Genomic DNA, 115,343 nt, shown 5'->3' on the forward strand with positions numbered 1-115,343 from the left:
GAAGTGGCGAAGGATGCTGATCTTGACGGAGCGAATGCCGTAATTGTTGACCTTCCGCCGGCAAGGGTGTTTCTGTCCGAATTGTTCACCGGTAAAAAACCAGCAAGAATTTATGCTTGGTTTTATAAAGAAAACAGTGACTTTTTCAGCACTTTTCCAACCCGAGACCATTTTAAATGGTTTTACGGATTGCTGCTGAAAAAAGGGCCGATTGATCTCAATCGATATGGCGATATGCTTGCTAAAAAACGGGGCTGGAGTAAGGAAACGATTTTCTTTATGTCACAGGTGTTTTCTGAACTTGATTTTGTTACAATAAACAATGGATTCGTCACCATAAAAAGACAAGCGCAAAAGCGCGACTTAACTGACTCGCAAACCTATCGGAAAAAACAAGAGCAGTACGCAGTTGAAAGCGAATTGCTGTTTTCACCGTACCAGCAATTAAAGGCTTGGTTCGATCAAGCCATGCAAGGGTCAGTTAAAGTTGAGGAGGCAATGGAAGAATGGACTTAAAGCAGTATGTAACAATCGTACAAGACTGGCCAAAACCAGGCATAAAATTTAAAGATATTACAACATTGATGGATAATGGACAAGCATATAAATATGCGACAGATCAAATTGTTCAATATGCCAAAGAAAAGAAAATCGAAATTGTCGTAGGTCCGGAAGCGCGCGGGTTCATCATTGGCTGCCCGGTTGCTTATTCGCTTGAAGTGGGCTTTGCACCAGTAAGGAAAGAAGGAAAACTTCCACGGGAAACAATTAAAGTTAACTATGGTTTGGAATACGGCAGCGATGTTTTAACGATTCACAAGGATGCCATTAAACCGGGACAGCGCGTACTCATCACGGATGATTTGCTTGCGACCGGCGGAACGATCGAAGCAACCATTAAGCTTGTCGAGGAATTGGGCGGTATCGTTGCAGGTATTGCCTTCCTAATTGAATTAACATACCTTGAAGGAAGAGAAAAACTAAACGGCTACGATGTTTTGACACTGATGCAGTTTTAAAAGAAAGAGAGTGTCCGGTCTTTCTAGGATTCGGACCTCTCTTCTTTCTTTTTCATGCTTTTTTCAGCAAAACATACAGCTTTCGACAAATTTTTCAAATTTCCTGAAAAAATAGTAGCCAATCCCTTTACATCTAGGTTTTTTTTTTCGATAATAGAAACAACATACTTTTTTGGCATAAAGGAGCACTCAAACGTGCATCCATCTTAATGGAGGCTCCTGAACAAACCGGAAAGCGAGTGCCTTTCGCGGAAATGAACCGCAGAATATAAATAAATGAAAAAACCAAAGGTGATTTTAATGGCGAATGATCAATTGTTAACCGCCGAGCAAGTCATCGACAAGACGAGAGCATATTTAAACGATGAAAATGTGGAACTGGTGAAAAAAGCCTATCACTATGCTGAGCAGGCTCATCGTGATCAATATAGAAAATCGGGTGAACCGTATATTATTCACCCCATCCAGGTTGCCGGGATTCTTGCGGATTTGCAAATGGACCCGGCTACGGTTGCAGCTGGTTTTCTCCATGATGTTGTTGAGGATACAAGCGTTACATTGCAAGATTTAGAAGAGGTCTTCAACAGCGAAGTGGCTATGCTTGTCGACGGAGTGACAAAGTTAGGCAAAATTAAATACAAATCCCATGAGGAGCAACAAGCTGAAAATCACCGGAAAATGTTTGTGGCAATGGCACAGGATATCCGGGTTATTTTAATCAAGCTTGCTGACCGCCTCCATAATATGCGTACGTTAAAACATCTTCCGTATGAAAAACAACGGAGAATTGCCAATGAAACGCTTGAAATTTTTGCTCCATTGGCCCATCGACTTGGGATTTCCAAAATCAAGTGGGAATTGGAAGATACTGCATTAAGGTATTTAAATCCCCAGCAATACTACCGGATTGTAAACTTGATGAAGAAAAAGCGAGCCGAGAGGGAGCAATACTTGGAAGACGTGATTGTGGAAGTGCGCAGCCGATTGGACGAGGTGTCCATAAAAGCAGAACTCTCGGGGCGTCCAAAGCATATTTACAGCATTTATCGCAAAATGGCGCTGCAAAATAAACAATTTAACGAAATCTATGATCTTCTGGCTGTCCGAATTGTCGTTAACAGCATTAAAGATTGCTATGCTGTTTTAGGAATTATTCATACATGTTGGAAACCAATGCCGGGGCGATTTAAAGATTACATTGCCATGCCGAAACCAAATATGTACCAATCGCTCCATACAACGGTTATCGGTCCGAAAGGTGACCCGCTTGAGGTGCAGATTCGCACATTTGAAATGCACCGGATCGCTGAATTCGGGATTGCTGCCCACTGGGCATACAAAGAAGGAAAAAGTTTGGCTGAAAGCTCTTCCTATGAACAAAAACTGACGTGGTTTCGTGAAATCCTGGAATTCCAAAATGAGACGGCCAATGCTGAAGAGTTTATGGAATCACTGAAAATCGATCTTTTTTCGGATATGGTTTTTATCTTTACCCCAAAAGGCGATGTGATCGAGCTTCCTTCCGGCTCCGTTCCGATCGATTTTGCCTATCGGATTCATTCGGAAATTGGCAATAAAACGATCGGTGCTAAAGTCAATGGCAAGATGGTTACCCTTGATTACAAACTGAAAACCGGGGACATTGTTGAAATCTTAACGTCCAAACATTCGTATGGACCAAGTCAGGATTGGCTAAAACTTGCGCAAACTTCCCAAGCAAAAAATAAGATTCGTCAGTTTTTCAAAAAACAACGGCGTGAAGAAAATATTGAAAAAGGCCGAGAATTGGTTGAAAAAGAAATTCGGGCAATGGAGTTTGATGCAAAAGAGATTTTAACGGCTGAAAATATGAAAAAAGTTGCCGAAAAATTTAATTTTATGAATGAAGAGGATATGTTTGCTGCTGTTGGCTACAGCGGGGTAACCGCACTGCAAGTTGCCAACCGGTTAACGGAGAAGTGGCGGAAGAAGCGCGATCAGGAGCAATCAGCGACGATTGTTAATAAAATTAGCGAATTAAAATCGTTTCCTCCATCGAAGAAACGCGATTCTGGCGTTCAAGTTTCCGGAATTGACAACTTGCTTATTCGGTTATCGAAGTGCTGCAATCCTGTTCCTGGAGATGAAATTGTCGGATTTATCACAAAAGGCCGAGGCGTATCGGTTCATCGCGCCGATTGTCCGAACATTGACACAAGTGAAGCGCAGACAAGGCTGATTGCGGTTCAATGGGAATCTTCTTTAAATGATCGGAAGGAATACAATGTCGATATTGAAATAAACGGTTATGACCGGCGCGGGCTTCTAAATGAAGTGCTCCAAGCGGTGAATGAAACAAAGACCGATATTTCGGCTGTATCCGGGAAATCTGATCGCAATAAAATGGCAACGATCAATATGTCCATTGCCATCCATAATGTCAGCCATTTACAAAAAGTGGTTGAGAGGATCAAGCAAATACCGGACATTTACTCTGTGCGCAGAGTGATGAATTAATAAGGAGCAAGAAAGAATGCGAGTAGTTGTACAGCGAAGCAAACAGGCAAAGGTGACTGTCGCGGGGGAAATCACCGGTGAAATTACGAGCGGACTTGTGCTGTTAGTCGGTGTAACCCATGAGGACACAAAGGATGATGCTGCCTATTTGGCTGACAAAATTGTGAATTTGCGCATCTTTGAGGATGCGTCAGAAAAAATGAATCATTCGCTGCTGGATGTTGGCGGACAAATTCTTTCGATTTCCCAGTTTACGTTGTACGGCGACTGTCGAAAAGGAAGAAGACCCAATTTTATGGAGGCAGCAAGACCGGATCATGCAGAGGAACTTTATAAGGCCTTTAATCAGCTTTTGCGAGAAAAGGGTGTACACGTCGAGACAGGTGTTTTTGGGGCGATGATGGAGGTCAGTTTAGTAAATGACGGCCCCGTCACCTTAATCGTAGAAAGCAAGTAAAAAAGCTAGGCAATAGCCTAGCTTTTTATTGTCCTTTAAAATATCGGGCGAGTCCGTTGTATATGCCGGTTGCTGCGTTTTCCTGAAATTGTTTTGAATTAAGTGTCATTTCCTCTTCGGGATTGCTTAAGTAACCAAGTTCAATCAATGTTGCTTTTCGCGGATTTTCCCGGATTACATGAAAATCTCCAAAACGCACACCCCTGTTTTTAAGTCCTGTTTCCCCGTTTACACCCGCCAAAACAGCCTTTGCAAGCGGCTTTTGGTAGCCATAATAATAATAGCCAGTTTCGCCGCGGACACTGCGGTCTAAATTGCTATCATAATGAAGACTGATAAAGGCATCCGCTTGTTGAAACCGTGCCGTACTCACCCGGGACGGGAGTGAAACATATTCATCACTTGTTCGAGTCAGAATGACGTTTGCACCTGCTGCCTTTAGTTTGTCATAGACAAGGTTTGCTGTTCGTAATGCCAAGTTTTTTTCAAGGGTTCCACCCGAACCGGTTGTACCTGTGTCCTCACCGCCATGTCCTGGATCCAGGACGATGGTTTTGTTTTTTAAATAGCTTTCAACGCCCTGTCTCTCTATTTTTGGAGCTGAACCGTTTACCGATACAATCCACCCGGCCACATACGCTTTTGTGCCGTCCTTGAGCTTTATTTCATACCATTCATTTTCTATCTTTGTTACGGTAAATTGATCCCCTTCCTTTGCCCGGTAGATTACATCTGCCTGCAAACTTGGAGAGTTTCTTACGTTCGTGCCATTTTGCAAAATCGTAACGGTCGATTCCTTTACCGCTTGACCGGTTGAAGTAGCATTTTTAGCAGCTGATTTATCGAGATATAAACTTGAAATCCAGCCGTAGCTTCCAGGTGCATACTCAATTTTTGCCCAGTTGTTTACTTCGGCAAGAATTGAATAATGCTGACCTTTGTTTACAGTACCCACAATGCTGCCATTCAATGAAGCTTGATCGCGAATATGTAAGCCATTGGCAGATACGGTGCCAATGATTCCACTTAAATCATTGCTATTCTGATTTTTTTTGTCACCAAGGTCGACAAATTGAGCGCTGACCCATGCGGTTTTTCCTTGAAAACGAAATTCCAGCCAATCGCCTTTTTGGGATAATACCTGGATGGCTGTTCCTTTAGCGAGCTTTCCGAGAATTTTAGCGGAAGGCGAGGCATCGCTTCGCGTATTGACATTGTCACCATTTATCATTCCGGTTGTTTTCAAAGAACTTTGATTTTTTGGAGCACTGTTTAAATGTAAAAACGTTGCCGCAACCCAGCCATCTCCGAAAGAGGATGATACTTTGATCCAGCTTTCATTTTTATCGAGAACATTGACCACTTGTCCTTTAGCTAGGTAGCCGATAATTTGGAAGTTGGTTCCAGGACCTGAACGCACCCGTAAATTGTCTGTATTGCTGACCGCGGAATTCCCGCTTAAGCTTTGTTTATTTGTTGCTTGATTCCCGCTTGCTTTACGAATAAGCCAATTTGCCACCCAGCCTGTTTCCCCGTTTGAAAGCTTGATCTGTGTCCAATCATTGCTTTCTTTAACAATTGCATACTCATCGCCTTTTTTTAATTGAGTAATCAATGGATAACTCAAGCTAGGCCCTTGGCGAACGTTCACGGAATCTGCCGCGATCGTAACAGTTCCTGCGGCTTTCGCCTTGCCTGTGGCATTTGAATAAAAAGAACTGAATGCCAAAGCAATCATTAAGAACAATATTCCTGCTTTTTTCCCCATCTGCATCTCCTTTACCTTTTTGCCCTTATTTTAACGCAAAACGAGCTGAAAATCATTCCTTTGTTGGGAAAATGGGTCAGTTTTCCTAACAATCTAAATTTGAATGCAAGTTTTATTACAATTTTGTTCACAATAATGGTAGAGGATTAGTATGGAAAGGTGGATCAGTATGCGTTCAAGTGAAAAAGGTGTGATCACACAATCAGCGGGAAACCGATTATTTGGTGTTGATTTTCATGATTTTGTTGAAAAAGAACAAAATACAAGTATGTTTGAACTGGCTTCGGAATTTGGACTGACCATGAATGATGTAAAAAAATTAAAAAAGTACCTGGATAGATCCTAAATAGTCTTGACATTCAAAAAAATGCTCCGTATTATTATATAATTAAAATGACCATATTTTAAAAACCAATGATGGAGCATAGTAATTAAGGTATCCTGCGTGCTTAGAGAGGAATTGCCCTGGGCTGAAAGCAATTCCCATGTCGTCTTAATGAAAGAACACTCCGAAGGTTTCTTTCTGAAAGAAATTTTCAAGTAGGAATGAACGTGTACAGGCGTTAACTGGAAAGAGGAAAAGCGGTTTTTCTTCGCTTTTCAACTAGGGTGGCACCACGGGAATATCACAACTCTCGTCCCTTGTTTTTTAACAAGGGATGGGAGTTTTTTTATTGAAAAAAATGAAGGAGGAATCCCCATTGTCTATTAGCATTCCTAGGGGCACACAAGACATCTTGCCAGGTGAGGTGGAAAAATGGCAGCTGATTGAAAACAAAGCAAGGGAGCTTTGTCAAAGATATCAATATCATGAAATTCGCACCCCGATTTTTGAACATACAGAATTATTTTTACGCGGGGTGGGCGATACGACCGATATTGTCCAAAAAGAAATGTATACTTTTATCGATAAAGGCGATCGCAGCTTAACACTTCGGCCGGAAGGAACAGCATCGACGGTTCGCGCTTTTGTTGAGAAGAAACTGTTTGGGTTGCCTTCCCAACCTGTAAAGCTCTTTTATATGGGGCCGATGTTCCGGTATGAACGTCCGCAGGCAGGGCGCTTCCGCCAATTTGTTCAATTCGGTGTTGAAGCATTGGGAAGCGATGATCCAGCCATTGATGCCGAGGTCATTTCGCTCGCAATGAATCTATACAAAGAAGTTGGCTTGGAACGATTGAAATTGGTGATCAACAGTCTTGGTGACAAAGAAAGCCGCAATGCTCACCGCGAAGCGCTCGTAAATCATTTTCGGCCGCGAATTGGCGAATTTTGCAGCGATTGCCAAGGCCGCTTGGAAAAAAACCCGCTCAGAATTTTGGATTGTAAAAAAGACCGCGATCATGAATTAATGAAAATGGCTCCATCGATTATTGATTATTTAAACGAGTATTCTCGAAATTATTTTGAAAAGCTTCAGTATTATTTAGGATTGCTGGATATTCCGTTTGAAGTCGATCCCAACCTTGTGCGTGGTCTCGATTATTACAATCACACGGCATTTGAAATTATGAGTGATGCAGAAGGTTTTGGTGCAATCACGACGTTGTGTGGCGGCGGACGCTACAATGGGCTGACAGAAGAAATCGGCGGTCCGGAAACGCCGGGGATTGGGTTTGCGTTAAGTATTGAACGCATGCTAGCTGCGATTGAAGCGGAAGGAGTCCAGCTTGGTGTCGCTCAAGGAATCGATTGTTTCCTTGTTGCACTGGGCGATGCAGCCAAAGATTACACGGTAGGATTGCTGCAGCAGCTTCGAAACGCTGGGCTTTCGGCAGAGCGGGATTATCTAAACCGCAAAGTAAAAGCCCAGTTTAAAGCAGCAGATCGCTTGAATGCGAAATATGTAGCAGTGTTAGGTGACGAAGAGTTAAGCAACAATAAAATCACAGTGAAAAAGATGGAAACGGGAGACCAAGTTGAAATCGGACTTGATTCATTCGTGTCCTATTTGCTGGAAGGACAGAAATAAGGGGGATCCAGAATGTTTGGCAGAAGCTATTTTTGTGGTGAAGTGCCGGAATTGGCCATTGGCGAAAAGGTAATCTTAAAAGGATGGGTACAAAAACGGCGCGACCTAGGCGGTTTAATTTTTATTGATTTGCGCGATCGCACAGGTATTGTACAAGTTGTATTTAATCCAGACACGTCTCAAGAAGCATTAAACGTAGCGGAAAAAATTCGTAATGAATTTGTGCTGAGTATTGAGGGAAAGGTCGTCGCACGCGAAGAATCAACATTTAACGAGCAGTTAAAAACAGGAAAAATTGAAGTGTATGCTGAAGCGGTAACGATCATCAATGAAGCAAAAACACCGCCATTTATGATTTCGGATCATACCGATGCCTCTGAAGATGTCAGATTGAAGTACCGCTATCTTGATTTTCGCCGCCCGGTCATGTTTGAAACGCTTAAAATGCGCCACCAAGTAACAAAAGCGATTCGCGGTTTCCTTGATGGTGAAGGATTTTTGGATATTGAAACACCGATTCTAACAAAAAGTACTCCTGAAGGGGCTCGCGATTACCTCGTTCCAAGCCGGGTGCATCCAGGCGAGTTTTACGCACTGCCGCAATCGCCGCAACTTTTCAAACAGTTGTTGATGGTCGGTGGGATTGAGCGCTATTATCAAATCGCCCGCTGTTTTCGCGATGAGGATCTGCGTGCTGACCGCCAGCCGGAATTTACACAAGTCGATATTGAGACAAGTTTTTTAGGGCAGGAAGACATTATGGGCTTAATGGAAAAAATGATGGCTAAAGTGATGCGGGAAGTGAAGGAAATTGAGGTTGCGGCGCCATTTCCCCGCATGACGTATGATGAAGCGATGAGCCGCTATGGTTCGGATAAGCCGGATACGCGCTTTGAAATGGAACTTGTCGATCTATCAGAGATTGTGAAAAATTCAAGTTTTAAAGTGTTTTCTGCTGCAGTCGAAAGCGGCGGCCAAGTAAAAGCAATCAATGTCAAAAGCGCTGCCGATCAGTATTCCCGTAAAGATATCGATGCTTTAGGAGAGTACGCACGCCGCTATGGTGCCAAAGGACTTGCCTGGCTCAAGGTCGAAGAAGACGGATTCAAAGGACCGATTGCCAAGTTCATTACCTCTGAGGAAGAACAGGCGATAAAAGCTACGCTGGCTGCTCAGACAGGTGACTTGCTTTTGTTTGTTGCAGATAAGAAAAGCGTTGTTGCAGATTCTCTTGGTGCTTTAAGGCTTAAGCTTGGAAAAGATTTAAATTTAATTGATCCGGGTCTATTTAACTTTTTATGGATAACCGATTGGCCGCTTCTTGAATTTGACGAAGACGAAGGGCGTTATTACGCTGCACATCATCCGTTCACAATGCCTTTCCGGGAAGATTTAGATTGGCTTGAGACGGAGCCAGGCAAAGTTCGGGCGCAAGCGTATGACATTGTCTTAAACGGCTATGAATTGGGCGGTGGCTCATTAAGGATTTTTGAGCGTAATATACAAGAAAAGATGTTTAAGGTTCTTGGATTTACCGAGGAAGAAGCGCGCGAGCAGTTTGGGTTCTTGCTAAATGCGTTCGAATACGGCACACCGCCGCATGGTGGAATTGCCTTAGGTCTTGACCGGCTTGTGATGCTCCTTGCAGGAAGTTCAAACCTCCGCGATACAATTGCTTTTCCGAAAACAGCCAGTGCGAGCTGCTTATTGACAAATGCCCCTGGTGAAGTTTCCCAGAAGCAGCTGGATGAGTTGAATTTGTCAATAAACGTTAACAATCAGCAATAGCTTCCGGCGGTTTTTACCTTGAGCAATACATGAAAATATGGTATGCTAATAGCAATTAGAGAGAGTCCTGAAGTGTACGTTGGATAACCTGAAGTTTTGACCGAACATTTTTTCTTCGGGAGTCTGGAGTTTTTCATTTGCACAAATGCCCCGCTTTTCGGAATGGGGACTTGCAAGAGTGGAAACAGGACACCCACCTGCTGAGCGCGGGATCAAAACAAAGGAAGCAAAGCAACGGCACGATTGGGACTCTCTTATTTTGTCTGTAAAACTCTCCTGCTATGGAGTTTTTTTTTTGATTCTACTATAATAATCCCTATGGATTTACTTCATATTAAAAAATGAGAACATTTTGGAGTGATTGAAATGCTACATCAATTTTCGCGAAACGAGTTAGCGATTGGTAAGGAAGGACTTGATATTTTAAAAAACAGTACGGTTGCCGTTCTCGGAATTGGCGGGGTGGGTTCATTTGCAGCTGAAGCACTGGCTCGTTCCGGCGTTGGCCGCCTCATCTTAATTGATAAGGATGACGTCGATATTACAAACGTCAATCGCCAGCTAATTGCATTGTTATCGACTGTGGGCCAGCCAAAAGCTGATCTGATGAAAGCGCGCATTGCTGACATCAACCCGGAATGCGAAGTCATTGCATTAAAAATGTTTTATACCGAAGAGACGTATGAGCAAATTTTTTCCTATGGCTTGGATTTTGTTGTCGATGCCTCTGATACAATTGTTTATAAGATTCATTTGATGAAGGAATGTTTAAAACGCAATATTCCGATTATTTCAAGTATGGGAGCAGCGAATAAAACGGATCCGACCCGATTTCAAATTGCCGATATTTCAAAGACGCATACAGACCCAATTGCAAAAGTCATCCGTACAAAATTACGCAAGGAAGGGATTCAGAAAGGAATTCCGGTTGTTTTTTCAGATGAAAGTCCAATTGTGATCCGAGAAGATGTAAAAAAAATAGTCGGGAATGAAAAGGCGGAGATTCGCAAGGCACAAATGCCGCCTTCATCCAATGCATTTGTTCCGTCCGTTGCAGGTTTGATTATGGCAAGCCATGTGGTCAACCAATTGCTGAAGGATATCAAAATTACCCGGGTAAAAGATTAAATCTCCAATAATCATTGGAGATTTTTGCTGTCCATGCTATAAATTTGTGCATTGGCACTTATTTTTTCTTCAACTTTTCATAGACAGAAGCAAGAGCCTGTTCGAATTTGCCTGTACGCTTTGGTTGATAGTATTGTTTGTTTTGTAAGCGATCCGGCAAGTATGCTTGCGGAACCCAGCCAGTTTCGTAATTGTGCGGATATAGGTAGCCGATTCCTCTGCCAAGCTCTTTTGCCCCTTTATAATGGGCATCCTTTAAATGGTCGGGAACTTCGCCGATTGCTCCTTTTTGAATATCGGCAAGAGCGGAATCGATGGCCATAATCGCGGAATTTGATTTAGGCGAAAGGCAAAGCTCAATGACTGCGTTTGCTAAAGGAATCCGTGCCTCCGGGAAGCCGAGGCGTTCCGCCGATTCAATTGCAGCCAGTGTTCTTGGTCCGGCCTGGGGACTGGCGAGACCAATGTCCTCATAGGCCATAACGAGCAGACGCCGGCTGATACTGACCAAGTCTCCAGCTTCAATCAATCTGCCAAGATAATGCAAGGCGGCATCTGCGTCACTGCCGCGAATCGATTTCTGAAACGCGGATAAAACATCATAATGCCCGTCGCCATCTTTATCATGTGCAAAGCTTTTTTTCTGCAGGCATTCTTCAGCTGTTTTCAGATCGATCCGAATGATGCCGTCTTCATCAGGTTCTGTTGAAAGGACCGCAAGTTCAAGGGCATTCAACGAACTTCTTACATCACCGTTCGCCCCTTCTGCAAAATGATTCAACGCCTCTTCTTCAAGCTCGACAGCTAATTTGCCCAATCCCCGCTCCTCATCTTTTATGGCACGCAACAAGGCTGTTTTTATTTCATCTGGGGCAGGCGGCTTTAGCTCAAAAATTTGGCAGCGGCTGCGGATCGCCGGATTAATGGCGTGATACGGATTGCTTGTTGTCGCTCCAATTAATGTAATCATTCCGTTTTCCAGATAAGGCAAAAGGAAATCCTGTTTTGCTTTATCCAACCGATGAACTTCATCAAGAAGTAAAATAACCTTTCCCGACATTTTTGCTTCTGCAGCGACCACTTCCATATCTTTTTTATTATTGGTTACTGCATTTAAGGTTCGAAAGGCGAAGTCGGTGCTTCCGGCAATGGCACTGGCAATTGATGTTTTTCCGATTCCAGGCGGTCCGTATAGAATCATGGACGTAAGCTGGCGGGCTTTCACCATCCGGGCGATCATTTTTCCTTCGCCAACAAGATGCTTTTGACCGACAATTTCTTCAATTGTTCTTGGACGCATTCGAAATGCTAGTGGTTTTTGTGGCATGTTTCGATCTCTCCGTTTATTTCGCTAATTAGAATGTATATCGATAAATTCTGAACGCATAAGGGAAATTCTCCTCTGTCTTCGCCAATCGGAGAGTTTTCTATATGCAAAAAATAGCATACCATTGAATCAGTAAAAAGCATACAATTGTGGAATGTGATATAATTTCTAAGCATATCAAATTACTTTGGTTTTTGGTAAAATTGTAAAGGTCCATTGAATGAACGAACGGGTGAGGGTAAATGCTTGAAAAACGAAAAGGCCAGTTGGCATACCGATTTGCGATTTATTTTATTGGTTTGCTGATAATGGCGCTCGGTATTGTTTTTCTAATTAAAAGCAGATTGGGAGCGACGCCGTGGGATGTTTTCCATGTTGGTTTGTATGATCACTTGGGATTAACAATCGGAAGCTGGTCAATTTTGGTCGGGTTTGTGATATTGGGGGCGGCAGCGGTCATTTCAAAAGAAATTCCTCATATCGGTGCTTTTTTGAATATGCTGACAGTCGGAATTTTTATTGATCTTTATATGATGCTACCATTTATGGTCACGCCTGAATCTTTTGCCGGAAAAATGGCGATGTTTTTAATGGGAATCTTGTTAAATGCATATGGAATGGGAATTTATATTTCCGCTAGTTTGGGCGCCGGGCCGCGCGACAGTCTTATGCTGGCACTGACAAATAAAACCGGCTGGAAAGTGCGCAATGTTCGGGCAGCCATTGAAATTGTTGTCTTATTGATTGGCTGGAAATTAGGCGGACCTGCTAACTGGGGGACAATTTTGTTCGGGTTGACAATTGGCCCGATGGCCGGCATTGCCCTGCCTCAGTGCGATCGAATGGCGAGCAGGCTGTTGAAGAAAGCAAGCACAAAGCAGACAGAAAACCAAATTGTTTCTTCTGATCAAATAAATAGAGGTGTTATAAAGTGAAAATTTCTACAAAAGGTCGTTACGGCCTGACAATTATGATTGAACTTGCAAAAAATTATGGAGAGGGGCCGCTTTCATTAAAGGCAATTGCCCAAGCAAATGATTTGTCCGAGCATTATTTGGAACAATTGATATCGCCGCTTCGGAATGCAGGTTTAGTAAAAAGCATTCGCGGTGCTTATGGCGGCTATATCCTTAGCAAACTTCCATCCCAAATTACGGCAGGGGATGTTATTCGCATTCTTGAAGGACCGATTACGCCTGTGGAAGGAATCGAAGATGAAGAACCGGCAAAGAGGGAATTATGGATTCGGATTCGTGATGCGATAAAAGGTGTCCTTGATACAACGACACTGGAAGATTTGGCCAATCACTCAGAAGATGAACAAACAGAAGGCTATATGTTTTATATTTAAATGTTTGAAGGTGTAAAAATGGAAAGAATTTACCTTGATCATGCTGCTACCTCACCGATGCACCCACAGGTTTCCGAAAAAATGCTTGAAATCATGAATTCTCATTTTGGAAATCCATCAAGTATTCATTCGTTCGGCAGAGAAGCAAGACACTTGATCGATTTGTCCCGGGAAACGATGGCAAAAAGCATCGGCGCAAAGGAAAACGAAATTATTTTTACAAGCGGCGGCACTGAAGCGGATAATATGGCTCTTTTTGGTGTGGCAGAAAGCTATCAACAGGCAGGCCGGCACATCATCACATCCAAAATCGAACACCATGCGGTTCTTCACGCTTGTGAAAAATTGGAGAAAATGGGTTTTGACGTAACATATGTACCTGTCGATGAAACAGGAAAATTGATTCTCGATGAATTGAAAAAGGCGTTAAGGGATGATACGATTCTTGTCTCGATAATGTATGGAAACAACGAAGTGGGCACCTTGCAGCCAATTTATGAGATTGGAAAGCTTTTAAAAGACCATCAGGCTATTTTCCATACGGACGCCGTGCAGGCCTATGGAATGGAATCGATTGATGTAAATGAAGGCAATATTGATCTTCTATCTGTATCCGCCCATAAAATCAATGGCCCAAAAGGGATCGGGTTTCTTTATTGCCGAGGGGAAATAAAACTCATGCCGCGTTCATTTGGCGGTGAGCAAGAAAGAAAACGGCGTGCTGGAACAGAAAATGTCCCTTCCATTGTTGCATTTCGCGAAGCGGTGCAAATCGCACAAGCGGCAAAGGCGGAAAAACGGCAGAACTTCAGCCGTTTTAAACAAATTCTTCTTGATGAACTCGAAAAAGAGCAAGCTGACTTTTCCCTAAACGGTTCGCTTGAAAATTCACTGCCCCATGTATTAAACTTAAGCTTTCCTGGAACAAATGTAGAGGCGATGCTTGTAAACCTAGATTTGGCAGGCATTGCTGTTTCAAGTGGTTCCGCCTGTACGGCAGGTTCGATTGAGCCATCACATGTTCTTGTGGCAATGTTTGGGAAAAACTCCGACCGCCTGACCAATTCGATTCGCTTTAGCTTTGGACTGACAACGACGGAGGATGAGGTCAGAAAGGCAGCGCGCCAAACAGCGCGAATTGCCAAGCGTTTAAGCAACAGATAAAGTGAAACTTCAATCAATGGGGGACATCCTGCCCGTGAATGCAGGATAAATGCAGCAGGAGGAACAGAAAGTTGAGGTGAACAGTTTGGAAAACAAAGAACCAAAAGATACAAGAGTGGTGATCGGGATGTCTGGCGGCGTAGATTCGTCTGTAGCCGCTTGGCTATTGAAAGAGCAAGGTTATGATGTCATCGGCATTTTTATGAAGAATTGGGATGATACAGACGAAAATGGTGTCTGTACAGCCACTGAAGATTACAATGACGTTATCCGTGTCTGCAATCAAATCGGCATCCCTTATTATGCAGTAAACTTTGAAAAACAATATTGGGACAAGGTGTTTACTTATTTTCTTGAAGAATATCAGGCGGGAAGAACCCCGAATCCCGATGTTATGTGCAATAAAGAAATTAAATTCAAAGCCTTCCTTGAGCATGCGGTTAATCTTGGAGCGGATTATGTGGCAACAGGCCATTATGCACAAGTTGTCTATCAGGATGGAGAGTATAAAATGCTCCGTGGCCGTGACGAAAACAAGGATCAAACGTATTTCCTGAATCAGCTGACACAGCACCAGCTAAGCAAGGTGTTGTTTCCGATTGGCAGCCTTGAAAAATCGCGAGTACGTGAAATGGCGAAAGAAGCGAATCTGGCGACAGCAACCAAAAAGGACAGCACCGGAATCTGCTTTATCGGTGAGCGGAATTTCAAGGAGTTTTTGAGCCAATATCTCCCGGCCAAACCGGGGAATATGGAGACTTTTAACGGCGAAATAAAGGGAAAACATGATGGTTTGATGTACTATACCATTGGTCAAAGGCACGGTCTGGGTATCGGCGGCTCGGGCGAACCATGGTTTGCCATCGGCAAAGATTTGGAGCGAAATGTTCTCTATGTAGGCCAAGGCTTTCATCATGAAAAGCTTTATTCGGATTCCATTCTTGTCGATAAAGTCAGTTGGGTTTCCGATCGGCCAAAGCCAGATGTGTTTGAGTGTACCGCCAAGTTTCGTTACCGCCAGGAAGACCATAAGGTGACGGTTCGGCTGCTTCCAAATTACCAGGCAGAAGTCCGCTTCCAGGAGCCGATCCGCGCGGTTACCCCCGGTCAGGCAGCCGTCTTCTACAATGGTGAAGAATGCCTTGGCGGCGGAACAATTGACCAAGTATTTAAAAACGGTAAACGCCTCACATACGTCGGCTAACAAAACCTCCCCGATCTTCTTCAAGACCGGGGTTTTTGTTATGTGAGAAAACAGGTCGTTGGGGAAGTGTGTTATACTTCAAATTAGGGAGTTGAAAATCGATGGATAAAAACCAATTAGGTGTTCGCTATATGCAGGAAGGAAAATGGGAGGAAGCGGCAAAGGCTTTCAATGATGCAATTGCTGAAAACCCGCATGATCCAATTGGTTTTATTAATTTTGGGAATGTCCTTGCAGCTGTTCATGATAGTGAAAAAGCCGAGAAATTTTATCAAAAAGCGATTGCGCTTGATGAGAATGCGGCAGCTGCTTATTATAGCCTTGGAAATCTGTACTACAGCGATGAAAAATTTGCTGAGGCAAAGAGCCTGTTTGAAACCGCTATGAAAAAAGGACTGGAAACAGCCGACAATTTTTTCATGCTCGGAATGGCGCTTATCCAGTTAGAGCAAATTCGTTTTGCTTTGCCCTATTTGCAGAGAAGCGTTGAATTAAATGGCGAGGATGCTGAGGCGCGTTTCCAATATGGCTTATGCCTTGCCCAGCAGAACCTGATTGACGAAGCGATTGTCCAGTTTGAAAAATGTCTTGAAAAGGACCCAAACCATGCTGATGCCTATTACAATTTGGGGGTTGCCTGGGGTTTTAAAGAAGAGCCGGCAAAAGCGCTCGAACTGTTTACGAAGGCGCTTCATGTTCAGCCGGACCATACCCTTGCAGGCTATGCAAAAAAACTGATGGAACAAGGCGGTTAATTGTTCAGAAAATGATGGAGAAAGGAGGAAGGCAAGTGGAGGAGCAGCATTCATTGGATTTGTTCTCAGAGGAAGGGAAATTTATCAAAGGAAAGCATCTGGTGACCATTTTTCGCAATGATCAAAATTTCTACTCTGTCCTACGGATTCGAGTAGAAGAGACAAATGATCAATATGCGGACAAAGAAGCGGTGATTACTGGTTATTTTCCGAAAATTCACGAACAGGAAACGTATATTTTTTACGGTGAATTTAAAGACCATCCAAAATTTGGATTGCAGTTTCAGGCCAGTCATTTCCGAAAAGATATCCCCCAGACAAAGCAGGGAATTGTCAATTATTTATCAAGTGAAATGTTTAAAGGGATTGGAAAAAAGACGGCTGAAAATATTGTTAATACCCTTGGAGAAAACGCGATTTCAAAAATTTTGAATCAACCATCACTGCTGGACGCCGTCCCGAAACTTTCTCCTGAAAAAGCAAAGTTGCTCTATGATACTCTGATGCAGTATCAAGGACTTGAACAAGTAATGGTGGCTTTGAACCAATACGGATTTGGTCCGCAGCTGTCGATGCGGATCTATCAATGCTACAAAGAAGAAACGCTTGATATCATCCAAAAAAACCCTTACAAGCTGGTTGAGGATATTGAAGGAATCGGCTTTGGACGAGCCGATGAGCTTGGTTTTCAGCTAGGCATTTCCGGAAGCCACCCGGATCGAATCAGGGCTGCTTGTCTGTATACCCTTGAAAACGAGAGCATGCAAAATGGCCATGTATTTATGCAAGCTGAGGATTTGTTAAAAAAAGTAAAGAACTTGTTGGAAGAAAACGAGCGCGATGAAATTGAATTTACGTCCATTTCAAATGAGATCATTAAGCTGGATGAAGAAGGCAAATTGATCATTGAGGAAAAACGCCTTTATTTGCCTTCACTCTATTTTGCCGAAAAAGGCCTTGTAACAAGTATTAAAAGGATTCTTGAACAAACTGAATACGAAAATCAATTTCCAGAATCGGAGTTTTTGCTCGCGTTGGGCGGATTGGAAGAACGCTTAGGTGTACAATACGGACCGACCCAAAAAGAAGCGATACAAACGGCATTGATGTCGCCAATGATGATTTTAACAGGCGGTCCCGGTACAGGGAAAACGACGGTCATCAAAGGGATTGTCGAGCTTTATAGCGAATTGCATGGCTGTTCGCTTGACCCGAAAGATTATCATAAAAAGGATGAAACGTTTCCGTTCATCCTTTGCGCTCCAACCGGAAGAGCCGCAAAGCGAATGAGCGAGTCTACCGGACTGCCAGCGGTTACGATTCACCGCCTGCTCGGCTTTAACGGAACAGAAGGGTTTGAACACGATGAGGCAAGCCCACTTGACGGAAAATTGCTGATTGTTGATGAAACTTCAATGGTTGATATTTGGCTTGCCAATCAGTTGTTTAAGGCCTTGCCGGAAACGATTCAAGTCATACTCGTTGGAGATGAAGATCAGCTGCCATCTGTCGGGCCTGGTCAAGTATTAAGGGACTTGTTAAGCTCCAAACGGGTTCCGACCGTCAGCCTTACCGATATTTACCGGCAGGCAGAAGGATCCTCCATAATTGAGCTTGCCCATGATATTAAAAATGGAATACTGCCGGATAATATTGCGAAACAGCAGCAAGATCGTTCGTTTATTAAATGCCATTCAAACCAGCTTGCCGAAGTAGTGGAAAAGGTTGTACTAAATGCCAAAAAGAAGGGATACTCAGCCAAAGACATTCAAGTGCTGGCGCCGATTTACCGGGGACCTGCCGGAATTGACCGCTTAAACTTCCTGCTGCAGGAAATCTTCAACCCGAATCCGGACGGGGCAAGAAAAGAAATTTCTTTTGGCGAGGTGAACTATCGGATTGGCGACAAAGTTCTTCAACTTGTAAACCAGCCGGAGAGCAATGTCTTTAATGGGGATATTGGCGAGATTGTTTCGATTTTTTATGCGAAAGAAAATACTGAAAAACAAGATATGGTGGTGATCTCCTTTGAGGGAAATGAAGTTACTTATACACGGCAAGATTTAAATCAAATTACTCATGCCTATTGCTGCTCTGTTCACAAATCACAGGGAAGCGAGTTTCCGATCGTGATAATGCCTATCTCCCGCGGGTATTATCGAATGCTAAGAAGAAAGCTGATATACACCGCCATTACTAGAAGTAAGCAATTTTTGATTTTATGCGGTGAAGAAGACGCACTAAGAATCGGCGTGGAGCGGGCTGATGAAGAAAACCGGCAAACTACCTTGTGCCCAAAGCTGCAGGACGCGATTCCTGCGCGAAACAAACATACAGAAAATGCAAATCAAAGGGTATCGATAGAAGAACGATTGATGAATACGGACCCGATGATTGGAATGGAAAACGTTACACCTTATGATTTTATGATGAGTGAAGAACACTAGTAATGTTCGGAAAGGTGGGATCTTCTTTGCGGACATTTTCATTATTAAAAGGTTTGCCTGTTTTTCAGCTAGCAAATGGGGATAAAATTGGCGAAGTGGTTGACCTTTGCATTGGCAAAGACGGCCGCGTTAATGGGTTGCTTGTAAAAAAAGGCGTTTTTTTAAAACACCATTTTTATCTGCCGATCGACCAGGTGAATTCCTTTGGGAGCGATGGGATTATGACGGAACAGGGTGAGCAGCTGGAAAAATGGAAGGATAAAGAATTGCCTGAATATACCTTTTCCCATCAGAATGCCCTGGAAGGAAAGCTGCTGGTTTCCACAAGCGGTGACTCGCTGGGATTGTTAAAAGATGTATATTTTTCCGAAGAGTTGGGCACAATCGTAGGGTATGAAGTTACAGATGGCTTCTTTACAGAGATCACGGAAGGTAAGCAAGTGATTGAAGCGGAAGCTCCCCCTGCGATCGGAAAAGACGCCATCATTGTCGATGTAAATGTTAGGTGAGGTGTCTTTTCCATGTTTAAGTGTCCGAATTGCCAAAGCAAAGATATTGGCAAAATTGGCATCAACCAATATTATTGTTGGAACTGTTTTATTGAACTGTCGGTTACGAAAGGGCTGATCCACACCCATCAAGTTGAAGAAGATGGAACGTTAAGTTCTCTCGACGACTTGTTTGAGGAAGAGGATCGCCGCTTTACAAGTTGATATTCAGCAAATCCCCCGTCAATCGGGGGATTTTTATCTGTCAACCCGATTCCTCTGTACATAATTCCAGCCATTTCCCCGAAAACTAAACAGGAAGGAGGAATGGTGTTGGATATTCAAGTAAAGTGGTATTACCGGATTGGATTTATACTTCTTTTGCTGCTAGCTATTTATTTTTTTGTCAAAATCCGCTTTGTTTGGATGCCGATTTTAAAAGTTGCAGCTGTTATTCTGCTTCCGTTTTTTATTGGCGGCTTCATTACGTATTTGCTGCATCCGATTGTGGAAAAATTGCACGAAAAAGGGCTGCATCGGGGGCTTGCGATAGTTTTGATTTATGTTCTTTTTTTTGGCGGAATCGGTTTTTCTTTGTACAAAGGAATACCCGCTTTTATTAAGCAGCTGAGAGATCTTTCTGAAAATGCCCCGATTTTTGCCGAACAGTACCGCAGTTGGATTCAGCAGCTTCAAGCGCATACCGCTGAATGGCCAGATGGATTGCAAGGAAAAATGAACGATGGGATTAATGCATTTGAACAAAAGTTGGATGCTATTTTAACGCTGTTTATCGGTTTTTTAGTTAATTTTTTAAATTCGGCAATTGTCTTAATGATGATCCCTTTTATTGCCTTTTATATGTTAAAGGATTTTCACTTAATTAAACGGGCAGTTTGGTACTTGACACCGAAAAAATGGCGCAAACAGGGAATTCGCTTTTTGCGGGATGTCGATGAATCCCTTGGGAGCTATATTAGAGGCCAGTTGCTTGTTTGTTTGATTCTTGGTGGAATATCTGCGCTGTTTTTTTGGATATTTCACTTGAAGTATCCACTCCTGCTTGGCATGATTGTTGGTCTGACTGATTTGATCCCGTATTTTGGCCCAATTATAGGTGCTGTTCCAGCAGTCATTATTGCAGCAACCATGTCGACAAAGCTTGTGATCATCACCATTGTGATTATTTTTGTGATTCAGTTTCTCGAAGGGAATATTTTGTCACCCTACATTGTCGGGAAAAGTTTGCGGATGCATCCATTGATGATTATGCTTGCAATAACTGCAGGTGGAGAGGTTGGCGGACTGCTTGGTTTGATTTTGGCGGTACCGGCGCTCGTTGTCCTCCGGGTTGCGGTTTTTCATGCGAAAAACCACTTTATTCGTGGGCGAATAAAGCCCACATCTTCACAATAAATTGACAAACGATGCTAATCTAGCTATAATTCGGCTATAATCGATTAAAGGGAAAATGATGAAGGATCAAGTATGTTATAGTCCATCTTGAAGAGAGGAGCTTCCGCGGCTGAAAGAGGCTCTAGATGAAGGATCAACAGAACGCTAATCCAGAGTGCAGCTAATCCCTGCCGATGTCCCGCGTTAAGGGGAATTTGAGAGATGGATATAAAGAATTTTTGTATCCATAATCAGGGTGGTACCGCGAGTTTCGCTCCTCGTCCCTGTAAGGGATGAGGGCTTTTTTGTGTTTATTTTTCTAAAATAGCTATTGATATCAAAGGGAGGTCTATTCATGAAAAAATTAACGGGATCACAAATTCGCAGAATGTTTCTTGATTTTTTTAAAGAAAAAGGACATGCCATTGAACCGAGCGCTTCGCTTGTACCACATGATGATCCGTCCTTGCTGTGGATTAACAGTGGTGTTGCAACACTGAAAAAATACTTTGACGGCCGGGTTATTCCGGAAAACCCAAGAATAACGAACGCGCAAAAATCTATCCGCACAAATGATATTGAAAATGTCGGAAAAACCGCACGCCACCATACTTTTTTTGAAATGCTCGGCAATTTTTCCATCGGCGATTATTTCAAAGAAGAAGCAATTGAATGGGCATGGGAGTTTTTAACGAATCCAAACTGGATCGGCTTTGAGCCGGAAAAGCTTTCCGTTACCATTCATCCTGAAGATGGGGAAGCGTTTGAATTGTGGAATAAAAAAATCGGCATTCCTGAAGAGCGAATCATTCGGCTGGAAGGGAATTTCTGGGACATTGGGGAAGGCCCAAGTGGTCCAAATACTGAAATTTTCTATGATCGCGGCCCGGAATACGGGAACGATCCTGAAGATCCGGAGCTTTATCCGGGCGGAGAAAATGACCGGTATCTTGAAGTCTGGAACCTTGTTTTCTCACAATTTAACCATAACCCGGATGGTACATACACGCCGCTTCCAAAGAAAAACATTGATACAGGGATGGGTCTCGAACGGATGGCATCCGTTGTGCAAAATATGCCAACCAATTTTGAAACCGATCTGTTCATGCCGATTATTCAGGCAACCGAAGAAATTTCCGGCGAAACATATGGTGTCGTAAACGAAAAAGATGTCGCATTTAAAGTTATCGCCGACCATATTCGAACGGTCGCCTTTGCAATTGGTGATGGTGCCCTGCCGTCGAATGAAGGCCGCGGATACGTGCTGCGCCGCTTGCTGCGCCGTGCCGTTCGGTATGCGAAAAAAATCAATATCAACCGGCCGTTTATGTATGAACTCGTTCCGGTTGTCGGCGAAATGATGAATGATTTCTATCCGGAAGTTCAAGAGAAGAGCGATTTTATTCAAAAAGTAATTAAAACCGAAGAAGAACGTTTCCATGAAACGCTGCATGAAGGTTTAGCTATTTTAGCCGAAGTGATCAATAAGGCAAAGGAAAACAGCAGCAATCAAATTGCTGGCGTGGATGTCTTCCGCCTTTACGATACGTACGGATTCCCTGTTGAATTAACGGAAGAGTACGCTGAAGAAGAAGGCATGAAGGTTGACCACGAAGGATTTGAAGCGGAAATGGAGCTTCAGCGCGAGCGTGCCCGGGCAGCTCGCCAGGATGTCGATTCCATGCAAGTTCAAGGCGGCGTTCTTGGTGAAATCAAACTGAAAAGCGAATTTATTGGCTATGAGAAACTCGAAACGAATGCGAAAGTTTTGGCAATCGTGAAAAATGGCGAACTGACTCCTGAAGCTATTCAAGGGGAAGAAGTTCAGCTACTCCTCGATGTCACGCCATTCTATGCAGAAAGCGGTGGCCAGATTGCCGACCGCGGTACACTGGAAGGCGATGGGTTCAAAGCTGCGATCAAAGATGTGCAAAAAGCGCCAAATGGACAAAATCTTCATAAAGCGATCATTGAGGAAGGTCGTTTACGAACGAATGATTCCGTTTTGGCGAAGGTTGATGCGGCAAATCGCGCAAAAATTATTAAAAACCATACAGCTACCCATCTGCTTCATGAGGCATTGAAAGAGGTTCTTGGCCGGCATGTGAATCAAGCGGGTTCACTTGTTGAGCCAGATCGCCTGCGTTTTGACTTTTCCCATTTTGGGCAAGTAAAGCCGGAAGAACTTGAGCAGGTCGAAAAAATTGTCAATGAACAAATTTGGAAAAACATACAGGTCGATATATCGTTAAGACCGATAGCGGAAGCAAAGGCAATGGGTGCAATGGCTTTATTCGGCGAGAAGTACGGAGAGATTGTCCGCGTTGTCCGCGTTGGTGACTTTAGCCTTGAGCTGTGCGGCGGCTGTCATGTTCCGAACACAGCTGTTATCGGTTTGTTTAAAATTATTTCCGAAAGCGGGATTGGCGCCGGAACAAGACGGATTGAAGCCGTTACAGGGGAAGCTGCATACCAGCTTTTAAATGAACAAGTCGGCTTGTTAAAAGCGGCTGCTGAAAAGTTAAAAGCAGGTCCAAAGGAAATTGTAAGCCGGATTGACAGCATGATGGCAGAAATGAAGCAGCTACAGCGCGAAAATGAGTCGCTTGCTGCCAAGCTTGGAAACATTGAGGCAGGCAGCCTCGTTTCAAAAGCGAAAGAAGTCAATGGTGTCACCGTTTTAGCTGCCAAAGTGCAGGCCGCTGATATGAATGGCTTAAGAAACATGGCCGATGATCTCCGGCAAAAATTAGGCTCCGCGATTCTTGTCTTAGGCAGTGTGAACGATGGCAAAGTCAATCTTATTGCTGCGGTAACAAAAGATTTGATTGAAAAAGGTTATCATGCCGGCAAGCTTGTTAAAGAGGTGGCAGCCCGGTGCGGCGGCGGCGGCGGCGGACGCCCTGACATGGCTCAAGCGGGCGGGAAAGACCCGAACAAGCTTGAAGAAGCGTTGCACTTTGTCGAAGAATGGGTAAAGAGCATTTGATAAAAGAGCAAAGTAGTGTAAAATGAAGGTAACGTTTACACTACTCTTCTCTAAAAGATGGCGAGGTGCAATAATGAGCTCATTTGACAAAACGATGCGATTTAATTTTTCCGAAGAGCCTTTTGAACATGATGTGAATGAAGTATTGTTTCAAGTATATGAAGCGTTAAAGGAGAAAGGGTACAATCCTATCAATCAAATTGTCGGCTACCTTTTATCAGGTGATCCTGCGTACATTCCGCGCCATCGGGATGCACGAACGATCATTCGCAAGCTTGAGCGCGATGAAATTATTGAAGAGTTGGTAAAATCCTATTTAAAACAGCAGCGAGAGGGTTAACGGATGCGCATTATGGGACTGGATGTCGGCTCGAAGACGGTTGGCATCGCCCTCAGCGATGAACTTGGGTGGACAGCGCAGGGGCTGAAAACTCTTAAAATCGATGAGGAAAAATCGGAATTTGGTTTTGATGAAATGGAAACGATCATCAAAGAATATGATGTTGGCCGAGTTGTAATCGGATTGCCGAAAAATATGAACGGAACGATTGGCCCCCGAGGGGAGGCAAGCCAGCAATTTGCCGCAGAAATCGAGCGGCGATTTTCCCTGCCTGTAGTGCTTTGGGACGAGCGTCTTACAACGATGGCTGCCGAGCGCGTTTTGCTGGAAGCGGACGTCAGCCGGAAGAAACGGAAGAAGGTCATTGACAAAATGGCTGCTGTACTGATTTTGCAAGGCTATCTTGATAGTAAAAATGGATGAGGTGACCAATGAACCACGGAGAAAATCATATTACCGTAGTAGATGAACATGGAAACGAGCAATTGTGTGAAGTTCTTTTCACATTTGATTCCGAAGAATTCGGCAAATCATATGTGCTGTATTACCCAATTGGAGCTGACGATGAAGAAGACGAAGACATCGAAATTCACGCTTCCGCTTTTCTTCCAAATGAAGAGGGAGAAGAAGGCGAATTGATGCCAATCGAAACCGATGAAGAATGGGACATGATCGAAGAAATGCTCAATACATTTCTCGACGAACAAGAAAACGAAGACTAAACCGTGCAAAGGGGATGTCCTAAAAGGATAACTTTTAGTGGCACCCCCCTTTTTTGTTTATTTGACAAATTTCGCACTGTGTGCTCAAATAATTACGATAGCCACATCGAATAGATGTTTTTTTGAACAATAGAGAACGACCCTGTTTATTGAGGGGAGAGGGATGACAATCGACGGGAAAAAGAGTAAAAAAGAACTGATTCAAAAAAAATTAATCGAGCAGCAAATGGAGGCGAGGGTTGTCAGACGAATTGTCTTGATTATTTCTCTTAGCATCCTTCTTGCAGCAGCATTGGCTGCCGGTGGTGGGTACCTTTATATAAAATCAGCCTTAAACCCACTCAAACCGGGAAGCAAAGAACTGAAAATGGTCGAGATTCCGATTGGTTCATCAGCAACCAAAATTGGACAGGTTCTTGAATCAAAGGGAATTATCAAAAGTGCAACCATTTTTAAATATTATGTAAAACTGAAAAATGAATCAGGCTTTATGGCTGGAGAATACCAATTCAGCCCATCAATGAAAGTATCCGAAATCGTGAGCCGATTGAAATCCGGCAGGCTGACGGAAAAACCGATGGTTAAAATCACGATCCCTGAAGGGAAACAATTAAAAGAAATTGCCCACTTAATGGCGAAAGCAATTAAAAAGCCGGATGGAGAAGTATTCAATCAGCTGAATGATAAAAATTATATTAAAACACTTATGGCGAAATACCCGAATTTATTAACTAGTGACATCGAAAACACGACAGTTCTGTATCCACTTGAAGGTTATTTGTATCCGGCAACGTACTCTTTTTATAAACCAGCTCCTTCGGTAGATGAAATTGTGACAGCCATGCTGGACAAAACGAATGATGTCATTTCTCAGTATGCCGAAGAAATCAAGCAAAAACAGGTTTCGGTTCATAAGCTTTTGACGATGGCTTCCTTAATCGAAGAAGAAGCAACGAGCAAGGCGGATCGAGCAAAAATCGCAAGTGTTTTTTACAACAGAATTCAAAAGGGAATGCCGCTTCAGACCGATCCGACCATTCTTTATGCCCAAGGCAAACATAAGGATCGCGTACTATATGAAGACTTAAAGGTAAACTCGCCATACAACACCTACAAAAATCCGGGGTTGCCGCCGGGACCGATTGCAAATGCCGGAAGGATCTCCATTGAAGCAGCCTTAAATCCGGCCAAAACCGATTATTACTATTTTCTTGCAGCACCGGACGGCAGTGTTATTTTTACAAAAACATTGGCAGAACACAATCAAGAAAAAGCAAAGTATATTTCCAGCAAAAAATAATCTAATGAAAAGGGGAAAAATTCGCTTTCCCTTTTTATTTATGTTAAAATAGTTCAAGTGTTTTAAAGGATAAGCGATAGCGTACCCGACAGTTTTGCAGGGAGAGCCTTTTACTCTTACTCCCTAGATTGCGCAAGTCCATCTTCATTTCAGACTATGCGCACGTTCTGTGGACGCTATTTTTTCTTGCCCAAAGATGCTTTTTAAGGATAGAGGTGACGGCAGCTTGCAAAATGAAAAGCTGCATTCTTATATTGAAAGCTTGATTCCGAAGCGGGATCCGCTGCTTGACGAGATGGAGCAATATGCGAAAGCGCAAAACGTTCCGATCATGGAATTAGCCGGTATCGAAGCAATGCTGCAAATTTTACGGGTTCAAAATCCAAAAGCCATTCTCGAAGTGGGAACCGCGATCGGCTACTCCGCGCTTCGCATAGCTGCTGCGGTCAGTACGGCGAAAGTGGTGACGATTGAGCGGGATCCAGAGAGGATCGAGACGGCAAAACAATTTTTCAAACGGTCTGGAAAAGAGGACCAGGTGCTGCTGATCGAGGGAGACGCACTTGAAACAGCGGAACAGGTGGAAAGTTTTGGACCGTATGATGTGATTTTCATAGATGCGGCCAAAGGGCAATATAAAAAATTTTTTCAGCTCTATGAACCATTTCTTCGTTCGGAGGGGTTGATTATTACTGACAACGTTTTGTTTAAGGGGCTTGTCTGCGAGCCTGAAATCGAGTCAAAGCGAACAAAAAATCTTGTCAAGAAAATAGATGAATATAACCGCTGGCTGATGCAGCATCCGGATTATGTTACGACAATTTTGCCAGTTGGCGATGGTGTGGCAATTAGTAAAAAAAGAGGTGACCGAGAGTGAAAAAGCCTGAATTAGTAGTGACTCCAATGTCCGTAAACGACATACTGCCTTTCATTGAAGCAGGAGCAGATGCGTTCGTGGTCGGAGAACAACGATACGGGTTGCGCCTTGCCGGCGAATTTTCCCGGGAGGAAGTAAAAAAAGCAATTGACCTTGCTCATTCGAAAGGCAAGAAAGTTTATGTTGCAATGAATGCGATCTTTCATAATGAAAAGGTGGAAGAATTAAAGGATTATCTACGTTTTGTAAAGGATGCCAATGCGGATGCGGTTATTTTTGGTGATCCGGCTGTTTTGATGACCGCAAAAGAAGTGGCACCAAATATGAAGCTTCACTGGAGCACGGAAACAACCGGTACCAACTGGTACTCTTGCAATTATTGGGGACGGAAAGGGGCAAAAAGAGCTGTCCTTGCCCGAGAAATCAATATGGATGCGATCGTCGAAATAAAGGAACATGCGGAAGTGGAGATCGAAGTACTCGTTCACGGAATGATGTGCATGTTCCAATCGAAGCGGTCGCTGTTAGGCAATTACTTCGAATACCAGGGAAAAGCAATGAAAATAGAAAATCACCAAGCCCGGAAAAATATGTTTTTGCATGATAAAGAGCGCGGCAATAAATACCCTATTTTTGAAGACGAAAATGGGACGCATATCATGAGCCCAAATGATGTCTGTATTATCGATGAATTGCAGGACATGCTTGAAGCCGGAGTCGATTCCTTTAAAATTGACGGCATTCTAAAAAGCTCTGAATATATTCAGGAAGTAACAAAAGCGTACCGGCAGGCCATTGATTTATATTTTGAAGATCCCGATCGGTACGATGATAAAAAAGACGAGCTGCTCGCGCATTTGGAAGAGATTCAGCCATCAAACCGCCCGCTCGATACAGGATTCTTTTTCAAAGAAACGGTTTATTAAAGCTCATAGCTGATTTTATTATTTGGATTGAAGCGGAATTGAATAAGAAGAAAATGTAAAAGGAGGTTTTTGACCGTGAATGCAGTGAAGAATAAGATTTCCGAAGTCGTTAACGGAAAGCGCGTAATTGTGAAAAAACCGGAACTCCTTGCACCGGCAGGAAATCTTGAAAAATTAAAAATCGCTGTTCAATATGGAGCAGATGCTGTCTTTATTGGTGGCCAGGAATATGGGCTTCGCTCAAACGCCGACAACTTTACGTTTGAAGAGATGAAAGAAGGCGTGGAGTTTGCAAAAAAATACGGTGCAAAAATCTATGTAACGACAAATATTTTTGCGCATAATGAAAATATTGACGGACTTGAGGACTATCTGTTTGGTTTAAAAGAGGCGGGAGTAGCCGGTATTATTGTTGCGGATCCACTGATCATTGAGACATGCCGCCGCATTGCTCCAGAAATTGAGATCCATCTAAGCACCCAGCAATCGTTGTCAAACTGGAAAGCCGTGCAATTCTGGAAGGAAGAAGGGCTGCAGCGCGTTGTCCTTGCCCGCGAAACAAGTGCTGAAGAAATTCGTGAAATGAAGGAAAAGGTTGATATTGAAATCGAATCCTTTATTCATGGAGCAATGTGTATTGCTTATTCTGGACGCTGTACGCTTAGCAATCATATGACGGCAAGGGATTCAAACAGGGGCGGCTGCTGCCAGTCATGCCGTTGGGATTATGACTTGTACGAGCTTGAAGGCAACACGGAAAAAGTGTTGTTTGCGGAAGATGATGCACCGTTTGCGATGAGCCCGAAGGATCTAAATCTCATTCAATCCATTCCGAAGATGATCGAACTGGGGATTGACAGCTTAAAAATTGAAGGACGGATGAAATCGATCCACTATATTGCAACCGTTGTTCGTGTGTACCGAAAAGTGATTGATGCTTACTGCGCTGACCCGGACAACTTTGTTATCAAGCAGGAATGGCTCAAGGAGCTTGATAAATGTGCAAACCGGGAGACGGCACCAGCATTTTTTGAAGGGGTGCCAGGGTATAAAGAGCAAATGTTTGGAAATCATAGCAAAAAGACCAGTTTCGAATTTGTCGGTCTTGTGTTAAATTATAATGAGGAAACGCAAATGGTAACGTTACAGCAAAGGAATCATTTTCGACCGGGAGATGAAGTGGAGTTTTTCGGTCCGGAAATAGAGAACTTTACCCATGTAATTGATAAAATTTGGGATGAAAAAGGTCAGGAACTTGATGCTGCACGACATCCGTTGCAAATTGTTCAATTTAAACTGGACAAACCTGTTTATCCAAACAACATGATGCGAAAGGAGAATTAATTCGATGCGCAAGCCTGTTGTGATCGGGGTAACGGGTGGTTCCGGCTCTGGAAAAACAAGTGTGACAAAGGCGATATATGATCAATTTAAAGGGCATTCAATCTTAATGCTTGAACAAGATTTTTATTATAAGGATCAAAGTCATCTTCCTTATGAAGAAAGATTAAAGACGAATTATGACCATCCGCTTGCATTTGATAATGATTTGCTGATTGAACATATCGAAAAACTTTTAAAGCGTGAACCAATCGACAAACCGGTTTACGATTATTCGATGCATACCCGCTCGCAGAAAGTCATTCGCGTTGAGCCGAAAGATGTGATTATTCTTGAAGGGATTCTCGTACTGGAAGATGAGCGGCTTCGCAAGTTAATGGACATTAAATTGTATGTCGATACGGATGCGGATTTAAGGATTATCCGCAGATTGATGCGTGACATCAAAGAGCGCGGCCGGACGATTGATTCGGTGATTGAACAATACGTGAATGTTGTTCGGCCGATGCACAATCAATTTATTGAGCCGACAAAGCGCTATGCGGACCTGATCATTCCGGAGGGTGGTCACAATCATGTTGCGATTGATTTAATGGTCACTAAAATTCAAACAATTCTTGAACAAAAATCATTTTTATGAAACAATAGCAGTAAAAAAATAGCTGAATGATACCAATGAATGTTGCGCGCCCTTTCAAAAAGGACGCGCTGCTATATATTCATGTCTTAGAAGACATAAAACTACATATAAGTAAATACACAATTCTAATGGGGGATTGTGAAGACTAGAAGGAGTGAAGGGTTTTGGCTACAGAGAAAGTATTTCCAATGACACAAGCAGGGAAAGAAAAATTGGAGCAGGAAATTGAGTATTTAAAAACGGTAAAAAGGAAAGAAGTCGTTGAACGGATCAAAATTGCCAGAAGCTTCGGAGATTTATCCGAAAATTCTGAGTATGATTCCGCCAAGGAAGAGCAAGCGTTTGTTGAGGGGCGTATCACAACGCTCGAAAATATGATCCGCAATGCGAAAATTATTGAAGAGGATGAAATGGCTAGCGACACTGTTACTTTGGGCAGATCCGTCACCTTCATCGAGCTCCCCGATGGCGAAGAAGAAACGTACACCATTGTTGGCAGTGCTGAAGCAGATCCTTTTGAAGGGAAAATTTCCAATGATTCCCCAATTGCCAAAAGCCTGATGGGAAGAAAAGTTGGCGAAGAAGTGACCGTTCAAACTCCAGGAGGAGAAATGAGCGTCCGGATTGTCTCTATTAAATAGAATGAAACAAATGGGTTCACATCTGTTTGAAATCAAGGCGCCTCGTCAAAACTTTTGATGAGGTGTTTTTATGTGGAAAAAAAGAATGCTTGGCTGGCTATTCATCACCATGTTTGGCTTTTTACTGCTCGGTTTTCGCTTAATGCAAATTCAGCTTTTCACAACAGAATCTTTCTCGAAACACCAGATTAACTTAATTGAGGAAAGTGTTAAGCAGCGGTCGCAGGAATTTGTGGTTGATAATGGAAGGGGTCTTATTTTGGACCGAAATGGCAATCTATTGAACGGGAAAAAAGTCTATGTTCTTGTTCTGTTCCCGTTTGTAAAAAATACCGACTGGGATCGCGAAAAAGTGGCCCAGCTTTCCGGAATCCCACGTACAATGCTCGATAATGCAGTGAACAGGGCGAAGAAACCGTTCGTTTTTGGCCAGACGGACCCATTTACCCTGACGGATACACAAATGAAGCAAATCAATGCTTTAAACATCCCCGGTGTTTTTGCTATTGCCAAAAGACAGGATCGCGCAGACTTCGCTGCACAGCAATTGATCGGTCTAACAGGGGAAAATCAGAAGGAATTCATGAGGCGCTATCCAGATAAAGCGCGATCATCGCAAACATTGATCGGCGTTTCCGGACTTGAACAAAGTTTTGATGAATTTCTTCTTCCTGAAGGAAAGGCAAAGCTCGTCTACCATGTTGATGGGAATGGTGCGCCACTTTTTGGTTTAACTGTACGCTATGCGGATCCGGCTAATCCATATTACCCTGTCAATATACGCACGACAATCGATAAAGCGATTCAAGATCAGGCCGAAGCCCTGCTGGATGGTTACCATATTCAAAAAGGCGGAATCATTTTACTCGATATTAAAAGCAATAGCATCTTGGCTCTCGCTTCTCGCCCAAAGATCAATCAAAAATCGCCCTATATGGGTATTGGCATGACCAATACGATGGTCAAGCAGCAAATCATCGGTTCTGTTTTTAAAACCGTTGTGGCAGCCGCCGCTATTGATGCAAATTTAGATACTCCAAAGAGGCAATTTGATTGCAGTAAGAAGATTAGTGGTGAATCAGATGAAACGTACCGGTACGGGATGCTGAATTTTGCCGATAGCTTTGCCAAGAGTTGCAACAATACGTTTGGCCAGCTTGCATGGGAATTGACAAAAAATAGACCCAATGTGCTGAAAGACTATGCAGCAAAATTGTCTTTAACAGGTCCAGTAGGCTGGCAAGGGAGGGTTTTTCATTCCAATGATTTCAAACAGCTTAGCGATGAAGATACTGGCCGGGTTTTTTTAACGGAAGCGGATCAACAAGACGCAAACGATGTAGCAATGGCAGGAATCGGTCAACGCGAAGTCCGGGCGACCCCTTTAGCGGTGGCGAACATGATGGCAGCAATCGCAAGGGGTGGTCAAGCCAAAACGGTTCGGGCCGTTTCCAAAATTGAGTATAAAAATGGCGCCACAATGTTTGAATTTAACGAAAAAAACTTGCCAGATGCGGCAATTTCTCCTTATACAGCGATGAAGCTGCAAAAATTGCTGCGGTCGGTTGTTATCCACCCACAGGGGACAGGCAGATGGCTGCAAACTTTACCGTATGAGGTGGCCGGAAAATCTGGAACAGCAGAGACAGGAAAGTTCAAAGAGGGGAAACAGCTTCACAATAAATGGTTTGCAGGCTATTTTCCGTATCATGATCCTAAATATGCACTTGTAGCGGTTAATTTGGATGTTTATGACCGTGAAGGCGGCGTAAATTCGCTTTTCGCTGATATGGTTCGAATTGTGTACGATTTCGATCACCGTCAAGAATGATTTAACTGGCTCTGGGTAGAATTGGGCGATTCCACTTCAAGTTTCCGGCAACTCATGATAGAATGTTGACATCCTTTAATTTAGGAGGGAAAAAAATTGAATCACGATTTTCAAGACAATTCGCGTTCGCACTATCGTTCGAAAAGAAAGAAAACGAACAGGATCTTAAATAGTTTAATCATTATTGTTCTCTTACTGATCGCTGTTGTTGCCTATTCGATTTTTTCATCGGGAAGCAATAAAACCGCTTCGAAAAAAAGCGAACCAAAAACAGCAGTTGAATCTGCTCAAACGAAAAATACGAATCAGAAAGAGAAAAACAGTAATTCGAATTCGAAAAATCAGAGTGAGGCAAGTTCGAGCACGAATCAGGACAGCAATGCAGCAAATTCAACTGTTGATTCAAATGGGACTGATAATACCAATGCGGTTGTCACCCAAGGAGGAAGCTCGCCAAATGTAAATCAAACGATTGAAAACCCTGATTGGAAGCCGGTAGGGACCTCCCAAACAGGGGCGCATACGGTCGTGTATGACTCTAATTCGACTGACTGGCAAGAGATGTTAAAAGCGATCTCCTATGCAACTGGTCTTGACCAAAGCAATATGACTGTCTGGTTTTTAGGCAGGGATAAAAGCACGGCAAACGGTTCTGTAGGAACAGTATCATCAAAAGATAAACAGCAAAAATACCGTGTATACATCCAATGGGTGGATGGCCAAGGCTGGAGACCGACAAAAATTGAAAAACTGTCTGAGGTCAGCCAAGATCATTAAGGGATACCCATTTTTAAATCGTAACAGAAAGAGGTTGAATATGAAAATTGCAATCATCGGAGCGATGGAAGAAGAAGTGGCTCTATTAAGAGAAAATATAAACGATAAAACGGAAGACACCGTGGCAGGCTGTGAATTTACTTTTGGTAAGATGCATAGTGCCAATGTGATTTTGCTAAAATCCGGGATTGGAAAAGTAAATGCAGCGATGTCCACAACGATCTTGCTGGAAAAATATAAACCGGACTGCATCATCAATACCGGTTCAGCTGGGGGATTTCATCCAATGCTGAATGTCGGCGATGCTGTGATCTCAACAGAAGTTCGCCATCATGATGTGGATGTAACAGCTTTCGGCTATGAATACGGGCAGGTTCCGCAGCTGCCACCTGCCTTTACAGCGGACGAAAAGCTCGTGGCAGCCGCAGTGGAAGCCGCGAAGGAAATCGAAGAAATTCAAATCGTAAAAGGCGCCATTGCTACAGGTGACTCCTTTATGAGCGATCCTGAAAAGGTGGCATTTGTCCGGGAAAAGTTTGCTGACTTGCAAGCAGTTGAAATGGAGGCTGCGGCCATTGCTCAGGTTGCTTATCAATTTGCTGTTCCGTTTGTAATTATTCGCTCTCTTTCGGATATTGCCGGAAAGGAATCGAATGTATCATTTGACCAATTTTTGGATCAAGCTGCACGCAATTCTGCAGAACTGGTCATGAAAATGGTCGCTCTCTTGAGCTGATGTTTTGCCAGCTTTGCTACAATTTACAAGAGCCATCACCGCTTTTTTTATGGTAAAGTAGGTTCGTAGACTTTAAGAAGGCGGGTGATTCTCTTGAAAAAGGAAGCAAAGCAATTGTATGAAAAAATGGTTGATTTTAAACGTTTTGCTATCACTGTCTTAGCCGCCGGAGTGTTTTTTTATTTAGGCTCCATTCTTCCATCCGAAACGAAAACGGCGATGGATGTAACGATCATGACCTTTTCATCATTTTCTTTTTTACTCGTTTCAATCGGTTTGTTCACGCGCTCAAAACAATACCGCCAGAAACTGCTCGAACTTGATGAAGGGGAAGAATATTTGCTAAGAAAATAAGCACTCCTCCAATGCAGAGGAGTGCTTTTTTTTACCTGTTAATTTCCGTTTGAGGTGGTTCAATGTTTTTTTACAAAAGCGTGACGTGGAAATAATTACATACAAATAAAATCGTTCGGACAGACACAATCATTCTCCGTTTTTCATAGGAATTAGGTATAGGCGATAGTCCTAAAGGAAGGCGGGGGTGGATGTTCATGTCTGGCATCTTGACTGCACTTGGTTATTTTGTCAAAGAGTTTTTATTCCTTGTTTCTTATGTAAAAAATAATGCTTTCCCGCAACCGCTCTCAAGCGCGGAAGAAAGAAAGTATCTGCGCCTAATGGCGGAAGGTGATTCACATGCCCGCAACATGCTGATTGAGCATAATTTGCGGCTTGTTGCCCACATCGTCAAAAAATTTGAGAATACAGGAGAAGAAGCGGAAGATTTGATCTCAATCGGAACAATCGGCTTAATTAAAGCGATTGAAAGTTATTCCGAAGGGAAGGGAACGAAACTGGCCACATATGCAGCCCGCTGTATTGAAAACGAAATTGTAAAGTCAATAGTGTTGCGTATCACTTCGAAACAATCATTTCAAAAATATTTCCTCTTAACGTCACAATAACCGTTTTCACACAACACATTTAATTGTGAAGCAACCAAGAAATTGAAAACGGGAGGGACGACACCAATGAGTAAAAAAGGTTATATCTCCGCAAGTAAATTTCACTCCGAATTCATAAGAAGCGACGCAACCGACCGACTAATTGCTAATTGCTATAACGCAATTAAAGAAAAAATTAGAAGGGAACGACGGAACAATGATTGCACTATACGCACGGGTATCAACCGAAGAACAAGCTAAAAGCGGGTATTCACTTCAAGACCAAATTCGCCAATGCCGTGAAAAGGCGGGCAAAAATGCGGAATGTATTGAATACGTGGACGACGGCTATTCGGGGGGATTCCTTGAACGTCCGGCACTTTCAAAATTGCGGAATGACCTTCGGGAAGGACTAATTGACAAAGTTATTGTCTATGATCCCGACCGTCTATCACGGAAACTTGCGAATCAATTGATTGTTACGGAAGAAATCGAAAAACGGGCAAAATTAATCTTTGTCAATTCCGAATACAAGAATACACCCGAAGGAATTTTGTTCTACCAAATGCGGGGGGCATTCTCGGAATTTGAAAAGGCGAAAATCAAAGAACGTATGACTAATGGAAGACGTGCAAAGGCTCGCAAGAACAAAGTAGTCAAAGACGTCAAGGTTTATGGATACAAGTTCAACAAGGAATCGCAAGAACTCGAAATCTATGAACCCGAAGCAAAGATTGTTCGATTGATTTTCGAACTATTTACCGACCCACGGGGGCGGGTACAGGGTATAAACGGAATCGCCCACTATTTGACCGACAAAGGTATTCCGACCAAAAAACGAAAAGGCGTTTGGCATAGGCAAGTAGTCCGCCAGATTCTTATGAATGAAACCTACACGGGTGTATTCTATCACAACAAATGGAATACGGAAGGAATGCTCGTCAACAAATACAAGGATTCAGACGACGAAAAGGTTTCAATGACCTTACGACCTAAAGAAGAATGGATTCCCGTCGAAGTTCCTGTGATTATCGAAAAGGAAACATTCAAGTTTGCCCAAAAGTTGTTGAAGGAATCACGACGTCGTTGGGCTGGTACTTCAAAGAACAAATATCTTCTTTCGGGATTGGTTCGCTGTGGCGATTGTGGCAATACCATGACGGGGCGACGGGCGAAGAATTGGGGAACTTACGTCTTTGAATATTCCGACGCCAAGAACACCGCAGGGGCAAAGCATAAGGGTTGTGGCAATCGGGTCAAATGCGAAGACCTTGACGCTTATGTATGGAATCATTTTGTCAATGTCATAACAACCGAAGGGGAATCGGCATATTCCGAAGTCGCCGCAACAACCGAAACCCAAGATTCAATTCCATTCGAAGAATCGGAATTACAACGCATTGAAGCCGAACTCATTCGTATTAAATTGGGTCGGAAACGTCTTCTTGACTTCATGACAAACAATGCCGATATTGTGGACGAAGAAGATATTCGCAATCAATTGAAAGAGTTAAAAGAAAAAGAAGATCACTTGTTGAAGTTGAAGGAAGAAACCGCTGCTTTACTTGAAGAACGGAAAAACAACGAAGTCAATGACGAAATTCGGGCAAAGGCGGTTGAACGATATTTTGAAAACGAAAATCCCGAATCTATGTCGATTGAAGAAAGGCAAGAACTACTTCGAATGTTATATCGGGAAATTCGGGTATATTCAAACGGAAAAATTGACTTCATTTCATTGTAGGACGTTCCAATTAGAGGAGCGTCTTTTCTTTCGAACAAAAAACCGCCTTTCGACGGTTCAAAAAATCAAGTATAGCCCCTGTTAGTTGAAGATAACCCTACATATCTGAAATAGGTCTAATAGAAATATTCACATCATCAATGTCATTTTCGTTAGATACCATTCCGAATATCCTACAATTACCGCATTTTTTACATTCAAACATATATCTGATTTCCTCGTTATACTCATTTCCGTTTTCTTCGCTTTGAAATTCTATTTTTAGAGTGCTTTTATGCCATTGATTATCGGAACATAAATCACATTTAAATTCCTTACCCCAAATTTTTACTTCGTATAGCATTGAAAAGACACCTCTCAATTTTTAACAATCGCTTATAAGTTCAGATAATTCAGATGGTTTCATTCATTCTTATTGAACTCAAGCACCCGTTAGTTTAAGTGTATTTATTCACAAACTTAAGACCTTATTAGACACCTGCCTGTTTCCTTTCTATACGTCCGTCCTTTATTTGTTGGTATAAATTTAAATGCGGTTACAGATAATATCCCTATAACAAATTAGGGGGTTATGAAATGGAAGGAGCAACCACAAGTAATAATGGAATGAGCACTTCTAATAAACTAAACCTTTCAGGTCTTGGTGTTGGAGCAATTGTACTAACCACTCTTTATACTGCTGTTTTAGCTTCGCAGTTAATGGCTACCAAACATAAAGTCGATTACCTTTATTACAAAGAAATAACACAAAATAAATAGCTTATTATAGGCGGTGTTTTTTCACCGTCTTTTATTATACATAAAACAGCAATTTGAGCTAAACTGCCCTGTTAGTTGAAGAAGAATGTCTAATCTGGTGAAAAAACTCTACTTAGACTCTATCCTACGGTTATTCAACTAACTTCGAATAACCTCGTTTCCCCTTGACGACCCTTTTGTCGTCCTTTCTTAATCCCCACATAACGTGATTGATCTCACCAAAGCGGATGCCGAATTTCTCATATATGTAATCAGAAATTTCTTCGTGTGATACTTCCACACCTTTGCCTTTCTGCCGCATGAACTCAATTATTGCGGGTTGGATTTCTTCCTTTCCAACCGTTTTTCTTCCATTTAGATATTCGTTCTTTGGCATAATGGACTCCCCTTTCATATTTTTGTAATATTATAACATATCCTATCTACGATTGGTCGCTCGTTTGAAGGACGTTCCGTGACGTGTAGTGACCCGATATTTCAAAATTGTTGTGTATATTCTGAAAGCGTCTTCCTCCGCCAAAAAGACCCCCCGTCCCCCCGTGGGTGGGGTCGAATATTCCGTCCATTTCTTTCTGTGCTTGTGTGTAAAGCGATTGAATTCATTCCGAATAGTTATTGTCTTGGGATTAAATGTCGTTGACCATAAGGCTTATGTATGGTCTTGCAAAGATATAGCAATCGTTGTATAAACATACGGAAGACAACACGTCATTACAATTACTATCTTATGGACAAACCTATTGCTATTCGTCATATAATACAGATTACACGACCAATCGTATTTTGACGTTTTCAACAAATCCCTATAAACAAAGGGTTTGTCGATTTCGATTCGTCGTATATCAAAAATGTATTTTTATCATTCGTCGTATAATGCGAATATGTCCACTTGTATCATTACAAAAACGGCTGAATCCATTACGACTGAAAGTATTTTGCCGATTCCTTCCCGTGTAAATTTCGGACATTTCGGAACGCATAAAGCAATGTTTACGAAGGAATCAATCCCTTTCGTTCGGTTCACTTTGTATTGAAAGCAATGTCACTTTTGGTATTCGTGTGACATGGCGAAAAGCCGTTCAATCCCTTGTGCGCCAACACTTTAATACAGTAAAGAAATGAAGCGAGATTTCTATAATCGGACATATAACGACAGGTTTGCGGCTATTTTACGAAATCAATCTACACCGACTTCATATGTATTAGGAACGACGTTCTTGTCGTCCCAAGTTCAATTTAAAAATGACCTTTCGATTTCAACCAATTCATTCGTATTTGTTCCAATCGCTTTAATTCCGCCTTGACCGCTTTGACGTATGCTGCACGGGCATCTGATTCTGTTTCAAACGTCCCAATATGCTTTCCACAAACTCCAACCTGGTATTTACCGCTTGACGTCTTCGTAAATCCTTTTGCATGGTTCAATTTATATTTCAAACAATTCTCACGGTCGGTAACCACTTCAAGGTTTTCGTCCCGATTATCAAGAGTTTGTTCGTTTTTATGATTGACTTGAATTGACATTCCCGTTTCTTCGAAAAATCCGTTGTATTTGGCAAGTTCCTGACGCATGATGAATCTATGCAATTGTTCCTTTCTTCGAATTCCTTTCCCAACGGCGATATTTGCGTAAATTCCATTGTTCCCTAAGAAAGCGGCGACTTTTCCTTTCTGCAATACTTCCGACAATCTATGCTTCGAAATTAGTGTTTCCCGCCCGTCCTTCAAGAATATTGTGACACTTCGGTCGTCGTTGAACTTGAAGTCATTGAATCGGCGACAACCGTGCAAACCGTTCTTTCTCTTAATATAATTCAACAATTTGACCTCGTTTTCATTTATTGGTTCAAATCTAATATTTCCATCAGCTTCAACAAACATATTGATGACCTCCTATCCCAAGTTCGTTTTGGTGTGTTCATTTTGACCAATCAAAAAGACGCCCCGAAGGACGTCCTTACATCTTTAATTCGATTGTTGTTAATTCTCCACTTTTTTCACGTTCCTTCTGCTGGCGGATCTGCTCGTCGTACATTCCAATTGCAATTAAACAAATTGGTGGAAGATTGTGTCCTTCATTAAGCAATTTACGCCAATACTCAATTTGCTCGACGTTATGCTTTTCATTTTTCTTAGCTTCCCCGACTATCTTCTTTGACTTCGGACTTTCCGCATAACCTTTCGCAATTTCTTCTAATGCTTTACGTTGTGAATATGCCATATTAATTCAACCCCCTTTTATCTCGTTCAAGACGTTCCTTTGCCCGTTCCAATCCCTTAGGTCGTGCGATACGGACTTCGGTTGTAGATACGCCAACTTCTTTCGCAATATCTTCAAGCGACTTACGTTCACGTTTCATGCGAAGAATCATATCAAGCGTTTTCACTTCATATTCAGTCTGTTTCACTAACATTTCGAGTGCCGTCATTTCGATACACCACCAAAATGTTTTTCAATTATGACCAATGACCAAACTGCAATCAAAAAATGAATCATTGCAAGAACATTCATAATTACTTCACCCAAGCGGGAACACGACCGCTGGAATATGCTCTTTCTTGCGTTTCAGTTTTTAATCCAAGACAAAATTCTTCGGGAGTATAATCCTTTGGTGAATAGACTTTTCGTTCATTAATAGTTCGACCATACTTTTCGGTAGGAATCCCTAAGTCAAACAGCGTTTTGTTGTATTCTTGATTTACATTCCCGATTTCGTTCTTAATTTGACCAAGTTCGGCTAATTGCTTCAATAATTCATTTCTTGCAGCAATCACGGATTCAACCTTTTTATCATATCGGGATTGGATTTCCTTCAACCGTTTTTCACGGTGTTCTTTTGCGAAAGGAACAAACTTTTCAACCGCTAATTTTTTGCGGACTGCATAGGCACGTTGAAGAAGTTCGGTTGTTTCGGCAAGTTCAGATTTCTTTTCGTTCAACAATTCCTTTGCTTGTTCAACGTCCGATTCTGATACAATCCCAAGAAGTAATTGTTCGGTTGAATCTTCGATTGCTTGCGTTAATTCTATTACTTGATTCGTCAATTCGTCTTGCTTGTTTTCCAATTCTTGAATTTTAGACTTGACCGCTTCCAATTGTTGCTTTGACATAGATCAATTCCCCCCTTTGATATACGGGACGTTTTGTCCCGATTAAATTTTTAGTTCAATTTTGATTTTTTTCATTCACTTTCAAACCTACGCATGATTTTCAAATTGCGAATTGCTTCGATTTCTTCTGGCTTAACGTTGAATCGGTAAATGATTCGTTGTTTAAGTCGTTCGGAAATTGGCATTTTGTCTGATTCAATAAGCGAAATCATTTGTTGAGATACGCCAACTTCACGGGCAAAATCGCCTTGATTCAGTCCAAGATTCGTCCGCAATGCTTTGACAACAAATCCTTCCATACGTTCAACCTCCTTTTAAATTAGTAAAAAACAAGTTCTTGACCAAAAAGAAATGTCCCGCCAATAAGACGGGCAATCGCACTACTGCACGCTGCTTCGATAGGTCAAATCGAACTTGGGTCGGCGACCAATATTCAGTTGTAAAAAAGCGGATTCCCCCGTTAAAGAACCCGCTTCTAATTATCAATTGTTCTAAATCGTCCCTTGTAAGTTACAATTGGACTAAATTCGTAAAAAACAAGATAGAATGTATAAAAAAATGCGACGGTCACGGTAAAAAGCTCGCAACCAATCGCATTTTCTCAGAGGAATAACCGATTGTATGTCAATGCCGCATACGGAAACGGCAAGGATTAATTTTATGTATTTTCGTTTAATCTTCTTTGACGTCTATTTCGTATTAACGTTTACTTCGTAATTTGCGACAATATTATCGAATCTATATTGCGAATATCTTTGTCGTTATCTAATTAACTTTGTCACTTATGTTCCAAAGTTAAGCAAGCTTTGCTTGCACCGTTCTTGAGGAACTTGATTTTTAGTTCCGAAAGAATGGTTACTATCAAGCGAAGTATTGTATCGAAGTTTCGTTGAAACTAACGAAATACTAACGTTATCTAAGCGACTTCTACTTCGTAATTCAACCGCAAAATCCCTTGACAAGCGTCATAAATACGATTTAACACAATTTTAATATTTCTGTAACATTTTTGTAATATTTATTTGCATAACTTCGAAAAACTTGTCCTTGACTATGCACGCATTTGACATTAGAATCGAAATTTTAATGCATTTGAGGGCTTTGAAGAAAACGAAAAAAGATGTTTCATTGCATGATCCGATCGGCCAAGATAAAGAAGGCAATGAAATATCACTCATCGATGTTCTGAAATCAGAGTCAGAAGATGTAATTGACACCATCCAGCTAAATATGGAACTGGAAAAAATTAAACAATACATTGATGTATTGGATGAGCGGGAAAAAGAAGTGATTATTGGCCGATTCGGCCTTGACTTGCAAAAAGAAAAGACCCAGCGGGAAATCGCCAAAGAACTCGGAATTTCAAGAAGCTATGTTTCAAGAATTGAAAAGCGGGCGCTCATGAAGATGTTTCATGAATTTTATCGGGCGGAAAAGGAGCGGAAGAAAAAAAATTGAGCAGGACTCATTCCTGCTCCATTTTTCCGTCCTTAACTAAATTCACCCAGCTTTTTCCGCCATCTGTTGATTCGTAAATATCATTTTTATAGGTTGAAAAAGCAAGGCGGTTAGTATTTTTTGGATCAACCGCAATATAGGTTACGGGATTATCGTAATCAAGAAAAGGAAAGCCGACTGGCGCCTCGGCACCCGTTTTCGGGTTCAGCCGTTTTAAAAGGATTTTTTTATCCACCACACTTGAATAGAGCAGTTGATCCCCCGTAAACGTAAGCGCTGTCACCATTACCGGAGCAGATACAAGCTTCATGGTATCACCGTGATTTTCGGAATAATAAATGCCTGTTCTTGTTGCCATCGCCATTATCTGGCCGTCATTTGGATGAACCGCCATCATTCCAAAGGAATTTGCGGCAAACTGCTCCAACTTGGTTTTACTCCAATTTTTGCCGTTGTCGTTGGAATAATAAATCCCCGGATCCCATTTGCCATTTTGCTGTTCGTTGATCACATAGATTCCATTTGCCGAATAACTGGAAGCCATATAGTGAAAATCACTCTGTCCGTAGAATGCCAGTTTTTTTACTGTTTTCCCTTGGTCCAAACTCTCAACAAGTCCAAGCGGATTTTTTAAGGTGCTTCCGTTTTCAGGATGACCGCTTGCCTGAAAACCAGTAGCAATGGCTTGAAAACCCATATAATCATGATGATTCGTTGTTGTTTCATACCATTTTGATCGTTTATACATGCTTATACCGTCATGGGCAGCCACGTACAATGCTTCATCGTTGCCTGGGTAACCGATTCCATGAATATGGTCAAGTGTTTGGCTTTTGCCAGGAACGATTTGAAACGGTTTTACTGCAGTTTGTTCGATCCTTGACTTTGTGTTTTCTGCCTTTTTTTCGCTATTGCTAGCACAGCCTGAAGTGAACACAAGCACACCCGCAAAAATGGAAATAGCAAGTCTTTTTTTGTAAATCACTTTCATCCCCCTGATTGTTTGTTGATTTATTTTTTAGAACATTAAGACTCCTTGTCCACCCACTTATACCCTAATCCCCACACAGTTGTCAAATATTCGTCAACTGGAAATCCTGCTTTTCGCAATTTTTCCCTTATATTGCGGACGTGGGAATCAACTGTTCGGTCTTCTGTTGCTGCTGAGTATCCCCATATAGATGTAAGAAGATGTTCACGTGTGAACACTTTATTTGGATGCTGCAGAAACAGGCCGAGCAGGGAAAATTCCTTTGGAGTTAACGGAACCGGCCGAGTGCCATAGGATAATTCAAACGAATCTTGCTTGTACATCAGGCCGTTGCATTCGATCGTTTTTGCTCCGCCATGTTTTCTACGTAAAATAGCCTCAATCCGTGCTGTTAATTCCGCTTCATCAAATGGTTTCGAAATATAGTCATCTGCACCCAGCTTCAACCCTCTGACCACATCCGCTTTTTCGCCCCTTGCCGTCAGCATGATGATTGGAATATCTGAAGCTTTTCGAATTTTGCTGCAGGCTGTAAACCCATCCATTTCCGGCATCATCACGTCCAGCAGCAGCAAATCCGCTTTATCCGTTTCAAGATAATGAAGTGCGGCTTCCGCCGAAGTCATTTTGATACAATGGTATCCCTTCGGCGTTAAATAGAGCGACAATAAATCAAGCATTCTTTGTTCATCATCGACCAATAAAATTTTGTGCATTGCATCCTCCATTTGCTTATCTCTTGATGTCAAAATTATACTATAAGTTTCGAAAAATAGCAGTGGAACTTGAACAGTTAGCAAGGGAAGAATAGAAATTTTTAGAAACTACACTTATAATGAAATGGAATCAATAGTAAAGTCCTGCGGTAATATGTCAAGCACAAAATAATTAGTTATTTGGTTATCAAGGATCAAATATCTGAAAAAAGGCAGCACTAAACTAAACCAGTAAAATTTTGGGATTTACTGGAATTAGCAAAAGGATTTATTAGCGCATATGCGTCATATATTTACGCTCCTTTTCGGCGTGTAAATTTGGTGATTGCGTAGTAGCGCATCGACCAAACGCACAAATTTTCTTGCGGTTAGAACGAGTGCTCTTTTGTGCTGATGTTTCGGTACTTCTTTGTATTTCTTCGCGTAGTATTCTTGATACTCGGGAATGTGCCTTCTTACTGAGTTGGCGGCTTCAACTAAGTAATATCTTAGGTATTGATTTCCGTTGCGTGAAAGGGAAGTATCATCCGCAGTAAAACGTCCAGATTGGTGTTTTCGCCAGTACAGACCTGCATATTTGGCTATTTTCGTTTCATCTTCAAAACGGTCAATTTGACCGATCTCAGCGATAATACCAGCTGTGAATACAGGTCCAACACCAGGGATGGATTGAAGAGTCTGAGTCTCTTCTAAGCCAGCCATAATGCGTTCGATTGCCTTTTCAATCTCCTTTACTTGTTTTTGAAGTGTTCTAATCACTTCAATGGATGTACCAAGGAGAACGTCGATTGAATCTTCGACTACCTTATCTAAGCGATACGAAGAACGTACGGCCTTTTGGATGGATTTCGCTACACATTCTGCGTCATTGAAACGGTTTTTTCCTTTTTCCTGAAGAAAACCGGCCAAATCTTCTAACGGCATTTGTGCTAGTTCATCTAGGCTGAACTTTTCTGAGAACATTTCCATCATGGCGTTCCCAAAAACGGATGAATCCACCTCTTGAGAAAAGGTATTACATTTAAAATTCAAGTGTTGTAAGAAATGTTGTTTCTCTTTAGTCACTTGATGGATGAGTTGGTAACGAGAACGAGTCAATTGTTGTAAGGCAATATACTGTTCTTCCTTTACCACGGACATGGAATTACGCCCAAAACGAAGATAGTCAGCTATCACAAAAGCATCAATCTCATCTGTCTTATCCATATCCGAATAGCTTTTCTTAAAATTGGCAATCTGTTTGGGATTCATGACAAAAACCTTGGCACCAAGGCTCTTTAGTGATTCATCATTATGCAAAAACATGGATGGGTGAAAACTATAAACGGACGTAGATTCTAATCCAATTTTTAATGCTTGAACATTTTTGTTCATGGTGCAATCTAGAATATGATCTCGCAGTTGCATGGCGCCTGGAAGATCGTTAGAGACGGTAAAGGATGTAAGCTTTTCTCCTTCATCGTCCAAAATACAAACTTTAATATCAAAAGAACTAATATCTAAACCAACAAATAATTTCATGGGTTGTCCCCTCCTTTCAAATTAGAATCATTGGTGTTTTTCTTGGATGCCCTGAGATATCTCTAGTGTGAACGCCGACCAGCAACCTCGTGTATCAGAACTTGCCCTGATTCGAAAGCCGCCCTAGAGCTACTATCCTCTAGGTTCGAGATTCAGGGAGAACAGCCTGCGAGTAGGAAGCACCGCACGTACACTGAGAAACAGTCTTAAAATGTGGTTAAGCCCACAGGGGGAAAAAGAATTGTCCCAAATGATCCTAATCTCATTATCTAGAAATATCTCGGGACACCCAAGAGATTTGAATGAATTATTACAGGAAAAGTAGGAAATTATGGGCTCTTAAAAAAGGGCCTAAACATAATATACGAGGGGGAAGAAAGATGGCAAAAGCTAACTATACATATGTATGGGATTTAGATAGCCTGTTCCAAGGTGGAAGCAATTCGGCTGAATTTGCCAACCATTTAGCAGAAACGAAACAGCAGATTTCCCTGTTTCAAACAAAAGTTCAGCAATGGAACCCGGGAAATTTGGACAACGACCGCCGCTATTTGCTTGAAATTTTAGCGGCATTTGAAAAAACGGCAAAAAAATTGCGGCAGGCAGGTGCGTTTGTCGGCTGTCTTCAAGCACAAAATACGGCTGATCGTAATGCACAGCAGCTTGAGGCCGAACTTTCCAGCTTCCGGGCCGATTTTCAGACAGCGCTTACGGCATTTGACCAACTTCTTGCACTGATTGAAAATCCCGCCTGGGAACAGCTTTTGTCCAGTCCAGAATTGGCCGAGCTTTCCTTTGTTTTATCCGAACGGCGGGAGCTTGCAAAAGAAAAATTGTCCGAAAAAGAAGAAGCGATCATCAATGCTCTAGGAGTTGACGGCTACCATAGCTGGGGCCAGATGTACGATTTGATCGTTGGAAAAATCACGATTCCAGTCACGGATAATGGCGAGGAGAAGCAGCTTTCTGTCGGCCAGGCGTTCAATCAATTTTCCAGTCCAGACCGGGCCGTTCGGCAAACCGTTTTTAAAGCCTGGGAAACAAAGTGGTCCGAACAGAGTGATTATTTGGCAAAAACATTAAATCATTTGGCCGGCTTCCGCTTAAAGGTATATGAACTAAGAGGATGGAAAGATGTTTTGCATGAACCACTAAGAATTAGCCGGATGAAAAAACAAACGCTGGATACGATGTGGCAAGTTATTTCTGAAAACAAACAGCCGCTCATTGATTATCTGAACCGGAAAGCAAAGCTTTTAGGAATCGAAAAAATGAGCTGGTTTGATCTTGAGGCACCGCTTGGAAAGTCAGATGCAAAAATTTCTTATCAGCAAGGCGCTGAATTTATCTTGAAACAGTTTTCCCAGTTCGGCGGTAAGCTCGCTGCATTCGCTGAAAAAGCTTTTAGGGAAAACTGGATTGAGGCTGAAGATCGCCCTGGAAAAGCACCAGGCGGCTTTTGTACCGATTTTCCAGAAAGCGGCCAATCGCGTATTTTTATGACCTATTCTGGCACACCGTCAAATGTGTCGACGCTGGCTCATGAACTTGGTCACGGCTATCATTCTTATGCAATGCAGGGCGTGCATTATTTGAACCGCAACTACGCGATGAATGTTGCGGAAACGGCTTCTACTTTTGCCGAAATGATTGTATCAGATGCTGCTGTGAAAGTCGCGCAAAATGAGGAAGAGAAGCTTGCACTGCTCGATGACAAAATTCAGCGGACGGTCGCATTGCTGATGAATATTCATGCCCGCTTTCTGTTTGAAACAACGTTTTATGAAGAAAGAAAGCAGGGGATTGTCCCGGCACAGCGATTAAATGAGCTGATGCTTGCGGCTGAAAAGGAAGCGTACGGCGATGCGTTGGAGGAGTATCATCCGCTGTTTTGGGCATCGAAGCTTCACTTTTTTCTCACGGATGTCCCGTTCTATAACTTTCCATATACGTTTGGCTATTTGTTCTCTCTTGGAATTTATGCAAAGGCGCTAAAAGCAGGAAAGGAATATGAAGACAACTACATTGCACTGCTGAAGGATACAGCTTCGATGACGGTTGAAGATCTGGCTGCAAAGCATCTTGATGCAGATCTTACCGGAAAAGATTTCTGGGAGAAAGCAGTTGGATTGTGTCTTGAGGATATTGCCGAATTTTTACGCTTAACAGCTGATAAGTAGTCGATGTGAAAAGCAGCGGTTCCTGTAACCGCTGCTTTTTCTTCATCGCAATTAAATTTTTTTCAGTTTAAATGAAGCAACCATTAGGAAAGATAGAATCATGATTAGGAATAAAAATGTCTGCGGCGGAAAATATGGAATCGCAAAAAAGCTTAAAGTGGCGAGAACGCCAGCGGCTGTAATTGGCAGGCCGGTAAAATATCCATTGTTTTCCGAAATATTAAAGCGGGCGAGACGGAAAGCGCCGCAGCCGATGTAAAAGACAGTAAAAAAGGTTCCCGGACCGCCAAATTCGTGCAAAATTCCTTCGTATAACAATAGTGCAGGAGCCACACCAAATGATATAATATCACTCATGGAATCCAATTGCTTTCCGAGGTCTGACTCAATGTTGAACCGTCTAGCAACCATTCCATCAAAACGGTCGGCAAGGGCTGCTGTAAAAATAAGCAGCAAGCTTAATCGTAAGTTGCCATGAATGCCGAATACAATGGCAAAACCGCCTAAAGACAAATTGGTTAATGTAATTAAATTGGCTGTTTGCGATTTTAATTTTTTTAATGTTTGATCAAAAACTTCCAATAAAAACAATGAATCCTCAACTCCTTATGTTTAGCAGGATGGACAATAAATTTCTTTAGGTTTATTTTATATTATTTAATTTTAAGCGTTTTATGCTAATTCGTAAAGAGTATTTTTACACTTTTTGGAGGTAAGTACATTGAAGGAAACTCTCTACCGCCTGCTGATCGAGCTGACGAATGGCCGTTTGACATCCTTGCTGTTAAAGCGTTTTGCCCGCTCTCCGATAAGCAAGATCATCGTCCCATCTTTCGCGAGGCTGTATCATTTAAATCTTGATGAAATGGAGAAAAAGCTGGAAGAATTCCCTACATTGCACGATCTATTTGTCCGGAAGCTAAAAGCAGGTGCCCGGGAAATTCACCCTGATGCCGCGACCGTAACAAGCCCTGTAGATGCGGTGTTGGAAGATAGCGGGAAGATTAATGATACATGCGAACTGTTTGTGAAAGGGAAGCGTTACGCTGTAGCCGAGATGCTTGGGGATCAGTCCGCGATAAAAAAATATATAAACGGAACATATCTCATTCTTTATTTAAGTCCTAGCCATTATCATCGGATACACAGCCCGGTAACAGGGGTGGTGGAAAAGAGATGGACGCTTGGCAAAAAATCTTTTCCAGTCAATAAATGGGGACTACAGTATGGCAAAAGCCCCCTTGCGAAAAATTATCGGATGATTACAGAAATCAAAACGCAGTTCGGTTTTGTTGCCGTTGTAAAAGTCGGGGCCATGTTTGTTAACTCCATCGAAGTATCCCATCTTGGCGAAAGTGTTAAAAAGGGGGAAGAAATGGCTTATTTTAGCTTCGGATCAACTGTCGTTTTACTGTTTGAAAAAGACATTTTTCAACCCGAATCAGCCCTTGAGCCGCCAGTTGAATTAAAAGTAGGTGAGAAGATCGGCTATTTCTCATGTTAAACGAATGAACATGCAAAAGAAAAAGCCCTTATAGGGGCAGGAATAATTAGGAAGAGATTTTAATTTTCGTCGTTAAAGAGCGGCGGTGGATCTCTGTTTCGATCAGACGGATAAAATCGGCACTTAAATTAAGTTCTCTTGCTTTAAAGTAGGATTCAATCAGTAATTCATCTGACAGTTTGCGCATATTTGGCTATACCTCCAATTGTAAGTTAGATGTTCTAACTTATAAATGTTCGACATAAACTAGTAGGTACAAGGTGTGTACCCTTAATCTACCAAAAATAAACGAATAGAACAACCGTTCTCTTATCCACAGGTGTTGGTGGATAACTTGTGATTAATCTGTTTATAAATGAGTAAAAACAACTTAAATCAAGGGGTACAATGTGAATAAGTTTATCCACAATTGCTGAAACTGCGATGGATTTGTCGAAAAATATTTTTAGACCTATAATATGGAGTAGATTTTCGACAGATACCTTACTACTTTTGTGGAATTTTGTCGTTTTTTGCATATACAAGTATCCTGCCTGGGAAGGGACTCCTTCATTCGAAGAATTCTTTGAAACCCAGGGGGAAATTGGGTATGATGAATAAAAAGCAAAGATCAAAATGATCGGCCGTTTTTATAAAGGTGATCCTCTTTTGGCAGAAGAAAACAAGATCTAAACAAAATATAATGAGGTGTACTCTTTTGTTAAAGTATTTTTTACCGGATGAACATGTTAAAAGCATTTTGGATATTTCACCTGAACATTTAAAGAGCAAAGGAATCAAAGGAATTATAACCGATTTGGATAATACATTGGTTGAATGGGATCGCCCAAATGCAACACCGCAATTGATCAAATGGTTTGAAAATATGAAGAAACACAGCATCCTGGTGACCATTGTTTCGAATAATCGGGAAAACCGAGTAAAAGCTTTTTCGGATCCATTAAGCATCCCTTTTATTTTTCAAGCGAGAAAACCAATGGGGCATGCCTTTCGTAAAGCAATTTCCCAAATGAAATTACAAAAAGAAGAGACGGTTGTCATTGGCGATCAGCTCTTAACAGATGTACTGGGCGGAAATCGCAGCGGCTTTCACACGATTCTGGTTGTACCGGTGGCCCAAACGGACGGGTTCGCCACAAGGATAAACCGCTTTGTGGAACGAAGGATTTTAAATTGGTTCCGAAAAAAAGGAATGATTCAATGGGAGGATTAATTTCGTGACTGAACAAGAACAGGTATGCATGGGCTGCGGAGTAAAGATTCAAACGAAAAACCCAAATGAACTGGGATTTGCACCGGCTTCAGCGTTAGAAAAAGATATTGTGATTTGCCAGCGCTGTTTCCGTTTAAAGCATTATAATGAAGTCCAAGATGTCAGCTTGACGGATGATGATTTTTTAAAAATTTTAAATGGGATCGGTAAAGCGGATGCCCTTATTGTGATGATTGTCGATATTTTTGATTTTAATGGCTCCTGGATTCCCGGAATGCATCGGTTTGCTTCCGATAACCCGATTTTGCTTGTTGGCAACAAGGCAGATTTGCTGCCAAAATCAGTTAAAAGAAACAAGCTGATTGCCTGGATGAAACAGCAATCTAAAGACCTTGGGCTGCATGCTGAGGATGTATATCTTGTTAGTGCAGCAAAAGGGCATTTTATTAAAGAAACTGCACGGGCAATTGAAGAATACCGCAATGGAAAAGATGTGTATGTCGTAGGCTGCACAAATGTCGGAAAATCAACGTTTATTAACCGAATTATCAAAGAAGTGACCGGTGAAGGGGACGTGATTACGACCTCGCATTTCCCGGGAACAACATTGGATATTATTCAAATACCTCTTGATGACGGAAAATTCTTGATGGATACACCGGGGATTATTAACCATCATCAGATGGCTCATTTTGTCGCTAAGCAGGACTTGAAAATCATTACCCCGAAAAAAGAAATTAAGCCAAAAGTTTTTCAGCTGAATGAAGGACAGACATTGTTTTTTGGCGGGCTTGCGAGATTCGATTACGTCAGCGGCGGCAGACAATCATTTGTTTGTTATGTATCCAATGAACTTCAAATCCATCGGACGAAAATGGAAAATGCAGATTCACTGTATGAAAATCATCTTGGTGAATTGCTTTCACCGCCAGGACCGGAACAATTACCTGCATTTCCCGAACTGGAAAAGCAGGAGTTTCTTATAAGGGAAGCCAAAACGGATATTGTTTTTTCAGGTCTTGGCTGGATTACGGTTAACGACCCTGGAGTAAAAGTGATTGCCTACGCACCAAAAGGGGTGCAAACATTGTTGCGTAAATCACTAATTTAAAGAGAATAAAGGATTGGGGAGAGTGTTTTGAAAAAACTTTTTGCCGTTTTGGGTGATCCAATTGCCCACTCTATGTCGCCGGCAATGCATAATGATTTGTTCGCCCATTATCGCTTGGAGGCGGAGTACCTCCCGTTTCAAGTGCAAAAGGAAAATTTAAAAGATGCAGTAAAAGGATTAAAAGCGCTCGGTGCAGCCGGCTTTAATGTTACTGTGCCTCACAAGAGTGCCATTCTGCCATTTCTTGATGAAATCGATGAACTGGCATTATCGATTGGTGCTGTGAATACAGTTGTAAACCGATCCGGAAAGCTTGTTGGCTATAATACAGACGGATTAGGCTTTATTAAAGGCTTAGAGACTTTTTTACCCCAATTGGCAAATAAAAAGGCTCTTGTCATCGGAGCTGGCGGTGCAGCTCGGGCAATTTATTTTTCCCTTGCACAGCTGGATTGTTTGACAATTGATCTAGCCAACCGGACCGTCCAAAAAGCGGAAGAACTGATCCGGGATTGTCCGTTTACGAATGCGTCTCGGGCATTTTCGCTTGATGAAGCAGCTGCCAAATTAGGGGATTATGATTTACTGATTCAAACCACTTCAATTGGCATGCATCCGAATAGTACGGAGCAGCCCTTACGTCTTGACCGGTTGGGAAACAAGGCAGTTGTATGTGATATCATCTACAATCCTTTATATACTCAATTTTTACAGCAAGCAAAGCAAAGAGGAGCCACTGTTCAAAATGGACTTGAAATGTTTGTCTATCAAGGGGCGCTCGCTTTTGAAAAATGGACAGGCATTTTCCCTGATATTCAACGAATGAAAACGAATGTTTTACAGCAACTAAGGAGGACACTAAATGTTAACAGGTAAACAAAAACGATTTTTACGTTCAAAAGCACATCATTTGGATCCGATTTTTCAAGTAGGAAAAGGCGGCGTGAATGAGAATATGATCAGGCAGATCGCAAATGCCCTTGAAGCAAGAGAATTGATGAAAATTAGTGTTTTACAAAATTGTGAAGATGATAAAGCTGACATCGCCGGGCAGCTTGCAGAAGGGGCCGGTGCTGAATTGGTACAAATCATTGGCAACACAATTGTTCTTTATAAAGAATCTGTGGAAAATAAACAAATGATCCTCCCATAAAATGACTGGACCTGAAGGAGGCTTGCTGCATGAGAAAAGTTGGGATATTGGGAGGAACGTTTGACCCGCCCCACTTTGGTCATCTTTTGATTGCCAATGAGGTATTGTCCACCCTGAGCTTGGACGAAATTTGGTTCATGCCAAACCAAGAACCGCCCCATAAAAAAAAATCGTCGGCCATCAAAAATGAAGACAGGTTCTCAATGCTGGAACTGGCGATTGAAGGGAATGGGCAATTCCGGATCGAAACGATTGAATGGCAACGTCAAGGCCCATCCTATACGTATGAAACGATGCGGTTGTTGAAAGAACAACATTCTGATATCCAGTTTTATTTTATTATCGGTGGGGATATGGTTGAATATTTGTCAAAATGGCATAAAATTGACGAATTGGTGAACCTTGTTCAATTTGTTGGTGTTGAGAGGCCTTCATATCACTGCCGCAGCCCTTACCCTATACTGTATGTTGATATTCCGGCAATGGATATTTCATCTAGCATGATTCGCAAAAGATTAAAAGTTGGAAGAACCATCCGTTATTTAGTACCGGATTCAGTCATCAGCTACATAAAGGAGAATCACTTATATGAAACGTGATATCGCATTGGAAATAGTTAAGAAACAAATGCCGGAGCATCGCTATTTGCATACACTCGGTGTGATGGAAACAGCAATAGGGCTGGCGAACCAAAATGGGGTAAATGAAACACAGGCAGAACTAGCTGCAATTTTTCATGATTATGCCAAATATCGTCCAAAGGCGGAAATGGAACAGCTGATCCGCATGAAGGATATGCCGGCGATTTTGCTTGAATTTAATTCGGAATTATGGCATGCCCCTGTTGGTGCCTATCTTGTCGAGCATGAAGTGGGGATCACCGATGGAGCAATTTTAAATGCGATCCGCTATCACACATCGGGAAGAGTCGGGATGACGAAGCTTGAAAAAGTGATTTATTTAGCGGATTATATCGAGCCGGGCCGGCATTTTCCAGGAGTCGATGAGGTAAGAGAGCTGGCCAAGAACGATTTCGATCGGGCGCTGATTCAAGCAGTCCAAAACACAATCGTATTTTTAATGAAAAAAAATCAGCCGATCTACCCGGATACTTTCCATACCTATAATGATCTCGTACTAAATTTACAGAAAAAGGATTGATTAAATGGACAATCAACAGTTATTAAAACTTGCCGTAAAAGCAGCTGACGATAAGCGTGCTGAGGATATTGTCGCCCTCAACATGAAAGGAATTTCTTTGATCGCCGATTATTTTATTATTTGCCATGGGAATTCGGATAAACAAGTGCAAGCGATTGCTAGGGAAATGAAAGAAAAAGTGGAAGAAAGCCATTTCGAGGTAAAAAGAATGGAAGGATTTGATGAAGCAAGATGGATTTTAATCGATATGGGGGATGTTGTTGCCCATGTTTTCCATCGGGACGAGCGCAGCTATTATAATTTGGAACGACTTTGGGGAGATGCCCCGCAAGAAGATATCCGCGGTGTTTTGCCTTCATGAGCTATGAAAGGTTTGCTTTTTTATATGATGAATTGATGGCTGATGCTCCATACGATCAATGGGTAGCCTTCACAAAAAAGAAGCTTGCTCGCTTTGATGTATCAGGCAAACGGATGCTCGATTTAGCTTGCGGCACAGGCGAATTATCGGTTCGGTTTGCAAACGAGGGGTTTGCGGTCACGGGGGTTGATCTATCGGCTGAAATGCTTAGTGTCGCCAGAAAAAAAGCGGAAGATTGCGGTTTGACCATCCCGTTGTATCAGCAGGACATGGCTGAACTGGAAGGGCTCGGGCCATTTGATTTTATCGTTATTTATTGTGACTCGCTCAATTATTTGGCTGATGAGAAACAAGTTCAGAAGACACTTGCCGGCGTTTTCCGCTTTCTAAAAAAAGGCGGTGTACTCTTATTTGATGTACATTCGATCGATAAAATCAACAATGGTTTTATCAATCAGACTTTTACGCTGAACGAAGATCATATGGCCTATATTTGGAATAGCTTTCCCGGAGAGTTTCCGTACAGTGTTGAACATGAGTTGAGTTTTTTTGTCCTTGATGAAGAAAGCGGTAAATACGACCGCGTTGATGAGCTTCATATACAGCGGACTTTTCCGATTCATGCGTATTCCCAGTGGTTAAAAGAAGCAGGTTTTGAAATAATCGAAGTGAATGCCGATTTTACCGAAACGGCTCCTCAGCCCGAATCAGAAAGAATCTTTTTTAGTGCCCTAAAAAAATAAAGGAAGCCGTCTTTTAAAAAAAGATGGCTTTTTTGGCTAATCAGAATTTATATGGATAAATTCTGAACGCATACATTCAACTACGCCTCTGTCTTCGCTAAAGGCTCGTCAATCGGCGAGTTTTCTTTATAATATCAGATTTATATGTTGACCCTTTTTTACGATTGCCGGAAGAGTAAGATATGGAGTCTACTATTCTGAAACGAATCTTTTTTGACCAAAATCATGAATCCGTGACATGAAAAGTATACATGCAAGGAATTTATTCCATAACCGGGGTGTTTTGTGGTTGTTTGATCTCCGCTCCAGGCGGCTTCGCTTTCCGCGGGCGTGCCGGGGAGCCTCCTCAGCGCTTTGGCGCCTGCGGGGTCTCCCCTGCCCCGTACTCCCGCAGGAGTCTTCGCCGCCTTCCGCTCCAATCCAAAAAGTGAGCGGAATCAACCATAAATAAAATGATAGCGGTTCTTTGTCAATTTTCTACGATAATAAGCTTTTTGGATTGTCAAATAGGCTTGTATTAGGTCTTTTCAGGCTATTCACTTGCATGGTTATGGTTAAAAATGTGAGATATACTTACTTGGACATCTTAAATAAGTGTATATATTTCCCAAATTTTAACGATATCAATCTTGCATGCTTCACCATTTTGTAAAACGGTCTTACTTCTTCCGAAGAACTATTTTTTCAATGAGTCTCCTCAGCCATTAGCGTTTCTTGATCGACATAAGATATACAGAAATAGGGGCATATCCGTTGTAACCTTTGTGAGAATGGCTACCCTTGGTATTACAGTTAACAAATGACGATTTCCGAAAGAGAATTTGTGCCAAGGAATAAAGAGTCAAACTGGTAAAGACCCGATGGCCTAATCAATGTGCTTATGTTTGTAAGAGTACAAGAGATGATTGCGTATTTCATCATTCCCAAAGTAATGGAAATAAGCGAAGAAGTGTACTATAAAGGGAGTAGATGGCATAGAGTACAAACTATCTGATGTCCTTTAGCAAAAGAACGCTAAGAATCCTAGGAATAATTCGTTTATGGCACTCTGTTGATTGGAGCGGAAGGCGCCGACTCCTGGGGGATTAGCGTTACAGGCGAGACCCCGCAGGAGCGTTAGCGACGAGGAGGCTCGGCGAACGCCCCCCGGAAAGCGAGTGCCTGGAGCGGAAATCAACAGACCCCGTTTATCCGCCAAACTAAAAAGGACCGGGCGGTTTTTGCCCGGTTTTTCTTATAATTCGGAGAAGGATTTTTTTAAAAAAAGGCGAATGTAAATAGTTAAGAGAATTGCTGTCTTGTTTTTTCCAGATCTTCTGCGAATTTTTGGTTGGTTGCCTCAAATACATGCTCGAATATATCGCCTAATTCTCTTTCAAGCACATCGATCCCTTCGCCTGTAATTCCGCCTTTTACGCATACTTTCTCCAGCAGTGTTGGCAGAGTATAATGACCTTGTTTTAATAATTCACCAAAGCCAATGATCATTTCACTTGCCAATTTCGTTGCGATATTTTTGTTAATTCCCGTTTCGTTTACCGCGCCAATGATAAACCGCTGCAGCAAGTAGCTGAAAAATGCCGGTCCACAGCTGACAATGTCAGATGCCACCCTTGTTATTTTTTCATCGATTTCCACAGGGATTGAGATTTTCTTGAATAAAAGATCGGTTTCCTTTTTCCAGCTATTTTGGCAGTTTACCCCATAAGTAATGAGTGAAACGCCGGCAAGAGCCCGATTTGTGATGCTGGGGATCGCCCGAATAACAGAGCAGGCAACATACCTCTCCAGTTGGTCTGTACTAATTGGGCTTGTAATGGAAATTAGGCATTTCTCAGCAGTTAAATGCGGCTGGATTTGCTGTAAAATCCCGATAACATCCAATGGTTTTACACAAATAAACAGCAGCTGGGAATTGGCTGCTACCTCGTCAGCATTTTTTCCAATCTGAATCCCGGGATATAGATCTTTTAGCCTCTGTGCCTTTGAGAGAGTTCTATTTGTAATCATCATGGCAGTAGGGGGTACAGCATGACTATCCATGATGGCCTCCACAAGAATACTCCCCATATTGCCTGTACCGATGATCCCGATGTTCATTGTCGCAACCCTCCTTATCGCAAATATTCTCTTCTAACATTATGTAGACGGCTTGCCATTTATACCATTAGGAAGGATGAATCAAATGAAACAATGGCTTATGGAACACAAACTGTATTTTGTAGTCCCGGTATTCATTATTTTAGGCACTGTATATTATTTTTTTAATCAAAAACCGCCTGAATCCAATGCGCAATTCGCCCAATTGGAAAAACAAAGTGCTGAAAAGGTAGAAGCTAAGGAGCAAACAATCAAACCGCTGCCAAATGAACAGAAGCAGCCGGCAAAAACGGAAACGATCTTCGTGGATGTAAAAGGGGCAGTGAAAAAGCCTGGTGTTTATCAGGCGAATGAGAATGAACGGGTTAACGATATCATTCTTCGGGCAGGTGGCTTAGGAGAAACGGCAGATGCCAGCCAAGTCAATTTTGCTGCCCGAGTACAAGATGAGATGGTCATTTACGTACCGGTAAAAGGTGAAACCAATCCGCCGGTTCCACAAGCATCTGCGAATGCATCCCCACCACCGCAGCCAGGAAGCACAACGGGCAGTCAACCGGGAAACGGAAAGGTAAATTTAAACAAAGCGAATGAAAGCGACCTGGAAACACTGCCAGGGGTGGGGCCAGCGAAAGCTGCAGCAATCATAGAATACCGAAAGCAAAATGGTTCATTCCAATCCCCGGAAGATTTGAAAAAGATTAGCGGAATTGGCGATAAAACGTTTGAGAAGCTTAAAGATTTGATTACCGTTCAATAACCACTTCGGAAGCGTTTTTTAAATCTTGACCAGTTTGTTCGATCGAAAGTACACTAGATAGGGACGAGCAGGTCAATCGAAAGGAGCGTGTTGACAAGTGGAACGAATTTCTTGGGATCAATATTTCATGGCACAAAGCCATTTACTCGCATTAAGAAGCACTTGTACAAGACTGGCAGTTGGCGCCACCATTGTGAGGGACAAACGGATCATTGCCGGAGGATACAACGGTTCCATTGCCGGTGGAGATCATTGTATTGATAAAGGCTGTTATGTAATCGACCATCATTGCGTACGAACCATACATGCGGAGATGAATGCATTGCTGCAATGCGCAAAATTCGGTGTGCCAACGGCAGGGGCTGAAATATATGTAACGCATTTTCCTTGCCTTCAGTGCACAAAGGCGATTATTCAGGCCGGTATCAAAACCGTTTACTATGCAAAAGATTATAAAAATCATCCGTATGCTGTAGAGCTTTTTGAACAGGCAAATGTTCAAATTGAGCAGGTGGAATTAAAAGAACAAGTTATTGATTTCAGAAAAATAGCTGAATAGTTGAAAGCCGCCGGTTTCGCAGCCGGCGGTGCATTGAATGAAAGGGAATGATTATGAGTGGAAAATATCTTTACTTTGCACTAGCAGCATTAGTGGGCGTCCTTTATTCGTTTTTACCGATTTTGCCTTTTCTACTTCTCACCGTTCTTTATTTCGCGGGCATCTTTTGGTTCAAGAAGTTTTCCAAAAAACAGTCGATCGCTATAGTGATCGTATTTGTCCTCTTTCTGAGCGCTGCAAAAATTCAGTTGATAAAAAATCAAACCAAGATCGACCCCTCGGCCACAGACTTTTACCTTCAATTTACCGACAACCCGGTGATAGATGGGGACAAATTTCAAATCCGCGCAAAAGAAATCCGCAATCAAGAGAACCTTTTACTACGTTACCAGATAAAATCAGAAGCTGAAAAAACCATGCTGCAACAACTCGATGTCTTTAAATTGTCGTGTAAGGTTTCAGGCAAGCTAGAAAAACCGAGAGCTGCGAAAAATGAAAATCTCTTCGATTATCGCAACTACTTACAAGAAAAGAAAATCCATTGGGTCTTGGCAACTGAAGAACCACCGCTGAATCAATGTGTTGAAAACAATTCAGGTTTGGTGAGGGTGTTGAAGGAGATCCGTTTTTCCGGTATCCGCTATCTTGATGAACATTTTCCCGGCAAAATAGCCGCACTGGCTTCTGCGCTAATTTATGGGGATCGAAGTAGCATGGAACCAGAGCTTTTAGACAGCTATCAAAAGATTGGCATCATCCATCTATTGGCGATTTCTGGCCTGCATGTTTCCCTTTTCATCGCTGCTCTCTATTATTTTGGCCTTCGCTTTGGCGCCACGCGGGAAAGGATGACTGAGTTGATTTTAATGATCCTCCCGGCCTATGCGGTTCTTACTGGAGGATCTCCATCAGTGATTCGAGCAGTATTGATGATTTTTCTTATCCTGATCTCGGAAAAGTGGAAGAGAAAAATAAGGCTCAGGCCAGTTGATGCGATTAGCCTTGCGTTTGCGTTCTATCTTTTTCTTAACCCATCGGTGTTAGTTGATCCGGGTTTTCAGCTGTCTTTCTCTGTTAGTTTCGCAATAATTGTGTCCGCACCGTTTAGTTTAAAGCGATGTCGTGGCACTATTTCCACGATGATCGCCGTATCGCTTGTAGCACAACTAGCGGCTCTGCCAATTCTCCTCTATCATTTTTATGAAGTCTCACTTCTCAGTATTGCTGCTAATTTGCTGTTTATTCCGCTTTATTCTTTTGTATTTCTTCCAGGTGTTTATTTGCTTTTCGTTTTGCAGCTCGTATTTGGTTCGGTTCCCGCTTGGCTTCTCCAAATTTTCACCACTTTGTTGGATATTTCCGGTGATCTCGCAAAGTTTCTTGCTGAAATTCATTTTTTTCGCTACACTCCCGGACGGCCAGGCTTAGAAATGCTTCTCGTTTACCTCTTTACCATCCTCGCCCTTTTCTTTTTTTGGGAAAAAAGGGACTTGAAAAAGAATCGCTATCGAATATGGGGACTTCTTCTTTTTTTGCTGACGTTCCAAAATCTGTTGAATCTGTTGAATCCACTTGGAGAGGTAACTGTCATAGATGTTGGCCAAGGTGATAGCATTCTGATCCATCTTCCTTTTGCCCGAGGGAATTATTTAATTGATACGGGTGGAAGTATGTCCTTTCAAGAACAAGATTGGCAAAAGAGGGCAAAGGAATTTGAAGTCGGAAAAAATATTGTTGTTCCTTATTTAAAAAGTAAAGGAATTACGAGGATTGATAAATTAATTCTTACGCATGGAGATATGGATCATATCGGCGGTGCACAGGCAATTATTAAAGAACTGAATGTAAAGGAAATCGTCATTCCATCAGTAAAAGAGCTATCCAGCCTTGAGGTTGACATTCTTCGAGCAGCAAAAAGCAGGAATATTCCTGTTGTGAAAGCTGCAGATGGAGCTGAATGGAAAAATCGTGACAGTGAATTCCGGGTTATTTCACCGCTTGCAAATTATACAGGGGATCGAAACAGAGGGTCGCTAACGATTTGGGCATCGATTGGAGGACTGCATTGGTTCTTCGGCGGAGACCTTGATCAAGCGGGTGAAGACAGCGTTGTGGAGCGGCATCCCAAGCTTTCCATTGATGTGTTAAAAGTTGGACATCATGGAAGCAAAACCTCAAGTTCACCCGTTTTCCTGGAACATTACAAGCCGAAAGTAGCGCTTATATCAGCAGGAGAAAAAAATCGGTATGGACACCCACATAGCCAAGTTATCGAGCGTTTAGACCGCATTCAAGCGGGGATTTACCGAACAGATAGACAAGGAGCCATAACCTACCGCTTTAATCGAATAACTGGAACCTTTTCAACTTTCCTGCCATAGAATATACCAGCAAAAGCCAAAAAAAAAGACCGCGGTTCGAATGCAGTCTTGAAAATGGCCAGACTCTTTGACAAGACGCTGCCGCTTTCGGGGTTCCACTAAATGGCATCTTGTTGCTAAAACGCTGGCCAGATGGTAAAACAGCGCTTTCACTTTTCTGTTAGGAACCGAGAAGTTTTACGATGGTTGCAATGATAAACATGGTCGCAAAAAAACCAAATGAGACAAAAAATCCTACAGCGGAATCAATTGCGTCATTGCGTTTGCTTTGGACGTTTTGTTCAAATTCATTCACAGTCAACCCCTCCTAACCTACATTTAAGTATACGTGATAAAATGTGAAAAATCTAGCTTCCACTGAATGCCTTCCTTTAATGACAAGAGTTTACACAAATAGTTTGGCTAATTCGAGCCAAACTAACAATATCAATCGCAATTCCGTCGGCTCTTCAAGTACCTAGGGCTTGCAACTGCCGGCGTTTATTATAGATAGGGAATTGGCGCTTGCGAGCAAACCAATTCCCTTTGCCCACTTGTCAAAACGTCCAAGCTTCATTACGATAAGAATAGCATTCATAACGAAGGGGCGAAAGACGGTTGGTAACAGACGTATGGAAACAAATTAAACAAAAAAAAATTGCTCCCGTTTATTTACTATACGGAACAGAATTATTTCTTATGAATGAAACAAAGCAATTGATAGTAAACACTATTTTAGAGGAAGAGGAGAAAGAATTTAATTTTTCCGCATACGATTTGGAGGAAATTTCGATAGAAGAAGCACTGGAGGATGCTGAGACGCTTCCGTTCTTAGGAGACAAAAAAGTTGTTTTTTTACATAATCCGGTATTTTTAACATCAGAGAAAAAGAAAGAAAAAGTGGAGCATAATGTGGCAAGGTTAGAAGCATATCTTCGAGAGCCTGCTCCCTTTACTGTATTGGTTTTTTTCGCACCTTATGAAAAACTGGACGAGCGAAAAAAGATGACAAAGGAACTAAAGAAGCATGCAGTGACGGTTGAAGCGAAAAAGTTAACGGAATCGGAATTAAACAACTGGATTCAAAGCAGAGCAAAGGTAAATGGAGTGGAAATAAATCAAGAAGCGATCGACTTGCTGCTGACACTTGTTGGTCCAAATCTTTTTATGCTGACGAGTGAAGTTGATAAATTGGCCTTATATGCAAGCGGAAAAGAAACGATTGATACACATTTAGTCGAAATGCTTGTTTCCCGTTCCCTTGAGCAAAATATTTTTACTTTAATTGACAAAGTTGTCCAGCGAAAATTGGATGAGGCGCTAAGAATTTATTATGATTTGGTAAAACAGAATGAGGAACCAATCAAAATTTTATCCTTAATTGCCGGTCAGTTCCGCTTACTCTATCAGGTAAAGGAGCTGTCGCGGCGCGGCTATGGCCAGCAGCAAATTGCAGGCTTTATCAAAGTCCACCCGTTTCGGGTTAAATTAGCTGCAGGTCAGGCAGGAAAATTCACAGATGAGGAATTAACAGCGTTTATGAAAATGCTGGCAGAGGCCGATTACCAGATGAAAACTGGCAGTATGAATAAATCGTTAGTGGTCGAAATGCTGTTATTTAAATTGAAAAAAAACGATTCCTAAGTAGGAATCGTTTTTTTTACACTTTTTATTATAGTGCGTTGATTTTTTTCATCAGACGGGATTTTTTACGAGCAGCTGCATTTTTATGGATAAGACCTTTTGCAGCAGCTTTATCAAGGTTTCTTGCAGCGTTAGCGTATACCTCTTTTGCAGCAGCGCCGTCGTTTGCAGTAACTGCAGCTTCAACTTTTTTAACAGCTGTGCGCATTGCAGATTTTGCAGCAGTATTTTGAGCGTTGCGTGTATCACTTGTTTTTACACGTTTGATTGCAGATTTAATATTTGGCATTCCGTTCACCTCCTAGAAAGAATCGAGACTATATGAACTCGACTAAACATTCATAAACGATTATGAAGAACAAGAGATATTCTATCAAACCAAGGCATACATTGCAATACTTGATTGATTTTCGAACGGAAAATCATGTGAATGTTTTTTAAAAGAGGGGGAAAAATAAGGAAAAAATTTGAGTATCGACAGAATGGAGCGGATAGAGATGAAAGAAGAAATGGATTTAAGCCACTATTCCGTTAGAACCGACCTGGCAATCGAAGCAAGGGAAATGGTGTTAGCGGAAAAATCGGTTCAGCAGGAAGAAAACCTTTCGCAGCTTGAAGGGGTTATTATCAAAGAAAAGGAAATTGACGATATAAAAATTTCGTTGGTTGAAATTACCAAAGAGGGTGAAAAGCAATTAGGTAAAAAGCCTGGACGCTATTTAACGATCGAGGTTCAAGGGATACGCCAGCAAGATACAGAACTTCAGCAAAAAGTGGAAAATGTGTTTGCAAACGAATTTTCCCATTTTCTTAAAGGGGCGGGGATTAAGAAAACGGATTCCTGCCTTGTTGTCGGTTTGGGGAATTGGAATGTCACGCCGGATGCACTTGGTCCGATGGTTTGTGAAAATTTGTTGGTGACACGCCATTTGTTTGAACTGCAGCCTGAAAATGTTGAGGAAGGATACCGCCCTGTCAGTGCGTTGGCGCCCGGAGTAATGGGATTAACCGGAATTGAGACGAGTGATATTATTTTTGGGATTGTGGAAAAGACTAAACCCGATTTTGTCATTGCCATTGACGCACTTGCCTCACGATCAATTGAACGTGTCAATTCAACGATTCAAATATCGGATACAGGTATTCATCCCGGTTCGGGAGTCGGAAACAAACGAAAGGAATTAAGCAAGGAAACGCTTGGTATCCCGGTGATTGCCATTGGCGTTCCGACGGTGGTCGATGCGGTTTCGATTACAAGTGACACAATTGATTTTATCTTGAAGCATTTTGGCAAGGAAATCCGTGAAGGGAATCGGCCATCGCGAGCATTGGCGCCGGCTGGAATGAACTTCGGGGAGCGAAGAAAGTTGACGGATGAAGATCTTCCAGAAGAAAAGCACCGCAAAACGTTTCTTGGGATGGTTGGAGCGCTTCCTGAAGAGGAAAAGCGAAAGCTCATTTATGAGGTTCTCTCGCCGCTTGGACATAATTTAATGGTGACACCAAAAGAAGTTGATGTTTTTATCGAAGACATGGCCAATTTGATCGCAAGCGGTTTAAATGCGTCCCTGCACCATGCTGTTGACCAGGACAACGCCGGATATTATACAAGATAATGGCACATTCAAATCCAATGGGGTTTTAAGGACTGGAATACGAAAGAATTTCGGATCACCCTTTCAATAAAATGGTTCTATCAATTCTAGTAAAGTCATATGATTTACTAGAATCGTTAGTGAGGTGGAACCATGAAGAATCAAAGGGCTTCCGGAACTTTTATGATCGTCCAGGGGACAAGCCTGTTGAAAAATAGTCTATATGTGCTGCTGTTTTTATTGCTCGTTTTTGCCATCAGCGGTTTATTAACTGCATTAAAACCGGGATATCGTCCAGTATCGTCTTCCGTCAATCAAGCTGCCAATGTGATTAGCGGGAAAATGCTTTATCAACTGATGGGCTGGGAAAACCATCATTTTCTTTCAGTCAGCAAAGATTTGGAAACAAGCCCTAAACTAACGAATTTAGTTTTTAAGCTATCCACTAATATTAATTTGAACGACCCGCGCAGCCTGCTTGGGAGGGAACTACCGGGATTTTATCAATTTGACGGGCAAATTGTCGTTGCCGGTGAGGGAACAAATTATACAAATATGCCGATTGAATCAGCGCCGCCGGTTGAAATTATGAAAGCTGAACGCGAAGCATCGCTGCAAAATGTGGAAAGCCTCAACCAAGCAAAACCTAAAGAAACATTACCGCCGCCAAAACAAACAACAGGGGGGCGCAAAGTTGTCTATCTTTACTTCACCCATAATAGGGAGTCGTACTTGCCGTATTTAAAAGGCGTCACCGATCCAAATTTGGCCTATCATTCGCAAATCAATGTAACGAAAGTTGGTGACGAAATTCAAGCGCGACTGGCAGAAAACGGGATCGCAGCCGAAGTGGACAAAACGGATATTATGGGAAAAACAACGATGCCCAAAACGTACCAGGAGTCAGGAAAAGAAGTCCAAGCCGCGCTCGCTTCCAACCATGATTTGAAATACTTAATTGATATTCACCGTGATTCGCGCCGAAAGCCGCAGACAACTGTTGAAATCAATGGTCAATCCTATGCAAAGATCGCCTTCGTGATCGGCGGCAAAAATCCGAATTACGAAAAAAACTTGAAGCTGGCAACGGATCTTCACAACCTCATCAAAAAGAAATATGGGGACGGTTTGAGCAGGGGAGTAATTGTTAAGCAAGAACCGGGATCAAACGGCGTGTACAACCAGAACTTGTCCGACAAGGCGATTCTAATCGAATTTGGCGGAGTTGATAATACTTTTGATGAACTTGACCGCTCAGCAGACGCTCTTGCAGATGCTTTCAGTGAATATTACTGGCAGGCAGAGAAGGTAAATCAAGGTACAAATCAGCCGGCTTCCCCACAATAAGGAGTTGAAGAAAGAAATGAAGATGTTTATGCTGAAAAGTTTTGCGATTGCCTCGATTATGTTTATTTCTGTGCTGGCAGGCATCCAAATTGCCAATAACGGCTTGAATAAATTAAAGGGGCAGCCAGTGCAAACTACGATGACAAATCCGCCTATAAAAAGTAATAACGCCAATAGATCGACGGATCTTACGAGTCATAACCTGGAAGCGAAAAAACAAAAGCTTGAAGAAATCAATGGTCAAAATCTTTTTTCGGAAATGGGGAAAAAGGTGGCTGACGGGGTAGCAAACACCTCCAAGTCGCTGATCAACTCGATTACAAGCAACAACTAAAATGCGGCGTCCAAAGCGGCGCCGTTTTTCCATTTCTGCATTCTCCAGTTTTCGTTGAATCTTTGTGCCGCTATTGCTATAATCAAAAATAGTGCACATGGGCGATTATAGTAGGAGTGAACCACATGAACAGAGAACAAAAATTAACGAGACAAGCTAAAATACGAAATTTTTCGATTATTGCTCATATTGACCACGGAAAGTCTACGCTGGCTGACCGGATATTGGAAAAAACCAATGCGCTTTCCTCCCGCGAAATGAAAGATCAACTCCTTGATTCAATGGACTTGGAACGGGAACGCGGAATTACCATCAAGCTAAATGCGGTTCAATTAAAATATAAAGCAAAAGACGGTGAAGAATACATTTTCCATCTGATCGACACGCCGGGGCATGTAGACTTTACTTATGAAGTTTCCCGAAGTCTTGCTGCCTGTGAAGGTGCAATTCTAGTCGTCGATGCTGCTCAAGGAATTGAAGCCCAAACCCTTGCAAACGTCTATTTGGCGCTAGATAATAACTTGGAAATTCTTCCGGTAATCAACAAGATTGATCTGCCAAGTGCTGACCCTGAAAGAGTTCGCAGTGAAATTGAAGAAGTCATTGGCCTTGATGCGTCTGAAGCAGTACTTGCATCGGCGAAAGCAGGCATTGGGATAGAAGAAATTTTGGAACAAATCGTGAAAACCGTTCCGGCACCTTCAGGGGATCCGGACGCTCCGCTGAAAGCGTTGATTTTTGATTCGCTATATGATGCATACCGGGGTGTCGTAGCCTATATTCGGGTAATGGAAGGAACAGTAAAAGTCGGCGATCGAATCAAAATGATGGCAACGGGCAAAGAGTTTGAAGTCAATGAAATCGGTGTCTTTACACCGAAAGCGGTTCTTTGTGATGAATTAACCGTTGGCGATGTTGGCTTTTTAACAGCTTCAATTAAAAATGTCAGCGATACGCGTGTCGGCGATACGATTACAAACGCAAAAAATGGAGCAACAGAGCCGCTTCCAGGGTACCGAAAATTAAATCCAATGGTGTATTGCGGGTTGTATCCAATTGATACCGCCAAGTTCAATGATTTAAGAGAGGCGCTTGAAAAGCTGCAGCTAAACGATGCTGCCCTCCAATTCGAGCCCGAGACTTCCCAGGCTTTAGGTTTCGGATTCCGCTGCGGCTTCCTTGGTCTCCTTCATATGGAAATTATCCAAGAGCGGATTGAGCGGGAATTTACTATTGACCTGATTACAACGGCTCCAAGCGTTATCTACCATGTGATCATGACTGATGGAACCGAAATCCGGGTCGACAATCCTTCCGATATGCCAGATCCGCAAAAAATGGATCGCGTGGAAGAGCCATATGTGAAAGCAACCATGATGGCGCCAAACGATTACGTCGGTGCCATTATGGAGCTTTCCCAATCAAAGCGCGGGAATTTTATCGATATGCAGTACTTGAGCGAAAACCGCGTTTCGATCGTCTATGAAATTCCGCTTGCCGAGATCGTGTACGATTTCTTTGATCAATTAAAATCGAGCACGAAAGGATATGCCTCATTTGATTACGAATTAATCGGCTACAAACCTTCACAGCTTGTGAAGATGGATATTTTATTAAATGGTGAAAAAGTTGATGCGCTCAGCTTTATTGTTCACAAAGACTTTGCATATGACCGCGGCAAAGTCATTGTTGAAAAATTAAAGGAATTAATACCGAGACAGCAATTCGAGGTGCCAGTTCAAGCTGCCGTCGGCCAAAAAATTGTTGCTCGCTCCACGATCAAAGCGATGCGTAAAAATGTATTGGCCAAATGCTATGGCGGTGACATCTCCCGGAAACGCAAGTTGTTGGAAAAGCAAAAAGAAGGGAAAAAGCGCATGAAACAGGTCGGTTCTGTTGAGGTACCGCAAGAAGCGTTTATGGCTGTTTTGAAAATGGACGACAACAATCCAAAAAAATAAACAAATGGGAGGTTGAAGATGCCTGATATGGGTGACTTCTGCCTCCTTTGTTCTTAAGAAGGTGAAAACATGGTTAAAGCCGCATATCTTCATATCCCGTTTTGCGAGCATATTTGCCATTATTGCGATTTTAATAAGGTGTTTTTAAAAGGGCAGCCTGTTGATGCGTATTTGCAGGCTATTGATCAGGAAATGAAGCTGACCGTTACAAGACGTCAAAGCGAACCGCTGAAAACAATTTTTGTCGGCGGTGGAACGCCTACATCGCTGAATGAAAAACAGCTTTATACGTTTTGCGAAAGCATTCTGCAAAACCTGCAAAAGGAAAAGCAAACAGAGTTTACCTTCGAGGCGAACCCTGGCGATTTAACAAAAGAGAAATTGCAGATCATGCAACAGGCAGGAGTCAACCGGCTCAGCCTTGGTGTACAAACTTTTAACGATGAACTGTTAAAAAAAATCGGCAGGGTGCACCGCGCAAAAGATGTTTTCACCTCGGTAGCCAATGCAAAAGAAATAGGATTTGAAAACATCAGCATCGATTTGATTTTTAGTTTGCCAGGACAAACCATTTCCGATTTTAACGATACGCTTGCCAAAGCATTTTCTTTGAACGTGACCCATTATTCAGGCTACTCGCTCATCATTGAGCCGAAAACAGTTTTTTATAATTTAATGAAAAAGGGAAAGCTCCATACGCCGGGGGAAGATGTGGAAGCAGAAATGTATGAATTGCTGATGGAGCAAATGGAATTAAATGGATTACATCAATATGAAATTAGCAACTTTGCCAAGCCGGGTTTTGAGAGCAGGCATAATTTAACTTATTGGAACAATGATCCTTATTATGGATTCGGTGCCGGTGCCCATAGTTATGTAAATGGATGGCGCCGTTCAAATATCGGTCCGTTAAAAAAATACCTTGATTCCATTCAAAGGGGACAGCTCCCCATTTTTGAAGAACATTTTGTAACGAAGCCAGAACAAATGGAGGAGGAAATGTTTTTAGGATTGCGGAAAACAAAAGGGGTTTCGATTGAGAAATTCCATGAAAAATTTCAAATGAACCCGCTGGATCATTTTCAAGCTGAAATTGAACAATTAAAAGAAAAAGGCTGGATTGAAGTTGCCGATGGTTTTATTTATTTGACAAAAGTAGGAAGGCTTTTGGGCGATGAAGTATTTCAATCATTTTTAGGTGCCTAATCATTGACACTCACGGCCTATTTTGATAATTTATTAGTAGATTTAGCACTCATTAACAAAGAGTGCTAACAGAGGTGATGCAAATTGTTAACAGCTCGTCAATTGTTAATTCTTCAAGTGATTGTTGATGACTTTATTCAATCTGCTCAGCCCGTTGGTTCAAGAAGTCTGTCGAAAAAAGAGGAGATCTCATTTAGTTCAGCAACAATCCGAAATGAAATGGCAGATTTGGAAGAGCTTGGGTTTATCGAAAAGACCCACACCTCATCAGGACGGGTTCCGTCTGAAAAAGGGTATCGCTATTATGTGGATCATTTGCTTTCTCCGCAGACATTGAATCGGCATGATATTGTGAAAATTAAATCCATTTTTGCTGAGAAAATTTTTGAGTTTGAAAAAATTATTCAAAAATCAGCGCAGATCATGTCGGAGCTGACCAATTATACTTCAATTGTTCTCGGCCCAGATGTCGGTGTCAATAAATTGAAGAAAGTCCAAATTATTCCGCTAAATAAAGAAACAGCTGTAGCGATTTTTGTGACAGATACCGGTCATGTGGAAAATCGAACTTTCCATCTTCCTCCCTCGATTGATGCGAGTGAATTGGAGCGAATGGTCAATATTTTAAATGAACGTCTGGCAAATGCTCCGCTTGAAGAACTAAACAATAAAATTTATAAAGAAGTAGCTACATTGCTGCGCCAGCATATTCAAAACGTTGATATTTTGATGCACACCATCGCCGATGTTTTTAAAATGCCGGTGAACGAAAAATTGTTTTTTGCGGGCAAAACCAATATTTTAAGCCAGCCGGATTTCCATGACCTCTCAAAAATCCGGACATTGATGAACATGATTGAGCATGAAGAGTGGATCTATGACCTGATTAAAAAGAACCCTGCTGGAATCAATGTGAAAATTGGCAGGGAGAACAACAATTTGGCAATGGAAAATTGCAGTTTGATTACGGCAACGTATTCAATTGGTACAGAAAAAATAGGAACAATCGCGATTTTAGGCCCGACGCGGATGGAATATTCACGGGTAATTAGTTTGTTGCAGTTTTTAAGCAAAGACTTAACCGCAACCCTTACGAAATTGTATCAAAATAATTAACGCTGGGGATATTGTTAAGGGTGACTGCCGATAGGATCTTGAAGAAGATTATTCCGATTCATTATATAGATATCTTTTAAGGGAGGTGAGTAAGTTGACAATCGAAAAAGATCAATCAGTAGAAGAAGCAGCAGAGATTCAATCCGCTGAACTTCCCGAAAACGAAAGTGAGAATGAAACAACTGTTTCAAGTGAAGCGGAAGCTGTTAAGGAAGAACAAATAGAGCTTTCCATAGAAGATCAGCTGTCCGTATTGAAAGAGAAAAATGCTGAGCTTGAAAAGAAGCTGGAAGAGGCCGATAACCGCTATCTTCGATTGCAGGCTGATTTTGATAATTTCCGCCGCCGCACTAGATTGGAAGCTGAAGCGAGCGAAAAATATAAAGCACAAAAATTAATTACCGAATTGCTGCCGGCAGTTGATAATTTTGAACGTGCTTTAAAAACAGAAGTTGATCATGAGCAGGCAAAAGCATTATTGCAAGGGATGGAAATGGTCTACCGCGGCCTTTTAGATGCTCTTACAAAAGAAGGACTGCAGGCCATTGAAGCAGTTGGAAAAGACTTTGACCCGCATCTTCATCAGGCAGTTATGCAGGGGGAAGATGAAAACTTTGCATCAAATACAGTTATTGAAGAGTTCCAAAAAGGGTATATGCTAAAGGATAAAGTCATTCGTCCTTCGATGGTAAAAGTCAATCAGTAAGGACTACATAGAAAGATTAGGAGGAAAAGGCTATGAGTAAAATTATTGGAATCGACTTAGGAACAACCAACTCCTGTGTTGCTGTTCTTGAAGGCGGAGAGCCAAAAGTAATTCCAAATCCAGAAGGAAACCGAACAACACCATCGGTTGTTGCATTTAAAAATGGCGAGCGCCAAGTAGGTGAAGTTGCCAAGCGTCAGGCTATTACGAACCCGAACACGATTATTTCGATTAAGCGCCATATGGGTACTGACTACAAAGTGGAAATTGAGGGGAAAAAGTATACTCCACAAGAAGTTTCGGCAATTATTTTACAATATTTGAAGTCCTATGCCGAAGACTACCTTGGCGAGCCGGTAACAAAAGCGGTTATTACCGTTCCGGCCTATTTTAATGATGCAGAGCGCCAAGCTACAAAAGATGCCGGTAAAATTGCCGGATTGGAAGTAGAACGGATCATCAACGAGCCGACAGCAGCAGCGCTTGCCTATGGTTTGGATAAAACCGAGCAAGACCAAACCATCCTGGTTTATGACCTTGGCGGCGGTACATTTGACGTTTCAATCCTTGAACTGGGCGACGGTGTTTTTGAAGTTAAAGCAACTGCAGGGGATAACCGTCTAGGCGGTGATGATTTTGACCAAGTCATCATTAACTACCTTGTTGATGAATTCAAGAAAGAAAACGGCATTGATCTTTCGCAAGATAAAATGGCGCTGCAGCGTTTAAAAGATGCGGCTGAAAAGGCAAAAAAAGACTTATCGGGTGTTACCACTACCCAAATTTCCTTGCCATTTATTACGGCAGGTTCTGCAGGCCCGCTTCACCTTGAAGTCTCTTTATCAAGAGCAAAATTTGATGAGTTGACTGCCCACCTTGTCGAACGCACAATGGGGCCGGTTCGTCAAGCGTTAAGCGATGCTGGTTTAAGCCCGGCAGATCTTGATAAAGTCATCCTGGTCGGGGGGTCAACGCGGATTCCGGCAGTACAGGAAGCAATCAAAAAAGCGACGGGTAAGGAGCCGCACCGCGGTGTTAACCCTGACGAAGTTGTTGCAATGGGTGCAGCGATCCAGGGTGGTGTCATCACAGGCGATGTCAAAGATGTTGTCTTGCTTGACGTAACACCTCTCTCCCTTGGAATTGAAACGATGGGCGGGGTATTTACGAAATTAATCGAACGCAATACAACGATTCCAACATCAAAATCACAAGTGTTCTCAACTGCAGCTGATAATCAAACAGCGGTTGATATTCATGTTCTTCAAGGGGAGCGCCCAATGGCATCCGACAATAAAACGCTTGGCCGTTTCCAATTATCGGATATTCCACCGGCACCACGCGGAATCCCGCAAATTGAAGTAACCTTTGATATTGATAAAAACGGTATTGTAAATGTGCGTGCAAAAGATCTTGGCACAAACAAAGAGCAGCAAATTACGATTAAATCATCAACTGGCCTTTCAGATGAAGAAATTCAAAAAATGGTAAGAGAAGCAGAAGAAAATGCGGATGCGGACAAGAAACGCAAAGAAGAAGTGGAGCTTCGCAACGAAGCCGATCAGCTTGTGTTTACAACCGATAAAACGTTAAAAGATCTTGAAGGCAAAGTGGATGCAGCAGAAGTCGCAAAAGCTAATGAGGCAAAAGATGCGTTAAAAGCTGCCATTGAGAAAAACGATTTGGAAGAGATTCGTTCGAAAAAGGATGCACTCCAAGAAATCGTTCAAACCTTATCGGTTAAGCTTTATGAAGAAGCAGCCAAACAAGCTCAAGCGCAGCAAGGTGCAGAAGGCCAAGGAAACACTGGCAAAGATGACAATGTAGTCGATGCGGAATTTGAAGAAGTGAAAGACGATAAATAATCGCCGCCCAACTTGGAGAAAGTCAAAGTCAGTCTAGAGGCTTTGGCTTTTTCTTTGGACTGGAACAATGGCGAAACTGTCAAACTCGCATCGAATGTTCAATATTGCAAATAACATCCTTTGGATGGTAGAATAATCTTTATGTGACAGATTCGGGAGTGGTAATCATGAGCAAGCGGGATTACTATGAAGTGCTTGGTGTAAGCAAAAGCGCTTCTAAGGATGAAATCAAGAAAGCTTATCGCAAACTTTCAAAAAAATATCATCCGGACATTAATAAAGAGCCGGATGCGGCAGAAAAATTTAAAGAAGTGAAAGAAGCATATGAAACATTAACCGATGACCAAAAACGGGCGCACTACGATCAATTTGGCCATACAGATCCAAACCAAGGTTTTGGCGGCGGCGCTGATTTTGGCGGATTCGGCGGCTTTGAAGATATTTTCAATACGTTCTTTGGCGGCGGAGGATCGAGAAGGCGTGATCCGAATGCACCTAGACAAGGTGCAGATCTGCAATATACCATGACGCTTTCATTTGAAGAAGCAGCATTTGGCAAAGAGACAGACATTGAAATTCCGCGTGAAGAGACATGTGAAACATGTAATGGAACCGGAGCCAAGCCAGGGACGAAGCCGGATACATGCCAGCATTGCCATGGCACAGGGCAGTTAAATGTGGAGCAAAGCACGCCGTTTGGTAAAATCGTTAACCGCCGTGTCTGCCATTACTGCAACGGAACTGGAAAAGAGATTAAACACAAATGTTCCACTTGCGGAGGCACGGGCAAGGTGAAAAAGCACCGAAAAATACATGTGAAAATCCCTGCCGGTATCGATGATGGCCAGCAGCTTCGCATGGCAGGACAAGGGGAAGCCGGAACAAATGGCGGGCCAGCCGGTGATTTGTACATTGTCTTTAATGTTCGATCCCATGAGTTTTTCGAACGGGATGGCGACGATATATATTGTGAAATGCCGATTACCTTTGTTCAAGCTTCATTAGGTGACGAAATTGAAGTGCCAACATTGCACGGTAAAGTAAAACTGAAAATTCCTGCGGGAACGCAAACGGGAACAAGATTCCGTTTAAAAGGAAAAGGGGTTCCAAATGTTCGCGGCTATGGTGTTGGCGATCAGCATATTCAAGTGCGCATTCTCACTCCAACAAAGCTTTCCGATAAGCAAAAGCAGCTGTTAAGAGAATTTGCGGAAATCAGCGGAAAAGCACCGATTGGCGAACATGAAGAAAGCTTTTTTTCAAAAGTAAAACGAGCCTTTACAGGCGAGTAAGGATTGGAGTTGGTAGAAATGAAATGGTCTGAAATCAGCATTCATACAACAAACGAGGCGATCGAACCCATCTCGAATATTTTGCATGAAGCCGGGGCAAGCGGCGTCGTAATTGAGGATCCGTTCGAGCTTTCGAAGGAAAGGGAAGATCGATTCGGTGAAATCTACCAACTGAATCCCGATGATTACCCTGAAGAAGGGGCTATCGTAAAGGCTTACTTGCCAGTCAATAGTTTTCTTGGCGAGACAGTAGACGCGATAAAAGACTCCATCAACAACCTTATCCTATACAATATTGATATTGGATTAAACAAAGTAACGATTTCTGAAGTAAATGAAGAAGAATGGGCCACGGCGTGGAAGAAATATTACAATCCTGTTAAAATATCGGAAAAATTTACGATTGTTCCGACATGGGAAGAATATACGCCAGTCTCAAGCGATGAATTAATTATTGAGCTCGATCCGGGAATGGCGTTTGGGACAGGTACACACCCAACAACGGTTATGTGCATTCAGGCTCTTGAAAAATCGGTTAAGGCTGGAGATGAGGTAATCGATGTCGGAACGGGTTCAGGCGTTTTGAGCATCGCCGCTGCCATGCTTGGAGCTGGACATATTCGCGCCTATGATTTGGATGAAGTAGCTGTGACCCAGGCAAGATTGAATGCCAAGTTAAACAAAGTTAACAGTAAAATCGACATTGCTCAAAATAATTTGCTCGACGGTGTGGAAGACAACTCAGCAGATCTTATCGTCGCCAATATCTTGGCTGAAGTGATTTTGCGTTTTACGAGTGATGCAGCAAAGGTCATTAAACCTGGAGGCTGCTTCATTGCTTCGGGAATTATTCAGCAAAAAAAAGAACAGGTAAAAGACGCTTTGCTTTGTGCCGGATTCGAAATTGGCGAAACGATGATGATGGAAGATTGGGTTGCAATCATTGCGAGGAAAAAATAACTTTGAAGGGGCTTCTTGAAAAGCCTCCCTTTTTTTTAGTAAAATAGAGAGTAATCTTTTCGAAGTAGGTGCATTTCGTGCAACGTTATTTTGTGAACACGTCTGCTAACGGCGGGCGCTTTATGCTAAGCGGAGAAGATCGAAATCATATCCGCAATGTGATGCGGATGCAGCCGGGAGATTCGATCATCTGTGTGGATTCTGAGGGAAAAAGCGCTCTTTGCAAAATCACAGCGTTGACTGAAGAGCAAGTAATTGCCGAAGTTGTCAAGAAGCTGGATGAAGATACAGAACTTCCTGTCCGAATTACGATCGCTAGCGGCCTTCCAAAAGGAGACAAGCTTGAATGGATCATCCAAAAGGGGACAGAGCTTGGAGCACATGCATTCATGCCGTTTGCCGCTGCTCGCTCGGTTGTAAAATGGGACGACAAAAAAGCCGCAAAAAAAGTGGAAAGATGGCTGAAAATCGCGAAGGAAGCGGCAGAACAATCCCACCGGACTTTTTTGCCAGACGTATTCAACCCTGTCAGCTTTAAAACAATGCTGGAGTTAAGCAGTCAGTATGATTATAAATTGGCAGCTTTTGAGGAAGAGAGCAGGAAAGGGGAGACTTCCACTTTTGCAGCTACTCTTAAAAAAATGCAAAAGGGAGAATCGCTTCTGTTGCTGGTTGGTCCAGAAGGCGGATTAACCGATGAAGAGATTAATCGTTTAAAGGAAAAAGAGTTTGCCATATGCGGGCTGGGGCCGCGAATTTTAAGAGCGGAAACAGCGCCGCTTTATATGCTGGCAGCGATTTCCTATCATTTTGAATTATTGGGGTGAGGAAAATGCCGAATGTAGCATTTCATACACTTGGATGTAAAGTCAATCATTACGAAACTGAAGCGATTTGGCAGTTGTTTAAGCAGGAAGGATACGAACGCGTTGACTTTGAAACAACTGCTGACGTCTATGTTATTAATACATGCACGGTGACCAATACTGGCGACAAGAAAAGCCGCCAGGTGATTAGAAGGGCTGTTCGGAAAAATCCGGATGCGGTGATTTGTGTAACGGGCTGTTACGCTCAAACATCGCCGGCTGAAATAATGGCGATTCCGGGTGTCGATATCGTCGTAGGTACACAGGATCGCATGAAGATGCTGGATTACATTGAGCAATTTAAAAAAGAACGCGAGCCGATCAACGGTGTTCGCAATATCATGAAAAACCGGGTCTACGAAGAGCTGGATGTCCCTTCTTTTACCGATCGCACACGTGCTTCGTTAAAAATTCAGGAGGGTTGCAACAATTTCTGTACTTTTTGTATTATCCCCTGGGCGCGCGGGCTGATGCGTTCACGTGATCCAAAAGAAGTTATCCGCCAAGCACAGCAATTGGTGGATGCTGGATATAAAGAAATTGTTCTTACTGGGATTCATACGGGCGGCTATGGCGAAGATATGAAAGATTACAATTTGGCGATGCTTCTAAGTGATTTGGAAAGAGAAGTGAAAGGGCTGAAACGTCTGCGCATTTCTTCTATCGAAGCAAGTCAAATTACCGATGAAGTCATTGAAGTGATAAAAGTATCCAAAATCATTGTGAGACATTTGCATATTCCGCTTCAATCCGGATCCAATTCTGTTTTGAAACGGATGCGCCGCAAGTATACAATGGAATTTTTCGCAGAGCGTCTTGACCGACTGAAAGAAGTGCTGCCGGGTCTTGCTGTTACATCCGATGTGATTGTTGGTTTCCCAGGTGAAACGGAAGAAGAATTTATGGAAACCTATAACTTTATTAAAGAACACAAGTTTTCGGAACTGCACGTTTTTCCTTATTCAAAACGGACGGGCACACCTGCGGCAAGAATGGAAGATCAAATCGATGAAGACGTGAAAAATGACCGCGTCCACCGGTTGATTTCGTTGTCAGACCAGCTTGCGAAAGAGTATGCGTCCCAATTTGAGGGGGAAGTGCTTGAAGTCATTCCGGAAGATCGCCATCACGAAGGGGATCAGAAAGGGCTTCTTGAAGGCTATACCGACAATTATTTGAAAGTTGTTTTTCCTGGAAATGATGATTTGATTGGCAAGCTCGTGAAAGTTAAGATTGCCAAAGCTGGCTACCCATATAATGAAGGTCAGTTTGTCAAAGTAGAAGAAGATTCCTCGGCGAAAGAAGCAGCTAAAGCAGCTATTTAATTTTAAGAAAAACCGGGCAAAAACCGCCCGGTCCTTTTTAGTTTGGCTGATAAACGGAGGCTGTTGATTTCCGCTCCAGGCACTCGCTTTCCGGGGGGCAGAACGCCTGAGCCTCCCTCGTCGCAAGCTCCTCGAAAATGCATCCGCATTTCCTTCGTGCGATGTTATTTCTAGGAAGCTTATTCAAAGTCCTGCGGGGTCTCGCCTGTAACGCTAATCCCCCAGGAGTCGGCGCCTTCCACTCCAATCAACAGGGTGCCATAAACGAATTTACCCTTGAATTCGATGCAACCTAAACCAAACCATGCAAGTGAGTAGCCTGAAAAGACCTGATACATGCCTATTTGACAATCCAAAAAGCTTATTATCGTAGAAAATTGACAAAGAACCGCTATCATTTTACTTATGGTTGCTTCCGCTCACTTTTTGGAGCGGAGATCAAACAACCACAAAACACCCCGGTTATGGAATAAATTCCTTGCATGTATACTTTTCATGTCACGGATTCATGATTTTGGTCAAAAAAGATTCGTTTCAGAATAGTAGACTCCATATCTTACTCTTCCGGCAATCGCAAAAAAGGGTCAACATATAAATTCTTATATTTTAAAAAAAGACGGCTTCTGCCGTCTATTTTTTGTGCAGGAATAGGATGAAGTAGCCAAATTTTGTGGCGAAGGGGAGTGCAATGAAAGAAACGGCAACATTGAAAAGAACGCTGATATGTGCGAGTTGGACATCTTTTGCTTGTGCCATTAAGGGCGCCCATTCAGTGAGATATGGAATCAATGGGATAAACAGCAGGACGCCAAGAACATTCAGCCAAACATGGGCATAGGCGGCAAGCCGTGCCTCATGGCCGCCGCCGATTGAAGCAATAACAGCGGTAATGCATGTGCCGATATTGGCTCCAAACATAATGGCGATCCCGGCATCAAGCTGCAGCAAACCTGCTGATAAAAAACCCATGGCAATCCCGGTCATGGCGGTGCTTGATTGGATGATCGCTGTCAAAATGGCGCCAGCGAGAATGCTAAGGAAAATGCTATCATTCAGCGATAGCAGCAAATGCTTAACCATTGGGACGTCTGTGAGAGGCTTGGCAAATAATTCGAATCCTTTCATTGCCGTGAAAACGGCGGAAATCCCTAAAAGCAGCATTCCGATACTGCGAACTTTTTTATTCGTGAAAAAAATAAACAATGCGCCCGTAATCGCCAGCGGCACAATGGCCTGATCAATATCAATCGTGATCAATTCCGTTTTAAACGTAGTCCCAATGTTTGTGCCAAGGATAATCCCGATTGACTGTGGAAAAGTCATAATCCGCGATGAAATAAAGCCAATCGTAATAACCATAACGGCAGCGCTGCTCTGCAAAAGTGCGGTGGCAACCGTGCCTGTTAACATCCCTTTTAGCGGGGTGCTTGTCAGTTTTGCGAGATAATATTTCAAATTCTCAGCCGACAAGTTAAACAATCCAAAGCGGATCATTGTCATTCCGAAAATAAATAACCCAATGCAAAGCGTAAATAAGCCAATATACAGCATGTCCGTTACCCCCTGCTCCATTGTATGGCAATAGAGCCAAAAGCATGACTGAAAACGGCCATATAAAAAAAGAAAAGCTTGTAAGACGGTGTGAAATACAGTTGACCTTGGTTCAAGGTTATATTATAATTGCAAGGTACATGGATTGATGTAAGTGTGTTGTGTTTCGGAGGGAGGGAAAGAGAATGTCTAAAACCGTCGTTCGTAAAAACGAATCGCTTGAAGATGCTCTTCGTCGCTTCAAACGTTCAGTATCAAAAACTGGTACTTTGCAAGAAGCTAGAAAGCGCGAATTCTACGAAAAACCTAGCGTAAGACGCAAGAAAAAGTCTGAAGCTGCAAGAAAACGTAAATGGTAAGAGAGGGTGTAATCAATTGAGTCTTCTCGAGCGTTTAAACAATGATATGAAGCAAGCGATGAAAAACAAGGAAAAAGACAAACTTTCCGTGATTCGGATGGTCAAATCTTCATTGCAGAATGAAGCCATTAAACTCGGTAAAACAGAGTTATCCGAAGAGGAAGAGTTAACAGTCCTTTCTCGCGAATTAAAACAACGCAAAGACTCCCTCCATGAATTTGAAAAAGCCGGTCGTGAAGATCTGGCTGAAAAATTGCGTGCAGAGCTGGCAGTTGTTGAACTGTATATGCCGAAACAGTTATCGGAAGAAGAATTGGCTGAAATTGTGAAAGCAACCATTTCGGAAACTGGCGCAACTTCAAAAGCGGATATGGGAAAAGTGATGGCTGCAATTATGCCGAAAGTAAAAGGCAAAGCGGACGGATCACTTGTTAATAAACTTGTACAACAACACCTTTCATAAATAATCTGACACCAGGCCACAAGCAACTGCTTGCGGCCTTTTAATTTTGGGAAAAGGATGATGATAACACGATATTCCAGTCAGGACGAATTGGAAAAAGAAGTGCTAGAACTTTCCATCAAATCATATGAATTTGTTTTTTCTACGGGGTTATTAAAGCAGTTCGTTAATAACCCTCAAACTTTATAAGAATGTGTAAAATAGAACGGTTAGCCGCATCTATTTGAAAAAGTATCTTTATTTTTGGAAGGTCTTCTCATTTATTCATTTGCGTGGCTAAGGTCAAAAATGAAAAATATGTTTGCTTGAATGGGTTTCAAAGCTTCAATGATAAATGTCTTGATGTTTTACTACAGCATTAATGTCAAAACGAGGCTGACCCAAAAGGTCGTTAAAAAAACTTTTTAGGGGTCAGCCCTTTGTTGAATGATTAATTGGATTTTTTTAGAAGAAATTAGGGAAAAAGAGGGAAATTCTCTTTTTTATTCCGCTACTTTTTTTAGTTGTTTTTTAATGGTTGTTATTTCTATTTTTTCAAATTCTAGAGTGTTAAGGTAAGGAGTGATCACACATTAACAAATTTTTTATCTTCTTTTTTTAATTGCTCTTGAAACTACCCATATTACTCCTCCGATAACTGCTAGCCAGAATATGATTGGTACAATCGAGCCTGCCGTTTCCATAGATAAAACCTCCCAGTTAATGGTCTTTTAACATTAATTTATAATTTACTGGTTGTAATAATGGGAAAAATTACTATAATTACATTTTAATACAAAATGTAGGAATTGCCCAGTATCTTTACTACTACTGCACCGTACGCAGGAGACTATTACACTAGAACCTATTTGTATAGAATGGATATTGATCCTGCAGGAGCAGCCTATTTGCGTGTAATTTATTAATCATTAAGTGATAGAGCCTTGGCACAAGCCTTGGCTCTTTTTATATGTGTGCCTGGCATAGGTACAGACTCTAGGGTGCAAGTCCCGAACTGTGAAGGCAGTAATAGCAGTAACTTTTTAGGACTTTCAAATATATTCCAATGAGTTTGATTTTTATGGTTTTTGCAGTAGTGATAGTTGTTTATCCTCCAGAATAAAATTTCACGAGGACAATTATATCAAAGGGTTTATACATATATTTATAGATAATTTCATACATATGAGATGAAAGGGGGTTCTTTTTTTATGGCAAAAACATGGGGCCAGCGTGTTCGCAGCTGGATGGCAAAAAAGATGGATCTTCCTCAAGATGTCATGATGGACTTACCCCGAATAACGATGATTGGACAAATTCACATTTATATTGAAAATCATCGTGGATTGCTGACATTTTCGGACAAAGAACTCCGCTTGCTCTTAAAAACTGGGCAGCTCTTAATAAAAGGGAAATCGTTTGTCATTAAGACGATTTTACCAGAGGAAATTTTATTAGAGGGAAAAATTGAGCAGGTCATTTATATAAACGAGAATGCGGGAGGTCAATAATGAAGAACAAGTGGATGGACTATTTTTTTGGCCGGGTTACAGTAAAAGTTGCAGGGAAAGGGATTGAACGGTTTTTGAATGTCCTGATCCGCAATGGACTGTCTATTTCAGATGTCAAGCGGCACGGAACCGAGACCATTACGTTTAAAATCAAACTGGATGATGCGTTCAAAATCAGGCACTTCGCCCGCAAAAGCGGAGTCCGCCTTGCTTTTTTGCAACGGAGAGGCATGCCGTTTTTAGTTAAAAGGATGGTAAAAAACGGCGGTTTTTTCCTTGGCTCAGGACTATTTCTTTTGATTATTTTTCTATTATCCAATGTAATTTGGGGAATCGAAATTAAAGGGGCAAAGCCGGCAACCGAGTATCAAATTCGCAAAGAATTGGACAAGATGGGGGTAAAGATCGGGAACATTCAATTCTTTGTTAACGATGTCGAGACGATCCAGAAAACCTTGACAGACCATATTGGCGCGCTCACATGGGTTGGTGTCGAATTAAAAGGGACAACCTACCACTTCCAAGTAGTGGAAAAAAATCAGCCGAAAGAGCCGGAACAACTTGCACCACGGAATTTAATCGCGAAAAAGAAAGCAACGATTGTAAGCAGGTATGTTGAAAAAGGACAGCCTGTTGTCGAAAAAAATGACCAAGTGCAGAAGGGACAATTGCTCGTTTCTGGTTTAATTGGCAAGGAAGGGGAAGAAAAGCCGGTAGCCGCTAAAGGAGAGATCTGGGGCGAAACATGGTATCAAACCCATGTGGAGCTTCCGCTTACTACAAAATTTAATGTCTTTACAGGAAAGGAAAAGCGAAAGCACTCCCTTTTGCTTGGCAGCCTTAAACTTCCTTTTTGGGGGTTTGGCAAGCCTGCGTTTAGCGAATATGAGACCGAAACGAATACGCAAAAAATTCATTTTCTCAAATGGGAGCTGCCAATCTCGATTGTCAATGAAACGGTAAGACAACGGCAGGAAATTGTCCGTTCGTACACAAATGGCGAAGCGGTGAAAATTGCCTTAGATATGGCTAAAAAAGATATAAAAAGTAAGTTAGATGAAGATGCTATCATTAAAGAGACAAAAATTTTACACAAGGTAATTGTCAATGGTAAAGTAAATTTAGACGTATTTTTTAAAGTTTACGAAAATATTGCACAACCTCAACCGATTATTCAAGGAGACAAGAATGACACAACAAGTAAAAACAATTAATTTGCAGCTTGAAAACCCAGCTGAAGCCATTTCTTTATTTGGAAATGCCGATGCCAACTTAAAAATGATCGAAGCGGAGCTTGGCGTGGCGATCATTACAAGGGGGGAATCCGTCAGCATTACAGGTGATGAGGATCAAATTCTTCTTGCCAGCCAAATTTTGGAGCGATTGATGTTTGTCATAAAAAAAGGCATCAATATCGGCCAGCGGGATGTTCTTTATGCGATTCAAATGGCGCAAAAGGGAACATTGGATTATTTTGAGAATTTATACGATGTCGAAATTGCCAAGAATGTGAAAGGGAAATCGATTCGGATTAAAACGCTCGGACAAAGACAGTACATTGACGCGATTAAGAAAAACGACTTAGTATTCGGAATTGGTCCCGCCGGTACCGGGAAAACGTATCTTGCCGTCATTATGGCAGTCAACGCCTTAAAAAATGGTCAAGTCAATAAGATCATTTTGACAAGGCCGGCAGTTGAGGCAGGAGAAAGTCTCGGATTTCTTCCGGGAGATTTAAAAGAAAAGGTGGATCCATATTTGCGTCCGCTTTATGACGCACTTCACGATGTTCTTGGAGCTGAACATACGCAGCGATTGATCGAGCGGGGAACAATCGAAATCGCGCCGCTTGCCTATATGCGCGGCCGTACATTGGATGATGCCTTTGTGATTTTAGATGAAGCTCAGAATACAACCCATGCGCAAATGAAAATGTTTTTAACACGGCTAGGTTTCGGTTCGAAAATGGTGATTACCGGTGATCAAACACAGGTGGATTTACCAAAAGGGGTAAAGTCTGGTTTGATTGTAGCAGAAGAAATTTTAAAAGAGACAAAGGGAATCTCATTTATTTTCCTAGAGCAGAGCGATGTTGTCCGCCATCCGCTTGTTGCCCGGATTATCCAGGCGTACGAAAAAAGAAAGGAACCGACTTCCTGAGAGATATGGTAGGGAGATGATGAATACACGTACTAGAAAAGACCGTTCCAACACGAACGGTCTTTTCTTACTTGTAACACCTGATAAAAAACTGTTATGATTTTACATAAGAAGCTGCGACGCTCTTTTTGTCAAACATTGACTTCCGCCGCTTAAAAGAGCCAATCGGTTTAAAGGTAATTTATTGGGGGAGATCTTTTTGGAAAGACTTCAGCAGTATTTAGTCGCGATACGAAACACGTTGGATATTGCTTTTTTTCGAGTGCTTTTTTTCGTTTTGATTGGGATCGTTCTTTATGTAGCCATGTATAACAATGTTAAACCGGAGAAGCTTAATTTAAGTTTGTTTACCGTCGCCGATCGGACGATCCGATCGCCAAGTACGGTAGAAGACCAGCAAAGCACGGAAAAAAAGCGGAGAGAAGCACAGGATCAAGTTCAGGATGTTTATATTGTCAAAAAAGAATATACGCAAAACCGGGTCGATCTGATTACCTCTATTTTTGATTCGGCTCTGGAGTTAAATGATGAAATAAAGCTAAACGAGAAGAAACAAACTCCGGGGCCGAATGGCAAGGTATCCGAACCTACTGTACCGGAAAAAGTCGAAATGCTGAAGAAAAAATTAACATCCACAGTAACAAAAGATTTATCAGACATGGTTTTTACTGCTCTTGCTAGAGCAAGTGATGATGAATTGTCAATAGCCCAAGATTTAACAGTAACAGCGATCAATACCGTCATGACAAAAAGAATTCCAGCGGATGAGGTCGAAAATGCTAAAAAAAGGGTTGAGGAAGAATTGAAATATTCAGCTCTCTCCGACAACTTAAAAAGCGTCGCGATTGAATTGGGCAGGTATGCTGTTGTGCAAAATGAATTTTACGACCCAACCGCGACGGAAGAACTTCGGCAAAAAGCACTTGATAGTGTGGAGCCGGTTAAAATACTGCAAGGGCAAATCATTGTCGAAGAAGGGAAGTTGATTGACCGGGAAATTTTCCGTCAGCTAAAGCTTGTCGGGCTTCTTGACAATAACAGCACGATGAAGCCATTCGTTGGGTTAGCCATCTTTGTTAGTATCATTTTAGCATCTGTCTATTACTATTTTTATCAATTGAAAATCCAACCGGAAAAACGGCAAACCTACTTGTTGTTATTTGGAATGATCTTCAGTTTAGGAATTGGATTGATGAAAATCATCAGCAAGCTGCAAATTTTTGACTTTGCCGGAATCGGCTACTTATTTCCCGCAGCGCTCATTGGCATTCTTCTGAAAATTTTAGTAGAAGAAAAGCTGGCGATCCTTTCATCGATCCTATTAGCTGTCTGTGGAAGCGTCCTATTTAACGAAGGGGTGTCGAGCGCCCTTAATTTTTCAGAAGGAATTTACATCCTTTTTAGTGCATTGGCGGTCATTCTTTTTTTAAGCCATAACTCTCAGCGCTCAAAAATTTTACAAGCGGGACTGTTGGCTTCACTTGTTAACTTGGCAACAATTGGCTCACTGTTGTTTTTAGCCAATGGACAAACATCCGGAACCAGCTATGCATTATACTTTGTAACCGCATTGGTTTCCGGTATTGGCTCCGCTGTGCTCGCAATCGGGTTGCTTCCGTTTCTGGAAGGAAGCTTTGGGATTCTCTCGACAATGAAATTAATCGAGCTTTCCAATCCCAATCACCCGTTATTGAAAAAAATCTTGACAGAGGCCCCTGGAACGTATCACCACAGTGTGATGGTAGCCAATTTAGCTGAATCTGCTTGTGAAGCGATTGGGGCAAATGGACTGCTTGCCAGGGTAGGCTGTTATTACCATGATATTGGCAAAACGAAGCGGCCGAATTTTTTTATTGAAAATCAAATGAACCGGGATAATCCCCATGACAAACTTCCTCCAGAGAAAAGCAAGAATATTATTATTGCACATGCAATAGACGGAGCGACAATCTTAAAAAAATATGGAATGCCAAAGGAGATTGTTGATATTGCCGAACAGCATCACGGAACATCGCTCTTGAAATATTTTTACCATAAAGCGAAGCAGAGCGGGGCTGAAGTGAAGGAAGAGGAGTATCGTTATCCGGGACCTAAAGCGCAAACAAAAGAATCCGCTGTTGTGGGGATTGCCGATAGTGTTGAAGCGGCAGTACGTTCAATGAGTCAACCAAAGCCGGAACAAATTGAGCAACTTGTGAAAAATATAATTGCCGACCGCTTGCAGGATGACCAATTAATTGAATGTGACTTAACCTTAAAGGAATTAGACATTGTCTCAGAAACGCTATGTGAAACGGTAAAAGGTATTTTTCATTCTAGGATTGAGTATCCGGAAATAATCAGACAGAAGGTGAGACAAGCATGAGATTAGAAATTGATTTTGCTGATGAAACAAGCCAAATGACAGATAGACAGATGAAGGAAATTGAAAATATTTTAAATTTTGCTGCCTTAAAGCTTGACATTGAAGAAGGAAGCGAAGTGTCGATCACGTTTGTCAGCAATGAACGAATTCGGGAAATCAACCGTGATTATCGGGATAAGGATGCTCCAACCGATGTCATTTCCTTTGCGATGGAGGAACTGGGAGAGGGAGAAGTTGAATTAATTGGTGTGGACATACCAAGGGTGCTTGGAGACATTATCATTTCGACTGCGAAAGCGAAGGAACAGGCGGAAGAATATGGCCATTCATTCATGCGTGAACTTGGGTTTCTTGCCGTTCATGGCTTTTTGCACCTGCTTGGCTACGATCATATGACAGCAGAGGACGAAAAGAGGATGTTTACCCTTCAGAAGGAAATTTTGGATGGATATGGCCTTACACGATAATCGAAGAAACAGAAAGCAAAAGGCGTTGTGGAATTCCTTTCGGTATGCCTTTGCAGGGATCGGTGCAGCGATAAGGCGGGAACGGAATTTTCAAATTCATCTCTTGGCTGCAGGGCTTGTCATCGGATTTTCCGTCTTTCTTTCCATTTCAAAAATCGAGTGGTTGTTTGTGCTTGCTGCCATTGGCGGAGTTCTTTCCTTAGAACTGGTCAACTCGGCGATGGAGCGGGTCGTTGATCTGGTAACGGAAGAGTATCACCCGCTTGCAAAATTGGCAAAGGATTTTGCGGCGGGAGCGGTTCTCGTTTTCGCGATTACGACGGCTATAATAGGATTGATTATTTTTATGCCAAAACTGATCCAGTTGTTTTTCTAATTTACTCGCCTAATATTTGTGAGAAAATTCTAAAATTTTTATTACGATTTTGCTACAAGTAATGATTCTGCGACTCATTTGAGGTAAAATAAGAGTAACTCGTCGAATTGGCGAGACAAAAAAAGGAAGGTTCAATGTAAGCCTTTTGGTTTTACCGCTTTTTGAACCCGCTGCATCTTCCAGTGCCTTTGTTCCACTGGTACAATCGTGTCCGCACGCGCTTTTAAGTTTACAACATCTATTGAAATGGGCAGCAGCTGCGCAAGTTACTGATTGCTGACAAAAGATGTGGCCCCAAATGGAGCTGCGTTTCTATCGGAGGATATGCATGACAACCAATACAGATCGTTCACAAAACTATAAATCGGGATTTATTTCCATAATCGGCCGTCCGAATGTGGGTAAATCTACATTTTTAAATCGGGTTATTGGGCAAAAAATCGCCATTATGAGCGATAAGCCGCAAACAACCCGGAATAAAGTTCAAGGAGTATTAACAACAGAAGATGCTCAGCTGATTTTTATCGATACACCGGGTATTCATAAGCCGAAACATAAACTTGGCGATTTTATGATGAAAGTGGCTCAAAACACGTTGAAAGAAGTCGATTTGGTTCTATTTATGGTAAATGCTGAAGAGGGATTTGGCCGGGGTGAAGAATTTATTCTTGAAAAATTTCAAACTGTCAAAACGCCCATCTTCCTTGTGATTAATAAAATCGATCAAATTCATCCCGATCAATTGCTGCCGATTATTGAATCGTATAAAGAAAAACACCTTTTTGCCGAAGTTTTTCCAATCTCGGCACTTGAAGGAAATAATGTCCAGCAACTGCTCGAAAAAATCAAAACATACTTGCCGGAAGGTCCGCAGTTTTATCCGGCCGACCAGGTAACGGATCACCCGGAAAGATTTATCGTCTCCGAGCTGATTAGAGAAAAAGCGCTTCATTTAACACGGGAAGAAATTCCTCACTCGCTTGCAGTTGTTATCGATAAGATGGAACGCCGTGAAAACAAAAATATCATCCATGTCATGGCCACCATTATCGTTGAAAGAGATTCGCAAAAAGGCATCATTATTGGCAAACAGGGATCAATGCTTAAAGAAATCGGCAAGCGGGCACGAGTTGATATTGAAAACTTGTTAGGTTCGAAAGTATTCTTGGAGCTTTGGGTCAAGGTGCAAAAAGATTGGCGGAATAAAATGTCCCAACTGCGTGATTTTGGTTTTAATGAGGATGAGTATTAGCGATACAACCCTAACTAAAATATTAGTCAAATTTGTGAAATATGCATGGACAACATTAACAAAATTTGTGACTTATGATTTTAGCAAGACAGGCTATGATAATTGTATAGTTTGGGATAGAAAAGAAGGCTAGTCTAAATATTGAAAGGTGGGGTTTTCGATGTTGGATTTTACCTGGAAAGTATTTACCCAGACAGGTAATATTGACACATATCTTCTCTTTAAAGAATTGGAAAAGGAAGAAAAAGAAACACCCGGTATACTGGATGATGAACTAGCACAAATCGATTTTCCCGTTTCATAAGTTTGTCTTCGCTTACCTTGGATGGTGACGATGAATGCTTCAAAAGTGCGAAGGCATCGTAATTCGAACAACAGATTACGGAGAAACCAATAAAGTAGTCACATTGTACACGCGCGAATGGGGGAAAATTGGCGTGATGGCTCGAGGGGCGAAGAAGCCGAATAGCCGGCTTTCGGCCATCAGCCAGCTTTTTACGCATGGGAATTATCTCGTTCAAACCGGTTCAGGACTTGGGAGCCTTCAGCAGGGCGAGATGATTACATCCATGCGTTCCATTCGGGAAGATATTTTTTTAACGGCCTATTCAAGCTATATTGTTGAATTATTAGAGAAAAGTGTCGAGGATAAAAAGCCTAATCCTTATTTGTTTGAATTGCTTTATCAAACGTTACATTACGTAAACGAAGGCTATGATTACGATGTAATGATGAATATTTTCGAAATGAAAATGCTCAATGTACTTGGATTAAATCCAACGCTTAATCAATGTTCCGTTTGCGGCAGCACAGACGGGCATTTTTCTTTTTCCATTCGGGAAGGCGGGCTGATTTGCCATCGCTGTTTCGATAAAGATCCGTACCACTTAAAGCTTTCGCCGGCTGCTGTCAGACTCTTGAGATTGTTTTATTTTTTCGACTTATCAAGGCTTGGAGCGATTTCAGTCAAACCGGAGACAAAAGCTGAATTGAAAAAAATTATTTCGGCTTACTATGAGGAATACTCTGGACTGCACTTGAAAACAAAAAAGTTTTTGGATTCCATGGAGCAGTTTCGCCATCTTCTCTAGTGACCATTGACTTTTTTTGATCGTTTCGTTACTATTTGTGTAATATGAATAGTTGCCGTGAAGGAAAAGAGTACTTGGATGTCTCCATAAAAGCGAACCTAGGACGGTGGAAGCTAGGGTATGGGGTGCCGGGGAAGGGCGTTCTGGAGCAACAAATGGATGAAAGTGGCTGCCTTGATTTTTCTTGGCGGCAAATAGGGTGGAACCGCGGGTAACTCTCGTCCCTATGCTAAATCAGCATAGCGGCGGGAGTTTTTTAATTTTAAAAAAGGAGTTAGTGAAAAATGAGTGTTTCGATGGATCAGATTGTTTCACATGCAAAACACCGGGGCTTTATCTTTCCTGGATCGGAAATTTACGGGGGGCTTGCAAATACATGGGATTACGGTCCGCTTGGCGTCGAATTGAAAAATAATATCAAGCGGGCATGGTGGCGAAAATTTGTTCAGCAATCACCTTATAATGTCGGGTTAGATGCCGCCATTTTAATGAATCCAAAAACGTGGGAAGCCTCAGGTCATATTGGTAACTTTAATGACCCAATGATTGATTGCAAAAATTGTAAGGCCAGGCATCGTGCTGATAAATTAATTGAGAACGCCCTTGAAGAAAAAGGAATTGAAATGGTCGTTGATGGCCTTCCATTTTCCAAAATGGAAGAGCTGATCAAAGAGCATGAGATTGCCTGCCCTGATTGCGGCAGCCATGATTTCACCGGTATTCGCCAATTTAATTTAATGTTTAAAACCTTTCAGGGGGTAACGGAAACAAGCACAAACGAGATCTTTCTTCGCCCTGAAACAGCACAAGGGATTTTCGTCAATTTTAAAAACGTTCAGCGAACAATGCGAAAAAAGCTTCCATTCGGCATTGCTCAAATCGGAAAAAGCTTCCGAAATGAAATTACACCTGGGAACTTTACTTTCCGGACGCGCGAATTTGAACAAATGGAATTGGAATTTTTCTGCAAGCCGGGAGAAGAGCTGAAATGGTTTGAGTATTGGAAAGAAACAGCAGAGAAATGGCTGCTGTCCCTTGGTATGAAGAACGAAAACCTAAGGCTTCGCGATCACTCTAAAGAAGAGCTGTCCCATTACAGCAATGCGACAACAGACTTTGAATATAAGTTTCCATTTGGCTGGGGCGAGCTTTGGGGCGTTGCTTCAAGAACGGATTATGATTTAAAGCAGCATATGAAATTTTCAGGTGAAGATTTTCAATACCATGATCCAGATACAAATGAAAAATATATTCCATATTGCATCGAGCCGTCCCTTGGGGCAGACCGGGTGACTTTAGCCTTTTTCATTGACGCTTATGATGAGGAACAGCTTGAAGACGGCACGTCCAGAACAGTCATGCGTCTGCATCCGGCATTGGCTCCATTCAAAGCGGCTGTACTGCCATTATCGAAAAAGCTATCAGAAGAAGCACGCGAAGTGTTTGCTACATTGGCCGAGCATTTCTTAGTCGATTACGATGAAGCAGGCTCCATTGGCAAGCGATACCGACGTCATGACGAAATTGGCACACCATTTTGCATTACGTATGATTTTGATTCCAAAGAAGATCAAATGGTGACTGTAAGAGACCGAGACACGATGGAACAAAAGCGCATCCCGATTGCGGAGCTTGTGAACTATATTGAAGCGAGACTGAAATTTTAAGGCAAGCGAGTTGCCCGTTCCTTCATTATCAAAAGGTGCAGTAACCCTGCACCTTTTCGGTTTCGATTGGAATTATGGACTTTGCGTTGTTGCGAACGTTGGACAAGTTTTTCATTTTAGCGCTAACATTCTTTTTTGGCAAAAAGAAATAGTATATAATATTTTCATAAAAGTATGGCCTTATGAATGAGCGGAGCGGTTTTCTAGAATGGCTGTACAAATGCTGAGCGCTTACCGATGAACCAAAGGGTGGTGAGGACAATCGAACTGAACAAACGCCAGGAACAAATATTGCAGATTGTAAAGGACAACGGCCCGATTACAGGGGAACATATTGCGGAGCAATTAAATTTAACGAGAGCGACCTTAAGACCCGATCTCGCGATTTTAACAATGGCGGGATACTTGGATGCAAGGCCGAGGGTCGGTTATTTTTATACAGGGAAATCGGGTACCCAGCTGTTAACCGAAAACTTGCAAAAAATTTATGTGAAGGATTATCAGTCAATTCCTGTTGTCGTTAATGAAAATGTTTCGGTTTACGATGCGATTTGTGCAATGTTCCTTGAAGATGTAGGTACATTGTTTGTAGTGGATCAAAATTCTGTACTTGTCGGAGTGCTGTCGCGGAAAGATTTGCTTCGCGCCAGTATTGGCAAACAGGAGCTTTCGACGATCCCGGTGAATATTATTATGACTCGAATGCCCAATATAACAATGTGCGAGAAAGATGATTTGCTGATTGATGTGGCAAAAAAGCTCATCGATAAACAAATTGACGCGCTGCCGATTGTAAGAAAAAAAGACACGGGCTATGAAGTGATTGGAAGGATAACAAAAACCAATATTACAAAAGCCTTTGTAGCGCTTGGAGAAGATGCTTAGCAATTTAGATGAGGAGCTGGTCAGGGAGAATGAGTATGCCGGTTATATACGTCGTATCCGATTCAGTCGGAGAAACAGCAGAGTTGGTAACAAAAGCGGCCATTACTCAGTTTAATGGTTCCGGAATGAAGATTAAAACGTTCCCATATGTCGAAGATAAGGAAAATATTGATGAAGTCATTTCGCTTGTAAAGTTTGACAAAGGCATGATTGCCTATACATTGGTTAAACCGGAGATGCGCAAGTATATGCAGGAGAAGGCGGTCGAAGAGGACATTCGTGCGGTTGATTTGATTGGCCCATTAATGGATCAAATCCAGCTTTTTTGCGGTAAAAGTCCTTTATGTGAGCCTGGTCTTGTCCGCAAATTGGATGAAGATTACTTTAAAAAAGTCGAAGCAATTGAATTTGCCGTGAAATATGACGATGGCAGGGATCCGCGCGGTATTTTAAAGGCAGACATTGTTCTTATTGGGGTTTCCCGAACATCGAAAACACCGCTATCCCAATATTTGGCTCATAAACGCTTGAAAGTGGCCAATGTGCCGCTCGTTCCCGAGGTCGACCCTCCTGATGAATTATACCAAGTGCCTGCTGAGAAATGCTTCGGCTTGAAAATCAGTCCGGAGAAATTAAATCATATCCGCAGGGAACGGCTATTATCGTTAGGACTGAATGATCAAGCAAGCTATGCCAATATTGACCGTATCAAAGAAGAACTCACCTTTTTCGAAAAAGTCGCCGAAAAAATTCAATGCCCGGTCATCGATGTAACAAACAAAGCCGTAGAAGAAACCGCAAATGTCATTTTACATCATCTTAAAAGAAATTAATCACTCTCTCACATAATCATCCTTGGTTATGTGATTTTTCTTTTGTAAAATTATCAAGATAAATTCAAAAAAAATCGTAGCGAAATGAAATGAATTGTACTATAATAAAAAATTGTGATAAAAATATATCTTTTTAGGTTTAGACTTGCATAGGAACGAATAAACTATTTATTGTTAGATGTCAAGGGGATAGCCGTAATAAAATTCGACATGATTCTTTCCGACAAAAGTTTTCATTTGAAGAAGGAATATGTGGAGTGATGTAGAATTAATACTAATAAAATTGGTATACCGACTATTTTTGTTGATGCTGATTCGTGCCCGGTCAAAGAGGAAATTGTCGAAACAGCTGAATGCTGCAATGTCAATATTGTGTTTGTTGCTTCATATAATCATGTAAAGAGCGGAGCTTCAGACCAAAACTGGGTTTACGTTGATACCAGCAAAGAAGCTGCAGATCTCTACATCATGAACCATTGCTCAAAAGGAGACATCGTCGTAACGCAAGACATTGGGCTTGCTTCAACATTGCTACCAAGAGCGGTTTATGCCTTGTCTCCAAGGGGAACTTCATATGATGAAAAAGAGATCGTGGCTGCTCTCGAAGTACGTTATTTAAAGGCAAAAGCTAGAAAGCGGGGTATATATGGGAAAGGGCCGAAACCCTTCAGAGAAGAGGATCGGCAAAAATTTAAAAAAGAATTGACGAAAATTTTGTCGAAATTCGCAGGACTTTAAGCAGTGCGTAGCGAATACTTGTTAGGTAAATGGAGTTGTTTTCATGGTAGACCGCATTGCCGAAGAGAAAATCAATCAAATTCGTCAATCCGTTGATATCGTCGAGGTCATCAGTGAGTATGTCCAGTTGAAAAAACAAGGACGAAACTACTTCGGACTATGTCCTTTCCATGGAGAAAACACACCATCTTTTTCCGTATCAGCCGATAAACAAATCTTTCACTGTTTTGGCTGTGGCGCTGGCGGTAACGTGTTTACCTTTTTGATGGAGCTCGAAGGAATTTCCTTCCAAGAAGCTGCCGTCAAACTTGCCGGAAAAGCGAACATCGAGCTTCAGCTTCGCATGGATGCTTCCGTAAAAGAAAGAAAGCTGCCAAAAGACCTTCAAGATCTGTATGATGCACATGAGCTGTTACGAAAATTTTACCATCATTTGCTGATAAATACAAAAGAGGGTCAGCCAGCATTGGAATACTTGCTAAACAGAGGCTTTACACGGGAATCCATCGATAAATTCCAAATAGGTTATTCGCTTGATTCTTGGGACTTTGTTTACAAATTTTTGATAAAAAAAGGCTTTCGTATTGAAGTAATCGAAAAAGCCGGGCTGATTATCAAACGTGAAAGGGATGGATCGTATTTTGATCGATTTCGCAATCGGATTATGTTTCCGATTGATGACCGAAACGGAAAAACGATTGCTTTCTCGGGAAGAGCATTAGGGGCAGATGAGCCTAAATATTTAAATAGCCCTGAGACTGCAATCTTCAATAAAAGTAAAATTTTATATAATTTTCATTTAGCCAAACCGCATATACGCAAAATGCAAACTGCCGTTTTGTTTGAAGGATTTGCCGATTGTATAGCTGCTGATCGAGCCGGTGTAGAAAACGGTGTTGCGACAATGGGAACGTCTTTAACAGGCGAGCATGTTTCCCTTATTCGGCAAAACGCTCAAGCAGTCACGATTTGCTATGATTCTGATAATGCCGGGATCGAGGCCGCGTTCAGGGCAGGAAAAATGCTTACTGAGGCAGAATGCAGCATTAAAGTAGCACTGATGCCAGATGGATTGGATCCAGATGAATTTATAAAAAAATTCGGATCCGAGAAATTCCAAAAAGAAGTGATTGGCGCAAGTTTAACATGGATGTCGTTTAAATTCCTTTATTACCGTAGAGGAAAAAATCTGCAGATAGAAGGAGAACGGCTTGCCTACATCGAAGAAGTACTGCAGGAGATCAGCATGCTGCCGAAAGCTGTTGAAAGAGACCATTATTTAAGACAGCTTGCTGCCGAATTTTCGCTTTCTCTGGAAGCTTTAAAGGATCAGCAAAAACAAATCTTTTTTGCGAATAAAAAACAAGGAAAAACAAAGCCGAGTCCCTCTTTAAAGCTAAAGCAAGTTACTGAGTTGAAACCAGCCTATCATACGGCTGAACGGCGCTTAATTAACCATATGCTGAAAAACCGCGATGTCGCGTTTAAGGTTCAGGAGTTATTGCAAGGCAAAACATTTAATATAGATGAACACCAAGCAATTATTACGTACCTTTTTGGATTTTATGAAGAACATCCAGATCCTGCATCCAGTGAATTTTTAAATTATATTCAAGATGCGAAACTCCGAAGAATTGTCGCAGACATCGAAATGATGTCACTCAATGATGAACTGACAGATCAAGAGCTGTCTGATTATCTTAAACAGGTGTTGAATCATTCAATTTGGTTAAAGATAAAGGAAAAAGAGGCAGAAGAAAAGGAAGCCGAGCGCCAAAGCGATTATAAGAAGGCTGCCGCAATTGCGATGGAAATCATTCAATTGCGTAAAATGTTATAGATGTTTTTGGATTTTTGGAAGGAGGGGGACATATGACTGAAAAGTCAGCCCGTTCAAAAGAGGTTGAAAATGAACTAACCCTTGAACAAGTCAAACACCAGTTAACAGAACTGGGCAAAAAAACCGGCGTCCTAGCCTATGATGATATTGCCGAGAGAATGGCAAATTTTGAGCTTGATTCTGAGCATATGGATGAGTTTTACGAAACCCTTGGTGAGCAGGGAATTGAGCTTGTCGGAACTGCCGGTGAAGATGAAGAAGATCCGGACATCCACGATTTAGAAAAAGAAGACGAGGATGAATTTGATTTAAACGACCTCAGTGTTCCTCCAGGTGTAAAAATCAATGATCCGGTTCGGATGTACTTAAAGGAAATCGGCCGCGTTGATTTATTATCTGCTTCCGAGGAAATTGAACTGGCGAAACGAATTGAAAAAGGAGATGAAGAAGCAAAGCGGCGCCTTGCCGAAGCAAACCTTCGTCTCGTAGTCAGCATCGCCAAACGCTATGTAGGCCGTGGTATGCTGTTTCTTGATCTAATCCAAGAAGGAAACATGGGTCTGATCAAAGCAGTTGAGAAATTCGACTATAACAAAGGGTATAAATTTAGTACGTATGCAACATGGTGGATCCGCCAGGCGATCACCAGAGCGATAGCAGACCAGGCAAGAACGATCCGCATTCCGGTTCACATGGTCGAGACGATCAACAAGTTGATCCGCGTTCAGCGGCAGCTGCTTCAGGATTTAGGGCGTGAGCCATCACCGGAAGAAATCGCGGAAGATATGGACCTGACTCCTGATAAAGTAAGGGAAATTTTAAAAATTGCCCAAGAGCCTGTTTCATTGGAAACGCCGATTGGTGAAGAAGACGATTCCCATCTTGGCGACTTTATTGAGGATCAGGATGCTACATCTCCATCCGAACATGCTGCATATGAGCTTTTAAAAGAACAGCTCGAAGATGTGCTTGATACCTTAACAGATCGGGAAGAAAATGTACTCCGTCTTCGCTTTGGACTTGATGACGGCCGTACACGCACCCTAGAAGAGGTCGGAAAGGTATTTGGCGTGACCCGTGAACGCATTCGCCAAATCGAAGCCAAAGCGTTAAGAAAGCTAAGGCATCCAAGCCGCAGCAAACGCCTCAAGGATTTCTTGGAATAGAAAGGGAGAAAGAATAGTTTGCTTCTCTTGGAGGGAAGTGGACTATTCTTTTGTTTAGTTCGAATGCGCTTACCTTATTAGTTATTTTACTGAATTGTCATTTATTTTGCAAATGAACTTCGTATGAAAATGAACGAAATTTAGTTGGAGGAGCTACTAAAATAGCCCCATTTTTTAAATTTTCAAAATTAACTGTACGATTGTTTCGTAAAGTCTTTCCCTTCTCAATTTTTTCAAGTAAAATAGTACTTGTTGTAAGGTTAGTAAGGAAGACTTCTTACAAGGGGAGGGTGAGGGTATGAATCGAAATCCAATTGTACCTTTCGTTGTCATCATGGTTTTTGGAATCGCTTTAATGTTTGGGCTGTCTTTTAAAGGCAACAGCGATGCCAAAAGCGCCGCAAAGGAAAAGGGAAGCGGCGGGAATGCAAAGACAGAGACGGTTTCTGCCAGCAAGCCGGAAGACATTTACAAGAACACTTGTATCACCTGCCATGGGGATCAATATCAAGGGGTAGTGGGTCCATCATTAAAAGGAATTGGAACAAAATTGTCAAAAGATGAAATTAAGACAATCATCACAAAAGGAAAAGGGAACATGCCACCGAATCTTGTGTCGGCAGACAAAGCGGATGCAATGGCTGAATGGGTGTCAAAGATTAAATAACGATTTAGGATATGAAAAATACAAATGGTTGATTTTCTTACGGAATTGGTGATCGGAAATCTATTGCGAAAGAAAAAATCCATTGTTTAAAAAGGTCCTTTGCATATGCAAGGGACTTTTTCTATACTAGAATGGTGCCTATATTGAATGAGAATTGAGTGGTGGAAGTTTTTGAATACAGAAAAATTGTCAGACCGTCTTCATAAAGTTGCCCAATTTGTCCCTAAGGGGTCAAAATTAGCTGATATTGGATCCGATCACGCTTATTTGCCATGCTATCTGGTTAAAAAAGGGGTCATTCCGTTTGCTGTTGCCGGAGAAGTGGTTGACGGACCTTTTCAATCAGCAAAGAGACAGGTGGAAAACGAAAGATTGGCGGATGTGATCTCCGTCCGCTTGGGAGACGGGTTAGATGTAATTGAGGAAGGGGAAGTGGATTGCATAACAATTGCTGGTATGGGAGGTCCCTTAATCACCGCAATTTTGTCAAGAGGAAAAGAAAAACTCAAGGCTGTAAAGAGGCTTGTATTGCAGCCGAATATTGCCGCTGTTTCGATCCGAAAGTGGCTGGCGGAGCAAGGTTGGGAACTGATTGATGAAGAAATCATAAAAGAAGACGGAAAAATTTACGAAATACTGGTTGCTGAAAAAGGTGAGCCGTATAGGCTGTACGGAAAAAATCTAGAGGCAGAACTTTTTTTAGGACCGATTTTGCTGCGAAAGAAACCGGAAGTTTTTACACAAAAATGGAGTACAGAGCTAAAGAATTGGAAAAAGATTTATAGCCGCCTTGAACAGGCATCGCAAACAGTAAAATCTGCTGAAAAAAAGCAGGAGCTGGTAAAAAAAATTAACTGGGTTGAGGAGGCGTTGAAGGATGAAGAAAGTAAATGGTCATGAGATCATCCAGCTATTCGAACAGTTCTCCCCTAAAGGTCTGGCAATGGAGGGAGACAAAATTGGCCTGCAAATCGGCCGGTTGAATCAAAAGGTTGAACGGGTTATGATTGCCCTCGATGTCATTGAAGAAGTGGTGGATGAAGCGATTGAGAAGCAGGTTCAACTCATCATTGCCCACCATCCGCCGATTTACCGTCCACTGCAAAAGCTTGCAACAGAGACAGCACAGGGAAGAATCATTGAAAAATTAATCAAGCATGATATTGCCGTTTATGCCGCGCATACGAATCTTGATGTCGCCGAAGGAGGAGTTAATGATCTGCTCGCTGAAGCATTGGGGATTCAAAATGCGGAGGTGCTGGTGCCTACCTATGAAACAGCGCTGAAAAAGCTGGTTGTTTTTGTGCCGAATTCCCATGCCGAACAAGTGCGGCAAGCGCTCGGAAATACCGGGGCCGGATTTATCGGGAATTATAGCCATTGTTCTTTTTCAACAGAGGGAAACGGTCGGTTTTTACCGGAGGAAGGGACAAATCCTTATATCGGAAAGACCGGAAATCTGGAAACAGTCGCTGAAGTTCGCATTGAAACAATTGTTCCGGAACCGTTGTTGAAAAAAGCGATTACCGCCATGCTGAAATCCCACCCATATGAGGAAGTTGCCTATGATGTTTATCCTCTCGAACAGAAAGGTGCTCTTTTAGGACTGGGCAGAATTGGAACAGTTGAAGAAATGACGCTCGGTGAGTTCGCCGAACGAGTGAAAACAGCGTTAGAGGTGGAGCAGATCCGAGTAGTCGGCAATTTAACGGCGAAAATACGTAAAGTTGCTGTTCTCGGCGGTGATGGCAATAAATATTACAGCCAAGCGAAATTTAAAGGGGCAGATGTCTACGTGACTGGCGATATTTACTATCATACAGCACATGATGCGATGATGCTGGGTCTTCATATGATTGACCCTGGTCATAATGTCGAGAAGGTTATGAAAAAAGGTGTCGCCAATGTCTTGGCTAAAATGTGTATAGAAGCCGGATATGAAGTGGAAATTTTCCCATCTGAACCGAATACAGACCCGTTTCAATTTACCTAAAAAAGAACCAGAGATTCTGGTTCTTTTTTAGATCAGTTTTTAACTTTTGGTAAAATTTTATTTAATGGTACCTTTTTCTGCCGTTCCCATGTTTCCTCGTTTTTCGGATCGTATTGTTCAAGGAAGCTGATGACCTCTTTTGTAATCGGAGTTGGGGTCGAGGCTCCCGCAGTAACAGCAACTGCTTGTGCATTTTTTATCCAATCAAGGTTTAGCTCGGTAATATCGGCAATCCTGTATGCCTTTGTACCGGCAATTTCTTCGGACACTTGGGCAAGGCGGTTGGAGTTATTGCTTTTCGGATCGCCGACAACAATTAAGACATCGGCGTCTTTTGCCTGCTCAGCCACGGCTTCCTGGCGGATTTGTGTTGCCAGGCAAATCTCATTGTACGCCTCTGCTTGCGGGTATTTTTCCTGCACTCTTTTCATGATATCGGCAACGTCCCACTGGCTCATGGTTGTCTGATTGGTAACGATGATTTTTTCGTTTTCGAATGCCAGGGCATCGACATCACTTGCAGAGGAAACCAAATGAACAACTGCTGGAGCTACACCGACAGCCCCTTCTGGTTCGGGGTGACCCTTTTTGCCAATATAGATGATTTCATAGCCTTCTTTTTCCTTTTGCCGGATCAATTCATGGGTTTTGGTGACGTCCGGGCATGTTGCATCAATCGTAACTAGGCCCTTTGTGCGCGCAAGCTCCCGTACTTCCGGTGAAATGCCGTGAGCGGTAAAAATAACGGTGCCCGAATTCACTTTTTCTAAAATCTCTTTACGGTTGTTTCCATCAAGCGTAATAATGCCCTCTTCGGCAAACGCATCGGTCACATGTTTATTGTGAACAATCATACCCAAAATGTAGATTGGACGGGGCAAAGATTTATCTAAAGCCGCGTTTCGGGCAATGACCATGGCATCGACAACGCCATAGCAATAGCCGCGCGGGGAAATTTTAATCACTTTCATCAACTTGTCCTCCTGTTAAAGACATTGGCTAATAATCTACCTTTTTTATTATATAAGAATTATAGGAGGAATACAAAGCAGTGCTACATGCAGCTCTTTACACTCGAAACAATCGGAACGTGAGCGATCCAATGTACTTCAACAAAAATTCAAACGAAAAGAATGCTGTTTCCAGCATCCTCCTTAGATTTAAGATGACTCAAATATAAAGTTTTGGAATAGAGGCACCTTTTTCCCGATTCGTTGACATTTTTGTGTGAGTAGATGGCGATTTTTTTCTGGCCATTCCGGACTGGCTGCCCTGCCCTTTTTTTGATATTGGTTTCTTTTTTGCTGAAGAGGCAGCTTTATTATCACTGCTTTCTTCCTGATTTTCGTTTTTTTCGGTTGTTTCGGTCGCTTTTGTGTCAGTATCAGCTGTCGCGCTTTTTAACCCGCGGTAAAGTTTCCACATGGCGGGGAGATTTTTTACAATCGGGCCGTATTGCTGGATCATCGGGCCAATTGTTTGCGCTGTTTTGATAACTTGCTGGGTATTGTTAAGGAATCCGGAGATCCCAGCAGGGTTTGTTAAGTTTTGCAGAAGTGACCCGCCGCCGGTAGCTGCTCTTCCTGCATTTTGCATACCTGCTAATCCGTTCATCCCCATTCCACGGGCTCCTGTTCCTCTCCCAAAGAGCTGGGACAATAATCCCCCGCCTCTATTCATTTGTTGAGCTCCACGGAAAAGAGGGTTTGGAGGTGCCATGCGATTCATCCCCATTAGCCCCCCTCTTTGGAAGGGTCCTTGAGGCATTTTTGGCGATATAGGCATTCTTGGCTGCATTTTCATCCCTCCTTTCGCTGACATCTTCCTACTTTAAACTATGCATTTTTTTTATTTTTGTTTAGGTTGCCATCCTAGCGAGTGAGAAAATTGCTGATTTAAAAATCAGGAGAAGGAAAAGCTGATAATGAAATAGTGGAGATTTGCTTAAAACTTTACTATAATAACAGGATGGACAAGAGAGTGGATAAGGAGAAGTATATGACTGTTAACCATTTTGAAAAATATTCGTTTCAAGCCTTTATTTTAGAGGCGTTAGAAAAACTTGGATTTTATAAACCAACCGAAATACAAGAAAAAATAATCCCGCATATTTCGAAAAGAGAAAGTGCAATCGGCCAGTCCCAAACAGGCACAGGAAAAACCCATGCCTACATCCTGCCGATTCTTGATAAAATCGATCCGAAGCGTCAGGAAGTACAGGCGGTTATTACTGCACCAACAAGGGAACTGGCAACGCAAATTTACCAGCAAATTTTAAAGATAACCGCTTTTTGCCCAGCCGATGAAAGGATTCAAGCAAAATGTTATATTGGCGGTACCGATAAACAAAGAACGATTGAAAAATTAAAGGTACAGCCGCATATTGTCGTAGGCACGCCGGGAAGAATCAAAGATTTGATGAATGAAAAAGCGTTGCTGGTTCACACGGCTTCTGTTCTTGTTGTCGATGAAGCGGATATGATGCTTGATATGGGTTTTATTTTTGATGTGGACCAAATTGCAGCAAAACTGCCGGAAAACTTGCAAATGCTCGTCTTTTCAGCGACGATTCCGGAAAAGCTAAAGCCTTTTCTAAAAAAGTATATGGAAAATCCGAAATACATCCGGATACATGCACAGCAGGCTGCCGCAGAAAATTTGCAACATTATCTTTTACCTTCAAGGCACCGCAACAAAAAAGAACTTGTGTACGATGTTCTTCTGTATTTTAATCCTTATTTGGCGATTGTTTTCACGAACACGAAAAAAATGGCAGAAGAAGTGGCAGCTGATTTAACGGCAAGAGGATTGAAAGTCGGCCGGGTTCACGGAGATTTAACACCGCGGGAACGGAAAAAAATGATGAAGCAAATCCAGGATTTGGAATTTCAATACATTGTGGCAACAGATCTTGCCGCAAGGGGAATCGATATTGAAGGCGTCAGCCATGTCATCAACTATGAATTGCCGACGGATCTTGATTTTTATATTCATCGCGTTGGCAGAACAGCCAGAGCCGGTTTTTCCGGAACGGCATTAACCATCTATGATTTATCTGATGAAGATGCACTTAATCGCCTTGAAAAAATGGGAATACAGTTTACCCATGTTGATTTGAAAAAAGAAGAATTGATTGAACTGGGCGAACGCAATAAGCGGAAAGCGCGGAAAAGACATTCAGAAGAAACCGATCAGCATGCCAAAGCGATTGTTCGCAAGCCGGAAAAAGTAAAACCGGGATACAAAAAGAAAATGCAGTCGGAAATGGAACAAATCCGCAAAAGGCAAAGAAGATTAAAAAGCAAAAAGAAGTAAATAGGGGAGGAAAGATAATGTTGAAAATTGGTTCACATGTGTCCATGAGCGGCAAAAAAATGCTGCTTGCGGCCAGTGAGGAAGCAATATCCTATGGGGCCAACACATTTATGATTTACACGGGAGCGCCGCAAAACACGAGAAGAAAGAAAATTGAGGAGTTGAATATCGAAGCGGGGAAACGGCATATGGAGGAGAATGGAATCACTGAAATTGTCGTCCATGCTCCCTATATTATTAATATCGGCAATACGTCGAATCCGGCTACTTTTGAATTGGGAGTATCCTTTTTGCGCACTGAAATGGAACGAACGGAAGCGCTCGGGGCAAAGCAAATCGTCCTCCATCCGGGAGCGCATGTTGGCGCCGGAACAGAGGCCGGCATCAAAAAAATTGTTGAAGGTTTAAATGAAGTTTTAACAGGGAAAGAAAACGTGCAGATTGCCCTTGAAACAATGGCCGGAAAAGGATCGGAAGTTGGCAAATCGTTTGACGAGCTGGCGATGATTATCGATGGAGTTCATTACAACGACCGGCTCTCCGTTTGCTTCGATACTTGCCATACCCATGATGCAGGTTATAACATTGTCGAAGATTTTGATGGTGTTTTAAATGAATTTGATAAAATCATCGGTCTTGAGCGGCTTAAAGTTTTGCATATTAATGACAGTAAGAATTCGATTGGCATGCGAAAAGACCGCCACGAAAACATAGGTTTTGGTCATATCGGCTTTACTGCTTTAAACCGGATTGTCCATCATCCCCAGCTTGAGGATATACCGAAAATTTTGGAAACCCCTTTTGTTGGGGAAGACAAAAACAATAAAAAGGCTCCGTATAAGTTTGAGATTGCCATGCTTCGCGAGCAGAAGTTTCAAGAAGATCTCATCGATTTAATTATGCAATCATAGTGAAAAGCCCGGTGAAGCATACCGGGCTTTGTTCTAATATCAGAATTTATATGTTGCCCCTTTTTAACGATTGCCTGAAGAGTAAGACATGTATTCCAATATTCTGAAACGAATCTTTTTGACCAAAATCATGAATCTGTGACATGAAAAGGAACATCCAAGGAATTTATTCCATTAGTAGGGTGTTTCATGGTTGACTGTTTGATTTCCGCTCCATGCGGCTTCGCTTTCCGCGGGCGTGCCGGGGAGCCTCCTCAGCGCTTTTGGCGCCTGCGGGGTCTCCCCTGCCCCGTACTCCCGCAGGACATTGAATAAGCTTCTTGAATCATCACCGCACGAAGGAAATGCGATAGCATTTTCGAGGAGTCTTCGCCGCCTTCCGCTCCAATCCAAAAAGTGAGCCGGAATCAACCATAAGTAAAATGATAGCGATTCTTTGTCAAATTTCTACGATACTAAATTTTTTGGATTGCCAAATAGGCATGTATCAGGTCTTTTCAGGCTATTCACATGCATGGTTTAGGTTAAAAATGTGAGATATACTTGCGTGAATGTCTTAAATGAGGTCTATGTTTTTCAACTTCAACGATTTCAATCTTGCATGCTTCACCATTTTGTAAAACGGTCTTACTTCTTCTGTGAAACACTTTTTTTCAACGGAACCTCCTCAGCCTTTAGCAGTACTTGACCAACATAAGATATGTAAAAATAGGGGCAAATCCTTCGCAACCTTTGTAAGTACGGTTGACGCCTTCCTTATCGGTATTACAGTTATCAAGTGACGAGAATCGAAAGAGAAATTGGAGCCAAGGAATAAAGGCTCAGACTGGTAAGAACCCGATGGCCTGGTCAAAGTGCTTATGTTACTGAGAGCACAAGGGATGATTGCTTATTTCATCATTGCCAAAAGCAATTCGAATAAGGAAAAAAGTGTTCCGCAAAGGAGTACAAACGATCTGATGTTCTCTAGCAAATGATCGCTTCGAATCCTAGGAATAATTCGTTTATGGCACTCTGTTGATTGGAGCGGAAGGCGCCGACTCCTGGGGGATTAGCGTTACAGGCGAGACCCCGCAGGACATTGAATAAGCTTCCTAGAAATAACATCGCACGAAGGAAATGCGGATGCATTTTCGAGGAGCGTTAGCGACGAGGAGGCTCAGGCGTTCTGCCCCCCGGAAAGCGAGTGCCTGGAGCGGAAATCAACAGACCCCGTTTATCCGCCAAACTAAAAAGGACCGGGCGGTTTTTGCCCGGTTTTTCTTATTCATTTTGTAAACTGGATAAACAATTTGTTCACTTCTTTAGCTGTTTCGGGTCCTGCGACTTTTGCAATTTCTTTGATCAAGATCGCTCTTTCGGAAGGATTAAAAATATTAATTTGCTTTCCCCGCAAATAATCGGCTATTTTTTTTGCCTGCTCCCGGGTAACTGAGATATTAAATTGGCTGGCGTATTTTAACAGTTCGGCTGCGGTAATATTGCTAATTTTATGATTAATGATGTTTTCAAATATACTCACTCTCATCACTCCTCATCTTAATGTATGAAGGAGAAAAGAAGACGTGACAACAAATTTCGGGTATGGGATAAAAGCTCTACCGCTAAAAAACTTAAGACAACGGGAGAACTTTACTTTGCCTATTGATTGATGTATACTCATGATATAAATCGGAATGATTCTTAAAATTACAGGTAAAAGCACTGAATACGAAGATGGTAATTGAAAAATTTAGTATATAAAAAGGGAAACATAGGGGTAAGAGGCAATCAGTAGGGGTGAACGATATGGATATAAATATAGCCTTGAAAATCATGAAAGAAAAAGGGTTTAAGCATACTGGAAAGCGGGAAGATATGCTGGAATTGTTTGCGGAGAACAATAAGTATTTAACCGCAAAAGATGTGCTCGAATTATTGAAGGACAGGTATCCGGGCCTTAGCTTTGATACCATTTATCGCAATCTTTCTCTGTTTGTTGACCTTGGCATTTTGGAGATGACGGAATTAAACGGGGAAAAGCATTTTCGCTTTGCCTGCTCTAGGCATCAGCACCATCATCATTTTATTTGCCTTGACTGCGGCAAAACAAAAGAAATCGAAACATGCCCGATGGAAGATTTAAGCGAAAATTTAAAGGGATATGACATCTCTGGCCATAAATTTGAAATTTACGGGAGATGCCCCGAATGCACCCACTAAAAACAGCTTGTTTTGCAAGCTGTTTTTTTGTTTTCCATTCTGCAAGTGTTAATGGTTTGCATATTCTATATAATGCGTTTCTAGTCATTTCTACCCCAGCCATTTTTTTACCCATTCGTCTGCTTCGTTCCAATTGTAAATTCGAACAACCCCATTTGGAAGCGGATCACGGTTGTACGGTGTATCGAACAGCAGGACAGGAATTTGGCATTCTTCGTGAATCATCACGGCATTATCATGCTTATCCTCAAGAAAAAGAGCGACATTATGCTTCTTCGCTGTTTCCACTTTATCATGGGTTCCAATCAATTCAATATGATGAAAGCCCAGATTGTGTTCGTCAAACCATTTCTTTGTGACTTCCAAAAGATGAGAACCACGCGCACTGATAAAAATGAGGTCATGAACCTTTTGCCATTTGGAAAGAACGGTAGAAGCCCCTTGTGCAAGTGGCGATTTGGCGTAAATCAGCGGTTCATTCTTATAAAACCAAGCTGCAAATTCAGCTTCCGAAACATTGACAAGAGGATTGAGATCATATTGCGTAATATCGTCTAATGTAATATCTAAACCGAAATCCTTGTTTATGAATGGGATCATTGAGGCGGGACTAGTAACCGTGCCATCAATGTCGATACCAAATTTCTTCCTCATCTAAAAATCTCCTTCAATTTCAGCCTACCGAATTTTTTCGTGCAAATTAAAGCCTGATTGGTTTACCTAACAATCAGTGGGGGAAATGGAAGCCCCCCCACAGTTTCACTTTATTTTATCAAAAATAAACCGGATTCTAAAAGAAAATAGTATCGATGTTTGAAGCATGATCCTGTTATGACAATCATTAACATCTTAAAAAATAGGCAGTCTGTAAACACTAAAAATGCTCCTATAAATGAAAGTGAGGAATCGAAGATGGTCAACCTTGAAAAAGATGATGATGTAAAAGAAAAGACAAAAAGCGCTTATATTGGTGAAGATATACCGAATGATCCATCTGATTACCGAGAGGAAACGGCGGCTGAAATCGCTGCGCCTGTGCCGGTAAGAAGGCGCGGGTATGATGATTTAAGGGGGCGTTCAGAGGGAGCGACAAGTGCTGGGTATGTAGCTTTGGCGCTGTCGATTCTTTCTTTATTCGTTTGGCCAATCCTTTTTGGTGCAGCTGGCATTGTTCTCGGCATCTTCGCACGGCGCGGAGGTGCGGAAGGGCTTGGTGCCTGGGCAATTGGGATCGGTGCTGTTTCAATTATTATCGGGATCTTTATCCTGCCGTTCTTTTGATTTTTCAACGAATAGGGGCAAAAAACCCGGGAGAGATCCCGGGTTTCACTAAGTTTTATTATTTTGACACTGCTTCTTGTTCAGCCGCTTTTTTCTGAAAATATTCTTCAGCAAGCTGGTCAATTTCTTTCTTTAATTCTTCCACCATCTGGTCTTCCGGAACCTTCCGAACAATTTGCCCTTTTCGGAACAATAGACCTTCGCCTCGGGCGCCGGCAATGCCGATATCAGCTTCGCGCGCTTCTCCGGGTCCGTTCACTGCACAGCCTAATACGGCGACTTTAATCGGTGCTTTAATTTTTTCGATGTATTCCTCTACTTCATTCGCAATGCTGATCAAATCAATTTCGATCCGGCCGCAAGTTGGGCAGGAAATCAAGGTTGCAGCATTGGAAGTAAGTCCGAAAACTTTCAGCAGTTCCCTGGCGACTTTTACCTCCTGTACAGGATCCGCGCTTAATGAAACGCGCAGCGTATTTCCGATGCCTTTATTAATAATTGTACCAAGACCTGCAGCACTTTTAATTGTACCGGCAAACAGTGTTCCCGATTCCGTGATTCCTAAATGAAGCGGGTAGTCAAATGCCCTCGCCGCTTTGTCGTACGCTTCAATTGCCAAATTGACGTCCGATGCCTTCATCGAGACGATAATATCATGGAAATCGAGATCCTCCAAAATTTTAATATGGTGCAGTGCGCTTTCCACCATTCCATCAGCGGTCGGATAGCCATATTTGTCAAGAATCCGCTTCTCGAGTGAACCTGCATTTACGCCGATTCGAATCGGAATTCCTCGTTCCTTTGCCGCTTTCACAACGGCTTCGACTTTTTCACGTTTACCGATATTTCCCGGGTTAATACGAATTTTATCGGCACCGCCCTCAATCGCTTTTAAGGCTAATTTATAATCAAAATGGATGTCGACGACTAGCGGAATATTGATTCGCTTTTTAATGTCGGCGATGGCATTGGCAGCACGCTCGTCAGGACAGGCGACTCGGACGATCTGGCAGCCTGCTTCCTCAAGGCGTTTGATTTCTGCAACGGTTGCTTCCACATCATGCGTTTTCGTTGTTGTCATGCTCTGGATAATGATCTGATTGTTGCCGCCGATCGTTAAATTGCCAACCTTGATCGGTCTTGTCTTTGTCCGATGTATAATTTCACTCACGTGGAATTCGCTCCTTTAAAATGGGTTCGAATCAAAAAATAAGAATACGACCTTTATTTTACAGTCTTGTATTCATCTTGACAAGAACAACAGACTCCCTCGCGTTCTTTTACTTTGTATAATCAGGGAAACGATACGTTTGCCCAATTTGAATCTTTTCTGCATCTTTACCTGTATTTAATGCTTGAAAATCGCGAATCAGTTTGGAGATGGACACAGGGAGAGGTTTCTTGATTTGGTGTTCTACGATTGTCAAAACCGTTTCACCTGGTTCGACTTTTGCTTCAAAGTAAGGAATCGTGGTTTTAGGTTTTGTTGTTTGGATAACCGCATCCGCTTTTTGGGAGCTGGCTTGCGGGAGAGTTCCGGTTGTCAAATCAAAATAGATGGCGTATAGGACGATGAGTGATAGCAGAACACCAAGAAATTTTTTCATTGGACAAGCCTCCGGTTGATTCAAGTTTCTACATCCTATGCTTGTCCACTTTTGCTTAGAACAAAAAACGCGGAAATTAATTCCGCCGTTCTTCTGTGTTTTTTGGTGTTGGTGTTTCTTTTATGGCTAAAAATAAAACCATGATGGCGACAAACCAGTTGATGAAAAAACTGCTTGGCACATTTGTTTTAAGAGCGGCCATAATGGTAAAGAACATGGTTGGTAGTGTTTCGCTGTAGGCGGCCATTCGCCAAAGCTGCCGGTAGTTTAATTTTCTCCCTGCAAGGTTTCTCAATCCAAGACCGAATAAAGCTAAAATACTGACTTCAATAAAATTGGAAGCAGCTGAAAAAAAGTAAATGAGCAAGGAAACGAGGGGAATGATCATCCACTTTAATCCATTTACCATATCAAGAAAATCAAGTATATCTTGTTTGTTTAATTGCATGCCCTGGATCATTGAATAGGCATACGATTCGGTTTGTCCGCCAGCCATCAACACAAACTCATTTTTTAAGATCGCAAATGAATTATCGGTGTCTGACAATTTTTTAGGTGTGATCGCACCTGTTGGATCAAGAATAATGGTAAAATTCCCTTGGTCAATGGTAATGGGCACATTGGTATCTGCTTGCAGCTGACCGTTATTGATCGTAAACGAGGGCAGTTGGTCTTTTAAAACAGCCCTAGCTGAATCGATTCCGGCATTGATCGCCTGGCTTAAAAAATACACAGAAGGAAGAATGGAGAGAAGCGTAAGCAAAAAAACGTAAAGAATGGTTTTTCCAATTCCTTGAAAGCGGAATAGTGCAATATCCTTTGGCGAATAAATACTTTTGTAAAACTGTTTAAAAATGTTCATGGCAATCATCCTTTTTCATTTCATCTAATCGCTTTACTTAGGGTATAAGATAAGGAACGCCTTGGTCAACTACTATTTTACATGTGAAGGCCAGCTTTTCATAATTTAAAGAAGGCAGCAGAAAAACGAATGGAGGTATGTTTATGCTCGCACTATACTGGGGCATTATTGGAATTTTATTTGTCTTGGCTTTTGTAGGTCTCATTTATCCGATTCTTCCTAGCGCCCTTTTTTTGATCGGCGGATTTTTGGCATACGGCTTGTTTTTTGGTTTCTCCGCTTTAGGCTGGTTTTTTTGGGTGGTAGAGGCTTTCTTTTTTGTTTTATTGTTTGGCGCCGATACAATCGCCAATTTGATTGGGGTGAAAAAATACGGAGGGACAAAGGCTGGAATGTGGGGAAGCACCATCGGAATTCTCGTAGGACCCTTTGTCATCCCGATTGTGGGGATCATTGCCGGGCCGTTTATCGGAGCGGCACTGGCTGAGATGGTTGTCCATAGACGAAGTTTACCGGAAAGTCTAAAAGTAGGATTTGGCTCGGTCATTGGCTTTATTACAAGTGTCCTGGCTAAAATCATCGTTCAAGCCGTGATGATTGGGTACTTTCTTTTTGTCACTCTATGAACAAAACAGCCAGCCTTGTTCTGATGGCTGTTTTGTCTTCTATTAGTTTAATCCGCAAATTTCATATGGACAATTTTGACAGTCTACTTCCCGTTTTAAAAAGCTTAAATTTTTCACGGTGAATTTTTGCTGATGATAGGAAATGACATTCTGTTCCCGCAGTTCTTTCAATGTCCGCTGAATCACTTCGCGCGTTCCGTATGTAAGATTGGCTAATTCCTGATGGGTTAACGGAACATCGATTAAAATGCCTTCCTCTGTGATCATCCCGTATGAATGGCAGAGACGAATTAAGATGGAATAAAGTCCGCCTTTTTTTCCGTTCATAATTAAATCTTGGCATTTCATTTGTGCTTTTAAGTAGCTCGTGCTCAAGAAGGTGGCAAATGCTTCCATGGCGGCGGGATCATTTTTAATAAATTCTTCAAATTTATCTCTTTTTATTTTCAACAATTGACAATCCGTCATTGCTTTCGCTGAAAAATGATAGCGCGGATTTGGTGTGAATACCTGATATTCAATAATTACTTCCTTGCTCGCCGCAATTTTTAAAATAAGCTCTTTTCCACGCATATGCACTCTGCCGATCGAGACATTGCCATTAAGTAAAATATACATATATTCGACGGACTCTTTTTCCTGAAAAAGCACGGTGCCCGCCCGCACCATCTGAACTGGCTCATGGCTTGCAAAGAACTGTTCGAGAACCTCAAATAAAGAAAAGCTTTTCGTTTGCATTGTCGCCACACCCTTTTAGTTTGATTAAATGAAATTATATCCAATGTGTCAATAGAGGTTTTACATCATATGGAAAAAAATACAGCAACTATGACTTAAATCGTTGACAGCACAAGGGATATGAGATTCATGACAATTTAATGAATTTTTAATAGCAGAGGGGTATAAAATTTGCAAGGGAGGAAAATGTATGTAAGGTAACTCGATGCCTATGTGTAAAATATTTCTCGGGACCAATTGCTGGTAAAAAAAGAGAAGGCACTCTATCATAAATGTACGCTGACCAAGGCGAAATACATTTAGAAAGAGGCCTTCTCATGGAAAAAATTATAACAAAAATATACAAATTAATAAAGGAAAGTGAAAATCTAATAATCCTTGAAGAACGTCTTCAGCTTTTGATGTATGAGGTTTTTTCTCAACTCCTAGGGGAAGTATTTAATCATATGAACCAGGCAATTGTGAAGGAAAAACAGAAAGCGGATTGGAAAGTCGAACGAAATGATCCAAAGACTGTTCAGTTCACTTTTGGAACGATCCGATTTAATCATACGTTAATGCATGATAATGAAGGTCATCCAGTCTATCCTTTTGATGAATTATTGGGTTTGCGAAAACATCAGCGTTATAGTCCTCTGGTTGAGGTTAAGGTAGCTGAATTAGCCAGTCAAAACGCCTATAGGGAAGTGGCTCGAACCCTAAAAGAATGGACCGCTGTGACAATCAGCCATCAAACAGTGGGAAAGATGGTTAAGTCTGTGGGAGGAGCACAAGCGAAGGCGGATGAAGAATTAGTATTGGATTTGGAGGAAGCGGCCAGCTTACCAGAGGCAAAGAAAGTGGATTTTTTAATGGCTGAGGCGGATGGGGTATTTGTCCGAAGTACAAAGCGTAGAAAGAATATAGAGGTTCATCACGCCATTACATATGAGGGCTGGGATATCAATGGAAAACGTGTATCTTTGAGAGAGCCAAAGGTTATCATGACCACTCAGCGCACAGATGTGTTTTGGAGCCAAGTACAGGCCACTACGGCTCACCGCTATAGCTTGGAGAATACTCAAGTAGTGACCAATAGTGACGGAGGTCTGGGCTATACAGCTGACAAATTCCAAGGAGCCTTTTCACAATCTCGTTATAAGGTGTGGAATCAACTGGACTCTTACCATATTTCGCAATCACTAAATCGGACATTCGGGGTAAAAAGCGACTGGAAAGACAAGGTGAAAAAAGCCATTGACGATCATGATATGGATGCATTTACAGTGTGTTTAGACACATACGAAAGCACGCTTGAGGATTCAAAACAACTTGAGAAATTAAAAGCATTCCGTTGGTATATTGGTGGAAATTGGGATCGAATTTTTGATTGGAGAAATAAGGTTAAGAATCTGCCAGAGAATGCGAGAAACCTAGGAGCGATGGAGTCGAATCAGCGCCACGTCTCTTTTCGGATGAAAAAGAGAGGGATGCATTGGAGCTATGAGGGGGCTGAGGCAATGGTTAAAATTAAACAAGGTATTCTTAATCAAACCTTGAGAGAGGTATACCTTAAGCACCAGCATAAAAGCGCTAGAAAGCAGCGTGAAGTGAAGAAAGCGGTGAGAATGTCCCAGATTCTTCACCAGGCTACCCGGCCATCTATAGGAGCCAAAAACGGGAGAATCAGCTTACATGCCCCCCATTCGACCGCTATGGGGCAATTAGTTAAGAGTATGAGTTTATAACCTGCATGTTTTCATAAGGTTCGTGAGAACGTTATGAAAATGTGCAGGCCACCAAGCGGTAGCGCGGTAGGGAAGTCAGCGTACAAAAAGTGAGTGCCAGAAACCACGTGTCCAGAGCACTACCGAGAAAAACTTGACACATACACTCGATGCTTTTTATTTGAAACCATTAGCACAGTTTGGTAATCTTATTGTTGAAGGCATTAGAACCATTCTAATATCAGAACGATTCTAAAGCTGTTCATAAAAATGATTTTACATAGGAGGATGGAAAAAATGGCATTTGAATTACCGCAATTACCTTATGCTTATGATGCATTAGAACCGAACATTGACAAGGAAACCATGAACATTCACCACACGAAACACCATAATACGTATGTAACAAACTTAAACAATGCACTGCAAGGGAACGAAGAGCTTCTTTCTAAATCAGTTGAAGAAGTGATTTCAAATCTTGATGCCGTTCCCGAATCTGCGCGTACCGCAGTTCGCAACAATGGCGGCGGCCATGCAAACCACTCATTGTTCTGGCAAATTCTATCTCCAAATGGCGGAGGGGAGCCTGCTGGTGAATTGGCAGAGGCAATCAACAATAAATTTGGCAGCTTTGCAAACTTTAAAGAAGAATTTACAAAAGCAGCAACTACCCGCTTCGGTTCAGGTTGGGCATGGCTTGTCGTCAATAACGGAGAATTGGAAGTAACAAGCACACCAAACCAAGACAATCCGTTAATGGAAGGGAAAACACCAGTCCTTGGACTTGACGTTTGGGAACATGCTTACTACTTAAAATACCAAAACCGCCGTCCTGAATACATTACTTCCTTCTGGAATATTGTAAACTGGGATGAAGTAGCAAAACGCTATACTGCAGCGAAGTAACCATCTAGGGAAAAGGCAGCCAATCGGCTGTCTTTTCTTTTTTAGAATTGCTAAATAAATCGCATAAGATTTAGGTCCTTGTTAAAGACTACCCTTATGAAAAAGGGGAGTCGTTATGGCAAAAAAATTGAAACTGCTTGGAGATGTAGAATTAACGAAGGATTTGCTGCTGCTGCTCGTCATTGGCGGACTTTATTCACTGAGTGTGGCACTGTCCAATACCTTTGTAAACATTTATTTATGGAAACAAACTGGAGAATTTTCGGATTTGGCCTTTTATAATTTAGCAATTGTTGTCCTTCAGCCTTTGACCTTTATTTTAGCGGGCAGATGGGCAAAAAAAGTCGACAGGGTCATTGTTTTAAGAATTGGCGTTATTTTCCTGGCTCTTTTTTACGTCTTGGTTTTGTTTACTGGGGCGAACGCATCCAAATTTCTATTGCTGCTGGGAAGTTTTCTTGGGATCGGATATGGGTTTTACTGGCTTGCTTACAATGTATTGACCTTTGAAATTACCGAGCCGGAAACAAGGGATTTCTTCAATGGTTTCTTAGGAATCCTTTCATCAGTTGGCGGAATGATCGGTCCGATCGCGGCAGGAGTTATTATTACACGCCTCGAAAAATTCACCGGGTATACCGTTGTATTCGGATTATCATTAGCATTGTTCGCCCTTGCTGTTTTGTTAAGCTTTTCGTTAAAACCGCGTCCCGCAAATGGAAAGTATTGTTTTACCCGAATTTTGCAGGAGCGAAAACACAATGAAAATTGGCGCTTGATTACGAATGCCCATTTTTTTCAAGGTCTTCGCGAAGGAACCTTTGTTTTTGTCATATCCGTGTTTGTTTTTATTTCAACCGGGAGCGAGATGGCGCTCGGTACATTTGGACTTGTTAATTCCGGCATTTCGTTTATTGCTTATTATATAGCTGCGCGGCTGATTAAAAAGCATAAGCGGAAAAAAGCCATCTTAATTGGAGGCCTTCTATTATACGCGGCGATTTTGCTTATTATTTGGGATGTGAATTATGTAAAGTTAATCTTATATGCAGCGCTAATCGCCGTTGCCTACCCAGTTTTGCTTGTTCCCTACATTTCAACGACATATGACGTGATCGGCACAGGCTGGAGGGCAGCGGAAATGCGGATTGAATACATTGTCGTAAGGGAAATTTTCTTAAACGTCGGACGGATTGTATCAATTTTGCTTTTCTTAATGGCGATCACCTGGTTCAACGAACAAAAAAGCATACCGATTCTTCTTCTCATCTTAGGCGCCGGACATACTGTGATTTATTGGTTTATCAAACGTGTTCACCTCCAATCTGCCAACAATCCATCATAAAAACGAGAAAGTTCAATTCAGTCGAATTGGGCTTTTCCTATTGATTGGGACTTTTGATACGGATTAAAATTGGTAATGGTTCTTCATAGCCAAAATGGGAGATTTCTTATAAAATATTGTTTAGGTGAGAATCAAAAAGGAAGTGTGCGTGTCCGTTGAGTAAAAAGAAAAAAAAGAAGTCTCCTGTTCCGTTTCGCTTAAATGTTTTGTTTTTTGTTGTATTTGTTCTGTTTTCTGCATTGATTTTAAGACTGGGCGTTGTCCAGATTGTTTATGGGGATGATTTTAAGCGGGAAATTCAGCAAAACGAAGTCACACCTGTTAATACATCTGTACCGCGCGGACGAATATTGGACACAAATGGGAAATTGATCGTAGGAAATCAGCCACTAAAAGCGATTACGTATACAAGGCCGAAATACGTCACCCCAAAAGAAATGCTCAGCATTGCGAGAAAATTAGCCGCATTGATCAGCAAAGATTCCGCAGATGATTTTAAAGCAATTACGAAAAGAGATCGGCAGGACTATTGGCTGATGCTGCATCCGAAACAGGCAAAGGCAAAAATAACAAAACAGGATGAAGCAAAATTAAAGAAAAAAGGTTTAAACAGTAAAGAGTATGACAAAGAAATCTATAATTTAACAAGGGAAAGAATCACGGATGCCGAATTAAATTCTTTTTCTAAATCCGAACTTGAGGTATTGGCGATATACCGCGAAATGGCAAGCGGGACAGCTTTAACACCTCAAATTATCAAAAATAAAGATGTGACGGATAAAGAATATGCGGTTGTAAGTGAAAATTTGGATTCTTTACCGGGAGTCGACGCAACAACGGATTGGGATCGAAATTATATCTATAAAGATAATCAAGGCAACGGTCCCTTAAGCACCATTTTAGGGAAAGTGACGAGTTCCAAAGAGGGACTGCCAAAAGACCAGCTTGACCAACTATTAGCACAAGGATACAGCCGAAATGATCGTGTCGGAAAAAGTTATCTTGAATCGCAGTATGAAAATGTGCTTCAAGGACAAAAAGAAATTGTCAGAAATACAACCGACAATTCAGGGAAAGTGATCGATTCGTCAATCGTTAAAAATGGTGAAAGTGGCAAAGACCTTGTACTTTCAATTGATATTGATTTCCAGAAAGCGGTAGACCAGATTGTTCGAGATAAACTGGCTCAAGCAAAAGTAGGCCAGCCGTATATGGATCGGGCGTTTGTATCAGCCATGAATCCTAAAACCGGAGAAGTTCTGGCAATGTCAGGTGTACAATATGTTAAAAATACAAAAACAAATCAGACCGAGATCCAAGATTTTGCCCTTGGAAATATGATCACTTCCTATTCGATGGGATCAGCTGTAAAGGGGGCAACTTTGTTAACGGGCTACCAAACCGGTGCGATTAAGCCGGGTGATTCTCTCTATACCCAGCCATTGAAATTTAAAGGGACACCTGTGAAAAGAGACTGGAACAAAACAGGTTTTGGTTTGGTAAATGATTTATATGCATTAAAGAGATCTTCAAACACCTATATGTTTTTAACGGCAATGAAAATTGGCGGCCAACAGACATATGTCCCAAATGGTCCGTTAAGAATTGATAAGGTTGCGGCAATAAACAAATTAAGGACGAATTTTTCGCAATTTGGCTTAGGGGTAAAAACCGGCATCGACTTACCGGGAGAGCAGAGCGGATATGGCGCCGGTCAAATTCCTGGCGATGCAGGTAAAGTTTTGGACTTTGCAATCGGCCAATATGATACGTATACACCGCTGCAACTGCTCCAATATGTATCGACGATTGCAAATGGCGGTTACCGTGTTCAGCCGCATATCGTAAAAGAAATACGAGAACCGGATTACCGAACAAATGGACTTGGACCAGTCATTCAGGAGTTTGATCCGAAAATTTTAAACAAGATTGATA

113 protein-coding genes, 1 other RNA gene, 3 pseudogenes and 1 other annotated feature (2 of these 118 only partly in view) are annotated in these 115,343 nt (G+C 42.0%); of the genes and pseudogenes, 91 read left to right on the forward strand and 26 right to left on the reverse strand.

What is annotated here, in order from left to right; all coding sequences use genetic code 11:
• The 4 genes from recJ to dtd all read left to right on the forward strand — a co-directional run.
• On the forward strand, positions 1-516 hold the final stretch of the coding sequence (gene recJ, locus ACQYAD_RS15950; RefSeq protein WP_430239668.1) for a single-stranded-DNA-specific exonuclease RecJ. It extends 1,854 nt beyond the left edge of the window; the window shows 516 of its 2,370 coding nt (coding positions 1,855-2,370); its start codon lies beyond the left edge, outside the window; its stop codon occupies positions 514-516.
• Entirely contained in the window at positions 507-1,019 is a 513-nt protein-coding gene (locus tag ACQYAD_RS15955; protein WP_430239670.1) for an adenine phosphoribosyltransferase, read from the forward strand. The genes recJ and ACQYAD_RS15955 overlap by 10 nt, the downstream gene beginning before the upstream one ends.
• Before the next feature lie 300 nt (positions 1,020-1,319).
• Entirely contained in the window at positions 1,320-3,515 is a 2,196-nt protein-coding gene (locus tag ACQYAD_RS15960) for a RelA/SpoT family protein (protein WP_430240007.1), read from the forward strand.
• A 16-nt stretch (positions 3,516-3,531) separates the two neighbouring features.
• Positions 3,532-3,972, forward strand: coding sequence for a D-aminoacyl-tRNA deacylase (gene dtd / locus ACQYAD_RS15965; RefSeq protein ID WP_430239672.1), 441 nt, complete (start codon positions 3,532-3,534; stop codon positions 3,970-3,972).
• A 25-nt stretch (positions 3,973-3,997) separates the two neighbouring features.
• Here the strand turns inward: dtd and ACQYAD_RS15970 are convergent, their stop codons facing one another.
• Positions 3,998-5,740 carry an SH3 domain-containing protein gene (locus ACQYAD_RS15970; RefSeq protein WP_430239673.1) on the reverse strand — a complete coding sequence of 581 codons (1,743 nt, stop codon included), beginning with the start codon at positions 5,738-5,740 and terminating at the stop codon, positions 3,998-4,000.
• A gap of 169 nt (positions 5,741-5,909) precedes the next feature.
• Here ACQYAD_RS15970 and ACQYAD_RS15975 point away from each other — a divergent pair, with 169 nt between their 5' ends.
• The 5 genes from ACQYAD_RS15975 (at position 5,910) to ACQYAD_RS15995 (ending at position 10,629) form a co-directional block, all read left to right on the forward strand.
• Positions 5,910-6,086: a hypothetical protein gene (locus tag ACQYAD_RS15975; protein ID WP_430239675.1), complete on the forward strand. Its 177-nt coding sequence runs from the start codon at positions 5,910-5,912 to the stop codon at positions 6,084-6,086.
• Positions 6,087-6,145: 59 nt separating this feature from the next.
• Positions 6,146-6,386 (forward strand) — a binding site (T-box leader).
• Positions 6,387-6,441: 55 nt separating this feature from the next.
• Positions 6,442-7,713 carry a histidine--tRNA ligase gene (gene hisS, locus ACQYAD_RS15980; RefSeq protein ID WP_430239677.1) on the forward strand — a complete coding sequence of 424 codons (1,272 nt, stop codon included), beginning with the start codon at positions 6,442-6,444 and terminating at the stop codon, positions 7,711-7,713.
• A gap of 12 nt (positions 7,714-7,725) precedes the next feature.
• The gene (aspS, locus tag ACQYAD_RS15985) at positions 7,726-9,501 is read left to right on the forward strand and encodes an aspartate--tRNA ligase (RefSeq protein ID WP_430239679.1); all 1,776 of its coding nucleotides are present in this window, start codon (positions 7,726-7,728) and stop codon (positions 9,499-9,501) included.
• Between the two features lie 61 nt (positions 9,502-9,562).
• Positions 9,563-9,755: non-coding RNA, 6S RNA (gene ssrS / locus ACQYAD_RS15990), on the forward strand.
• 112 nt (positions 9,756-9,867) lie between these two features.
• Positions 9,868-10,629, forward strand: a complete 762-nt coding sequence (locus ACQYAD_RS15995; RefSeq protein ID WP_430239681.1) for a tRNA threonylcarbamoyladenosine dehydratase — start codon at positions 9,868-9,870, stop codon at positions 10,627-10,629.
• A gap of 58 nt (positions 10,630-10,687) precedes the next feature.
• Here ACQYAD_RS15995 and ACQYAD_RS16000 read toward each other — a convergent pair whose 3' ends face one another.
• Positions 10,688-11,956 (reverse strand): replication-associated recombination protein A, encoded by a 1,269-nt coding sequence (locus ACQYAD_RS16000; protein ID WP_430239682.1) that lies wholly within the window; start codon positions 11,954-11,956, stop codon positions 10,688-10,690.
• Between the two features lie 242 nt (positions 11,957-12,198).
• Between ACQYAD_RS16000 and ACQYAD_RS16005 the strand changes: the two genes are divergently transcribed.
• The 25 genes and pseudogenes from ACQYAD_RS16005 (at position 12,199) to ACQYAD_RS16125 (ending at position 36,568) form a co-directional block, all read left to right on the forward strand.
• Positions 12,199-12,891 carry a YczE/YyaS/YitT family protein gene (locus ACQYAD_RS16005; RefSeq protein WP_430239683.1) on the forward strand — a complete coding sequence of 231 codons (693 nt, stop codon included), beginning with the start codon at positions 12,199-12,201 and terminating at the stop codon, positions 12,889-12,891.
• Positions 12,888-13,307: a cysteine metabolism transcriptional regulator CymR gene (gene cymR / locus ACQYAD_RS16010; protein WP_430239684.1), complete on the forward strand. Its 420-nt coding sequence runs from the start codon at positions 12,888-12,890 to the stop codon at positions 13,305-13,307. Before ACQYAD_RS16005 ends, cymR begins: the two co-directional genes overlap by 4 nt.
• Before the next feature lie 18 nt (positions 13,308-13,325).
• Positions 13,326-14,471, forward strand: coding sequence for a cysteine desulfurase family protein (locus ACQYAD_RS16015; RefSeq protein ID WP_430239685.1), 1,146 nt, complete (start codon positions 13,326-13,328; stop codon positions 14,469-14,471).
• A 49-nt stretch (positions 14,472-14,520) separates the two neighbouring features.
• The gene (mnmA, locus tag ACQYAD_RS16020) at positions 14,521-15,675 is read left to right on the forward strand and encodes a tRNA 2-thiouridine(34) synthase MnmA (RefSeq protein WP_430239688.1); all 1,155 of its coding nucleotides are present in this window, start codon (positions 14,521-14,523) and stop codon (positions 15,673-15,675) included.
• A gap of 101 nt (positions 15,676-15,776) precedes the next feature.
• Positions 15,777-16,430: a tetratricopeptide repeat protein gene (locus ACQYAD_RS16025; protein WP_430239691.1), complete on the forward strand. Its 654-nt coding sequence runs from the start codon at positions 15,777-15,779 to the stop codon at positions 16,428-16,430.
• 35 nt (positions 16,431-16,465) lie between these two features.
• Positions 16,466-18,877, forward strand: a complete 2,412-nt coding sequence (recD2, locus tag ACQYAD_RS16030) for an SF1B family DNA helicase RecD2 (RefSeq protein WP_430239694.1) — start codon at positions 16,466-16,468, stop codon at positions 18,875-18,877.
• Between the two features lie 26 nt (positions 18,878-18,903).
• Positions 18,904-19,386 carry a PRC-barrel domain-containing protein gene (locus tag ACQYAD_RS16035; RefSeq protein ID WP_430239697.1) on the forward strand — a complete coding sequence of 161 codons (483 nt, stop codon included), beginning with the start codon at positions 18,904-18,906 and terminating at the stop codon, positions 19,384-19,386.
• 12 nt (positions 19,387-19,398) lie between these two features.
• A complete protein-coding gene (locus tag ACQYAD_RS16040) occupies positions 19,399-19,590 on the forward strand; it encodes a hypothetical protein (RefSeq protein ID WP_430239700.1) in 192 nt (63 codons plus the stop codon).
• Positions 19,591-19,698: 108 nt separating this feature from the next.
• Entirely contained in the window at positions 19,699-20,781 is a 1,083-nt protein-coding gene (locus tag ACQYAD_RS16045; protein WP_430239702.1) for an AI-2E family transporter, read from the forward strand.
• A gap of 334 nt (positions 20,782-21,115) precedes the next feature.
• Positions 21,116-23,749 (forward strand): alanine--tRNA ligase, encoded by a 2,634-nt coding sequence (gene alaS / locus ACQYAD_RS16050; RefSeq protein WP_430239705.1) that lies wholly within the window; start codon positions 21,116-21,118, stop codon positions 23,747-23,749.
• A gap of 73 nt (positions 23,750-23,822) precedes the next feature.
• Complete coding sequence (locus ACQYAD_RS16055) at positions 23,823-24,089, forward strand: IreB family regulatory phosphoprotein (protein ID WP_430239707.1); 267 nt, start codon at positions 23,823-23,825, stop codon at positions 24,087-24,089.
• Between the two features lie 3 nt (positions 24,090-24,092).
• A complete protein-coding gene (gene ruvX, locus ACQYAD_RS16060; RefSeq protein ID WP_430239708.1) occupies positions 24,093-24,512 on the forward strand; it encodes a Holliday junction resolvase RuvX in 420 nt (139 codons plus the stop codon).
• An 8-nt stretch (positions 24,513-24,520) separates the two neighbouring features.
• Positions 24,521-24,811: a DUF1292 domain-containing protein gene (locus tag ACQYAD_RS16065; RefSeq protein ID WP_430239709.1), complete on the forward strand. Its 291-nt coding sequence runs from the start codon at positions 24,521-24,523 to the stop codon at positions 24,809-24,811.
• A gap of 163 nt (positions 24,812-24,974) precedes the next feature.
• On the forward strand, positions 24,975-26,111 hold the full coding sequence (gene mltG, locus ACQYAD_RS16070) for an endolytic transglycosylase MltG (protein WP_430239711.1): 1,137 nt from the start codon (positions 24,975-24,977) through the stop codon (positions 26,109-26,111).
• A gap of 226 nt (positions 26,112-26,337) precedes the next feature.
• Complete coding sequence (locus ACQYAD_RS16075) at positions 26,338-26,988, forward strand: O-methyltransferase (RefSeq protein ID WP_430239714.1); 651 nt, start codon at positions 26,338-26,340, stop codon at positions 26,986-26,988.
• The gene (locus ACQYAD_RS16080) at positions 26,985-27,914 is read left to right on the forward strand and encodes a peptidase U32 family protein (RefSeq protein ID WP_430239715.1); all 930 of its coding nucleotides are present in this window, start codon (positions 26,985-26,987) and stop codon (positions 27,912-27,914) included. Before ACQYAD_RS16075 ends, ACQYAD_RS16080 begins: the two co-directional genes overlap by 4 nt.
• Before the next feature lie 75 nt (positions 27,915-27,989).
• A complete protein-coding gene (locus ACQYAD_RS16085; RefSeq protein ID WP_430239716.1) occupies positions 27,990-29,258 on the forward strand; it encodes a peptidase U32 family protein in 1,269 nt (422 codons plus the stop codon).
• A gap of 4 nt (positions 29,259-29,262) precedes the next feature.
• Positions 29,263-29,895 carry a uridine kinase gene (gene udk / locus ACQYAD_RS16090; RefSeq protein WP_430239717.1) on the forward strand — a complete coding sequence of 211 codons (633 nt, stop codon included), beginning with the start codon at positions 29,263-29,265 and terminating at the stop codon, positions 29,893-29,895.
• A gap of 164 nt (positions 29,896-30,059) precedes the next feature.
• The gene (gene greA, locus ACQYAD_RS16095) at positions 30,060-30,536 is read left to right on the forward strand and encodes a transcription elongation factor GreA (protein ID WP_430239718.1); all 477 of its coding nucleotides are present in this window, start codon (positions 30,060-30,062) and stop codon (positions 30,534-30,536) included.
• Positions 30,537-30,606: 70 nt separating this feature from the next.
• Positions 30,607-32,367, forward strand: coding sequence for a peptidoglycan D,D-transpeptidase FtsI family protein (locus ACQYAD_RS16100; protein WP_430239720.1), 1,761 nt, complete (start codon positions 30,607-30,609; stop codon positions 32,365-32,367).
• A gap of 96 nt (positions 32,368-32,463) precedes the next feature.
• Entirely contained in the window at positions 32,464-33,144 is a 681-nt protein-coding gene (locus tag ACQYAD_RS16105; protein ID WP_430239721.1) for a YrrS family protein, read from the forward strand.
• A 40-nt stretch (positions 33,145-33,184) separates the two neighbouring features.
• On the forward strand, positions 33,185-33,880 hold the full coding sequence (mtnN, locus tag ACQYAD_RS16110; RefSeq protein ID WP_430239723.1) for a 5'-methylthioadenosine/S-adenosylhomocysteine nucleosidase: 696 nt from the start codon (positions 33,185-33,187) through the stop codon (positions 33,878-33,880).
• A gap of 84 nt (positions 33,881-33,964) precedes the next feature.
• Complete coding sequence (locus ACQYAD_RS16115) at positions 33,965-34,234, forward strand: YrhC family protein (RefSeq protein WP_430239725.1); 270 nt, start codon at positions 33,965-33,967, stop codon at positions 34,232-34,234.
• Positions 34,235-34,431: 197 nt separating this feature from the next.
• Positions 34,432-34,806 (forward strand): annotated as a pseudogene (locus ACQYAD_RS16120) (sigma-70 family RNA polymerase sigma factor); the annotation flags it as partial.
• Between the two features lie 235 nt (positions 34,807-35,041).
• Complete coding sequence (locus tag ACQYAD_RS16125) at positions 35,042-36,568, forward strand: recombinase family protein (protein WP_116351563.1); 1,527 nt, start codon at positions 35,042-35,044, stop codon at positions 36,566-36,568.
• Between the two features lie 97 nt (positions 36,569-36,665).
• On the opposite strand, the gene ACQYAD_RS16130 is transcribed toward ACQYAD_RS16125, so the two are convergent.
• The gene (locus ACQYAD_RS16130) at positions 36,666-36,911 is read right to left on the reverse strand and encodes a hypothetical protein (RefSeq protein ID WP_079509837.1); all 246 of its coding nucleotides are present in this window, start codon (positions 36,909-36,911) and stop codon (positions 36,666-36,668) included.
• A 233-nt stretch (positions 36,912-37,144) separates the two neighbouring features.
• Here ACQYAD_RS16130 and ACQYAD_RS16135 point away from each other — a divergent pair, with 233 nt between their 5' ends.
• Positions 37,145-37,327, forward strand: a complete 183-nt coding sequence (locus ACQYAD_RS16135; RefSeq protein ID WP_048009494.1) for a hypothetical protein — start codon at positions 37,145-37,147, stop codon at positions 37,325-37,327.
• Between the two features lie 130 nt (positions 37,328-37,457).
• Here ACQYAD_RS16135 and ACQYAD_RS16140 read toward each other — a convergent pair whose 3' ends face one another.
• The 6 genes from ACQYAD_RS16140 to ACQYAD_RS16165 all read right to left on the reverse strand — a co-directional run bounded on the left by ACQYAD_RS16140 (position 37,458) and on the right by ACQYAD_RS16165 (position 40,737).
• Positions 37,458-37,703 carry a hypothetical protein gene (locus tag ACQYAD_RS16140; protein ID WP_079509838.1) on the reverse strand — a complete coding sequence of 82 codons (246 nt, stop codon included), beginning with the start codon at positions 37,701-37,703 and terminating at the stop codon, positions 37,458-37,460.
• Between the two features lie 860 nt (positions 37,704-38,563).
• The gene (locus ACQYAD_RS16145; protein ID WP_116351564.1) at positions 38,564-39,208 is read right to left on the reverse strand and encodes a hypothetical protein; all 645 of its coding nucleotides are present in this window, start codon (positions 39,206-39,208) and stop codon (positions 38,564-38,566) included.
• A gap of 76 nt (positions 39,209-39,284) precedes the next feature.
• Positions 39,285-39,548 carry a hypothetical protein gene (locus ACQYAD_RS16150; protein WP_430239727.1) on the reverse strand — a complete coding sequence of 88 codons (264 nt, stop codon included), beginning with the start codon at positions 39,546-39,548 and terminating at the stop codon, positions 39,285-39,287.
• Between the two features lies 1 nt (position 39,549).
• Positions 39,550-39,756 (reverse strand): hypothetical protein, encoded by a 207-nt coding sequence (locus ACQYAD_RS16155; protein ID WP_116351566.1) that lies wholly within the window; start codon positions 39,754-39,756, stop codon positions 39,550-39,552.
• Between the two features lie 85 nt (positions 39,757-39,841).
• Positions 39,842-40,438, reverse strand: coding sequence for a hypothetical protein (locus ACQYAD_RS16160; RefSeq protein WP_257991888.1), 597 nt, complete (start codon positions 40,436-40,438; stop codon positions 39,842-39,844).
• 71 nt (positions 40,439-40,509) lie between these two features.
• Positions 40,510-40,737, reverse strand: a complete 228-nt coding sequence (locus tag ACQYAD_RS16165) for a helix-turn-helix transcriptional regulator (RefSeq protein ID WP_079509844.1) — start codon at positions 40,735-40,737, stop codon at positions 40,510-40,512.
• 769 nt (positions 40,738-41,506) lie between these two features.
• Between ACQYAD_RS16165 and ACQYAD_RS16170 the strand changes: the two are divergent.
• Positions 41,507-41,896, forward strand: a pseudogene (locus ACQYAD_RS16170) (sigma-70 family RNA polymerase sigma factor); the annotation flags it as partial.
• 7 nt (positions 41,897-41,903) lie between these two features.
• Here ACQYAD_RS16170 and ACQYAD_RS16175 read toward each other — a convergent pair.
• From ACQYAD_RS16175 to ACQYAD_RS16185, 3 genes are all read right to left on the reverse strand, one after another.
• A complete protein-coding gene (locus ACQYAD_RS16175; RefSeq protein WP_430239729.1) occupies positions 41,904-42,881 on the reverse strand; it encodes a F510_1955 family glycosylhydrolase in 978 nt (325 codons plus the stop codon).
• A gap of 41 nt (positions 42,882-42,922) precedes the next feature.
• Positions 42,923-43,603, reverse strand: a complete 681-nt coding sequence (locus ACQYAD_RS16180; RefSeq protein ID WP_430239730.1) for a response regulator transcription factor — start codon at positions 43,601-43,603, stop codon at positions 42,923-42,925.
• A gap of 285 nt (positions 43,604-43,888) precedes the next feature.
• Positions 43,889-45,124, reverse strand: coding sequence for an IS110 family transposase (locus ACQYAD_RS16185; protein WP_430236443.1), 1,236 nt, complete (start codon positions 45,122-45,124; stop codon positions 43,889-43,891).
• 380 nt (positions 45,125-45,504) lie between these two features.
• On the opposite strand from ACQYAD_RS16185, the gene ACQYAD_RS16190 reads away from it, so the two are divergent.
• Complete coding sequence (locus ACQYAD_RS16190) at positions 45,505-47,304, forward strand: M3 family oligoendopeptidase (RefSeq protein ID WP_430239732.1); 1,800 nt, start codon at positions 45,505-45,507, stop codon at positions 47,302-47,304.
• 51 nt (positions 47,305-47,355) lie between these two features.
• Here the strand turns inward: ACQYAD_RS16190 and pssA are convergent, their stop codons facing one another.
• Positions 47,356-47,895 (reverse strand): CDP-diacylglycerol--serine O-phosphatidyltransferase, encoded by a 540-nt coding sequence (pssA, locus tag ACQYAD_RS16195; protein WP_430239733.1) that lies wholly within the window; start codon positions 47,893-47,895, stop codon positions 47,356-47,358.
• Between the two features lie 130 nt (positions 47,896-48,025).
• Between pssA and ACQYAD_RS16200 the strand changes: the two genes are divergently transcribed.
• Positions 48,026-48,808 carry a phosphatidylserine decarboxylase gene (locus ACQYAD_RS16200; protein ID WP_430239735.1) on the forward strand — a complete coding sequence of 261 codons (783 nt, stop codon included), beginning with the start codon at positions 48,026-48,028 and terminating at the stop codon, positions 48,806-48,808.
• A 46-nt stretch (positions 48,809-48,854) separates the two neighbouring features.
• Here ACQYAD_RS16200 and ACQYAD_RS16205 read toward each other — a convergent pair whose 3' ends face one another.
• Positions 48,855-48,995 carry a sporulation histidine kinase inhibitor Sda gene (locus ACQYAD_RS16205; protein ID WP_430239737.1) on the reverse strand — a complete coding sequence of 47 codons (141 nt, stop codon included), beginning with the start codon at positions 48,993-48,995 and terminating at the stop codon, positions 48,855-48,857.
• A gap of 495 nt (positions 48,996-49,490) precedes the next feature.
• On the opposite strand from ACQYAD_RS16205, the gene ACQYAD_RS16210 reads away from it, so the two are divergent.
• From ACQYAD_RS16210 to ACQYAD_RS16245, 8 genes are read left to right on the forward strand one after another with little or no spacing between them, the layout of a single operon-like run.
• The gene (locus ACQYAD_RS16210) at positions 49,491-50,021 is read left to right on the forward strand and encodes a YqeG family HAD IIIA-type phosphatase (RefSeq protein ID WP_430239740.1); all 531 of its coding nucleotides are present in this window, start codon (positions 49,491-49,493) and stop codon (positions 50,019-50,021) included.
• A gap of 28 nt (positions 50,022-50,049) precedes the next feature.
• Complete coding sequence (gene yqeH / locus ACQYAD_RS16215; protein WP_430240008.1) at positions 50,050-51,132, forward strand: ribosome biogenesis GTPase YqeH; 1,083 nt, start codon at positions 50,050-50,052, stop codon at positions 51,130-51,132.
• 27 nt (positions 51,133-51,159) lie between these two features.
• Positions 51,160-52,008 carry a shikimate dehydrogenase gene (gene aroE, locus ACQYAD_RS16220; RefSeq protein WP_430239742.1) on the forward strand — a complete coding sequence of 283 codons (849 nt, stop codon included), beginning with the start codon at positions 51,160-51,162 and terminating at the stop codon, positions 52,006-52,008.
• On the forward strand, positions 51,995-52,285 hold the full coding sequence (yhbY, locus tag ACQYAD_RS16225) for a ribosome assembly RNA-binding protein YhbY (protein WP_430239745.1): 291 nt from the start codon (positions 51,995-51,997) through the stop codon (positions 52,283-52,285). Before aroE ends, yhbY begins: the two co-directional genes overlap by 14 nt.
• Before the next feature lie 29 nt (positions 52,286-52,314).
• Entirely contained in the window at positions 52,315-52,884 is a 570-nt protein-coding gene (locus ACQYAD_RS16230; protein ID WP_430239747.1) for a nicotinate-nucleotide adenylyltransferase, read from the forward strand.
• The gene (gene yqeK / locus ACQYAD_RS16235) at positions 52,874-53,446 is read left to right on the forward strand and encodes a bis(5'-nucleosyl)-tetraphosphatase (symmetrical) YqeK (protein ID WP_430239750.1); all 573 of its coding nucleotides are present in this window, start codon (positions 52,874-52,876) and stop codon (positions 53,444-53,446) included. The genes ACQYAD_RS16230 and yqeK overlap by 11 nt, the downstream gene beginning before the upstream one ends.
• A 4-nt stretch (positions 53,447-53,450) precedes the next feature.
• A complete protein-coding gene (gene rsfS / locus ACQYAD_RS16240; protein ID WP_430239751.1) occupies positions 53,451-53,807 on the forward strand; it encodes a ribosome silencing factor in 357 nt (118 codons plus the stop codon).
• Positions 53,804-54,550 carry a class I SAM-dependent DNA methyltransferase gene (locus ACQYAD_RS16245; RefSeq protein ID WP_430239754.1) on the forward strand — a complete coding sequence of 249 codons (747 nt, stop codon included), beginning with the start codon at positions 53,804-53,806 and terminating at the stop codon, positions 54,548-54,550. Before rsfS ends, ACQYAD_RS16245 begins: the two co-directional genes overlap by 4 nt.
• A gap of 1,281 nt (positions 54,551-55,831) precedes the next feature.
• On the opposite strand, the gene comER is transcribed toward ACQYAD_RS16245, so the two are convergent.
• Positions 55,832-56,650, reverse strand: coding sequence for a late competence protein ComER (gene comER, locus ACQYAD_RS16250; protein ID WP_430239756.1), 819 nt, complete (start codon positions 56,648-56,650; stop codon positions 55,832-55,834).
• A gap of 85 nt (positions 56,651-56,735) precedes the next feature.
• Between comER and ACQYAD_RS16255 the strand changes: the two genes are divergently transcribed.
• The 3 genes and pseudogenes from ACQYAD_RS16255 (at position 56,736) to ACQYAD_RS16265 (ending at position 60,350) form a co-directional block, all read left to right on the forward strand.
• Positions 56,736-57,410 carry a helix-hairpin-helix domain-containing protein gene (locus tag ACQYAD_RS16255; protein WP_430239759.1) on the forward strand — a complete coding sequence of 225 codons (675 nt, stop codon included), beginning with the start codon at positions 56,736-56,738 and terminating at the stop codon, positions 57,408-57,410.
• Positions 57,411-57,507: 97 nt separating this feature from the next.
• A pseudogene (locus tag ACQYAD_RS16260) lies at positions 57,508-57,954 on the forward strand (ComE operon protein 2); the annotation flags it as partial.
• Between the two features lie 68 nt (positions 57,955-58,022).
• Positions 58,023-60,350 (forward strand): DNA internalization-related competence protein ComEC/Rec2, encoded by a 2,328-nt coding sequence (locus ACQYAD_RS16265; protein WP_430239760.1) that lies wholly within the window; start codon positions 58,023-58,025, stop codon positions 60,348-60,350.
• A 160-nt stretch (positions 60,351-60,510) separates the two neighbouring features.
• Here ACQYAD_RS16265 and ACQYAD_RS16270 read toward each other — a convergent pair whose 3' ends face one another.
• Complete coding sequence (locus ACQYAD_RS16270) at positions 60,511-60,645, reverse strand: YqzM family protein (RefSeq protein ID WP_430239761.1); 135 nt, start codon at positions 60,643-60,645, stop codon at positions 60,511-60,513.
• A gap of 302 nt (positions 60,646-60,947) precedes the next feature.
• On the opposite strand from ACQYAD_RS16270, the gene holA reads away from it, so the two are divergent.
• Complete coding sequence (holA, locus tag ACQYAD_RS16275) at positions 60,948-61,973, forward strand: DNA polymerase III subunit delta (protein ID WP_430239763.1); 1,026 nt, start codon at positions 60,948-60,950, stop codon at positions 61,971-61,973.
• A gap of 28 nt (positions 61,974-62,001) precedes the next feature.
• Here holA and rpsT read toward each other — a convergent pair whose 3' ends face one another.
• Positions 62,002-62,262, reverse strand: a complete 261-nt coding sequence (gene rpsT, locus ACQYAD_RS16280; protein ID WP_430239765.1) for a 30S ribosomal protein S20 — start codon at positions 62,260-62,262, stop codon at positions 62,002-62,004.
• A gap of 208 nt (positions 62,263-62,470) precedes the next feature.
• On the opposite strand from rpsT, the gene gpr reads away from it, so the two are divergent.
• The 12 genes from gpr (at position 62,471) to mtaB (ending at position 76,546) form a co-directional block, all read left to right on the forward strand.
• Complete coding sequence (gpr, locus tag ACQYAD_RS16285; RefSeq protein ID WP_430239768.1) at positions 62,471-63,589, forward strand: GPR endopeptidase; 1,119 nt, start codon at positions 62,471-62,473, stop codon at positions 63,587-63,589.
• Between the two features lie 132 nt (positions 63,590-63,721).
• The gene (gene spoIIP, locus ACQYAD_RS16290; protein ID WP_430239769.1) at positions 63,722-64,915 is read left to right on the forward strand and encodes a stage II sporulation protein P; all 1,194 of its coding nucleotides are present in this window, start codon (positions 63,722-63,724) and stop codon (positions 64,913-64,915) included.
• 16 nt (positions 64,916-64,931) lie between these two features.
• Positions 64,932-65,249: a DUF3679 domain-containing protein gene (locus ACQYAD_RS16295; protein ID WP_430239771.1), complete on the forward strand. Its 318-nt coding sequence runs from the start codon at positions 64,932-64,934 to the stop codon at positions 65,247-65,249.
• Between the two features lie 125 nt (positions 65,250-65,374).
• Positions 65,375-67,210 (forward strand): translation elongation factor 4, encoded by a 1,836-nt coding sequence (gene lepA, locus ACQYAD_RS16300; RefSeq protein WP_430239773.1) that lies wholly within the window; start codon positions 65,375-65,377, stop codon positions 67,208-67,210.
• Between the two features lie 69 nt (positions 67,211-67,279).
• Positions 67,280-68,416: a radical SAM family heme chaperone HemW gene (hemW, locus tag ACQYAD_RS16305; RefSeq protein ID WP_430239775.1), complete on the forward strand. Its 1,137-nt coding sequence runs from the start codon at positions 67,280-67,282 to the stop codon at positions 68,414-68,416.
• An 84-nt stretch (positions 68,417-68,500) separates the two neighbouring features.
• On the forward strand, positions 68,501-69,532 hold the full coding sequence (gene hrcA / locus ACQYAD_RS16310) for a heat-inducible transcriptional repressor HrcA (protein WP_430239778.1): 1,032 nt from the start codon (positions 68,501-68,503) through the stop codon (positions 69,530-69,532).
• 94 nt (positions 69,533-69,626) lie between these two features.
• Complete coding sequence (grpE, locus tag ACQYAD_RS16315) at positions 69,627-70,238, forward strand: nucleotide exchange factor GrpE (protein WP_430239780.1); 612 nt, start codon at positions 69,627-69,629, stop codon at positions 70,236-70,238.
• Between the two features lie 32 nt (positions 70,239-70,270).
• Positions 70,271-72,103, forward strand: coding sequence for a molecular chaperone DnaK (dnaK, locus tag ACQYAD_RS16320; protein ID WP_430239782.1), 1,833 nt, complete (start codon positions 70,271-70,273; stop codon positions 72,101-72,103).
• A 167-nt stretch (positions 72,104-72,270) separates the two neighbouring features.
• The gene (gene dnaJ, locus ACQYAD_RS16325) at positions 72,271-73,395 is read left to right on the forward strand and encodes a molecular chaperone DnaJ (RefSeq protein ID WP_430239784.1); all 1,125 of its coding nucleotides are present in this window, start codon (positions 72,271-72,273) and stop codon (positions 73,393-73,395) included.
• Positions 73,396-73,413: 18 nt separating this feature from the next.
• Positions 73,414-74,355, forward strand: a complete 942-nt coding sequence (gene prmA / locus ACQYAD_RS16330; RefSeq protein WP_430239786.1) for a 50S ribosomal protein L11 methyltransferase — start codon at positions 73,414-73,416, stop codon at positions 74,353-74,355.
• A 77-nt stretch (positions 74,356-74,432) separates the two neighbouring features.
• Positions 74,433-75,182: a 16S rRNA (uracil(1498)-N(3))-methyltransferase gene (locus tag ACQYAD_RS16335; protein WP_430239787.1), complete on the forward strand. Its 750-nt coding sequence runs from the start codon at positions 74,433-74,435 to the stop codon at positions 75,180-75,182.
• Positions 75,183-75,187: 5 nt separating this feature from the next.
• Positions 75,188-76,546 (forward strand): tRNA (N(6)-L-threonylcarbamoyladenosine(37)-C(2))-methylthiotransferase MtaB, encoded by a 1,359-nt coding sequence (gene mtaB, locus ACQYAD_RS16340; protein WP_430239790.1) that lies wholly within the window; start codon positions 75,188-75,190, stop codon positions 76,544-76,546.
• Positions 76,547-77,176: 630 nt separating this feature from the next.
• Here mtaB and ACQYAD_RS16345 read toward each other — a convergent pair.
• Positions 77,177-78,097, reverse strand: a complete 921-nt coding sequence (locus ACQYAD_RS16345; protein ID WP_430239791.1) for a Na/Pi symporter — start codon at positions 78,095-78,097, stop codon at positions 77,177-77,179.
• Between the two features lie 185 nt (positions 78,098-78,282).
• Between ACQYAD_RS16345 and rpsU the strand changes: the two genes are divergently transcribed.
• The 20 genes from rpsU to ACQYAD_RS16445 all read left to right on the forward strand — a co-directional run bounded on the left by rpsU (position 78,283) and on the right by ACQYAD_RS16445 (position 97,909).
• Positions 78,283-78,456 (forward strand): 30S ribosomal protein S21, encoded by a 174-nt coding sequence (rpsU, locus tag ACQYAD_RS16350; RefSeq protein ID WP_019242644.1) that lies wholly within the window; start codon positions 78,283-78,285, stop codon positions 78,454-78,456.
• 16 nt (positions 78,457-78,472) lie between these two features.
• Entirely contained in the window at positions 78,473-78,919 is a 447-nt protein-coding gene (locus tag ACQYAD_RS16355; RefSeq protein ID WP_430239792.1) for a GatB/YqeY domain-containing protein, read from the forward strand.
• A gap of 1,190 nt (positions 78,920-80,109) precedes the next feature.
• Positions 80,110-80,409 (forward strand): sporulation protein YqfC, encoded by a 300-nt coding sequence (gene yqfC, locus ACQYAD_RS16360; RefSeq protein ID WP_430239794.1) that lies wholly within the window; start codon positions 80,110-80,112, stop codon positions 80,407-80,409.
• Complete coding sequence (gene yqfD, locus ACQYAD_RS16365) at positions 80,409-81,623, forward strand: sporulation protein YqfD (RefSeq protein ID WP_430239795.1); 1,215 nt, start codon at positions 80,409-80,411, stop codon at positions 81,621-81,623. The genes yqfC and yqfD overlap by 1 nt, the downstream gene beginning before the upstream one ends.
• The gene (locus tag ACQYAD_RS16370; protein WP_430239796.1) at positions 81,598-82,569 is read left to right on the forward strand and encodes a PhoH family protein; all 972 of its coding nucleotides are present in this window, start codon (positions 81,598-81,600) and stop codon (positions 82,567-82,569) included. Before yqfD ends, ACQYAD_RS16370 begins: the two co-directional genes overlap by 26 nt.
• Before the next feature lie 199 nt (positions 82,570-82,768).
• Entirely contained in the window at positions 82,769-84,934 is a 2,166-nt protein-coding gene (locus ACQYAD_RS16375) for an HD family phosphohydrolase (protein WP_430239798.1), read from the forward strand.
• A 50-nt stretch (positions 84,935-84,984) separates the two neighbouring features.
• Positions 84,985-85,401, forward strand: coding sequence for an rRNA maturation RNase YbeY (gene ybeY, locus ACQYAD_RS16380; RefSeq protein WP_430240011.1), 417 nt, complete (start codon positions 84,985-84,987; stop codon positions 85,399-85,401).
• Positions 85,379-85,777: a diacylglycerol kinase family protein gene (locus ACQYAD_RS16385; protein WP_430239800.1), complete on the forward strand. Its 399-nt coding sequence runs from the start codon at positions 85,379-85,381 to the stop codon at positions 85,775-85,777. Before ybeY ends, ACQYAD_RS16385 begins: the two co-directional genes overlap by 23 nt.
• Before the next feature lie 328 nt (positions 85,778-86,105).
• On the forward strand, positions 86,106-87,029 hold the full coding sequence (gene era / locus ACQYAD_RS16390; protein ID WP_430239801.1) for a GTPase Era: 924 nt from the start codon (positions 86,106-86,108) through the stop codon (positions 87,027-87,029).
• 160 nt (positions 87,030-87,189) lie between these two features.
• The gene (locus tag ACQYAD_RS16395; protein ID WP_430239802.1) at positions 87,190-87,333 is read left to right on the forward strand and encodes a YqzL family protein; all 144 of its coding nucleotides are present in this window, start codon (positions 87,190-87,192) and stop codon (positions 87,331-87,333) included.
• A gap of 34 nt (positions 87,334-87,367) precedes the next feature.
• Positions 87,368-88,120, forward strand: a complete 753-nt coding sequence (recO, locus tag ACQYAD_RS16400) for a DNA repair protein RecO (RefSeq protein WP_430239803.1) — start codon at positions 87,368-87,370, stop codon at positions 88,118-88,120.
• Positions 88,121-88,404: 284 nt separating this feature from the next.
• Entirely contained in the window at positions 88,405-89,787 is a 1,383-nt protein-coding gene (locus ACQYAD_RS16405) for a glycine--tRNA ligase (RefSeq protein WP_430239804.1), read from the forward strand.
• Between the two features lie 237 nt (positions 89,788-90,024).
• Positions 90,025-90,672, forward strand: coding sequence for a helix-turn-helix transcriptional regulator (locus ACQYAD_RS16410; protein WP_430239806.1), 648 nt, complete (start codon positions 90,025-90,027; stop codon positions 90,670-90,672).
• Between the two features lie 29 nt (positions 90,673-90,701).
• A complete protein-coding gene (locus tag ACQYAD_RS16415; protein ID WP_430239807.1) occupies positions 90,702-91,505 on the forward strand; it encodes a pyruvate, water dikinase regulatory protein in 804 nt (267 codons plus the stop codon).
• A gap of 297 nt (positions 91,506-91,802) precedes the next feature.
• Positions 91,803-92,243 carry a YaiI/YqxD family protein gene (locus ACQYAD_RS16420; RefSeq protein WP_430240013.1) on the forward strand — a complete coding sequence of 147 codons (441 nt, stop codon included), beginning with the start codon at positions 91,803-91,805 and terminating at the stop codon, positions 92,241-92,243.
• A gap of 43 nt (positions 92,244-92,286) precedes the next feature.
• The gene (dnaG, locus tag ACQYAD_RS16425) at positions 92,287-94,083 is read left to right on the forward strand and encodes a DNA primase (protein WP_430239809.1); all 1,797 of its coding nucleotides are present in this window, start codon (positions 92,287-92,289) and stop codon (positions 94,081-94,083) included.
• Between the two features lie 32 nt (positions 94,084-94,115).
• Positions 94,116-95,249 (forward strand): RNA polymerase sigma factor RpoD, encoded by a 1,134-nt coding sequence (rpoD, locus tag ACQYAD_RS16430; protein WP_430239811.1) that lies wholly within the window; start codon positions 94,116-94,118, stop codon positions 95,247-95,249.
• Positions 95,250-95,547: 298 nt separating this feature from the next.
• Positions 95,548-95,916, forward strand: a complete 369-nt coding sequence (cccA, locus tag ACQYAD_RS16435; protein ID WP_430239812.1) for a cytochrome c550 — start codon at positions 95,548-95,550, stop codon at positions 95,914-95,916.
• A gap of 171 nt (positions 95,917-96,087) precedes the next feature.
• Positions 96,088-96,816, forward strand: coding sequence for a tRNA (adenine(22)-N(1))-methyltransferase (locus ACQYAD_RS16440; RefSeq protein WP_430239814.1), 729 nt, complete (start codon positions 96,088-96,090; stop codon positions 96,814-96,816).
• On the forward strand, positions 96,794-97,909 hold the full coding sequence (locus tag ACQYAD_RS16445; protein WP_430239816.1) for a Nif3-like dinuclear metal center hexameric protein: 1,116 nt from the start codon (positions 96,794-96,796) through the stop codon (positions 97,907-97,909). Before ACQYAD_RS16440 ends, ACQYAD_RS16445 begins: the two co-directional genes overlap by 23 nt.
• A gap of 32 nt (positions 97,910-97,941) precedes the next feature.
• Here the strand turns inward: ACQYAD_RS16445 and ACQYAD_RS16450 are convergent, their stop codons facing one another.
• Positions 97,942-98,880 carry a 4-hydroxy-3-methylbut-2-enyl diphosphate reductase gene (locus ACQYAD_RS16450; protein WP_430239817.1) on the reverse strand — a complete coding sequence of 313 codons (939 nt, stop codon included), beginning with the start codon at positions 98,878-98,880 and terminating at the stop codon, positions 97,942-97,944.
• A 199-nt stretch (positions 98,881-99,079) separates the two neighbouring features.
• A complete protein-coding gene (gene vrrA / locus ACQYAD_RS16455; protein ID WP_430239818.1) occupies positions 99,080-99,637 on the reverse strand; it encodes a VrrA/YqfQ family protein in 558 nt (185 codons plus the stop codon).
• 270 nt (positions 99,638-99,907) lie between these two features.
• Here vrrA and ACQYAD_RS16460 point away from each other — a divergent pair, with 270 nt between their 5' ends.
• Together ACQYAD_RS16460 and ACQYAD_RS16465 are read left to right on the forward strand one after the other, a co-directional pair.
• Positions 99,908-101,224 (forward strand): DEAD/DEAH box helicase, encoded by a 1,317-nt coding sequence (locus ACQYAD_RS16460; protein ID WP_430240015.1) that lies wholly within the window; start codon positions 99,908-99,910, stop codon positions 101,222-101,224.
• Between the two features lie 17 nt (positions 101,225-101,241).
• Positions 101,242-102,135 carry a deoxyribonuclease IV gene (locus tag ACQYAD_RS16465; protein WP_430239819.1) on the forward strand — a complete coding sequence of 298 codons (894 nt, stop codon included), beginning with the start codon at positions 101,242-101,244 and terminating at the stop codon, positions 102,133-102,135.
• A 1,267-nt stretch (positions 102,136-103,402) separates the two neighbouring features.
• Here ACQYAD_RS16465 and ACQYAD_RS16470 read toward each other — a convergent pair.
• Positions 103,403-103,657 (reverse strand): DUF2624 domain-containing protein, encoded by a 255-nt coding sequence (locus tag ACQYAD_RS16470; RefSeq protein WP_430239820.1) that lies wholly within the window; start codon positions 103,655-103,657, stop codon positions 103,403-103,405.
• A 266-nt stretch (positions 103,658-103,923) separates the two neighbouring features.
• On the opposite strand from ACQYAD_RS16470, the gene ACQYAD_RS16475 reads away from it, so the two are divergent.
• On the forward strand, positions 103,924-104,337 hold the full coding sequence (locus tag ACQYAD_RS16475; protein ID WP_430239821.1) for a Fur family transcriptional regulator: 414 nt from the start codon (positions 103,924-103,926) through the stop codon (positions 104,335-104,337).
• A gap of 90 nt (positions 104,338-104,427) precedes the next feature.
• On the opposite strand, the gene ACQYAD_RS16480 is transcribed toward ACQYAD_RS16475, so the two are convergent.
• Positions 104,428-104,991 (reverse strand): 5' nucleotidase, NT5C type, encoded by a 564-nt coding sequence (locus ACQYAD_RS16480; RefSeq protein WP_430239823.1) that lies wholly within the window; start codon positions 104,989-104,991, stop codon positions 104,428-104,430.
• 258 nt (positions 104,992-105,249) lie between these two features.
• Between ACQYAD_RS16480 and ACQYAD_RS16485 the strand changes: the two genes are divergently transcribed.
• Positions 105,250-105,618, forward strand: coding sequence for a hypothetical protein (locus ACQYAD_RS16485; protein WP_430239825.1), 369 nt, complete (start codon positions 105,250-105,252; stop codon positions 105,616-105,618).
• A gap of 58 nt (positions 105,619-105,676) precedes the next feature.
• On the opposite strand, the gene ispG is transcribed toward ACQYAD_RS16485, so the two are convergent.
• The 3 genes from ispG to ACQYAD_RS16500 all read right to left on the reverse strand — a co-directional run bounded on the left by ispG (position 105,677) and on the right by ACQYAD_RS16500 (position 108,087).
• Positions 105,677-106,780, reverse strand: a complete 1,104-nt coding sequence (gene ispG, locus ACQYAD_RS16490; protein ID WP_430240016.1) for a flavodoxin-dependent (E)-4-hydroxy-3-methylbut-2-enyl-diphosphate synthase — start codon at positions 106,778-106,780, stop codon at positions 105,677-105,679.
• Positions 106,781-106,898: 118 nt separating this feature from the next.
• Complete coding sequence (locus ACQYAD_RS16495; RefSeq protein ID WP_430239826.1) at positions 106,899-107,225, reverse strand: hypothetical protein; 327 nt, start codon at positions 107,223-107,225, stop codon at positions 106,899-106,901.
• Between the two features lie 76 nt (positions 107,226-107,301).
• Positions 107,302-108,087 (reverse strand): DUF1189 domain-containing protein, encoded by a 786-nt coding sequence (locus ACQYAD_RS16500; protein WP_430239827.1) that lies wholly within the window; start codon positions 108,085-108,087, stop codon positions 107,302-107,304.
• A gap of 143 nt (positions 108,088-108,230) precedes the next feature.
• On the opposite strand from ACQYAD_RS16500, the gene ACQYAD_RS16505 reads away from it, so the two are divergent.
• Positions 108,231-108,713: a DUF456 domain-containing protein gene (locus ACQYAD_RS16505; protein ID WP_430239829.1), complete on the forward strand. Its 483-nt coding sequence runs from the start codon at positions 108,231-108,233 to the stop codon at positions 108,711-108,713.
• Between the two features lie 42 nt (positions 108,714-108,755).
• On the opposite strand, the gene ACQYAD_RS16510 is transcribed toward ACQYAD_RS16505, so the two are convergent.
• Entirely contained in the window at positions 108,756-109,451 is a 696-nt protein-coding gene (locus tag ACQYAD_RS16510) for a Crp/Fnr family transcriptional regulator (protein WP_430239831.1), read from the reverse strand.
• A 317-nt stretch (positions 109,452-109,768) separates the two neighbouring features.
• Here ACQYAD_RS16510 and ACQYAD_RS16515 point away from each other — a divergent pair, with 317 nt between their 5' ends.
• The 4 genes from ACQYAD_RS16515 to ACQYAD_RS16530 all read left to right on the forward strand — a co-directional run.
• The gene (locus tag ACQYAD_RS16515; protein ID WP_430234557.1) at positions 109,769-111,178 is read left to right on the forward strand and encodes an ISLre2 family transposase; all 1,410 of its coding nucleotides are present in this window, start codon (positions 109,769-109,771) and stop codon (positions 111,176-111,178) included.
• Between the two features lie 276 nt (positions 111,179-111,454).
• Positions 111,455-112,063 carry a superoxide dismutase gene (locus ACQYAD_RS16520; RefSeq protein WP_430239833.1) on the forward strand — a complete coding sequence of 203 codons (609 nt, stop codon included), beginning with the start codon at positions 111,455-111,457 and terminating at the stop codon, positions 112,061-112,063.
• A 115-nt stretch (positions 112,064-112,178) separates the two neighbouring features.
• Entirely contained in the window at positions 112,179-113,408 is a 1,230-nt protein-coding gene (locus ACQYAD_RS16525; protein WP_430239835.1) for an MFS transporter, read from the forward strand.
• 155 nt (positions 113,409-113,563) lie between these two features.
• On the forward strand, positions 113,564-115,343 hold the 5' portion of the coding sequence (locus ACQYAD_RS16530) for a peptidoglycan D,D-transpeptidase FtsI family protein (RefSeq protein ID WP_430239836.1). Its footprint extends 374 nt past the window's final position; the window shows 1,780 of its 2,154 coding nt (coding positions 1-1,780); the start codon lies at positions 113,564-113,566; its stop codon lies beyond the right edge, outside the window.

The organism is Neobacillus sp. SM06, from assembly GCF_050496765.1.
Taxonomy (GTDB): Bacteria; Bacillota; Bacilli; order Bacillales; family Cytobacillaceae; genus JAEVLT01.

Excerpts from the sequence above, each read along its gene's own strand:
- ACQYAD_RS15955 (WP_430239670.1), top strand. The coding sequence starts at position 507 with ATGGACTTAAAGCAGTATGTAACAATCGTACAAGACTGGCCAAAACCA.
- ACQYAD_RS15960 (WP_430240007.1), top strand. The coding sequence starts at position 1,320 with ATGGCGAATGATCAATTGTTAACCGCCGAGCAAGTCATCGACAAGACG.
- dtd (WP_430239672.1), top strand. The coding sequence starts at position 3,532 with ATGCGAGTAGTTGTACAGCGAAGCAAACAGGCAAAGGTGACTGTCGCG.
- ACQYAD_RS15970 (WP_430239673.1), bottom strand. The coding sequence starts at position 5,740 with ATGGGGAAAAAAGCAGGAATATTGTTCTTAATGATTGCTTTGGCATTC.
- ACQYAD_RS15975 (WP_430239675.1), top strand. The coding sequence starts at position 5,910 with ATGCGTTCAAGTGAAAAAGGTGTGATCACACAATCAGCGGGAAACCGA.
- aspS (WP_430239679.1), top strand. The coding sequence starts at position 7,726 with ATGTTTGGCAGAAGCTATTTTTGTGGTGAAGTGCCGGAATTGGCCATT.
- ACQYAD_RS15995 (WP_430239681.1), top strand. The coding sequence starts at position 9,868 with ATGCTACATCAATTTTCGCGAAACGAGTTAGCGATTGGTAAGGAAGGA.
- ACQYAD_RS16000 (WP_430239682.1), bottom strand. The coding sequence starts at position 11,956 with ATGCCACAAAAACCACTAGCATTTCGAATGCGTCCAAGAACAATTGAA.
- ACQYAD_RS16005 (WP_430239683.1), top strand. The coding sequence starts at position 12,199 with ATGCTTGAAAAACGAAAAGGCCAGTTGGCATACCGATTTGCGATTTAT.
- ACQYAD_RS16015 (WP_430239685.1), top strand. The coding sequence starts at position 13,326 with ATGGAAAGAATTTACCTTGATCATGCTGCTACCTCACCGATGCACCCA.
- mnmA (WP_430239688.1), top strand. The coding sequence starts at position 14,521 with ATGCAGCAGGAGGAACAGAAAGTTGAGGTGAACAGTTTGGAAAACAAA.
- ACQYAD_RS16025 (WP_430239691.1), top strand. The coding sequence starts at position 15,777 with ATGGATAAAAACCAATTAGGTGTTCGCTATATGCAGGAAGGAAAATGG.
- ACQYAD_RS16040 (WP_430239700.1), top strand. The coding sequence starts at position 19,399 with ATGTTTAAGTGTCCGAATTGCCAAAGCAAAGATATTGGCAAAATTGGC.
- alaS (WP_430239705.1), top strand. The coding sequence starts at position 21,116 with ATGAAAAAATTAACGGGATCACAAATTCGCAGAATGTTTCTTGATTTT.
- ACQYAD_RS16055 (WP_430239707.1), top strand. The coding sequence starts at position 23,823 with ATGAGCTCATTTGACAAAACGATGCGATTTAATTTTTCCGAAGAGCCT.
- ruvX (WP_430239708.1), top strand. The coding sequence starts at position 24,093 with ATGCGCATTATGGGACTGGATGTCGGCTCGAAGACGGTTGGCATCGCC.
- ACQYAD_RS16065 (WP_430239709.1), top strand. The coding sequence starts at position 24,521 with ATGAACCACGGAGAAAATCATATTACCGTAGTAGATGAACATGGAAAC.
- mltG (WP_430239711.1), top strand. The coding sequence starts at position 24,975 with ATGACAATCGACGGGAAAAAGAGTAAAAAAGAACTGATTCAAAAAAAA.
- udk (WP_430239717.1), top strand. The coding sequence starts at position 29,263 with ATGCGCAAGCCTGTTGTGATCGGGGTAACGGGTGGTTCCGGCTCTGGA.
- ACQYAD_RS16100 (WP_430239720.1), top strand. The coding sequence starts at position 30,607 with ATGTGGAAAAAAAGAATGCTTGGCTGGCTATTCATCACCATGTTTGGC.
- mtnN (WP_430239723.1), top strand. The coding sequence starts at position 33,185 with ATGAAAATTGCAATCATCGGAGCGATGGAAGAAGAAGTGGCTCTATTA.
- ACQYAD_RS16125 (WP_116351563.1), top strand. The coding sequence starts at position 35,042 with ATGATTGCACTATACGCACGGGTATCAACCGAAGAACAAGCTAAAAGC.
- ACQYAD_RS16130 (WP_079509837.1), bottom strand. The coding sequence starts at position 36,911 with ATGCTATACGAAGTAAAAATTTGGGGTAAGGAATTTAAATGTGATTTA.
- ACQYAD_RS16135 (WP_048009494.1), top strand. The coding sequence starts at position 37,145 with ATGGAAGGAGCAACCACAAGTAATAATGGAATGAGCACTTCTAATAAA.
- ACQYAD_RS16140 (WP_079509838.1), bottom strand. The coding sequence starts at position 37,703 with ATGCCAAAGAACGAATATCTAAATGGAAGAAAAACGGTTGGAAAGGAA.
- ACQYAD_RS16145 (WP_116351564.1), bottom strand. The coding sequence starts at position 39,208 with ATGTTTGTTGAAGCTGATGGAAATATTAGATTTGAACCAATAAATGAA.
- ACQYAD_RS16150 (WP_430239727.1), bottom strand. The coding sequence starts at position 39,548 with ATGGCATATTCACAACGTAAAGCATTAGAAGAAATTGCGAAAGGTTAT.
- ACQYAD_RS16155 (WP_116351566.1), bottom strand. The coding sequence starts at position 39,756 with ATGACGGCACTCGAAATGTTAGTGAAACAGACTGAATATGAAGTGAAA.
- ACQYAD_RS16160 (WP_257991888.1), bottom strand. The coding sequence starts at position 40,438 with ATGTCAAAGCAACAATTGGAAGCGGTCAAGTCTAAAATTCAAGAATTG.
- ACQYAD_RS16165 (WP_079509844.1), bottom strand. The coding sequence starts at position 40,737 with ATGGAAGGATTTGTTGTCAAAGCATTGCGGACGAATCTTGGACTGAAT.
- ACQYAD_RS16180 (WP_430239730.1), bottom strand. The coding sequence starts at position 43,603 with ATGCACAAAATTTTATTGGTCGATGATGAACAAAGAATGCTTGATTTA.
- ACQYAD_RS16185 (WP_430236443.1), bottom strand. The coding sequence starts at position 45,124 with ATGAAATTATTTGTTGGTTTAGATATTAGTTCTTTTGATATTAAAGTT.
- ACQYAD_RS16190 (WP_430239732.1), top strand. The coding sequence starts at position 45,505 with ATGGCAAAAGCTAACTATACATATGTATGGGATTTAGATAGCCTGTTC.
- ACQYAD_RS16205 (WP_430239737.1), bottom strand. The coding sequence starts at position 48,995 with ATGCGCAAACTGTCAGATGAATTACTGATTGAATCCTACTTTAAAGCA.
- ACQYAD_RS16210 (WP_430239740.1), top strand. The coding sequence starts at position 49,491 with ATGAGGTGTACTCTTTTGTTAAAGTATTTTTTACCGGATGAACATGTT.
- yqeH (WP_430240008.1), top strand. The coding sequence starts at position 50,050 with ATGGGCTGCGGAGTAAAGATTCAAACGAAAAACCCAAATGAACTGGGA.
- yhbY (WP_430239745.1), top strand. The coding sequence starts at position 51,995 with ATGTTAACAGGTAAACAAAAACGATTTTTACGTTCAAAAGCACATCAT.
- ACQYAD_RS16230 (WP_430239747.1), top strand. The coding sequence starts at position 52,315 with ATGAGAAAAGTTGGGATATTGGGAGGAACGTTTGACCCGCCCCACTTT.
- yqeK (WP_430239750.1), top strand. The coding sequence starts at position 52,874 with ATGAAACGTGATATCGCATTGGAAATAGTTAAGAAACAAATGCCGGAG.
- rsfS (WP_430239751.1), top strand. The coding sequence starts at position 53,451 with ATGGACAATCAACAGTTATTAAAACTTGCCGTAAAAGCAGCTGACGAT.
- ACQYAD_RS16245 (WP_430239754.1), top strand. The coding sequence starts at position 53,804 with ATGAGCTATGAAAGGTTTGCTTTTTTATATGATGAATTGATGGCTGAT.
- comER (WP_430239756.1), bottom strand. The coding sequence starts at position 56,650 with ATGAACATCGGGATCATCGGTACAGGCAATATGGGGAGTATTCTTGTG.
- ACQYAD_RS16255 (WP_430239759.1), top strand. The coding sequence starts at position 56,736 with ATGAAACAATGGCTTATGGAACACAAACTGTATTTTGTAGTCCCGGTA.
- ACQYAD_RS16265 (WP_430239760.1), top strand. The coding sequence starts at position 58,023 with ATGAGTGGAAAATATCTTTACTTTGCACTAGCAGCATTAGTGGGCGTC.
- rpsT (WP_430239765.1), bottom strand. The coding sequence starts at position 62,262 with ATGCCAAATATTAAATCTGCAATCAAACGTGTAAAAACAAGTGATACA.
- gpr (WP_430239768.1), top strand. The coding sequence starts at position 62,471 with ATGAAAGAAGAAATGGATTTAAGCCACTATTCCGTTAGAACCGACCTG.
- spoIIP (WP_430239769.1), top strand. The coding sequence starts at position 63,722 with ATGAAGAATCAAAGGGCTTCCGGAACTTTTATGATCGTCCAGGGGACA.
- ACQYAD_RS16295 (WP_430239771.1), top strand. The coding sequence starts at position 64,932 with ATGAAGATGTTTATGCTGAAAAGTTTTGCGATTGCCTCGATTATGTTT.
- lepA (WP_430239773.1), top strand. The coding sequence starts at position 65,375 with ATGAACAGAGAACAAAAATTAACGAGACAAGCTAAAATACGAAATTTT.
- hemW (WP_430239775.1), top strand. The coding sequence starts at position 67,280 with ATGGTTAAAGCCGCATATCTTCATATCCCGTTTTGCGAGCATATTTGC.
- dnaK (WP_430239782.1), top strand. The coding sequence starts at position 70,271 with ATGAGTAAAATTATTGGAATCGACTTAGGAACAACCAACTCCTGTGTT.
- dnaJ (WP_430239784.1), top strand. The coding sequence starts at position 72,271 with ATGAGCAAGCGGGATTACTATGAAGTGCTTGGTGTAAGCAAAAGCGCT.
- prmA (WP_430239786.1), top strand. The coding sequence starts at position 73,414 with ATGAAATGGTCTGAAATCAGCATTCATACAACAAACGAGGCGATCGAA.
- mtaB (WP_430239790.1), top strand. The coding sequence starts at position 75,188 with ATGCCGAATGTAGCATTTCATACACTTGGATGTAAAGTCAATCATTAC.
- ACQYAD_RS16345 (WP_430239791.1), bottom strand. The coding sequence starts at position 78,097 with ATGCTGTATATTGGCTTATTTACGCTTTGCATTGGGTTATTTATTTTC.
- rpsU (WP_019242644.1), top strand. The coding sequence starts at position 78,283 with ATGTCTAAAACCGTCGTTCGTAAAAACGAATCGCTTGAAGATGCTCTT.
- yqfC (WP_430239794.1), top strand. The coding sequence starts at position 80,110 with ATGGCAAAAACATGGGGCCAGCGTGTTCGCAGCTGGATGGCAAAAAAG.
- yqfD (WP_430239795.1), top strand. The coding sequence starts at position 80,409 with ATGAAGAACAAGTGGATGGACTATTTTTTTGGCCGGGTTACAGTAAAA.
- ACQYAD_RS16370 (WP_430239796.1), top strand. The coding sequence starts at position 81,598 with ATGACACAACAAGTAAAAACAATTAATTTGCAGCTTGAAAACCCAGCT.
- ybeY (WP_430240011.1), top strand. The coding sequence starts at position 84,985 with ATGAAGGAAATTGAAAATATTTTAAATTTTGCTGCCTTAAAGCTTGAC.
- ACQYAD_RS16385 (WP_430239800.1), top strand. The coding sequence starts at position 85,379 with ATGGATATGGCCTTACACGATAATCGAAGAAACAGAAAGCAAAAGGCG.
- era (WP_430239801.1), top strand. The coding sequence starts at position 86,106 with ATGACAACCAATACAGATCGTTCACAAAACTATAAATCGGGATTTATT.
- ACQYAD_RS16395 (WP_430239802.1), top strand. The coding sequence starts at position 87,190 with ATGTTGGATTTTACCTGGAAAGTATTTACCCAGACAGGTAATATTGAC.
- recO (WP_430239803.1), top strand. The coding sequence starts at position 87,368 with ATGCTTCAAAAGTGCGAAGGCATCGTAATTCGAACAACAGATTACGGA.
- ACQYAD_RS16405 (WP_430239804.1), top strand. The coding sequence starts at position 88,405 with ATGAGTGTTTCGATGGATCAGATTGTTTCACATGCAAAACACCGGGGC.
- ACQYAD_RS16410 (WP_430239806.1), top strand. The coding sequence starts at position 90,025 with ATGAACCAAAGGGTGGTGAGGACAATCGAACTGAACAAACGCCAGGAA.
- ACQYAD_RS16415 (WP_430239807.1), top strand. The coding sequence starts at position 90,702 with ATGAGTATGCCGGTTATATACGTCGTATCCGATTCAGTCGGAGAAACA.
- dnaG (WP_430239809.1), top strand. The coding sequence starts at position 92,287 with ATGGTAGACCGCATTGCCGAAGAGAAAATCAATCAAATTCGTCAATCC.
- rpoD (WP_430239811.1), top strand. The coding sequence starts at position 94,116 with ATGACTGAAAAGTCAGCCCGTTCAAAAGAGGTTGAAAATGAACTAACC.
- cccA (WP_430239812.1), top strand. The coding sequence starts at position 95,548 with ATGAATCGAAATCCAATTGTACCTTTCGTTGTCATCATGGTTTTTGGA.
- ACQYAD_RS16445 (WP_430239816.1), top strand. The coding sequence starts at position 96,794 with ATGAAGAAAGTAAATGGTCATGAGATCATCCAGCTATTCGAACAGTTC.
- ACQYAD_RS16450 (WP_430239817.1), bottom strand. The coding sequence starts at position 98,880 with ATGAAAGTGATTAAAATTTCCCCGCGCGGCTATTGCTATGGCGTTGTC.
- vrrA (WP_430239818.1), bottom strand. The coding sequence starts at position 99,637 with ATGAATCGCATGGCACCTCCAAACCCTCTTTTCCGTGGAGCTCAACAA.
- ACQYAD_RS16460 (WP_430240015.1), top strand. The coding sequence starts at position 99,908 with ATGACTGTTAACCATTTTGAAAAATATTCGTTTCAAGCCTTTATTTTA.
- ACQYAD_RS16465 (WP_430239819.1), top strand. The coding sequence starts at position 101,242 with ATGTTGAAAATTGGTTCACATGTGTCCATGAGCGGCAAAAAAATGCTG.
- ACQYAD_RS16475 (WP_430239821.1), top strand. The coding sequence starts at position 103,924 with ATGGATATAAATATAGCCTTGAAAATCATGAAAGAAAAAGGGTTTAAG.
- ACQYAD_RS16480 (WP_430239823.1), bottom strand. The coding sequence starts at position 104,991 with ATGAGGAAGAAATTTGGTATCGACATTGATGGCACGGTTACTAGTCCC.
- ACQYAD_RS16485 (WP_430239825.1), top strand. The coding sequence starts at position 105,250 with ATGGTCAACCTTGAAAAAGATGATGATGTAAAAGAAAAGACAAAAAGC.
- ACQYAD_RS16495 (WP_430239826.1), bottom strand. The coding sequence starts at position 107,225 with ATGAAAAAATTTCTTGGTGTTCTGCTATCACTCATCGTCCTATACGCC.
- ACQYAD_RS16500 (WP_430239827.1), bottom strand. The coding sequence starts at position 108,087 with ATGAACATTTTTAAACAGTTTTACAAAAGTATTTATTCGCCAAAGGAT.
- ACQYAD_RS16505 (WP_430239829.1), top strand. The coding sequence starts at position 108,231 with ATGCTCGCACTATACTGGGGCATTATTGGAATTTTATTTGTCTTGGCT.
- ACQYAD_RS16510 (WP_430239831.1), bottom strand. The coding sequence starts at position 109,451 with ATGCAAACGAAAAGCTTTTCTTTATTTGAGGTTCTCGAACAGTTCTTT.
- ACQYAD_RS16515 (WP_430234557.1), top strand. The coding sequence starts at position 109,769 with ATGGAAAAAATTATAACAAAAATATACAAATTAATAAAGGAAAGTGAA.
- ACQYAD_RS16520 (WP_430239833.1), top strand. The coding sequence starts at position 111,455 with ATGGCATTTGAATTACCGCAATTACCTTATGCTTATGATGCATTAGAA.
- ACQYAD_RS16525 (WP_430239835.1), top strand. The coding sequence starts at position 112,179 with ATGGCAAAAAAATTGAAACTGCTTGGAGATGTAGAATTAACGAAGGAT.